Annotated in this window: 102 protein-coding genes and 1 pseudogene; 39 read left to right on the top strand and 64 right to left on the bottom strand. The window is 65.5% G+C overall.

What is annotated here, in order from left to right; all coding sequences use genetic code 11:
- The coding region (locus BMZ97_RS19465) for a methyl-accepting chemotaxis protein (RefSeq protein WP_092173270.1) at positions 1–1,375 on the bottom strand (1,375 nt) is incomplete at its 3' end.
- A gap of 403 nt (positions 1,376–1,778) precedes the next feature.
- Here BMZ97_RS19465 and BMZ97_RS19460 point away from each other — a divergent pair.
- From BMZ97_RS19460 to BMZ97_RS19450, 3 genes are read left to right on the top strand one after another with little or no spacing between them, the layout of a single operon-like run.
- Positions 1,779–2,909: an ABC transporter ATP-binding protein gene (locus BMZ97_RS19460; protein ID WP_092173391.1), complete on the top strand. Its 1,131-nt coding sequence runs from the start codon at positions 1,779–1,781 to the stop codon at positions 2,907–2,909.
- Positions 2,906–3,895 (top strand): ABC transporter ATP-binding protein, encoded by a 990-nt coding sequence (locus BMZ97_RS19455; RefSeq protein ID WP_092173267.1) that lies wholly within the window; start codon positions 2,906–2,908, stop codon positions 3,893–3,895. The genes BMZ97_RS19460 and BMZ97_RS19455 overlap by 4 nt, the downstream gene beginning before the upstream one ends.
- Positions 3,896–3,935: 40 nt before the next feature.
- A complete protein-coding gene (locus BMZ97_RS19450; protein WP_092173264.1) occupies positions 3,936–5,408 on the top strand; it encodes an alkaline phosphatase family protein in 1,473 nt (490 codons plus the stop codon).
- Between the two features lie 86 nt (positions 5,409–5,494).
- On the opposite strand, the gene BMZ97_RS19445 is transcribed toward BMZ97_RS19450, so the two are convergent.
- The 8 genes and pseudogenes from BMZ97_RS19445 to dctP all read right to left on the bottom strand — a co-directional run bounded on the left by BMZ97_RS19445 (position 5,495) and on the right by dctP (position 13,951).
- The gene (locus BMZ97_RS19445; RefSeq protein WP_244546494.1) at positions 5,495–7,072 is read right to left on the bottom strand and encodes an ABC transporter substrate-binding protein; all 1,578 of its coding nucleotides are present in this window, start codon (positions 7,070–7,072) and stop codon (positions 5,495–5,497) included.
- An 88-nt stretch (positions 7,073–7,160) separates the two neighbouring features.
- The gene (locus BMZ97_RS19440) at positions 7,161–7,943 is read right to left on the bottom strand and encodes a glycerophosphodiester phosphodiesterase (RefSeq protein ID WP_092173385.1); all 783 of its coding nucleotides are present in this window, start codon (positions 7,941–7,943) and stop codon (positions 7,161–7,163) included.
- A 16-nt stretch (positions 7,944–7,959) separates the two neighbouring features.
- Positions 7,960–8,850, bottom strand: coding sequence for an ABC transporter permease (locus tag BMZ97_RS19435; protein WP_092173261.1), 891 nt, complete (start codon positions 8,848–8,850; stop codon positions 7,960–7,962).
- Positions 8,847–9,788, bottom strand: coding sequence for an ABC transporter permease (locus BMZ97_RS19430; RefSeq protein WP_092173258.1), 942 nt, complete (start codon positions 9,786–9,788; stop codon positions 8,847–8,849). The genes BMZ97_RS19435 and BMZ97_RS19430 overlap by 4 nt, the downstream gene beginning before the upstream one ends.
- 114 nt (positions 9,789–9,902) lie before the next feature.
- Entirely contained in the window at positions 9,903–10,883 is a 981-nt protein-coding gene (locus BMZ97_RS19425) for a ketopantoate reductase family protein (RefSeq protein WP_092173255.1), read from the bottom strand.
- Between the two features lie 82 nt (positions 10,884–10,965).
- Positions 10,966–12,345 (bottom strand): TRAP transporter large permease, encoded by a 1,380-nt coding sequence (locus BMZ97_RS19420; protein WP_244546504.1) that lies wholly within the window; start codon positions 12,343–12,345, stop codon positions 10,966–10,968.
- A 69-nt stretch (positions 12,346–12,414) separates the two neighbouring features.
- Positions 12,415–12,924, bottom strand: a pseudogene (locus BMZ97_RS31600) (TRAP transporter small permease); the annotation flags it as partial.
- Between the two features lies 1 nt (position 12,925).
- Positions 12,926–13,951 (bottom strand): TRAP transporter substrate-binding protein DctP, encoded by a 1,026-nt coding sequence (gene dctP / locus BMZ97_RS19415; RefSeq protein WP_092173249.1) that lies wholly within the window; start codon positions 13,949–13,951, stop codon positions 12,926–12,928.
- 264 nt (positions 13,952–14,215) lie between these two features.
- Between dctP and BMZ97_RS19410 the strand changes: the two genes are divergently transcribed.
- The 7 genes from BMZ97_RS19410 (at position 14,216) to BMZ97_RS19380 (ending at position 21,451) form a co-directional block, all read left to right on the top strand.
- Positions 14,216–15,745, top strand: coding sequence for a serine hydrolase domain-containing protein (locus BMZ97_RS19410; protein WP_092173246.1), 1,530 nt, complete (start codon positions 14,216–14,218; stop codon positions 15,743–15,745).
- Complete coding sequence (locus tag BMZ97_RS19405) at positions 15,742–17,319, top strand: ABC transporter substrate-binding protein (protein WP_092173243.1); 1,578 nt, start codon at positions 15,742–15,744, stop codon at positions 17,317–17,319. The genes BMZ97_RS19410 and BMZ97_RS19405 overlap by 4 nt, the downstream gene beginning before the upstream one ends.
- Before the next feature lie 110 nt (positions 17,320–17,429).
- Positions 17,430–17,891: a MarR family winged helix-turn-helix transcriptional regulator gene (locus BMZ97_RS19400; RefSeq protein WP_092173240.1), complete on the top strand. Its 462-nt coding sequence runs from the start codon at positions 17,430–17,432 to the stop codon at positions 17,889–17,891.
- Positions 17,888–19,534: an MFS transporter gene (locus BMZ97_RS19395; RefSeq protein ID WP_092173237.1), complete on the top strand. Its 1,647-nt coding sequence runs from the start codon at positions 17,888–17,890 to the stop codon at positions 19,532–19,534. The genes BMZ97_RS19400 and BMZ97_RS19395 overlap by 4 nt, the downstream gene beginning before the upstream one ends.
- A gap of 125 nt (positions 19,535–19,659) precedes the next feature.
- Positions 19,660–20,724, top strand: a complete 1,065-nt coding sequence (locus BMZ97_RS19390; RefSeq protein ID WP_092173234.1) for an HlyD family secretion protein — start codon at positions 19,660–19,662, stop codon at positions 20,722–20,724.
- Positions 20,725–20,861: 137 nt separating this feature from the next.
- Complete coding sequence (locus BMZ97_RS19385; RefSeq protein WP_092173231.1) at positions 20,862–21,068, top strand: hypothetical protein; 207 nt, start codon at positions 20,862–20,864, stop codon at positions 21,066–21,068.
- Between the two features lie 80 nt (positions 21,069–21,148).
- Positions 21,149–21,451 (top strand): plasmid stabilization protein, encoded by a 303-nt coding sequence (locus BMZ97_RS19380; RefSeq protein ID WP_092173227.1) that lies wholly within the window; start codon positions 21,149–21,151, stop codon positions 21,449–21,451.
- An 87-nt stretch (positions 21,452–21,538) separates the two neighbouring features.
- On the opposite strand, the gene BMZ97_RS19375 is transcribed toward BMZ97_RS19380, so the two are convergent.
- Together BMZ97_RS19375 and BMZ97_RS19370 are read right to left on the bottom strand one after the other, a co-directional pair.
- Positions 21,539–23,824, bottom strand: coding sequence for an NADP-dependent malic enzyme (locus tag BMZ97_RS19375; RefSeq protein ID WP_092173382.1), 2,286 nt, complete (start codon positions 23,822–23,824; stop codon positions 21,539–21,541).
- Between the two features lie 137 nt (positions 23,825–23,961).
- The gene (locus tag BMZ97_RS19370; protein WP_092173224.1) at positions 23,962–25,797 is read right to left on the bottom strand and encodes a methyl-accepting chemotaxis protein; all 1,836 of its coding nucleotides are present in this window, start codon (positions 25,795–25,797) and stop codon (positions 23,962–23,964) included.
- Between the two features lie 197 nt (positions 25,798–25,994).
- Here BMZ97_RS19370 and mutS point away from each other — a divergent pair, with 197 nt between their 5' ends.
- The gene (gene mutS, locus BMZ97_RS19365) at positions 25,995–28,739 is read left to right on the top strand and encodes a DNA mismatch repair protein MutS (protein ID WP_092173221.1); all 2,745 of its coding nucleotides are present in this window, start codon (positions 25,995–25,997) and stop codon (positions 28,737–28,739) included.
- 3 nt (positions 28,740–28,742) lie between these two features.
- On the opposite strand, the gene BMZ97_RS19360 is transcribed toward mutS, so the two are convergent.
- From BMZ97_RS19360 to BMZ97_RS19350, 3 genes are all read right to left on the bottom strand, one after another.
- Complete coding sequence (locus BMZ97_RS19360) at positions 28,743–29,600, bottom strand: C40 family peptidase (protein ID WP_092173218.1); 858 nt, start codon at positions 29,598–29,600, stop codon at positions 28,743–28,745.
- 148 nt (positions 29,601–29,748) lie between these two features.
- Positions 29,749–30,102 carry a MarR family transcriptional regulator gene (locus BMZ97_RS19355; RefSeq protein WP_092173215.1) on the bottom strand — a complete coding sequence of 118 codons (354 nt, stop codon included), beginning with the start codon at positions 30,100–30,102 and terminating at the stop codon, positions 29,749–29,751.
- A 98-nt stretch (positions 30,103–30,200) separates the two neighbouring features.
- Positions 30,201–31,586: a leucyl aminopeptidase family protein gene (locus tag BMZ97_RS19350; RefSeq protein ID WP_348272115.1), complete on the bottom strand. Its 1,386-nt coding sequence runs from the start codon at positions 31,584–31,586 to the stop codon at positions 30,201–30,203.
- Between the two features lie 126 nt (positions 31,587–31,712).
- On the opposite strand from BMZ97_RS19350, the gene BMZ97_RS19345 reads away from it, so the two are divergent.
- On the top strand, positions 31,713–32,585 hold the full coding sequence (locus BMZ97_RS19345; protein ID WP_092173209.1) for a tetratricopeptide repeat protein: 873 nt from the start codon (positions 31,713–31,715) through the stop codon (positions 32,583–32,585).
- Between the two features lie 89 nt (positions 32,586–32,674).
- On the opposite strand, the gene BMZ97_RS19340 is transcribed toward BMZ97_RS19345, so the two are convergent.
- The 9 genes from BMZ97_RS19340 to BMZ97_RS19300 form a co-directional block, all read right to left on the bottom strand.
- Entirely contained in the window at positions 32,675–33,652 is a 978-nt protein-coding gene (locus BMZ97_RS19340) for a type II secretion system F family protein (protein ID WP_092173206.1), read from the bottom strand.
- A 10-nt stretch (positions 33,653–33,662) separates the two neighbouring features.
- The gene (locus BMZ97_RS19335; RefSeq protein ID WP_092173201.1) at positions 33,663–34,640 is read right to left on the bottom strand and encodes a type II secretion system F family protein; all 978 of its coding nucleotides are present in this window, start codon (positions 34,638–34,640) and stop codon (positions 33,663–33,665) included.
- 28 nt (positions 34,641–34,668) lie between these two features.
- Entirely contained in the window at positions 34,669–36,123 is a 1,455-nt protein-coding gene (locus tag BMZ97_RS19330) for a CpaF family protein (protein WP_092173198.1), read from the bottom strand.
- Between the two features lie 81 nt (positions 36,124–36,204).
- Positions 36,205–37,470 carry a CpaE/TadZ family protein gene (locus BMZ97_RS19325; protein ID WP_092173195.1) on the bottom strand — a complete coding sequence of 422 codons (1,266 nt, stop codon included), beginning with the start codon at positions 37,468–37,470 and terminating at the stop codon, positions 36,205–36,207.
- Positions 37,470–38,213, bottom strand: coding sequence for a CpaD family pilus assembly protein (locus BMZ97_RS19320; protein ID WP_092173192.1), 744 nt, complete (start codon positions 38,211–38,213; stop codon positions 37,470–37,472). The genes BMZ97_RS19325 and BMZ97_RS19320 overlap by 1 nt, the downstream gene beginning before the upstream one ends.
- Positions 38,214–38,246: 33 nt before the next feature.
- Positions 38,247–39,677: a type II and III secretion system protein family protein gene (locus BMZ97_RS19315; protein WP_092173189.1), complete on the bottom strand. Its 1,431-nt coding sequence runs from the start codon at positions 39,675–39,677 to the stop codon at positions 38,247–38,249.
- Positions 39,674–40,450: a Flp pilus assembly protein CpaB gene (gene cpaB, locus BMZ97_RS19310; protein ID WP_092173186.1), complete on the bottom strand. Its 777-nt coding sequence runs from the start codon at positions 40,448–40,450 to the stop codon at positions 39,674–39,676. The genes BMZ97_RS19315 and cpaB overlap by 4 nt, the downstream gene beginning before the upstream one ends.
- Positions 40,451–40,579: 129 nt before the next feature.
- Positions 40,580–41,092 carry an A24 family peptidase gene (locus tag BMZ97_RS19305; RefSeq protein ID WP_092173379.1) on the bottom strand — a complete coding sequence of 171 codons (513 nt, stop codon included), beginning with the start codon at positions 41,090–41,092 and terminating at the stop codon, positions 40,580–40,582.
- A gap of 155 nt (positions 41,093–41,247) precedes the next feature.
- Positions 41,248–41,415 (bottom strand): Flp family type IVb pilin, encoded by a 168-nt coding sequence (locus BMZ97_RS19300; RefSeq protein ID WP_092173183.1) that lies wholly within the window; start codon positions 41,413–41,415, stop codon positions 41,248–41,250.
- A gap of 413 nt (positions 41,416–41,828) precedes the next feature.
- Between BMZ97_RS19300 and BMZ97_RS19295 the strand changes: the two genes are divergently transcribed.
- From BMZ97_RS19295 to BMZ97_RS19285, 3 genes are all read left to right on the top strand, one after another.
- A complete protein-coding gene (locus BMZ97_RS19295) occupies positions 41,829–42,332 on the top strand; it encodes a pilus assembly protein N-terminal domain-containing protein (RefSeq protein WP_092173180.1) in 504 nt (167 codons plus the stop codon).
- A gap of 253 nt (positions 42,333–42,585) precedes the next feature.
- On the top strand, positions 42,586–43,194 hold the full coding sequence (locus BMZ97_RS19290; RefSeq protein WP_092173176.1) for a TadE/TadG family type IV pilus assembly protein: 609 nt from the start codon (positions 42,586–42,588) through the stop codon (positions 43,192–43,194).
- Positions 43,195–43,203: 9 nt separating this feature from the next.
- Positions 43,204–43,824, top strand: coding sequence for a TadE/TadG family type IV pilus assembly protein (locus BMZ97_RS19285; protein ID WP_092173173.1), 621 nt, complete (start codon positions 43,204–43,206; stop codon positions 43,822–43,824).
- 36 nt (positions 43,825–43,860) lie between these two features.
- Here the strand turns inward: BMZ97_RS19285 and BMZ97_RS19280 are convergent, their stop codons facing one another.
- From BMZ97_RS19280 to BMZ97_RS19250, 7 genes are all read right to left on the bottom strand, one after another.
- Positions 43,861–45,360, bottom strand: a complete 1,500-nt coding sequence (locus BMZ97_RS19280) for a phosphomannomutase/phosphoglucomutase (RefSeq protein ID WP_092173376.1) — start codon at positions 45,358–45,360, stop codon at positions 43,861–43,863.
- A gap of 96 nt (positions 45,361–45,456) precedes the next feature.
- Positions 45,457–45,999, bottom strand: a complete 543-nt coding sequence (locus BMZ97_RS19275) for a retropepsin-like aspartic protease family protein (protein ID WP_092173169.1) — start codon at positions 45,997–45,999, stop codon at positions 45,457–45,459.
- 179 nt (positions 46,000–46,178) lie between these two features.
- Positions 46,179–47,087 (bottom strand): ribokinase, encoded by a 909-nt coding sequence (locus BMZ97_RS19270; RefSeq protein WP_175525630.1) that lies wholly within the window; start codon positions 47,085–47,087, stop codon positions 46,179–46,181.
- Positions 47,088–47,121: 34 nt separating this feature from the next.
- On the bottom strand, positions 47,122–47,715 hold the full coding sequence (pcaG, locus tag BMZ97_RS19265; RefSeq protein ID WP_092173166.1) for a protocatechuate 3,4-dioxygenase subunit alpha: 594 nt from the start codon (positions 47,713–47,715) through the stop codon (positions 47,122–47,124).
- Positions 47,705–48,415: a protocatechuate 3,4-dioxygenase subunit beta gene (gene pcaH / locus BMZ97_RS19260; RefSeq protein ID WP_092173163.1), complete on the bottom strand. Its 711-nt coding sequence runs from the start codon at positions 48,413–48,415 to the stop codon at positions 47,705–47,707. The genes pcaG and pcaH overlap by 11 nt, the downstream gene beginning before the upstream one ends.
- Complete coding sequence (locus tag BMZ97_RS19255; protein ID WP_092173160.1) at positions 48,412–49,185, bottom strand: CoA-transferase subunit beta; 774 nt, start codon at positions 49,183–49,185, stop codon at positions 48,412–48,414. The genes pcaH and BMZ97_RS19255 overlap by 4 nt, the downstream gene beginning before the upstream one ends.
- A 6-nt stretch (positions 49,186–49,191) precedes the next feature.
- The gene (locus BMZ97_RS19250; protein WP_092173157.1) at positions 49,192–50,049 is read right to left on the bottom strand and encodes a CoA transferase subunit A; all 858 of its coding nucleotides are present in this window, start codon (positions 50,047–50,049) and stop codon (positions 49,192–49,194) included.
- 96 nt (positions 50,050–50,145) lie between these two features.
- On the opposite strand from BMZ97_RS19250, the gene BMZ97_RS19245 reads away from it, so the two are divergent.
- Complete coding sequence (locus BMZ97_RS19245; RefSeq protein ID WP_092173153.1) at positions 50,146–50,913, top strand: IclR family transcriptional regulator; 768 nt, start codon at positions 50,146–50,148, stop codon at positions 50,911–50,913.
- A 14-nt stretch (positions 50,914–50,927) separates the two neighbouring features.
- Positions 50,928–51,833 (top strand): aldose epimerase family protein, encoded by a 906-nt coding sequence (locus BMZ97_RS19240; protein WP_175525629.1) that lies wholly within the window; start codon positions 50,928–50,930, stop codon positions 51,831–51,833.
- Between the two features lie 137 nt (positions 51,834–51,970).
- Here BMZ97_RS19240 and BMZ97_RS19235 read toward each other — a convergent pair whose 3' ends face one another.
- Entirely contained in the window at positions 51,971–52,603 is a 633-nt protein-coding gene (locus BMZ97_RS19235; protein ID WP_092173147.1) for a L,D-transpeptidase, read from the bottom strand.
- Positions 52,604–52,900: 297 nt separating this feature from the next.
- Between BMZ97_RS19235 and BMZ97_RS19230 the strand changes: the two genes are divergently transcribed.
- The gene (locus BMZ97_RS19230; protein WP_175525628.1) at positions 52,901–53,689 is read left to right on the top strand and encodes an alpha/beta hydrolase family protein; all 789 of its coding nucleotides are present in this window, start codon (positions 52,901–52,903) and stop codon (positions 53,687–53,689) included.
- A 23-nt stretch (positions 53,690–53,712) separates the two neighbouring features.
- Here the strand turns inward: BMZ97_RS19230 and BMZ97_RS19225 are convergent, their stop codons facing one another.
- The 9 genes from BMZ97_RS19225 to BMZ97_RS19185 form a co-directional block, all read right to left on the bottom strand.
- Positions 53,713–54,555 carry an aldo/keto reductase gene (locus BMZ97_RS19225; protein ID WP_092173141.1) on the bottom strand — a complete coding sequence of 281 codons (843 nt, stop codon included), beginning with the start codon at positions 54,553–54,555 and terminating at the stop codon, positions 53,713–53,715.
- An 18-nt stretch (positions 54,556–54,573) separates the two neighbouring features.
- On the bottom strand, positions 54,574–54,996 hold the full coding sequence (locus BMZ97_RS19220) for a hypothetical protein (RefSeq protein ID WP_139221259.1): 423 nt from the start codon (positions 54,994–54,996) through the stop codon (positions 54,574–54,576).
- A gap of 163 nt (positions 54,997–55,159) precedes the next feature.
- Positions 55,160–56,482: a bifunctional folylpolyglutamate synthase/dihydrofolate synthase gene (locus tag BMZ97_RS19215; protein ID WP_092173135.1), complete on the bottom strand. Its 1,323-nt coding sequence runs from the start codon at positions 56,480–56,482 to the stop codon at positions 55,160–55,162.
- A gap of 32 nt (positions 56,483–56,514) precedes the next feature.
- Positions 56,515–57,411, bottom strand: a complete 897-nt coding sequence (gene accD, locus BMZ97_RS19210; RefSeq protein ID WP_092173132.1) for an acetyl-CoA carboxylase, carboxyltransferase subunit beta — start codon at positions 57,409–57,411, stop codon at positions 56,515–56,517.
- A gap of 28 nt (positions 57,412–57,439) precedes the next feature.
- The gene (trpA, locus tag BMZ97_RS19205; protein ID WP_092173129.1) at positions 57,440–58,282 is read right to left on the bottom strand and encodes a tryptophan synthase subunit alpha; all 843 of its coding nucleotides are present in this window, start codon (positions 58,280–58,282) and stop codon (positions 57,440–57,442) included.
- Between the two features lie 72 nt (positions 58,283–58,354).
- Positions 58,355–58,741, bottom strand: coding sequence for a DUF488 domain-containing protein (locus BMZ97_RS19200; protein WP_092173126.1), 387 nt, complete (start codon positions 58,739–58,741; stop codon positions 58,355–58,357).
- 126 nt (positions 58,742–58,867) lie between these two features.
- A complete protein-coding gene (locus BMZ97_RS19195; RefSeq protein ID WP_175525627.1) occupies positions 58,868–59,593 on the bottom strand; it encodes an SIMPL domain-containing protein in 726 nt (241 codons plus the stop codon).
- Positions 59,594–59,624: 31 nt separating this feature from the next.
- Positions 59,625–60,872 (bottom strand): tryptophan synthase subunit beta, encoded by a 1,248-nt coding sequence (gene trpB, locus BMZ97_RS19190; protein ID WP_092173120.1) that lies wholly within the window; start codon positions 60,870–60,872, stop codon positions 59,625–59,627.
- A gap of 13 nt (positions 60,873–60,885) precedes the next feature.
- Positions 60,886–61,560 (bottom strand): phosphoribosylanthranilate isomerase, encoded by a 675-nt coding sequence (locus tag BMZ97_RS19185; RefSeq protein WP_092173117.1) that lies wholly within the window; start codon positions 61,558–61,560, stop codon positions 60,886–60,888.
- A gap of 102 nt (positions 61,561–61,662) precedes the next feature.
- Between BMZ97_RS19185 and BMZ97_RS19180 the strand changes: the two genes are divergently transcribed.
- The 8 genes from BMZ97_RS19180 (at position 61,663) to BMZ97_RS19145 (ending at position 73,375) form a co-directional block, all read left to right on the top strand.
- Positions 61,663–62,949: a TAXI family TRAP transporter solute-binding subunit gene (locus tag BMZ97_RS19180; protein WP_092173114.1), complete on the top strand. Its 1,287-nt coding sequence runs from the start codon at positions 61,663–61,665 to the stop codon at positions 62,947–62,949.
- A 197-nt stretch (positions 62,950–63,146) separates the two neighbouring features.
- Positions 63,147–64,970: a translational GTPase TypA gene (typA, locus tag BMZ97_RS19175; RefSeq protein ID WP_092173111.1), complete on the top strand. Its 1,824-nt coding sequence runs from the start codon at positions 63,147–63,149 to the stop codon at positions 64,968–64,970.
- Positions 64,971–65,177: 207 nt separating this feature from the next.
- Complete coding sequence (locus BMZ97_RS19170; RefSeq protein WP_092173108.1) at positions 65,178–66,116, top strand: aldo/keto reductase; 939 nt, start codon at positions 65,178–65,180, stop codon at positions 66,114–66,116.
- A gap of 336 nt (positions 66,117–66,452) precedes the next feature.
- Positions 66,453–69,497 carry a DNA polymerase I gene (gene polA / locus BMZ97_RS19165; protein ID WP_092173370.1) on the top strand — a complete coding sequence of 1,015 codons (3,045 nt, stop codon included), beginning with the start codon at positions 66,453–66,455 and terminating at the stop codon, positions 69,495–69,497.
- 155 nt (positions 69,498–69,652) lie between these two features.
- Entirely contained in the window at positions 69,653–70,816 is a 1,164-nt protein-coding gene (locus BMZ97_RS19160; protein ID WP_092173104.1) for an AI-2E family transporter, read from the top strand.
- 207 nt (positions 70,817–71,023) lie between these two features.
- The gene (locus tag BMZ97_RS19155) at positions 71,024–71,395 is read left to right on the top strand and encodes a DUF883 C-terminal domain-containing protein (protein ID WP_092173101.1); all 372 of its coding nucleotides are present in this window, start codon (positions 71,024–71,026) and stop codon (positions 71,393–71,395) included.
- A 3-nt stretch (positions 71,396–71,398) separates the two neighbouring features.
- The gene (locus tag BMZ97_RS19150; protein WP_092173098.1) at positions 71,399–71,827 is read left to right on the top strand and encodes a hypothetical protein; all 429 of its coding nucleotides are present in this window, start codon (positions 71,399–71,401) and stop codon (positions 71,825–71,827) included.
- Positions 71,828–72,001: 174 nt separating this feature from the next.
- Complete coding sequence (locus BMZ97_RS19145) at positions 72,002–73,375, top strand: sensor histidine kinase (protein WP_092173095.1); 1,374 nt, start codon at positions 72,002–72,004, stop codon at positions 73,373–73,375.
- Between the two features lie 122 nt (positions 73,376–73,497).
- Here the strand turns inward: BMZ97_RS19145 and BMZ97_RS19140 are convergent, their stop codons facing one another.
- Entirely contained in the window at positions 73,498–73,857 is a 360-nt protein-coding gene (locus tag BMZ97_RS19140; protein ID WP_092173092.1) for a response regulator, read from the bottom strand.
- A 188-nt stretch (positions 73,858–74,045) separates the two neighbouring features.
- On the bottom strand, positions 74,046–74,552 hold the full coding sequence (locus tag BMZ97_RS31315) for a DUF992 domain-containing protein (RefSeq protein WP_175525625.1): 507 nt from the start codon (positions 74,550–74,552) through the stop codon (positions 74,046–74,048).
- Between the two features lie 118 nt (positions 74,553–74,670).
- On the opposite strand from BMZ97_RS31315, the gene BMZ97_RS31310 reads away from it, so the two are divergent.
- On the top strand, positions 74,671–74,889 hold the full coding sequence (locus BMZ97_RS31310; RefSeq protein WP_175525624.1) for a hypothetical protein: 219 nt from the start codon (positions 74,671–74,673) through the stop codon (positions 74,887–74,889).
- Between the two features lie 46 nt (positions 74,890–74,935).
- Here the strand turns inward: BMZ97_RS31310 and BMZ97_RS31305 are convergent, their stop codons facing one another.
- The 3 genes from BMZ97_RS31305 to BMZ97_RS19125 all read right to left on the bottom strand — a co-directional run bounded on the left by BMZ97_RS31305 (position 74,936) and on the right by BMZ97_RS19125 (position 77,116).
- A complete protein-coding gene (locus BMZ97_RS31305; RefSeq protein ID WP_280141762.1) occupies positions 74,936–75,682 on the bottom strand; it encodes an extensin-like domain-containing protein in 747 nt (248 codons plus the stop codon).
- 263 nt (positions 75,683–75,945) lie between these two features.
- Positions 75,946–76,110: a hypothetical protein gene (locus tag BMZ97_RS31300; protein WP_175525622.1), complete on the bottom strand. Its 165-nt coding sequence runs from the start codon at positions 76,108–76,110 to the stop codon at positions 75,946–75,948.
- 208 nt (positions 76,111–76,318) lie between these two features.
- A complete protein-coding gene (locus BMZ97_RS19125; protein WP_092173083.1) occupies positions 76,319–77,116 on the bottom strand; it encodes a response regulator in 798 nt (265 codons plus the stop codon).
- Positions 77,117–77,312: 196 nt separating this feature from the next.
- On the opposite strand from BMZ97_RS19125, the gene BMZ97_RS19120 reads away from it, so the two are divergent.
- Genes BMZ97_RS19120 through BMZ97_RS19110 form a run of 3 tightly spaced genes read left to right on the top strand, consistent with a single transcriptional unit; the run spans position 77,313 to position 79,742 of the window.
- A complete protein-coding gene (locus BMZ97_RS19120; RefSeq protein ID WP_244546493.1) occupies positions 77,313–77,540 on the top strand; it encodes a NepR family anti-sigma factor in 228 nt (75 codons plus the stop codon).
- Positions 77,527–78,087: a sigma-70 family RNA polymerase sigma factor gene (locus tag BMZ97_RS19115; RefSeq protein ID WP_092173080.1), complete on the top strand. Its 561-nt coding sequence runs from the start codon at positions 77,527–77,529 to the stop codon at positions 78,085–78,087. Before BMZ97_RS19120 ends, BMZ97_RS19115 begins: the two co-directional genes overlap by 14 nt.
- Complete coding sequence (locus tag BMZ97_RS19110; protein WP_092173077.1) at positions 78,087–79,742, top strand: sensor histidine kinase; 1,656 nt, start codon at positions 78,087–78,089, stop codon at positions 79,740–79,742. The genes BMZ97_RS19115 and BMZ97_RS19110 overlap by 1 nt, the downstream gene beginning before the upstream one ends.
- A gap of 266 nt (positions 79,743–80,008) precedes the next feature.
- On the opposite strand, the gene BMZ97_RS19105 is transcribed toward BMZ97_RS19110, so the two are convergent.
- The 3 genes from BMZ97_RS19105 to BMZ97_RS19095 all read right to left on the bottom strand — a co-directional run bounded on the left by BMZ97_RS19105 (position 80,009) and on the right by BMZ97_RS19095 (position 83,257).
- Positions 80,009–80,887: a transglutaminase family protein gene (locus BMZ97_RS19105; RefSeq protein ID WP_092173074.1), complete on the bottom strand. Its 879-nt coding sequence runs from the start codon at positions 80,885–80,887 to the stop codon at positions 80,009–80,011.
- A 148-nt stretch (positions 80,888–81,035) separates the two neighbouring features.
- The gene (locus tag BMZ97_RS19100) at positions 81,036–81,314 is read right to left on the bottom strand and encodes a hypothetical protein (RefSeq protein ID WP_092173069.1); all 279 of its coding nucleotides are present in this window, start codon (positions 81,312–81,314) and stop codon (positions 81,036–81,038) included.
- A 134-nt stretch (positions 81,315–81,448) separates the two neighbouring features.
- Positions 81,449–83,257, bottom strand: coding sequence for an ABC transporter ATP-binding protein/permease (locus BMZ97_RS19095; protein ID WP_092173066.1), 1,809 nt, complete (start codon positions 83,255–83,257; stop codon positions 81,449–81,451).
- 223 nt (positions 83,258–83,480) lie between these two features.
- Between BMZ97_RS19095 and BMZ97_RS19090 the strand changes: the two genes are divergently transcribed.
- The 4 genes from BMZ97_RS19090 (at position 83,481) to BMZ97_RS19075 (ending at position 86,935) form a co-directional block, all read left to right on the top strand.
- The gene (locus BMZ97_RS19090) at positions 83,481–84,236 is read left to right on the top strand and encodes a Crp/Fnr family transcriptional regulator (protein ID WP_092173063.1); all 756 of its coding nucleotides are present in this window, start codon (positions 83,481–83,483) and stop codon (positions 84,234–84,236) included.
- 195 nt (positions 84,237–84,431) lie between these two features.
- Positions 84,432–85,169 carry a class I SAM-dependent methyltransferase gene (locus BMZ97_RS19085; RefSeq protein ID WP_244546492.1) on the top strand — a complete coding sequence of 246 codons (738 nt, stop codon included), beginning with the start codon at positions 84,432–84,434 and terminating at the stop codon, positions 85,167–85,169.
- Between the two features lie 167 nt (positions 85,170–85,336).
- Positions 85,337–85,906: an NADPH-dependent FMN reductase gene (locus tag BMZ97_RS19080; protein ID WP_092173060.1), complete on the top strand. Its 570-nt coding sequence runs from the start codon at positions 85,337–85,339 to the stop codon at positions 85,904–85,906.
- Positions 85,907–85,999: 93 nt separating this feature from the next.
- Entirely contained in the window at positions 86,000–86,935 is a 936-nt protein-coding gene (locus BMZ97_RS19075) for a glutaminase (protein ID WP_092173057.1), read from the top strand.
- A 39-nt stretch (positions 86,936–86,974) separates the two neighbouring features.
- Here BMZ97_RS19075 and BMZ97_RS19070 read toward each other — a convergent pair whose 3' ends face one another.
- The 7 genes from BMZ97_RS19070 to BMZ97_RS19040 all read right to left on the bottom strand — a co-directional run bounded on the left by BMZ97_RS19070 (position 86,975) and on the right by BMZ97_RS19040 (position 92,632).
- Positions 86,975–87,808 carry a shikimate dehydrogenase family protein gene (locus tag BMZ97_RS19070; protein ID WP_092173054.1) on the bottom strand — a complete coding sequence of 278 codons (834 nt, stop codon included), beginning with the start codon at positions 87,806–87,808 and terminating at the stop codon, positions 86,975–86,977.
- A 43-nt stretch (positions 87,809–87,851) separates the two neighbouring features.
- The gene (locus BMZ97_RS19065; protein WP_092173051.1) at positions 87,852–88,874 is read right to left on the bottom strand and encodes a Gfo/Idh/MocA family protein; all 1,023 of its coding nucleotides are present in this window, start codon (positions 88,872–88,874) and stop codon (positions 87,852–87,854) included.
- A gap of 231 nt (positions 88,875–89,105) precedes the next feature.
- Positions 89,106–89,555, bottom strand: a complete 450-nt coding sequence (gene aroQ / locus BMZ97_RS19060) for a type II 3-dehydroquinate dehydratase (protein ID WP_092173361.1) — start codon at positions 89,553–89,555, stop codon at positions 89,106–89,108.
- Between the two features lie 27 nt (positions 89,556–89,582).
- Positions 89,583–90,314, bottom strand: a complete 732-nt coding sequence (locus BMZ97_RS19055) for an amino acid ABC transporter ATP-binding protein (RefSeq protein WP_139221261.1) — start codon at positions 90,312–90,314, stop codon at positions 89,583–89,585.
- 76 nt (positions 90,315–90,390) lie between these two features.
- A complete protein-coding gene (locus BMZ97_RS19050) occupies positions 90,391–91,224 on the bottom strand; it encodes a transporter substrate-binding domain-containing protein (RefSeq protein WP_092173355.1) in 834 nt (277 codons plus the stop codon).
- A gap of 86 nt (positions 91,225–91,310) precedes the next feature.
- Positions 91,311–91,952, bottom strand: coding sequence for an amino acid ABC transporter permease (locus BMZ97_RS19045; RefSeq protein WP_092173048.1), 642 nt, complete (start codon positions 91,950–91,952; stop codon positions 91,311–91,313).
- Between the two features lie 11 nt (positions 91,953–91,963).
- Positions 91,964–92,632 (bottom strand): amino acid ABC transporter permease, encoded by a 669-nt coding sequence (locus tag BMZ97_RS19040; RefSeq protein ID WP_092173045.1) that lies wholly within the window; start codon positions 92,630–92,632, stop codon positions 91,964–91,966.
- A 252-nt stretch (positions 92,633–92,884) separates the two neighbouring features.
- On the opposite strand from BMZ97_RS19040, the gene BMZ97_RS19035 reads away from it, so the two are divergent.
- Positions 92,885–93,556, top strand: a complete 672-nt coding sequence (locus BMZ97_RS19035) for a TetR/AcrR family transcriptional regulator (protein WP_175525620.1) — start codon at positions 92,885–92,887, stop codon at positions 93,554–93,556.
- Positions 93,557–93,582: 26 nt separating this feature from the next.
- Here BMZ97_RS19035 and BMZ97_RS19030 read toward each other — a convergent pair whose 3' ends face one another.
- Together BMZ97_RS19030 and BMZ97_RS19025 are read right to left on the bottom strand one after the other, a co-directional pair.
- On the bottom strand, positions 93,583–94,419 hold the full coding sequence (locus tag BMZ97_RS19030) for a sugar phosphate isomerase/epimerase family protein (RefSeq protein WP_092173039.1): 837 nt from the start codon (positions 94,417–94,419) through the stop codon (positions 93,583–93,585).
- A gap of 20 nt (positions 94,420–94,439) precedes the next feature.
- Positions 94,440–95,135: a GntR family transcriptional regulator gene (locus tag BMZ97_RS19025; protein ID WP_092173036.1), complete on the bottom strand. Its 696-nt coding sequence runs from the start codon at positions 95,133–95,135 to the stop codon at positions 94,440–94,442.
- A gap of 368 nt (positions 95,136–95,503) precedes the next feature.
- On the opposite strand from BMZ97_RS19025, the gene BMZ97_RS19020 reads away from it, so the two are divergent.
- The 4 genes from BMZ97_RS19020 (at position 95,504) to BMZ97_RS19005 (ending at position 99,222) form a co-directional block, all read left to right on the top strand.
- Positions 95,504–96,397, top strand: a complete 894-nt coding sequence (locus tag BMZ97_RS19020; RefSeq protein ID WP_092173352.1) for a dioxygenase family protein — start codon at positions 95,504–95,506, stop codon at positions 96,395–96,397.
- 157 nt (positions 96,398–96,554) lie between these two features.
- Positions 96,555–97,337 (top strand): 2-oxo-hept-4-ene-1,7-dioate hydratase, encoded by a 783-nt coding sequence (hpaH, locus tag BMZ97_RS19015; protein ID WP_092173349.1) that lies wholly within the window; start codon positions 96,555–96,557, stop codon positions 97,335–97,337.
- Positions 97,338–97,345: 8 nt separating this feature from the next.
- Positions 97,346–98,128 carry a 4-hydroxy-2-oxoheptanedioate aldolase gene (hpaI, locus tag BMZ97_RS19010; RefSeq protein WP_092173033.1) on the top strand — a complete coding sequence of 261 codons (783 nt, stop codon included), beginning with the start codon at positions 97,346–97,348 and terminating at the stop codon, positions 98,126–98,128.
- Between the two features lie 521 nt (positions 98,129–98,649).
- The gene (locus tag BMZ97_RS19005; protein WP_092173031.1) at positions 98,650–99,222 is read left to right on the top strand and encodes a GNAT family N-acetyltransferase; all 573 of its coding nucleotides are present in this window, start codon (positions 98,650–98,652) and stop codon (positions 99,220–99,222) included.
- Positions 99,223–99,418: 196 nt separating this feature from the next.
- Here BMZ97_RS19005 and gyrB read toward each other — a convergent pair whose 3' ends face one another.
- The 7 genes from gyrB to rpsT all read right to left on the bottom strand — a co-directional run bounded on the left by gyrB (position 99,419) and on the right by rpsT (position 110,699).
- Entirely contained in the window at positions 99,419–101,839 is a 2,421-nt protein-coding gene (gyrB, locus tag BMZ97_RS19000) for a DNA topoisomerase (ATP-hydrolyzing) subunit B (protein WP_092173346.1), read from the bottom strand.
- A gap of 121 nt (positions 101,840–101,960) precedes the next feature.
- Entirely contained in the window at positions 101,961–103,796 is a 1,836-nt protein-coding gene (gene recQ, locus BMZ97_RS18995; protein ID WP_092173028.1) for a DNA helicase RecQ, read from the bottom strand.
- Positions 103,797–103,909: 113 nt separating this feature from the next.
- Positions 103,910–105,217 (bottom strand): methyl-accepting chemotaxis protein, encoded by a 1,308-nt coding sequence (locus BMZ97_RS18990; RefSeq protein ID WP_175525619.1) that lies wholly within the window; start codon positions 105,215–105,217, stop codon positions 103,910–103,912.
- Positions 105,218–105,590: 373 nt separating this feature from the next.
- Positions 105,591–106,718, bottom strand: a complete 1,128-nt coding sequence (recF, locus tag BMZ97_RS18985; RefSeq protein ID WP_092173023.1) for a DNA replication/repair protein RecF — start codon at positions 106,716–106,718, stop codon at positions 105,591–105,593.
- Positions 106,719–106,847: 129 nt separating this feature from the next.
- Complete coding sequence (gene dnaN, locus BMZ97_RS18980) at positions 106,848–107,963, bottom strand: DNA polymerase III subunit beta (RefSeq protein WP_092173020.1); 1,116 nt, start codon at positions 107,961–107,963, stop codon at positions 106,848–106,850.
- A 152-nt stretch (positions 107,964–108,115) separates the two neighbouring features.
- A complete protein-coding gene (gene dnaA, locus BMZ97_RS18975; RefSeq protein ID WP_092173017.1) occupies positions 108,116–109,639 on the bottom strand; it encodes a chromosomal replication initiator protein DnaA in 1,524 nt (507 codons plus the stop codon).
- A gap of 793 nt (positions 109,640–110,432) precedes the next feature.
- Positions 110,433–110,699 (bottom strand): 30S ribosomal protein S20, encoded by a 267-nt coding sequence (gene rpsT / locus BMZ97_RS18970; RefSeq protein WP_092173014.1) that lies wholly within the window; start codon positions 110,697–110,699, stop codon positions 110,433–110,435.
- Between the last annotated feature and the right edge of the window lie 104 nt (positions 110,700–110,803).

Genomic DNA, 110,803 nt, shown 5'->3' with positions numbered 1-110,803 from the left:
TGGTCTGGAAGGCGATGTCGTCGATCACCCGGATGATGTCGGAGATCTTCTGCGAGGCGCTCTCGATGCGCGCCATTGCAGCGACCGCCTCAGTCGCGATCGTGCCGCCCGACTGCGCCGCCTGCATCGCTTCGGTTGCGATCGCGGCGGCCTGCCTGGAGGCCTGGGCCGAGGCCTTCACCGAGGCTGCGAGCTCCTCGGTCGTCGCCGCGGTCTCCTCCAGCGAGCTCGCCTGCTCTTCCGTGCGCTTCGACAGATCATCGGCGCCCATCGTGATCTCGCGCGCCGCCAAGCCGACATCCGCAGAGGTCGTCTGGATCGTGCGCACCGTCGAGGACAGGCGGTCGACGGTGGTGTTGAAGTCGTCGCGAAGCTGCTCATAGGCCGCCGGAACGGAAGCCTCGATGCGATGCGTCAGGTTGCCATAGGACAGTTCGGCGAGGCCGCGAGCCAGCTCCGTGACGACATTTTCCAGCTCCTTCGCCTGCTTGAGCTGCTGCTGCGCTCCCGCCAGGCGCTCGGCTTCGGTTGCGTGGCGGGTGTCTTCGATCAGGCGCGCTTGCGCGGCGGCAGCGGTTTCGAGCTCCGCCTTCTCGATCGCGGCGCTGCGCAGGACACCGACCGCATCGGCCATCGCCGCGATCTCGTCGCGGCTGCGGATGACGGGGATCGTCGTCTCGATATCGCCCGAGGCGAGCCGGTGCATCGCGGCCTTCAGGCTGCCGAGCGGCTTCATCATGCGGCGCAGGACCAGCAGCAGCACGGCGCCGCCCACCAGCGCGATCAGCAATCCGGCGATCACGTTCCCCCAGATCATCTCGTCGATCACGACCAGGAAATCGGCCTGCCTGATGCCGACGAACAGGATGCCGATGACCTGGTTGTTCGATTTCTGGATGATCGGCTCATAGATCGTGAAATAGGGCAGGCCCAGAATGTCGGCCGCGCCGGAATAGGTCTTTCGATCCTTGAACACGGCGTCATAGGCGGAACCTGCGGCCAGCTTGGTGCCGACGGCGCGCGAGCCATCGGGCTTCTGCACGTTGGTGGCAACGCGCACATCGCCCATGAAGACCGTCGCCACGCTGCCGGCCAGCGCCTTGACCTTGTCGACGGCAGCGAAATTGCCGTTCACCAGCTCATTGCCGAAATAGAGCTTGTCGCCCTCCAGCTTCGGCTCGCCCTTGGCGACGAGAATATCGCGCAGCAGGTTGATGTTGACGGAGAGGCTGGATTGCGCCCGCTCGCGCATCGCCTTGTCGGCCGCGTGGATCGACACCAGGACGGATGCGGCGACGGCCGCGCCCACGATGAGGACCCCGACGATAGCCAGGCGGGTCGCGATCGGCAGCCGAAATAGAAAGAGCTTCTTCATGAGGCGGCTCATTGTTGAATGGGCGGCGTGACACACCCAGGAACGCTTCAGCTTTGTCTATAATAATGAAAGGCTGCTTAATTTTAGGGTTCTTACCTCTCTCAACGCATAGGTTCGAAATTTTCGGCGTAGAGATGCGCAGGAGAAATCCCCTGTAAATGAATACATCAGAATATAACTTGGCGTAGCAATCAGTATTTCTTCGATCTGTGCATTTTACTGCAAACTACCAAAGGCCCATACCGGAACGCGGATTTCATCCTTCGAAACGCCGCGGTGCTGCTTCTCAGGATCGGGGCTCAGCGAGGTTTCCAGCCGAACCGTCGGAGCGGCGTGGCCTGATCAGTCTTCTGTGACGATAGTGTCATCGGACGGTCATCGGCCGATGCGTAGTTCGGCCGCCATGAGCGACGCTCCGACACATCATTTGACCCCGCAGGACGTCTCGCCCTCCGCGATCCCTCGCTCGGGCGGCACGACACCCCCTTCTACCCCGCTGCTGGCGCTGGAAGCCTTCACGGTCTCGTTCCGCAACGGCCATGGCGCGACCCGGGTCGTGCATGGCGTCGATCTCACGCTTGCACCGGGGGAAGCGCTCGGCATCGTCGGCGAATCCGGCTGCGGCAAGAGCGTCACCTGGCTTGCGGCCTTGCGGCTCCTCGGCAAGGGCGTCGCCACCTCGGGCAAGGTTCTGCTCTCGGGCCAGGACATCACGCATCTCGGCGAGCGCGAGATCGCGCGCATTCGCGGCGGCCGGATCGGCCTGATCTTCCAGGACCCGACGAGTTCGCTCAATCCGGTGCATCGCATCGGCACGCAGATCGGCGAGGCGCTGCGCCTGCATCGCGGCCTCTCCGGTGCGGCGGGACAGGCGGAAGCTTTGCGCCTGCTCGACCGTGTCGGCATCGCCGACGCGCCGCGCCGGCTGCGGCAGTACCCGCACGAATTGTCGGGCGGCATGAACCAGCGCGTGATGATCGCGATCGCGCTGGCCGGCGAGCCCGACGTGCTGGTCGCCGACGAGCCGACGACCGCACTCGACGCCACCATCCAGGCCCAGATCCTCGATCTCATCCGCGACATTCGCCGCGATACCGGCATGGGCCTCGTGCTGATCTCGCATGATCTCGGCGTCGTGGCCGATCTCTGCGACCGTGTCGCCGTCATGTATGCCGGCCGCGTCGTGGAAACCGCAGCGACCTCGGCGCTGCTGCATCAACCTCATCATCCCTATACGCGAGGGCTGCTGGCCGCCCTGCCGGAGCTGGAGGGGCCACGCCTGCGCCTGACGCCGGTGCCCGGCACGGTGCCCGCGCCCGATGCGATGCCGCCAGGCTGCGCCTTCGCGCCGCGCTGCATCTCGGCTGCCGCCATCTGCCAGGTCGCGCCGCCGCCGCTCGCCCCGGCGGGCGGCGTCCGCCAATCCGCCTGCCTGCGGCTCGATGCCTTGCCGCCCTGGCAAGGCAGCCCGGAGCAGCGGGCCTCGAGCCAGCGTGAGCAGCGCCTGGAAGAGCTTGTCGGGATGTCGTCATGAGCGCGCTTCTGACGGTGACGGATCTGGCGCGGCACTATCCCGCCGCTGGCGCGCGCGGCGAGCGGCGCCTGCTGCACGCCGTCGATAGGGTGAGCTTCTCGCTCGATGCCCGCCGCACGCTCGGCATCGTCGGCGAATCCGGCTGCGGCAAGTCGACGACGGCCAAGCTGGTGCTGGGCCTGCTCGCGGCCTCCTCCGGTCGGATCGATTTTGCCGGTGAGCCGGTCACAGCGGAGCGCGACGCGAGATGGCGCGCCATGCGCCGGTCCATGCAGATGGTCCCCCAGGACCCGCTGGCAGCGCTCGACCGGCGCCTGACGGTCGGCGAGCAGGTCGTCGAGCCGCTGCAGATCCACGATCTCGAAGCCGGCCCTGGGGCGCGGCAGGAGCGGGCGCTTTCGCTGTTCGAGGCTGTGGGGCTGCGTCCCGACCTGTTCGACCGCTATCCGCATGAATTATCGGGCGGCCAGCGCCAGCGCGTGGTGCTGGCGCGCGCGCTGGTGCTCGACCCCAGACTCGTGGTCTGCGACGAGCCGATCTCGGCTCTCGACGTCTCCGTCGCGGCGCAGGTCATCAACCTGTTGCAGGATCTGCAGGGGCGCTTCGGCATGGCCTATCTCTTCATCAGCCACGACCTCAAGGTGGTGCGCCAGATCGCCGACGAAGTCGCCGTGATGTATCTCGGCCGTATCGTCGAGCAGGGTCCGCCCGATGCCCTGTTCCATGCACCCGCCCATCCCTATACCGAGGCGCTGGTCTCGGCGGTGCCGACGCCCTGGCGGCGCATGCGCGAGCGCATCGTGCTGTCGGGCGATCCGCCCAACCCGGTCGACCGGCCCAGCGGCTGCGCCTTTCATCCGCGCTGCCCGCGCGCCATGGCGCTGTGCGCGACGGAGGCTCCGGCCCTGCGCCGCGTGGCGGATGGGCGGCTCGCCGCCTGCCATCTCGCGCCGGCCATCGACAGCCCGGTTGCCGTAGCCGCCTGAGTGCGTCAGGAACCGCTTCCATATCCTTCGGAGACAGACGATGGCGCAGAATGAGCAGGCCACTGCCGAGCGGGTGATCGTGGCGGTGTTCGACGGTCTCCGGCCCGATATGGTGACGCCCGAGCTGACGCCCAACATCCTGCGCCTGGCGGCGCGCGGCACCTGGTTTCGGCAGGCGCGCAGCGTCTTTCCCTCGCTGACGCGCGTCTGCACGAGCGCGATCGCCACCGGCGCGCCGCCGACCACGCATGGCATCGTCGGCAACGCCTTCTACCATTCCGCCGCCATGCCCGAGCATGTCTTCGACACCGGCCGGAGCGGCCATCTCCGCCGCGTCGAAGCTCATCATGGCGGGCGCCTCATCGATGTGGACAGCTTTGGTGACGTTCTCGCCCGCGCCGGGCGACAGCTCTGCGTGGTGCATACAGGTTCGCCCGGCTCGGCGCATTTCATCAACCCGCGCGCCCGCGACAACGGCCACTGGACCTTCTCGATGCATGGCGTCGACGGCACCCAGACGCCCCATGCCGTGGTGGAGGCGCTGGAGACGGTCGGCCCGCTGCCGGAGCGCGAAATGCCGCGCCTGGGCGAGTTGCGCTACGCGGCGCGATTGATGGTGGAGCATGTCTTGCCAGTGCTTGCGCCGGATGTGGCGCTGGTCTGGTTCAACGAGCCCGACACGACCTTTCACTACAAGGGCCTCGGCTCGCCTGAAGCCAGGGCCGGGCTGCAGGAAGCCGACAAGGCCTTCGGCGCCATACTGGACTGGGTCGACGCCCAGCCGGATGCAGAGCGCATCGCCGTGATCGTCGCATCCGATCACGGCCAGATCTCGACCTGCGCCATCCACCCGCTCTTCGACGACGCGCGTCAGGCGGGCTTTGCGGTCGCCCAACCCGACGCGTTCGACGGTGCGGCCTTCGTCGCCACCGGCGGCATCAGCGGCGAGATCCGCCGCCTCAATGGCGACCGCGACGGCGTTGAGCGGATCGCCCATTGGCTGATGCAGCAGCCGGCCGTCGGGCATGTCTTCTCGCCCGCGCGCAACGAGGTCGAGGGCGTGGTGGACAGCACCCTGTCCCTCGCGCTGATGGGCAACGGGCATGAGCGCCAGCCGGACCTCATGTTCATCCTGAAATCGGATCTCGCGACCGACCAATACGGCCTGCCCGGCCTGGGGACGATGACACCGGGCGACGTGCCGCTCGGCGGCGGCATGCATGGCGGCATCAATCCGCACGAACTCAACACCGTGCTCATCGTCGCAGCCGAGACGGCGGAGGGGCGCGGCTCCCTGTCCTCAGCGCCGGCCGGCATCATCGATATCGGCCCGACCGTGCTCGGCCTGCTCGGGATAGCGCCGGCGCAGACCATGCAGGGCCGCAACCTCGCCCGCCCCGCCCGCGAAGAAGCGCGCGTCACGCGCTATTCGGCCGGTCGCGGCGCTTTCAGCCAGCATGTCGACATCGTCGAGCAGGACGGCCGCCGCTTCATCCTGGGCGGCGGGCATTGAGGGCGCACGATCGACTTCCAATCGCCAGCCAGATCAAAAAGAAAAGGGCGGCCAAGCCGCCCTTTTCTTATATTTGTACCCTGCCTTCAGCTGCGGCCGAAGGACAGGTTGTCGGGTCGCAGATCCATGAAATAGAAGGTGTTCGGCCGCCAGGCGATCGCCTTCTTGATCGCGTAGGCCTCGCTCGGCTGGTAAAGGATCGTGGCCGGGGCCTCGTCCTCCCAGATGTCGAGCATCTCGGTGAAGAGGGCCTTGCGCTTCGCCGGATCGACCTCCGCCTCAAGCGCATTGCCCGCTTTGTTGAAGGCCCCCGCCGAGGTCCAGAACTTCGAGACCTGGACCTCGCCGGCCGGCCCCCAGGCCACCCAGATCGAGCCGAGCGGATCGGGCAGGCGGGTCGAATTCGACCAGTTGAAGATCTGCGAGCCGGCGCCGCGCAACTGGGCCGAGTTCTCGACGACCTGCAGCGAGGCGTTGAGGCCGACCGCCTTCCATTGCTCGACCAGAACCTGCGCAGATTCGAGCGCGTTGGTGTAGTAATTGGCCATCGTCCGATAGACGACCGGCTCGCCCTTGTAGCCCGCCTCCTTCAACAGCGCCTTCGCCCTCGCCGGGTCATAGGGCAGCTTGCGGCCCTCGACGAACATCTCGCCGTATTCGGGGAAATTGTGGCTGGCCGGCACTAGGGCCGTGCCCTGCCACAGCGTATCGACGAGCTTCTGGCGGTCGATGGAGCAGACCAGCGCCTGGCGGATGCGCTTGTCGGAGAGCAGCTTGTCCTGGTCGTTGAAGGCGAGCACATGCACGTTCGCCAGCACGACCGAGCGCACATCGATGTCCTTGTAGCCGCCGACGATGCTCATCTGGTCCGGCGGAATATTGGTGATGAGGTCGTAGTCACCCGCCACGAGGCCGGCGACGCGGGCGGCCAGTTCCGGCACGCGCTTGAAGATGACGCGTTTGGCCGAGGGCTTGGCCATGAAATAATCGTCGAAGGCCTCGAGCACGGTCGCGTCAGCGGCGCTGTGCGATACGACCCGGTAGGGGCCGGTCGCAACGGGCTTCCTCGAATAGGCCTCGAAGCCCATCGCCTCATAGGCGCGCTTGTTGACGATCCAGGCGCACCAGGAGGCGAGCCGCTGTTCCAGCAAAACGTCGGGCGTCCTGGTGCGGAAGCGCACGCTGTAGCGGTCGATCGGCTCGACGCTGGCCAGCACGCCGAAATAAGCCTTGCCGCCCGGGATCTGGGCCTTGTCGCCCCAAAGCCGCCCGTCGCGGAAGGTGTAGGCAACATCCTCGGAAGTGAGCTCATCGCCATTGTGGAACTTCACGCCCTGGCGCAGCGTGACGATCAATTCCTGCGGCGAGACACGCTCCCATTTTGTGGCGAGATGCGGCTTGAGCTCCGAGCCGCCGCCATCGGCCGTGCCGAGGAAATTGCGCCGGATCAAGGTGTCGAAGATCGAATAGGTGACGCGCGTGCCGACATTGGAGAGTTCGCGGGCCGGCTCCAGCGTCGCCGGCAGATCGGCGACAGCCACGGTGAAATTCGGCCGGGTCTCGCCGGCGGCAAAGCCCGGCTGGACGTTCAGCGCGATGGGGGTGGCGATCGCGCCTTCCAGGAAGCGGCGGCGGGATATCGTGATCCGGGGCATCGTGACCATTATGGATCCTTGGAACAGCCGGCGCGGCCAAGCCGACGAGGTCGGCGCGGCGACCGGCACCAGTGGAACGGCGAATGCGTGGCTTGCCTCAGCCAGGCGACAATCCGGTGACATCGGGGCGCCCAGTGAGGGCTTCGACCAGAAGGCGCGGATCGTCGAGCAGGACCGCGTCCGGCGACAGCGCAAGCAGCCGATCGAGCCCGTCACGATCGATGCGCCCGACCGGGAAAGGCGGATAGTTCGGCAAGGCCACCGAACGCGGCTGGCCGACCATGACCGCAAGCTTCAGGCCTTCGGCCCGAACCGCGGCGGCACGTTTTGCCGTAGCAGTGCCTTGCCATAGCCGGAACCAGTCTGCGCCGGCGGCGCGAGCCAGTGCAGCCGAGTCAGGATCGGCGGCGAAAGCGAGCAACGCGACCTCGCTCGTCCGGGCTCGCGCCGAGGCGATGAGATCGAGATCGCGCAGACCGAGCAGCGTGCGCCCGGCCGCGCCGGCCTGGCTCAGCTCCGCCAGGATGCGCGGCACGACGGCGCGCTCAGTCAGCTTCACGTCGAGCAGCAGCCCGAGTGGGTCCGAGGCCGCGATGGCGTCCTGCAGCGTCATCACCGCCGGCAAGAGGTTGCGGATGGTGGCGAGATCGACCTCCGCCACCGCACGGGGATCGCCGCAGAGGCGTTTCAGATCGGCATCGTGCAGGCAGACGAGCACGCCATCGACTGTCAGCCGCAGATCCGTCTCGACCATGTCGGCTCCTGCCGCCACTGCTGCCCGAAAGGCCTCGGCCGTATTCTCGGGCGCCAGCAGCGCCCCGCCGCGATGAGCGATGACGAGCGGGCGTCCCGAAGCCGGCGATTGTGCGGACAACATCATCCTGATCATCCCGCCCTTACGTCCGATCGACCGTGGGATCGAACCTGTCGCGCAGCCAGTCGCCGAACAGGCTCATCGACAGGGTCGTCAGGAAGATCGTCAGCCCGGGGAAGACGGCGATCCACCAGGCGTTGAGCAGATAGCGCCGCCCCTCGCCCAGCATCAGGCCGAGCGAGGTGCCCGGCGGCTGCACGCCGAGCCCCAGGAAGGAGAGCGAGGTTTCGAGCAGGATCGTGCCCGGAAAGTTCAGGGTCGCCTGCACCACCAGCGCCGCGACGATGTTGGGCAGGAGATGGCGCATGATCACCCGCACTGGCCGCGCGCCGAGCGCCTCCACCGCATTGATGTACTCGCTCTCCTGCTCGGAGACGACGAGGCCCCGAGCCAGCCTGGTATAGCGATCCCAGCCGTCGATGCTGACCAGGATGATGAAGAGCAGGATGTTGTTGCCGAAGAAGGCCAGCATCGTCAGGGCCAGGAACAGCGCCGGGATCGCCGCCTGCGCGTCGACCAGCATCATGATGCCCTGGTCGACGAGCCCCTTGAACCGCGCCGCCACAAAACCGAGCAGCGTGCCGAAGACCGCCCCGATCAAGGTGCCGAGCACCGCGATCAGGATCGAGGTGCGGATGGCGAAGATCAACCGGCTCAGGATATCACGCCCGAGCTGGTCGGTGCCGAGCCAATAGGTCATGCCGCCGCCCTCGGACAAAGGCGGGCGCAGACGCGCGGCGAGGTTCTGGGTGGTGAAGTGGATCGGCGCCAGCCAGTCGGCGAGCAGCGCGACGAGCACGGTGAGCAGGAGAAACGCCGCCGACGCTTTGACGATGGGTGACATCGCAACCCGCGCCGGGCGGGCGCGAAGCGCAGGCGGCGCGAGAGCCGCGCTGTCGAGACCCGTCGTCATGCCCGTGCTCCCCCAGCCTGCCGGAAGCCGCCCAAGCGGGGGTCGATCAGGATATGCAGGATATCGACGAGCAGGTTGGCGCAGATCATGATCACCGTGATGGTGAGGATCACGGCCTGCACCACGGCAAGATCACGCGTCGCCACCGAATCGACCAGCAAGCGGCCGACGCCGGGCCAGGCGAAGATCGTCTCGACCACGGCGCTGCCGGCGAGAATCCCGCCGATCTCGATACCGAGGAACATCAGGAGCGGCACCGACGCATTCGGCAAGGCGTGGCGGATGACGACGCCGAAGGGCATCACGCCACGCCCGCGCGCCGCGCGAATGAAGGGCTTGCCGAGCACCTCCAGCGTCGAGGTCCGTGCGAAACGGGCAAGCCGGCCCGCCAGCGGCAGCCCGAGCGTCACCATCGGTAGGATGAGATGGGCCGGAGTGTCCGACCCTGCCGAGGGCAGGACGCGCAGTTTCAGCGCAAACAGCAGGATCAGCAGGATGCCGAGAAAGAAGATCGGGATGGCATAGCCGAACACGGCCGAAGCCATAGCCAGCCTGTCGATAACGCTGTTGTGCCTCAGCGCCGCTAGCACGCCAAGCGGCAGGCCGACCAGCAGGGCCAGCAGGAGCGCGGATGTGCCGAGCAGCGCCGTCTTCGGCAGGGCCTCGAGTACCGCAGCGAAAGCCGGCCGGTCATCGGCGAAGGAGGCGCCGAAATCACCCCTGGCAGCGCTGAGCAGATAACGCAGATATTGCTGGTGGAGCGGCTGATCGAGACCCCAGAGGTCGCGGTAATAGGCGCGCACATCCGGCGGCGTGTCGATCGAGAGCATGATGTCGGCGGGGTCGCCCGCCAGACGCAGCGCGATGAAGACCGCCGAGACGCAGATGAGGAGCGTGAGGATGGCGCGCCCCGCGCGCAGGGCCAGGAACCGAAACATGCGTAAAACCGATCGACACGACCTCGTGACAAGCGGCGCATCTGCAAAGCCGGCGACGACAGATTGATGACGGTCGCGCGCTTTCCACCTCGATCAGGCGCAGGCGTACTCCGATCAGCCCGCGGCTCCCCATCGCTGCCGCCAGGCATTCCCTGCCAGCGCCGCGACGCAGTCGATCAGCGGAGTGGGAACTCCGGCCCTTCGGCCGAGCTCGGTGACCGCGCCTGCGATCGCACCCAATTCCAGCGGCCGGCCAGCCTCCATGTCCTGCAGCATCGAGGTCTTGACGCCGACCAGGGTGGGAGGAAGCTCCAGGCGCACCTCGAGATCGGGCCTGTCCTCGATGCCGAGCGCTGCGGCCACCGCAACGCATTCCGCCATGATCGACTTGGCGACGCTGCGGAGCGCGGGGTCGCCGATGATGGCGTCGATCGTCGCTCCCGTCAGCGCCGAGACCGGATTATAGGCGGCATTGCCGAGGAGTTTGTGCCAGACCGCGCCTCGGATGTCCGTGCTCGGCTCGGCGTCGATGCCGCCCGCCTTCAGGAACGCCACGACATCGGCAAGCCTCGCGCTCGTCGGCGCCAGCGGTTCGCCGATGACCAGGCGCTTGCGGCCGTTCCAGGCGATCCGGTTCGGCGCCGGGCGATTGGCGCCGACATAGACGACACAGCCGAGAATCTGGGTGGTCGGAAGCGCTGCCGCGATCGCGCCTTCGGGGTCGACAGAGGTCAATTTCCGATCGCCGAACCTCTCGTCCAGCCCATCCAGATACCACCATGGAATGCCGTTCAGCATCGGCAGCACGATCGTCTCGGGCCCGAGCAGAGGCGTCACCAGATCCAGGCCCGTCGGCCAGTCATGCGCCTTATAGCCGACCAGAACGAGATCCTGCACGCCGGCCGAGGACGGATCGGCCGTCGCGTTGACGGATAGCGTTTCGGCGGATGACGCGGTTTCGAGGGTCAGGCCGTCGGAGGCGAGCAGGGCCGCCGTCGCCGGGCGCGCCACGATGAGAGGGCGCTGCCCCGCCTTGGCCATATGCCAGGCGATGACGCCCCCGATCGCACCCGCACCGACAACCGCCACCCGCATGGTTCTGCTCCCGCTCCACAAATTGAGAGCGGACTATAAAGCGCCGAGACGGATGCAACAGTCTCGATCCCGTGCAGGTTGCCTACTTGATCATCACCGAGGGCAGCCAGGTCACGAGGCCCGGGAACAGGCAGCAGATGATCACCGCCAGGAACATCAGCACGACGAAAGGCATCGTGCCCCAGATGATGTCCGAGAGCGGGATGTCGGGGGCGATGTTCTTGATGACGAAGATGTTGAGGCCCACCGGCGGGTGGATCAATCCCATCTCCATCACGATGGTCATGACGACGCCGAACCAGATCAGGTCAAAGCCTGCGGCCTTGAGCGGCGGCAGCACGATCGGCGCCGTCATCAGGATGATCGAGACCGGCGGCAGGAAGAAGCCGAGCACGATGACGAAGAGCAGGATCGCCGCCAGCAGCACCCATTTCGACAAGGATAGCCCGATCACCCAGGCGGCCATCGCCTGGCTGATATGGAGATAGCTCATCACATAGGCATAGAGCAGCGACATGCCGATGATCATCAAGAGCATGGTCGATTCGCGCAGCGTGCCGGTGACGATCGGCATCAGCTTGGAGGGCCGCCAGATGCCGTACATCGCGCCGATGACGATCAGCGCCAGCACTGCGCCGACGCCGGCCGTCTCCGAGGGCGTCGCCCAGCCGGCATAGAGCACGACCATGACGCCGGCCAGGATCGAGACGAAGGGCGCGACCCAGGCAATCATCCTGAGCTTCTGACCGAGCGTGTAATGCTCCTCGGTCAGCAACGCCGAGCGGACGCCGGTCTCGGCTGCGATCGTCTGAGCCACCGCGAATTCCTTGCGGTAGCGCAGCACCGAATAGAGTGCGAACAGCGTGATCAGCAGCAGGCCCGGCCCGATGCCGGCGAGGAAGAGCTTGCCGAGCGAGACCTCGGCCGCGACTGCATAGAGCAGCATGGTGACCGAAGGCGGCAGCAGGATGCCGAGCGTGCCGCCGGCCGCGATAATGCCGGCGGCGAAACCGCCGGAATAGCCGCGCTGGCGCATCTCCGGGATGCCGGCCGAGCCGATCGCCGAACAGGTCGCCGGCGACGAGCCCGCCATGGCGGCGAAGAGACCGCAGGCGATGGTGTTGGCGACGCCGAGCCCGCCCGGAATCCGGTGCAGCCAGGCATGCAGGGCTGAATACAGGTCCTTGCCGGCGTTGGAGCGCCCGATCGCCGCGCCTTTCAGGATGAAGAGCGGGATCGCCAGGATGATGACGTTGGCGAGCTCCTCGTAGAAATTCTGCGCGATGGTATCGACCGAGGCCGACGGCATGAACAGCAGCATGAAGACGAGCGCGACGACGCCGAGCGCAAAGGCGATCGGCATGCCGGAGAACATCACGACGAGCGTCGCCACGAAATAGGCGATGCCGACCTGGGCCTGCGAAAGGCTCGTGACCAGCGGCCTGACCGGCCTCTCCCACATCAGCAGCGCCACCACAGCCAGGACGACGACGGCGAGAACCAGCAGCGAGCGCTGGCCGACCTGCAGCGCGACCTGCACGGCCAGCAGCGCCATGCCGAGGGTCAGCAGCGAATAGGGAATCCAGAGCGGCGGCCCCCAGGCCGAATGCGAGGTCTGGCCCTCATGCAACGCTTCCTGCAGCAGGCCTCCGGCCTTCCAGGCGAAGAACAGGCAGAAGGCCAGCACCACGGCATCGACCGTGGCGCGCCGGGCCGCGTTCAATCGCGGCGACAGCATATGGTCGAGGAAGTCGATGCCGATATGGCCACGCCGCTGCTGCACGGCGCCGGCCGAGAGGAACATCGCGCCGGCGACCAGGAAGATCGTGACCTCGTCCTGCCATTCGACGCCACGACCATAGAGATGGCCGGCGATGACGCCGAAGGTCAGGACCAGCGCGGCTGCAAGGAGCGCAACAGCCGAGAGCTTGAACAGCGTCTCGTTGACCGCGCCGATGACGGCGGCGATGCCGCCCGTCACCGGTGTCGAGGTCCGGATGTCGCTGGCGAGGATGGCGTCGTGCTGCAGGCCGCCCGCCATTTCAGGAAACCGCGCGAGCGAGCTTCAGAAGTTCGGCGGCTTCGGTCGATTTGGCCGCATAGTCCTTCCAGGCACTCTCCTCGGAGATCTTGCGCCAGGCAGCGAGGTTGGCGTCGGTCTGGTCGATGACCTGCACGCCCTTGGCGGCATAGACCTTGGCGACCTCCTCATCGTCCTTCTTGGCCTCGGCCGTGCCCCAGGCCTCCATCTCGGCGCCGACATCGAGCAGGGTCTTCTGCTGCTCGGGCTTCAGGCTGTCGAAGATCGCCTTGGACATCAGCATCGGTTCGAGCATGAACCAGAACGAGCCTTTGCGGGCCGCCGTCAGCGATTTCGACAATTCTTCCAGGCGGAACGAGATCAAGCTGGTCGAGGAGGTCACGGCGGCGTCGAGCGCGCCGGTCTGCATGCCGATATAGACCTCGTTCGACGGCATGGTCGACACCTGCGCGCCTGCGGCGGTGAACATCAGATCCATCTCGCGGCTGCCACCGCGGATCTTGATGCCCTTGACGTCGTCGGGGCCGCCGATCGTGCCCTTGCGCGAGGCGACACCGCCAGCCTGCCAGATCCAGGAGATGATCTTGATGCCCTTGTCCTCGACGATCTTGGTCAGCGCCTTGCCGACCTCCGAGGTCTTCCATTTCGCGCCCTGCTCATAGCTCGTGACCAGGCAGGGCATCAGCCCGAGATTGCAGGCGTGCAGCTCGCCGCCGGCATAGGCGATCGGGTAGAGCGACATGTCGAGCGCACCCTTGCGCATCGCCGAGAACTGCGCGTTCGTCTTCATCAGTGACGAGTTGGCGTAGACTTCGAATTTGAGCGAACCGGCCGTCCGCTTCTCGACCTCGCGCGCCATGATCCGGCACAGCCGATCGCGGAAATCGCCCTGGTCGATGCTGCCGCCGGGAAACTGGTGCGAGATCTTCAGCGTCGTCGCGCTCTGGGCGGAGCCCGGCCGGCTGAAGGTCAGGACGGCGGGAGCCGCGATGAGGCCGGACAGGACGTGGCGTCGGTCGAACTGCATGTCTTCCTCCCATGGAAGAGCCAAAGCGGTGAACCCCGCCTGCTGTTTTCGCTCGCCTTATACGGGCGTGCGTTCCCGCACATAGAGCATGCTTCAACGGCCGATGCCATCATGAGCGGCTAGACAGTTTGTCGGTTTTCCGGTTCGGCGGCAGCGATCGCCGCACGGGCCTGCTCCCACTGCATAGCGCGGAGATTGCGCCGGCCACCGAACTTCCCCGACACTCGCTGCCAGCGATCGCCCGACGGATGAGGAGAGGCCGGAATGCTGGATTGGACGCGCGCCAGGGCCGAGGCCTCGAGCATCACCGAGGCTTGGCGACGGGAAGGCGGACCCGGCGGGGCGGTCGTGATCTTCGACAGCAACGGCGTGCGCGAGGCGCTGAGCGGCGGCTTCGCGGTGATCGAGCACGGGCTCGCCTTCACCCCGGACACAACGAACCGCTTCGCCTCGATCAGCAAGCATATTCTGGCGACCCTGCTGCTGCAGGCGGACGTGCCCTTCGACGCCCCGCTCGGGACATGGCTTGCGGATCTGCCCGAGGCCTTCGCCCAGCTGCCGCTCGGCCGCGCGCTCGACATGACCGGCGCCTTGCCGGACATGATGGAGGTGTTCTGGCAGCGCGGCGTGCCCTACACCGCCAGCCTGAGCGCCAGCGAAATCCTCGCCGTGGCGCAACGCCTGCCGTCCCTGAATGGCGAGCCTGGGCTGGAGATGGCCTATTCCAACACCGGCTGGCGCCTCGGCCAGCTCGTGCTGCAGAAGCAGCTCGGGATCGATTATGCCGAGGCCGTCGACCGGCTGATGGCAGAATTCGACCTGCCGATCCGGTTTCCGCAGGATGAGACCGAGATCGTGCCCGGTCTCGCGACGGGATATTGGCGTGACGGCGAGAGCTGGCGGCGCGGCCGCTACGGCTTTCATTTCTCCGCTTCGGGCGGGATTGCCGGCAGTGCCGCGGGGCTGGCGCGCTGGGCCTCGGCCCTGCTCGCCGGGCGCGGCTCGCTGGCCGGCATGCTGGAGCGCCTGACTGCGCCGCGCGCCTTCACCGATGGCAGCAGCAGCGTCTATCGGCTCGGGCTGGTCTGCAACGCATTGGAGGATATCGCGCTTGTCGGCCATGGCGGCTCGCTGCCCGGCTATCGCAACCACTTCCTGATGGCGCCCGACCATGGCGTCGGCGTTGTCATACTGACCAATCGCGAAGAGGATGCGCTCTGGCTGAGCCTGAGCGTGCTTGCCGCGCTGCTGGGCCGGGACTTGCCCAGCCCCGCAACCGATGTGCCCACCGGCCTGTTCGCTGCCGAGAGCGGCCCGTTCTGGGCAGAGCTCGCGCCGGATTCGATCAGCTTCATGGGCGGCTATGAGCGCCTCGTCAGCGACGGCGACAACGGCCTGCGCAGCCTGCCCGCCTATCTCGACATCAGGCTCAGGCGAGCCGACACTGACACATTCGAAGGCAGGATCGGCGGCGTCCAGCGCCGCCTCGCACGCGTTCCCGCGGCGACGGCTCTCGACCAGCGGCTGGCAGGACGCTGGCGCGAGCGCATCTTCGGTGCGGAGATCCTGATCCGCCCGGACGCTACCGCCGTGATGCCCTGGGCGGGAGACGCCGGAACCGAAACCGTGCTCACCGCCCTGCCAGGCGGCCGGGCGCTCGCCGATCTGAGCCATGGCCCGTGGCGGCATCGGCCTTGTCTTTGCTTGCAACCGGACGGGTCGCTTCATCTCGCCAGCCACCGCGCCCGCGGCCTGCAGTTCGACCGCATTGCCGAACAAGGAGCCCGGTCATGAAACTCTCGCGTCTCGCCGCCCTGGCCATCTCGGCCGCCTGTCTTACCCTCCCCGCTCAGGCACAGCCGGCGCCCGGAAAAATCCTGCGCGTCGTACCGCATTCCGATCTCAAGAACCTCGACCCGGTCGCATCCTCGATCGTGATCACGCGCATGCATGGGCTGATGATCTACGAGACGCTGTTTGCCTGGGACGCCGGCCTTAATCCCAAGCCGCAGATGGTCGAGAGCTTTTCGACCTCCGACGATAAACTGACCTGGAGCTTTACGCTGCGCCCGGGCCTGAAATTCCATGACGGCCAGCCGGTGACGACGCGCGACGTCATTCCTTCGCTGAAGCGCTGGATGGCGCGCGACACGATCGGCGGCAAGCTCGGCGAATACACCGAGGGCATGCAGGCCATCGACGACAGGAGCTTCACGCTCAAGCTGAAGCGTCCGATGGCGCTGGTGCCGTTCGCGCTCGGCTCCGCCGTCGGCCAAATTCCGGCGATCATGCGCGAGAGCGACGCCACCAGCGACCCGATGAAGCCGATCTCCGAAACCATCGGCAGCGGGCCGTTCCGCTTCAACAAGGCGGAGTGGCGTAGCGGCGCCAAGGTCGTCTATGACCGCAACCCCGATTACGTGCCGCGCTCCGAGCCGGCGGACGGACTTTCGGGCGGACGCGTCGTCAAGGTCGACAGGGTCGAGTGGATGATCATGCCCGACCCGGCAACCGCGGCCGCGGCGCTGCAGACTGGCGAGATCGACATCTGGGAGCAGCCCAGTCAGGACCTCGTTCCGGTCATTTCGCGCGACAAGAATGTCAAGATAGAGCGCTACAACAACTTGGCGACCCAGGCGCTGCTGCGACCCAACCAGTTGCATCCGCCCTTCGACAATCCCAAGGCCCGCCTCGCGCTCGCCTACGCCACCGACCAGGCCGAATTCATGGCTGGCGGCTATGGCGACGAGGCATGGTGGAAACGCTGCAACTCCTATTTCATCTGCGGCAGCCCCGACGGCACCGAGGCCGGCGCTGAAATCTTCGGCAAGCCCGACCTCGCCAAGGCCAGGCAGCTTCTGGCGGAAAGCGGCTACAAGGGCGAAAAGCTCGTGCTCACTTCGAGCATGGATATTCCAGCGATCGGCCGCATGGCCGAAGTCGCCGCCGACAGCCTCAAGAAGGCTGGCTTCAATATCGACCTCCAGTTCTCCGACTGGGGCACGGTCACGACGCGCCAGCAGAATCGCGGCACCACCGATCAGGGCGGCTGGAACCTGTTCGTGACCACGGCCTCGGGCGCGACCATGCAATCGCCGCTGACCAATATCGGCACCAACATGGCCTGCGAGAAGGCCTGGGCCGGCTGGCCCTGCGATGCGGAAGCCGAGCGATTGCGCGGCGCCGTCGTCGATGCGCCCGACGACGCCAGCCGCAAGCTCGCGATCGAAATCCTGCATCGCCGGCTGGCCGAGGTGCAGCCTTATCGGGTGCTCGGCCAATTCGACCAGCCCTATGCCCGGCGCAGCAATGTCATGGGCGTGCTGAGCGCGCCCGTGATGCTGTTCTGGAACATCGAGAAGAACTGAAACGGCTCCTGAGTCCTGCCCCGCAAGAGCCGTCGCGTCTTCGGGCTCTTGCAGGGCACGCCCCATGGTTTTATATGCATGCAAGTAATTAGCATGCTATGTAATTGTCCATGACAACGAGCCGCCCCGCCTCCGAACTCGCCTTCGTGACCCGTCTCTCGACCGCCAGCCGGAAGATGCAGACCACGTTCGACAGCCTGCTCCGGCAAAAGGGGCTGACGCTGGCCCGTGCGCGGGCGCTGCTTCACATCGCCCGCAATCCCGGCGTGAACCAGAGCGAACTGGCGAAATTCCTCGCCATCGAAAGCCCAACTCTGGTCCGGCTGCTGGACGCCATGGAAAATCAGGGCTTCATTCAGCGTAGCGCCGTCGAAGGGGACCGGCGGGCCAAGCAATTGTCGTTGACCGAGTCCGCGCAAGGCGAACTCCGGCAGGTCGAGGAGCTCTCGCAGATCATCGGCGCCTTCATGCTGCGCGGCGTCGATGAGAAGGATCTGGCGGTGGCCACTCGCGTGCTCGGACGCGTCTTCGAGAACATCGAGGCGGCGATGGACGGGCATGTCGCGTCATGACGAACACAGCCGAAGGCACATCGCCCAGCCCTGCGCCGGCACCTGCCGCCGCAGTTGCAGCCTCGCCGCCCGACCCAACCCTGCAACGGAGCATCGCCTGCATCGGCGCCTCCGTCCTGCTCTGGACGACGCAGGGGCTGGGGATGAATTTCGTCGCCGGCAACACCGCCCAGATCCAGGGATCGCTCGGCGCGACACTGACCGAGACGAACTGGCTGATCGCCGCCTATATGGCGCCCAATGTCAGCCTGACCCTGATCCTGACCAAGATCCGCATCCAGTTCGGCTTGCGCCGCTTCGCGCTGCTGAGCCTGGGCGTCTTCGTCTTCGCCTCGATCCTGCACCTGTTCGTGCATGATCTGCGCGCGGCCGTGGCCATCCGCTTCCTCGCCGGCATCGCGAGCTCGCCGGTATCGACGCTGGGCTTCCTCTACATGCTCGAGGCCTTTCCGGCCTCGAAGAAGATGAGTTGGGGCCTGAGCCTGGCGCTGACCTGCACGGCGGCGACGCCGACGCTGGCGCGGCTGCTCGCGCCGGCGCTGCTCGATCTCGGCCAATGGCACGAACTCTACATGATGGAGATGGGGCTGGCGCTGCTTGCGGCGGCGGTGGTCTATCTCCTGCCATTGACGCCGATCGTGCACACCAAGGTGCTGCGCAAGCTCGATTTCGTCAGCTATCCGCTGATCGCATTGAGCTTCGGCCTGCTTGCCGTCGTGCTCGCGCTCGGGCGCTATTATTGGTGGCTCGAGGCGCCATGGCTCGGCTGGTGCCTGGCGGCCTCGCTGCTGTCGCTGGGCCTCGCGATCGCGATCGAGATGCAGCGCGAGACGCCGCTCTTGAACGTGCGCTGGCTGATGAGCCGCGAGATCCTGCATCTGGCCGCGATCATGCTGCTCTTCCGCCTCGTCCTGTCCGAGCAGACCGCGGGCGCGATCGGCCTGTTCCAGACGGTCGGCCTGCTCAACGAACAAAGCGCCGGGCTTTACGGCGCGATCCTGCTCGCCTCCGTGGCGGGTGGGCTGACTTGCGGCGCCTTGCTGAAGCCGGAGCGCATTCCGGCGCTGCATGGCCTTGCGCTGCTCTGCGTCTGTGTCGGCGCCTATCTCGACAGCCAGGCCACCAACCTGACGCGCCCGGCGAACATGTATTTCAGCCAGGGGTTGATCGCCTTCGGCGGAGCGTTGTTCCTGCCGCCTTCCTTGGCCACCGGGCTGTCGGTGGCGATGAAACGCGGGCCGGAATACATCACCAGCTTCATCGTCACCTTCCTGTTCACGCAAAGCATCGGCGGGCTGATGGGCTCGGCCTTCTTCACCAGCTTCGTCGTGCTGCGCGAACAGTTCCATTCCAGCTATCTGGTCGAGCGATTGACGCTGAGCGACCCGCTGGTCGTCGAGCGCGTCCGCCAGCTCGCAAGCTCCTATGGCAGGGTGCTGACCGACAGCCAATTGCTGAACGCGGAGGGGCTCGCTCTGCTCGCGCAACAGGCGACGCGAGAGGCCAATATCCTTGCCTATAACGACATCTTCCTGCTGATCTGCTGGATTTCCGGCTTCGCGCTCTGCACCCTGACCGTACATCTGCTTTATCTGAACCTCCGGCAGGCGATCGCAGACCGGCGATCCCTTGCCGCCGCCTAGAGCATTGCGCGAAAAAGTGGGTACCGGTTTTTCGCAATGAGCAATGCTCTCAACTCCTGGAATCGATCACGTCGCATTCGGACGGCTTCGCCCGAATGCGACGTGATCTAGAACCGAACCGCGCGATGTTGAAATCACTCCGCTCGCCCGCGACCCTGCTCGCCCTTCTCGTTGCCCTCTGCGGGGCGCTGCTTGTGCTCTATGCCTGGAAGCTGCCGCCCTTCCGCAACGCGGTGGAAACCACCGAGAACGCCTATGTGAAGGGTCAGGTCACGATCCTCAGCCCGCAGCTCGCCGGCTATGTGAAGACGGTGGCCGTGCAGGACTACCAGCTCGTCAAGGCCGGCGACCTGATCGTTCAGATCGACGACCGGATCTATGACCAGAAGGTCAAGCAGGCGCAGGCGCTGCTCGCCGGCCAGAAGGCCAATCTGGCCAATGCCGACCAGAGCGTCCGCTCGGCCCAGGCCAAGATCGGCTCGAGCGAGGCGCAGATCGCCAGCGCACAGGCGGCACTACGGACGGCAGAGGCCACGAGCGAGCGCATCAACCCGCTGCTGGAGAAAGGCATCGCGACCCAGGCCACCGCCGACCAGGCGACCCAGGCGCTCGACCAGGCTCGCGCCGGCCTGCGGCAGGCAGAGGCCGCGCTCGAAGTCTCGCGGCAGGATCTGCAGTCGATCGTCGTCAACCGGCAGTCATTGGAAGCGGGCGTGCAGAACGCCGAGGCCACAGTCCAGCTCGCCGAGATCGACCTGCAGAACACCCGCATCCTGGCGCCCCAGGATGGTCGGCTCGGCGAGATCGGCGTGCGTCTCGGGCAGTATGTCTCGGCTGGAACTCAGCTCACCTCGCTCGTGCCAGTGCGCAAATGGGTGATCGCGAACTTCAAGGAGACCCAGCTCTACGGCATGAAGCTCGGCCAGCCGGTGAGCTTCACCGTCGACGCCCTGCGCCACCAGACGCTGACAGGGCATATCCAGGAATTCTCGCCCGCGACCGGCTCCGAGTTCAGCGTGCTGAAGGCCGACAATGCGACCGGCAACTTCACCAAGATCGCCCAGCGCCTGCCGGTCCGCATCGCGATCGACGACAATCAACCCCTGGTCGCGCAGCTCGCGCCGGGCATGTCCGTCGTCGTCAGCATCGATACGGCGGCAGCCGCGGAGGGCGTGCCGGCCCTGCGCTGACGAGAGTTCGGTCCTGCGGTTCGAGCCCTTTTGTCGCGCTCGCGACCGGGCCGGCACAATTGCGATTATCGTTAACGGGTTTTTTGACGTTCCCGGGCGATTCTAATGACCCGATTCGCTCCAGCCGTCAGTTGCTCATGGGTCAAGTCCTGCAGTTCCGCCTTCCGCTTGCCGATGCCAGCGAGGCCCTCCCCGACATCGACTTGATCACGGCGGTCGATGTCGCCTTGCGCGACCTCGCCGATATCGCGCCCCATGTCGCGCTCGCTTCGGCGCGCGCCCAGCTCGCGGCCTGCCGCGAGATGCTCCAGGCCTGCTTCGACGCCGCCGTCGAGCCCCGCTGAGGACGCGTACTCGACCTCACGGGGAACCGCACTGCCCGCCTGACGTTTCCTCGCGAAGCGAAGAGCGAGGAGGGCATGCCATGCCACGCGGCGACAAATCCGCCTATACCGACAAGCAGAAGCGTAAAGCCGAGCATATCGAGGAGAGCTACGAGGAGCGCGGCGTCCCGCATGACGAGGCGCAGGCGCGCGCCTGGGCAACCGTCAACAAGGAGAGTGGCGGCGGCAACAAATCCGGCTCCGGCCGGGGCGTACCCGACATCAAGGTCTCGGCAAAACGAGGCGGGAAGATCGGCGGACAAGCCTCCGCCTCCCGGCCCGCAGCGGAACGCTCCGCTGCCGCGAAGAAAGCCGCCGAGACGCACAGGAAGCACGCTTCCTGAGCCCTAAGCCCGCGCTGCATGGAGCAGCGGCAGTGAAGCAATCCAGGCCAGGACTGCTGCACTTGCTATGACGGTCGCGGCGCCGGCTCAGCCGCCGATATTGAAGGCGGCGAGCGCCGCCATGTTGACGATGTCGCTATCCTTGGCGCCCAGCGGCACGATCTGCACGGGCTTGTCGAGGCCGACGATCAGCGGGCCGATCACGGTCGAGCCGCCGAGTTCCTGCAGCATCTTGGTCGAGATCGAGGCCGAGTGGAACGCCGGCATGACCAGCACATTGGCTGGACCGCTCAGGCGGCAGAACGGATACTGGCTCATCAGCTCGCGATTCAGCGCGACATCGGCGGCCATCTCGCCATCATACTCGAAATCGACGCGCTGGCCGTCGAGCAGCTTGACCGCCTCGCGAACCTTCTCCGAGCGCTCGCCGGCCGGATGGCCGAAGGTCGAGAAGGCGAGCATGGCGACCTTGGGCTCGTAGCCAAGGCGACGAGCGACGCCGGCGGCCTCGATCGCGATCTCGGCAAGCTGCTGCGCCGTCGGCATCTCGGTGATCGCGGTGTCGGCGACAAGCACGGTGCGCTCGCGCGAGAGCACGATCGAGACGCCGATCAGCCTGTGGCCGGGCCGATCGTCAATGACGCGGCGAACCTCCTCCAGCGCGATCGAGTAGTTGCGGGTCACGCCTGTGACCAGCGCATCGGCATCACCAAGCGCCACCATCGCGGCGGCGAAGTGGTTGCGATCCTGATTGATCAGGCGCAGGCAGTCGCGGAAGAGATAGCCCTGCCGCTGCAGCCGCTCATAGAGATATTGCGCATAGGCGCTGTTGCGGCGCGAGAGGCGGGCGTTCTGGACCGAGATGCCCTTGGCCTCGAGGTCGATGCCGAGGAGGGTCGCGGTCTCGTAGACGCGCTCCTCGCGCCCGACCAGGATGGCGTGGCCGAGCCCCTGGTTGACGAAGGACACTGCCGCGCGGATGACCTGTTCCTCCTCGCCCTCGGCGAAGACGACGCGCTTGGGATAGCGCCGGACGCGCTCGAAAATGCGGTTCAGCGTGCCGGCCACGGGATCGCGCCGCGCCGAAAGCTGCGCCTTATAGGCGGGGATATCGACGATCGGCTTGCCGGCGACGCCTGTCTCCATCGCAGCCTTGGCGACGGCGACGGGCACGACATGGATCAACCGCGGGTCGAACGGCACCGGGATGATGTATTCCTTGCCGTAGCGCGGCCGCGAACCCTGATAGGCGGCAGCGACCTCGTCGGGCACATCCTCGCGGGCGAGCGAGGCCAGCGCCTCAGCCGCAGCGATCTTCATCTCCATATTGATCGTCGTGGCGCGGACATCGAGCGCCCCGCGGAAGATGAAGGGGAAGCCGAGGACGTTGTTGACCTGGTTGGGATAGTCCGAGCGGCCCGTCGCCATGATCACGTCGTCGCGGATGGCGTGGACCTCCTCGGGCGTGATCTCCGGATCAGGGTTTGCCATGGCGAAGATGATCGGGTTGGGCGCCATCGAAGCCACCATCTCCGGCGTCACGGCGCCCTTCTGGCTGAGGCCGAGGAAGGCATCGGCGCCCTCCATCGCCTGGGCCAGGGTGCGCCGGTCGGTAATCGCCGCATGGGCCGATTTCCACTGGTTCATGCCCTCGGTGCGGCCCTGGTAGATCACGCCCTTGGTGTCGCAGAGGATGACGTTGTCGGGCTTGAAGCCCATCGCCTTGAGCAGTTCCGTGCAGGCGATCGAGGCTGCGCCGGCGCCGTTGATGACGAGGCGCGTCGATTTGACGTCGCGGCCCGTCAGGTCGAGCGCATTGATCAGGCCCGCGGCAGCGATGATCGCCGTGCCGTGCTGATCGTCATGGAAGACCGGGATATCCATCAATTCGCGCAGGCGCTGCTCGATGATGAAGCATTCCGGGGCCTTGATATCCTCCAGATTGATGCCGCCGAAGGACGGGCCGAGATAGCGCACCGCGTTGATGAAGGCGTCGGCGTCCTCGGTGTCGACCTCCAGATCGATCGAATCGACGTCGGCGAAGCGTTTGAACAGGACCGCCTTGCCTTCCATCACCGGCTTCGAGGCGAGCGCGCCGAGATTGCCGAGGCCGAGGATCGCGGTGCCGTTGGAGATCACGGCGACGAGATTGGCCCGCGCGGTATAGTCATAGGCCTTGGAGGGGTCTTCCGCGATTGCCAGCACCGGCACAGCGACGCCGGGCGAATAGGCCAGTGAGAGATCGCGCTGCGTCGCCATCGGCACGGTCGGGACGATCTCGAGCTTGCCCGGCCGCCCTTCCGAATGGAACAGCAGCGCCTCCTGATCAGTGAAGGTCGGACGGGCGCGTTTGATCGGCGGCTGGTCGTTCATGAACGTGTTCTTTTTTGTGAGCGTTTCCTGAAGGACGCGGACCATAGGCAAGCCTCCGCCCGCCCACAAGATACGCGCAACGATCGACGCTCATGCCGGCAAGGCGAAAATCTCGCGCGGCGGGGCGCTCAGTGCCGTCAGAGCCGGCCGCGCACGCTCTGCACGAAATCGCCGACATAGCGGTCGAGCGCCACGGTCTGCTCGTCGACCTTGCGGGCCGCCGCGACCACGCGCACCGCTGCGTCACCGGTAATACGCGCCTCATCGCCGACCGTGCCGACGCTGGCGGTGACGACGCTGGTGCTGCCGGCGACGGCCTGCGCATCGGCGGCGATGTTCGAGGCGATGTCGGCCTGCCGGCTGACGACGTTGGCAAGGATGCTGGAGGTCTGCTCGATCGAGGTCATCGTACCCTCGATATGTGCGACGGCATCCGACGCTGTGGCGGCTGCGCCGCGAATCTCCTGCAGCGTCTCGGCGATATCGCGTGTCGCCTTCTGGGTCTGCTCGGCCAGGTTCTTGACCTCGCCGGCAACGACCGCAAAGCCGCGCCCGGCCGCGCCTGCGCGTGCCGCCTCAATGGTCGCGTTCAGAGCGAGCAGATTTGTGCGGGCGGCGATGTCCTCGATGAAATCGAGCACCGCGCTGACCTTGTCGGCCGCCTCGGCGAGGCCGGCGACATCGCGGCGCGTCGAGCGCACATAGCTCGCCGCATCGCGCGCGGTCTGGTCGGCATGGGCGGTCTGGCGCGTCAGCTCGCGGATCGAGGCCTCGATCTCCTCGGCAGCGACGGCAACGCTGCCGACGCGCTGCGACGCGCCCTCGGCCTGCTGCGTGACGTCGGCCGCGCGCTGCGCCGTCTTGTTGGCGCTGCTCGCCATTTCGCTGGCGGCTTCGTGCATGCTGCGCACCGACTGCCCCATGCCCTGAAGAGCCTTGCCGACGGTGACCTCCAGCTGGACGGCGAGATCCTCGAGCGCCGCCTTGCGGCTGCTTTCGATGTCCTGACGGCGGCGCTCCAGCGTGCGCTCTGCGGTAACGTCGGTCAGGATGCCGTCCCAGCAGATCGAACCGTCTGCCAGGCGGCGGGCGGCCGCATCGGTACGCAGCCAGACGATCGAGCCGTCATCCTTCTGATGGCGAGCCTCGAAGCGCCACGGTGCGAGAGCATGTTCAGCGACGCTCCTGGCATTCTCCCTGGTCAGCACCTCGCGGTCCTCGGGCGCCATCCAGCGCAGCCAACTCGTCGGCTCGCGCTCAACCTGCTCGCGCGTGACGTCGAGCAGCTTTTCGATGCCGGTGCTGGCGAATTTGTAGCTGACCACGCCGTCGGGCTTGATGATCTTCTGGTAGAGCACGCCCGGCGTGTTCGCGGTGAAAGCCTCGAGCTGGCGCAGGGTCTCGACGCGCTGCTGGTCACTGGTCATGACATAGCCGACGAGGCAGGCGGCGAGCATGTTGATCGCCGTCGGCCCCAGGCCGGAGAAGAACGGGATCAGTCCCCAGGCTTCCGGAAACGGCACGAAGATCGAAATGATCAGCACCGGCATCCAGGCTGCGACGAGACCGATGAAGATCAGATCCGGCATCGTCGCGCCCCGACCCGCACGCCGCAGCCGCCATGCCAAAAAACCGCCGATGGCGCCGCAAAGCAGGATGCCGGCAACGCCGGGCACCGCCCCCTCGCCCCCCAGATAGAGGCGCACGCCGCTGATCACGACAGTCGAGATCACGGCCGAGATCGGTCCACCCAGCGGACCGGACAGGCCGGCTACGACGTTTCGGAAATCGAGCAGAACGCCGGGCTTGATCACGGTCGGGTCGAGCATGCTGGCGCAGCCGGCGGCGGCAAAGACGATCCCGACGATGATTTGGCGAAGCAGATGACGTTCACCGAGCCGCTGCGTCACCAGCGGCACGAAGACCGCCGCGATCAGGAGGTAGCTGAGGCCTCTGAACAGTTCGAACAGCATGGCGGTACGCACAACCAGGACGGGCGGGGGGAAGCTTCCGTCCCGTTACTTACGTCGGGCGCCATTGATAAATCATAAACCGTAGAGCGCCTTGGTCGCGATCGCCGAAAGCTCCACATCAAATTCCCCTTTACCGGGGATGGCGCGCATCCGTGAGGTTCCCAAGCCGAGACCGAATCGCTAGCGTTCGCCGCGCCATGCGTCATGCCCCCGCCCCCCTTTCCGAGCGAAACGACCCCAACCCCGTCACTCCGGCGGCGCCGAAGGACGAGGCCGCACGCGTCACGCCGATGATGGCGCAATATGTCGAGATCAAAGCGGCCAATCCCGACTGCCTGCTGTTCTACCGGATGGGCGATTTCTACGAATTGTTCTTCAGCGACGCCGAGATTGCCTCGCGCACGCTCGGGATCGTGCTGACCAAGCGCGGCAAGCATCAAGGCCACGACATCGCAATGTGCGGCGTCCCGGTAGAGCGTGCCGACGACTACCTCCAGAGACTGATCGCGGCCGGCCATCGCGTCGCCGTCTGCGAGCAGGTCGAGGATCCCGCCGAGGCCAAGAAGCGCGGCCCCAAATCCGTGGTGCGGCGCGACGTGGTGCGGCTCGTTACACCCGGCACCATCACCGAGGAGCGCCTGCTCGAACCCGGCCGCGCGAGCCTGCTGGTCGCGGTCGCACGCCGCAAGCTCAGCGACGACGGCGCGCTCTATGGGCTGGCGGCCATCGACATCTCGACCGGGGGCTTCAGCGTGATGGAGACGCCGCAGGAGCGGCTCGCAATCGAGTTCGCACGCCTCGAACCACGCGAGATCGTCTGCCCCGACGCGATCTATGACGACCCCGCGATGAAGGCGTTCTGGCGCGAGGTCAATGTGCCGGTGACGCCGCTGGCGCGCGAGGGGCTGGACGCGGCCTCGGCCGAGCGCAGGCTCAAGGAGTTCTTCGGCGTCGCCACGCTGGACGCCTTCGGCGCCTTCACGCGCGCCGAGATCGCGGCGGCGGGCGCCGCGCTCGCCTATGTCGAGCGCACGCAGTTCGGCGCGCGGCCGCCCTTGTCGCCGCCGGTGCGCGATGCCGGCGCCGGCACCATGCTGATCGACGCCGCGACGCGGACCAATCTCGAATTGACGCGCACCCTGTCGGGCGAGCGGACGGGAAGCCTGCTCGCCACCATCGACCGGACGGCGACACCGGGCGGCGCGCGCCTGCTCGCCGAGCGGCTAGCTGGACCGCTGACGGATACGGCCGCCATCGCCAATCGGCACGACGCCATCGCAGCACTCGTCGCCGACAGCGCCCTGCGCGAGGATCTTCAGCGCGCCCTCGCCCGCGTTCCCGACGTGGCGCGCGCGCTCGCCCGCCTCTCGCTCGACCGCGGCGGTCCGCGCGACCTCGCAGCGCTCGGGGCAGGCCTCACCGCCGCGCGCGAGATCGCAGCCCTGCTCGCCCGCCAGGCGACGCTGCCGCAGGATCTCGCCAATGCCGCCAGCGCGCTTGCGGCGACCGATCCGGCTCTCCCGACCCGGTTGACCGACACGCTGGCGGAGGAGCTCCCGCTCAACCGCCGCGACGGCCGCTTCGTCCGCGAGAGCTTCGACGCCGCCCTCGACGAATTGCGGCTGCTGCAGGTCGATTCCCGCAAGGTCATCGCGCAACTCCAAGCGCGCTACAGCGCCGAGACTGGCTGCCGGACGCTGCGGATCAAGCATAATTCCATGCTCGGCTACTTCGTCGAGGTGCCCCAGGCCGTCGGCGAAGATTTTCTGAGGGAGCCCTGGCGGGCGACCTTCGTGCACCGGCAGACGATGTCGGATGCGATGCGCTTCTCCTCGATCGAGCTTGGCGAACTCGAGGCCAAGATCGCTTCGGCCGCCGATCGCGCCTTGAAGCTTGAGCTCGGCATCTTCGCGGCCTTGTGCGAGGCGGTGCTGGCTCAGGCCGAGCCGATCAAGGCCGCAGCCGCCGCGCTCGCCGAGATCGACGTCTTCGCCGGGCTTGCGGAACTCGCCAGCCGTGAAGGCTGGAGCCGTCCGATCATCGACGACAGCGCCGCCTTCACCATCACAGGCGGACGCCATCCGGTCGTGGAAGCCGCGCTCAAGCGCGACGGCAAGCCCTTCGTCGCCAATGACAGCGAACTCTCGCCGCCTGGCGAGAGCAGCGGCGGTGGGCGCATCTGCCTGATCACGGGCCCGAACATGGCGGGTAAATCGACCTTCCTGCGCCAGAATGCGCTGATCGCGGTGCTGGCGCAGATGGGTTCATTCGTGCCTGCGGCCAGCGCCCATCTCGGCATCGTCGATCGGCTGTTCTCGCGCGTGGGTGCGGCCGACGATCTTGCGCGCGGACGCTCGACCTTCATGGTCGAGATGGTCGAAACCGCTGCGATCCTGAACCAGGCCGGGCCGCGCGCGCTCGTCATCCTCGACGAGATCGGGCGCGGTACCGCGACCTTCGACGGGCTCTCGATCGCCTGGGCAGCGATCGAGCATCTGCACGAGGTCAATCGCTGCCGCTCGCTGTTTGCGACCCATTATCACGAGCTCACCGCGCTCGGAGACCGGCTGGAGCGCGTCTCCAACGCGACCGTTCGCGTCACCGAATGGAATGGGGAGGTGATCTTCCTGCATGAGGTGGTGGCAGGCGCGGCCGACCGCTCCTACGGCATCCAGGTCGCCAAGCTCGCAGGCCTGCCGCTCGCCGTGGTCGAACGGGCACGCGCGATCCTCGGTGAACTGGAGAAGACCGAGCGCGAGAAGCCGGTCGCCTCGCTGGTCGACGACCTGCCTCTCTTCGCCGCGCCGGTCAGGCGGACTGCGCCTGTCGCAGCCGTTGCTGCGGTCGATGCGTTGCGCGAAGCGCTGAACGAGCTCGACCTCGACGAAATGACCCCACGCCAAGCGATGGAGGCACTGTACCGGCTGAAGGGGCTGAGGTGAGCCTCAGCCGAGGCGCCTGATGCTCGTGATCGCGCCGAAGCTCTTGGCCTGGATGCGGTCGCGGGCGGTGCGCAGCGGCTCGCGATAGACCGTCATCGTATAGGCGGTGGCGTGCAGCAGCGTCTCCGGGTCGGTCAGGATGCCGACATGGCCCTTCCAGAAGATGAGATCGCCGCGTTGCAGGCCCTGAAGGCTGTCATCGAAGGCAACGGGTTGGCCGAGCGACGCCTCCAGCATGTCGGAATCGCGCGGCGACCCGACGCCTGCCGCCTCGAGCGAGAGCTGCGTCAGCCCCGAGCAATCGAGCCCAAGGCTGGTCTTGCCGCCCCAGAGATAGGGCACATGCAGGAAGCGCTCGGCGACTGCGACAAAATCGGGTTCAAAGGCGTCGGTGGCGGACAGATGGGCGGCGAAGACATGCCCGCCATCGGCAAGCACGAGGAAGTCGCCGGCCTCTCCCGTGACCGTGACGCTTGCACCGAGCGACAAGGCCTCCAGCGGTGGCAATTTCATCGATGCGCCGGGATAAATGAAGGTCCGAAGCGCCGAGACGCGGTGCGTCGGCACGGGAGCGTCCAATCGCAACGCGTCGTCGGGCACGTAGCCGACATAGCCGTCGGAGGCGAGCTGGACCCAGGCCCAGCCTTCATGGCTCTCATAGACATCGACCAGCTCGCCCGACAACGCCTCGGTATCGAGGGGCGCATCGGGGCGCGGCTCGCGGCGCAGGGGCACAGAGGCCGCAACGACGCGCATCGACACGGGATCGACGAAAGCGCGCGCCTCGACCTGGCCCCGCAAGCGGCTGGCGGCGAGATCGAGGCGGGCAGGCGTGAGGCGGCGGTCGAGAATCAAGCTCATGGCAGCAATCTAGAGCATTTCCGCGTTTCTCCGAATCGCGGGAATGCTCTACCTCCTTGTTTTGTCGCATTTTCTTCACGCGAACCGGTGTCCACTTCGCTCGAAAATGCTCTAGCCGCGACCGGTTAACGCGCGAAGACCGCGGGCTTCAGCCACCGCCGAGCTCCCTCGCCCGCTCCGTCACCAGATCGGCCAGTTTCTCGACCGCGAGAGCGCCTGCCACAGTGCGCTGGATGATGACATTGCGGCGGTCGAACTCATCCCGCCGCCGGCTGACGAGGCCGAGCTTGCCCATGGTGTCGAGTGCACGCGTGATCACCGGCTTGGTGACGCCGAGCTGCGCGGCAAGCCCGCGCACGGTATGGGGCGGTAGTTCGAGATAGATCGTCAGCAGGATCGCGGTCTGGCGGGCCGAAAGATCGGCCTGCCCGTCGCGCACCAGATCGAGATGCACCTGCCGCCACAGTCTGAGCGCCTGCGAGGGCCTGATCTCCAAGGGCATGAATACGCGGATCCCGATCGTTACGGACCCGTATCATTATGCGCCTTCAGCCCGGGCGCAATCGCTGTCGCGCAAGAAGCTTAATCGACGCAAATGGCTTAACCGACAGGGTGAAGCTGCTTCAGCAGCGCATAGGTCAGGCGGGCGGCCTGGCACTCGCCCCCCTCCGGTCGACCGGGCTTGGCCGAGGGCGTCCAGCCATAGATGTCGAAATGGGCGTAGGACGCACTCTTCTCGACGAAGCGGTTCAAGAACAGGGCCGCCGTGACCGAGCCGGCGAAGCTGCCACCCGAGACATGATTGACGTCGGCGATCTTGGAATCGAGCAACCCGTCATAGGGCGGCCAGAGCGGCAGCCGCCAGACCGGATCATTCACCGCATTGCCGAGGCGGGCGATCTCGGCGGCCAACCCCTCGTCATGCGTATAGAAGGGCGGCAATTCCGGCCCGAGCGCGACGCGGGCCGCGCCCGTCAGCGTGGCGTAGTCGACCAGCAGCTCCGGCGCCTCCTCGTCTGCGAGCGCCAGCGCATCGGCCAGGATGAGCCGACCTTCCGCGTCGGTGTTGCCGATCTCGACCGTGATGCCCTTGCGGCTTTGCAGCACGTCGCCCGGCCGGAAGGCTGAGCCTGAGACGGCATTCTCGACCGCCGGCACGAGCAGGCGCAGGCGAACCGGAAGCTTCGCCAGCATGATCATGCGCGCAGCAGCAATCGCCGCGGCAGCCCCGCCCATATCCTTCTTCATCAGCAGCATGCCCGCCGACGGCTTGAGATCGAGGCCGCCAGTGTCGAAGGCGACACCCTTGCCCACAAGCGTGACCTTGGGATGGCTGGGATCGCCCCAGACCAGATCGACCAGACGCGGCGCACGCGCCGAAGCGCGGCCGACCGCATGGATCATCGGGAAATTCCTGGCCAGCAGATCGTCGCCGATGATGCTGGTGACCGTGGCGCCGCATTCCTCGCCGAGCGCGCGAATCGCCGCCTCGATCTCGGCAGGGCCCATGTCATTGGCCGGCGTATTGACGAGATCCCGCGCGAGCATGGCGGACGTCGCCACGACGCTCAGCTCCTCGCCATCGACTCCGTCGGGCAGAACGAGACGGGCCGTGGCGGAAGCGGGATTGCGGTAGCGGTCGAAGCGGTATCCCTGCAGCAGCCAAGCCAACACAGCCAAGCCGGCATCGCCGATCTCGCCCGACAGCACATAGTCGCCCGCTGGCAAGATCGCCGCGAGCCGGCCGGGCGCGAAAGGATCGCGGCGACGCGACTCGGGCGGCTCGACGCCGAGCAGGACAGCCGCAACCGCTCCCGAAGCATCCGGTACGGCAAGATGCTGGCCCGGCCGGGCGGCGAAGCCCTGAGCCTGCGCAAAGCGCCGGCTTTCCGGCGCCAAGGCTTCGAGCAGCATGGGCAACCCTGCTTTCGAGACAACATGAACCGGAATGGCCGAAGGCGAGGCGGAAACGAGAAGGCTGTGCACGGAGATGGACACCTGATCGGAAGCGAGCTCGGGAACCGGTCGCGAGGCTGTGGTTAAGAATGCATTAGGGTTAACGCTTTATCACCGGCGGGACCAGATTTTCCATTGTTGCGAGGCGATCCCGCCATGTCCGCCAGCTTTCCAGCGCCCCTGCTGGCCTCTCGCAGGCTTGTCCGCACCAGCCTTCTGGCTGCCGTCTGCCTCGCCGCACTTGCCGCGGCCGGCTGCCAAAGCCGCGGTGGCCTGGGCGATATCACAGGCTCGATCGGCCGCAGCGACACCCAGCCGCGCAGCCCGGCCGATTGGCAGGCGGAGAGCCAGCGTTGGGGCAAGCGCTACGACGCCAACCCCAAGGAGCGCGACGCCGCCTTCTACTATGCCCGTGCCTTGCGTGCGCTCGACCAGAATGCCCAGGCGCTGGCCGTGCTGCAGAGCGCGGTCCTGACCCATACCAATGATCTCGAAATGCTGGGGGCCTATGGCCGTTCTCTCGCCGATAATGGCCGGTTGAAAGAGGCCGACGAAGTGCTCTCCCGCGCGCATTCGCCGGAACGGCCGGATTGGCGCATTCTCTCGGCGCAGGGCACGGTCGCTGACCAGCTCGGCGAGCCCGAACGCGCGCAGCAACTTTACCAGGCGGCGCTCAAGCTCGCGCCAGGCGAACCGACCGTGATGTCCAATCTCGGCCTCTCCTTGGCGCTCTCGAAGCATTTGCCCGAAGCCGAACGGGTCTTGCGCGAGGCGGCCACCTCCAATCGCAGCGATGCGCGCGTGCGGCAAAACCTCGTCCTCGTGCTCGGCCTGCAGGGCCGCTTCGGCGAAGCCGAGACGCTGGCCCGGCAGGACCAGAGCCCCACGGAAGCCGCGGCCACGATCGCTTATCTCAAGCGCAGCGTCAGTCAGACGAATAGCTGGGACGTTCTGAGGGCCGGCGGCAGCAAGGGCAAGACAACCGCCCGCAAGCCGGAAGCACCGATGGGCGAAGCGCCCAAGGTCTGATTGCCGAGCTCCGGGAAATACGACCTAGGCTGGAGCAATCATGCTTCCGGTCGCGTTCGTAAGGCCTTCGGCTCGCGCCGAAGGCTCTCTCACTGCATTTTGAAGACCTGGATCATTGCCGGGGTCATGATGACGACGAACAGCACGGGCAGGAAGAACAGGATCATCGGCACGGTCAATTTGGGCGGCAGCGAAGCCGCCTTCTTCTCCGCCGCCATCATGCGCTGGTCACGACTCTCTTGGGAAAGCGTGCGCAGAGCCGTTCCAAGCGGCGTGCCGTAGCGCTCGGCCTGGATCAGAGCGGTTGAGACCGATTTGACGCTTTCAAGCCCGGTGCGTTGGGCCAGATTCTCATAGGCCTGCCGCCGCTCCGCCAGATAGGCCAGCTCGGCCGTGCACAGCGCGAACTCTTCAGCGAGCGGTACAGACTGCGCGCCGATCTCGCTGGCGACCTTGCGACAGGCGTGCTCCATCGACATGCCGGACTCGACACAGATCAACAGCAGGTCGAGAGCATCGGGAAAAGCGATCCTCATGGAAGCCTGGCGCTTGCCGATCTGGTTGGACAGGAAGATTTCCGGTGCCTTGATGCCGAGATAGGCGCCAGCGATCGCAATTCCGACCTTGACCATGAAGGGCTGGTCGAAATCGCCCAGGACGAAGACGTAGAACAAGGCGAACAGGAAGAGCCCGATCGGCGCCACCAGGCGAAAGAACAGGAAGCCGATTTCAGCCTGGGGGCCGCGATAGCCGGCCATCTGGAGCTGCAGCTTCGCCGTCTCTGTGCCCAACCAATCGCCGAGCTTAAATTGGTCGACGACCCGGCGCATATACTGTTTCGGCTCCTGGCGGAGCGTGACCTTGTCCTTCTGCCGGTTGAGCCTGTCGCGTTCGCGAGCGCGGATCTTCTCGCGTTCGCTGGCGACGCCCTTCATGCGCTTTTGCAGGCTGTTGCCTTCTGTCAGCGGGATCGCCAGCGTCAACACCGTCGCGGCGGCAGCGACTGCGACGAGCATGGACAACAGAAATTGTCCGTCGGCGAGCTTGTCTGCGATGAGAGCAATCATCCGCGCCGCCTCAAATGTTGAAGTTGATCATCTTGCGCATCACCAGACAGCCGATCAGCATCCAGACGCAGCCAGCGACCATTGCGACCTTGCCGGTCTGTGTGAGCCAGAGCAGTTCGATGTAGCGTGGGCTGGTCACGTAGACCAGGATCGCGACGACGGGCGGCAACGAGCCGATGATGCCGGCCGAGGCCTTGGCCTCCATCGAGACGGCTTGGATCTTGTCGCGCATCTTGCGACGTTCACGGATGACGCGCGAGAGGTTTCCGAGTGTCTCGGCGAGGTTGCCGCCGGTCTTCTGCTGAATCGCCAGCACGATGCCGAAGAAGTTCGTTTCAGCGCAAGGCATACGATCATAGAGCTTCGAGATGGCTTCCGTCAGCGGCAGGCCGAGCGCCTGGCTCTCGATGATCTGCCTGAACTCGCCCGCGACAGGCTCGGCAGCTTCTTGCGCGATGATCCGCAGACAATCGTTCAGAGGCAGCCCGGCCTTGATGCCGCGGACGATGACATCGAGCGCATTGGGGAATTCAGTCCCGAACTTCTTCAGCCGCTTCGTCTTGCAGCGCTTGATGTACCAGGCGGGCAGACCGAACCCACCCACGAACAGGCCGACGACGGCAAAGAGCGGCTTCCCGCTCGCCAGCAGCAAGGCCAGCGCGGTCACCACGGCCATGACCGCGCTGACGATGTAGTATTTCTTGCGTGTCCAGTTCAGCCCACCTTGCTGCAGGCGCGTTTCGAGGGAGAGCTTGTTGCGTGAGCTCTCGCGCTTCTCGATCTCCTTGAGGCTTTGAGCCACCTGGCCGCGCTTGGCCCGCATCTGCGTCTCGCGGTCGATACCGCGCGCCGCGACCGGGCTTGCGAACTCCTTGCGGCGCTTGTCCGCCCGGGCCTGCCCGCTGAGCAGCGGATAAAACAGCGCATAGACGACGCCCCCCGCGGCGAGGGTCGCAAGCACGATGACAGCGATGACGCTCTTGTCCATGGCGTGTTGCTCCGCTCAGATCGCGCTGTCAGGCCGCATCGGCCTCGCTGTGCCTTTCCAGCATGTCAATCGCTGCCGCGAGGCGCTGCTCCTCGCCATAATATCGAGCCCGCTCCCAGAAACGCGGTCGGCCGATGCCGGTGGCGCGATGGCGGCCGGTGAGCCGGCCGGCCGCGTCCTCACCCAGAATCTCGTAGGTCATCAGATCCTGGGTGATGATGACCTCGCCTTCCATGCCCATCACCTCGGTGATGTGGGTGATCCGGCGCGAGCCGTCGCGCAGGCGCTGGGCCTGAATGATGATGTCAACCGATGAGCAGATCATCTCGCGCAGCGTCTTCGACGGCAAGCTGAAGCCGCCCATGGTGATCATCGATTCGATACGGCTCAGGCATTCACGCGGCGTGTTGGCGTGCAGCGTGCCCATCGAGCCGTCATGGCCCGTATTCATCGCCTGGAGCAGGTCGAAAGCTTCGGGTCCGCGCACCTCGCCGACGATGATCCGCTCGGGCCGCATGCGCAGGCAGTTCTTGACGAGATCGCGCATGGTGACGGCGCCGGTGCCCTCGATATTGGGCGGGCGCGTTTCGAGGCGCACGACATGGGGCTGTTGCAGTTGCAGTTCGGCGGCGTCCTCGCAGGTGATCACCCGCTCATCGAGATCGATGTAATTGGTCAGACAGTTGAGCAGCGTCGTCTTGCCCGAACCGGTGCCGCCCGAGATGACGATGTTGCAGCGGACTTTGCCGATGATCTTCAGGATCTCGGCTCCCGGCGGCGAGATCGCGCCGAACCGCACGAGCTGGTCGAGCGTGAGCTTGTCTTTCTTGAACTTGCGGATCGTGAGCGCCGGCCCGTCGATCGCCAAGGGCGGCGCGATGACGTTGACGCGCGAGCCGTCGGCCAAGCGCGCGTCGCAGATCGGCGAGGATTCATCGACGCGTCGGCCCACCTGGCTGACGATGCGCTGGCAGATGTTCATCAGCTGCGCGTTGTCGCGGAAACGGATGTTGGTCAGCGTGATCTTGCCGGCGACTTCGATGAAGGTGCGCGTCGCACCATTGACCATGATGTCGGCGATGTCGTCGCGCGCCAGCAAGGGCTCGAGCGGGCCATAGCCGAGAACGTCATTGCAGATATCGTCGAGCAGTTCCTCCTGCTCGGCGATCGAGAGCACCACATTCTTCAGCGAGATGATCTCGTTGATGATGTCGCGGATTTCCTCCCGCGCCGATTCGCCATCGAGCTTGGCAAGCTGCGAGAGGTCGATCGCTTCGATCAACGCCCCGAAGATCATGCTCTTCATCTGATAATATTCGTCGGAGCGCGGCGTCTCGACCGGCACAGGCGGGGGCGGCGGGCTGCGCCGCGGATCACGTCCGGCGGTCTGGTCGAGCGTGCGCGCAAGCCCCGGCGCGGAAGCGCCCGCCTTCACGGTCAAGGCCTGCGGCGGATTTGCGCCGGCTGATCGCTTTCCGAACATCTCAACCCTCTTTCGCGGGCAAGGCGAGACCCCACCCAACCGAGCAGCCCATACTGGCGCTGATCGCGACGCACATCATCGTCAGGCCTTGCGGCGCGTCAGCTTGGCGACCAGCGGCTCGAACAGGCCGCGCTTGCCGCGCTTGGCCTCGCCGCGCCCGGTCAGCGCACTGGCGATCTGGATGAAGGCTTCGTTGACCTTGCCGTTGGCCTGGACCTCGGCGATCATCTGGCCGTTATTGGCGGCGGTGCCGAAGAGCTGCGCGTCGAAGGGAATCGAACTCAGCACCTCGACATTGAGCGCCTTGGCGAATTCGGACGCATCGATCTCGGGCCGCTTGGGCAGGCCGACCTGGTTCAGCACCAGCCTTGCACTGGAATCATTGGCGCGACCGGCGCGCATCAAATCGATCAGGTTCTTGGCATTGCGCAGCGAGGCGAGTTCGGGCGCAGCCACGATAACGATCTCATCTGCACTGATCAGGGCGCGCTTGACCCAGGCGCTCCAGACGTGGGGAACGTCAAGGACGACGCAGGGCACGCTGGCGCGCAGCAGATCGAAGAGCTGATCGAACGCATCCTCGGAGAGATCGCAGGTGCGATCCAGCACGGCCGGCGCCGCGAGCAGGGCCAGGTTCTCGCTACAGCGCGAAAGCAGACGGTCGAGGAAATTGGCGTCGAGACGTTCCGGCGCGAAGACGGCCTCCGCCACGCCCTGCGGCGGATCCTGGTTGAAATCCAGGCCCGCCGTGCCGAAGGCGATGTCGAGATCGACGATGACGGTCGAGGCGTCGAGATTGCGGGCGATCGCCCAGGCGACATTATGCGACACCGTCGAGGCGCCGACACCACCTTTGGCGCCCATCACCGCAATGATGCGGCCGAGATTGCGGGCGCCGGGCGCGACATAAAGCTCCGACAGCGTACGCAGGATATCGAGCGTGCCGAGCGGAGCGATCAGATACTCGCTGACGCCGCGACGAATGAGGTCGCGATAGAGTTGGACATCGTTGACATGCCCGACGACCACGACCTTGGTGCCGGCGTCGCAGGCTTCCGACAATGTCTCGAGATGGCGGACGAGCGTCGCGGGATCGGACACCGTCTCGACCACGATGACATTGGGGGTCGGGGCCGCGCGGAAAGCCTCGACAGCGGCCGCGGGACCGCCCATCTGGATGCGCGCATGCGCCTTGTCCATACGCCGGTCGGCGATGACGGCCTGCATCGTCGCAGCCACACCCGGCGTCTCGCAGAAAGCCTGCAAGGTGATGCGCGGAAGCGGGGCGATGATGATTTCGTTGCTCGGGGCTTCGACCTGCGTCTCGAAGGCCTGATCCTTGTCCATCAGGTTCCTCCGCCGACGGTGGTATTGATCTGCGGCGTCTGCTGCCGGTACTCGGTCGAGGGATCCTTGCCTTCACGCAGCTTCGTGATGGCGCCCATGCGCTTGGCGATGTCGGGACGGCCCTCGCTGCGGGCGCGGACGAGATCGATCGGATCGGCGACTTGCGCGGCAAACGTCGCCTGGGTGGCGCAGCCCAAATTCCAGTAAGGAGCGTTCGATGCGCTCGTCTTGAAGCTGGACAGGCCCGTATCCTCAGGCCATTGCCCGCAGGAATGCGGCAAGGCAGCCTGGAGAGAGGCGAAGGTGAGGCGGATCGGCGAAGCGAGACCGGGATCGTTGACCGAATAGGTTCGGACCGAGAGTGCGGCAGCCGAGACGCCACCGCGAGCCAGGGTCGCGCGGATGGCGTTGAGCGTGTCATGCGCCGCCATCTCGCGACGCATGCCCGTGGGAACCTCGGCAACGAGCCCGCCGTGCCCGGAGCGGCGATACTCCCGAGCAAAGTCGGCGACATCCTCCGCCTGCCTGGCATCGAGCCCACCACCGGCCCGGCCCACGAAAACGTCGAGCGAGCGCGGTGCGTCGCGCAGCACGATCGGGTGGCGCTCGCGCGTGTCGATCGGCGCAAGTGAGCCCGTGACATCGGCGTTCTTCGCGCACGCGCCAAGCGCGAGACCCGCCGCCAGGACGGCAGCGAGCCCACGCAACTGGCGAAGCCTGATATGCTGTGATCGAACCATCATGGTCCCGTCATTCCTCTCGCGCGATCGACGCCGTCAGTCGGCGATGAAGCCGACGCGGCCCTTGTAGGCTTGCGGCAATGGCCCGCTATTGGTGCCGTAGATCTTGTTCAGGCGGCCCAGCAGGATCGCTTGCGCGTCATGAGCCTCGACGAAGCCGTCATCGGGACGCTGAACCTGATTGGGCTCCATCGGCTTGGCGATATAGGGCGTCGCCGTGATCATCAGCTCGGTTTCCTCGCGCTGGTAGTCACGCGAGCGGAACATGGTGCCGATGATCGGAATGTTCATCAGCCCGGGAAAACCGTTGATCGACTGCTTCGTGACCCGCTGGATCAGGCCCGCCGTCGCCAAGGTGCCGCCCGATGGCAGCTCGACCGTCGTATCCGATTTGCGGACCCGGAAGGCGGGAGCGTTGACGGATTCCGAATTGGGGCCGCTGAAGCGGAGCTGGTTCTCGAAGTCGAGCTCAGTGACTTCGGTCGCGATGCGCATGCTGATCTTATTGTCGGACAGCACGATCGGCGTGAAGTTGAGCGCAACACCAATCGGCTTGTAGGTGACGCTGAGCGTACATTTGCCGCTGTCGCAGGTGTAGCCGCCCGGGACCGGCACCTCGCCGCCAGCCGTGAACTTGGCGCTCTCGCCGGAGATCGCAGTCACCGTGGGCTCCGCCAGAACCCGCGAGAGGCCGGCGCGCTCCAATGCGCGCAGGGTGAAGTTGGTCGAATTGCCGATACCGGCCGTCACTGCGGTCGCTGACAGCGACTGCGGCGAGAGCGGCAGCGGATTGTCGAGGCTCGGCGAGATCGAAAAATTGCCGAGCTTCCATTCGCCGGTCGAGTTGATGCCGAGCTGCTTGATCGCCTTGCGTGAGACTTCCGAGACCACGACCTTGACCATGACCTGATCGCGGCCACGGATCGTCAGCGAGTTGATGACGGCGCCCTTGGACGAGGAGAAGAGGCCACTCGACTGACCAACGAAAGCCGTGGCGATATCGACGGCTTGAGTGGCCTCCGAGGCATTGGCGACGTTGCCGACGAGCAGGATCGAATTGCCGGCGGGCTTGATATCGATCTGAGCCTTGGGAAGAGCGCTGCGCAGCGTCTGGCGGAGCACGTTGAGGTCGCGCCCGACCTCGATCTCGAGGGCGGAGATCTGCTTGCCCTCGGCATCGATGACGAACATCGAGGTCGAACCGTCGGCGATGCCGATGATGAAGAGTTTGCGCGCCGAGCGCACGACGGCGTTGGCGACCTTCGGATTGGCGACGAAGACCTCCTTGGCATCGCGGGGCAGTTCAACGACCAAAGAGCGCCCGATCGACAGATCGAGCTTGCGCGCGATGGCGTGGTCACTCGACCCGATGTTCAAGACCGGCGCAGGGCCGGTTGACTGAGCGCCTGCCGGCCCTGCCAGGAGGAGGGTGAGCGCCACCGAGGTGAAGATGCGTTCGACGGTCATGGTTTCACGCCTCTGGAGGTGACGCCGTAGCGCACAAGGGTCATGGCGCCGTCCTCGGAAGGCCTCGCGGCCTCGCCGACATCCTTCAAACTGCGTAGCGCGAGCGAGAGTGAACCGGTCTTTTGAGCCTGAGCGACGGTTTCAACCTGGCCTGGATCAACTTCCAGCGTCGCCGTCTCGCCGATGACAACCTTTTCGCCATTGCGCTCCTGGACATTCTGGCCGATCGCCAGGACGCGGACATTGCGCAGGATCGTCTCGCTGGAATAATTCTCACTGCGACTGCCCGTGCCCTCTTCCCGGTAGGTGCGGATGACATCGACATGGTCGTTGGGCAGGATGAAGCCGCCAGCTGTATTGGCGCCGCGGCTATCCGTACTGATCGCGATGGCGCGCTTGCCGGCCGGGAGCACCGCCGAGAGGAAGCCGGTGCCGTCGGTCTTGATCAGCTTCTCGCGCCGGATCGGCTCCGCGCCGAGTATTGCGTAGCGAGCGACCTGACCGATCAGCTCCTTCTCGGCCTCCGGCGCCTCGTCCTGGCGCACCACGCCAGCCGGCACGCTCGCTTGCGGCCAGTCGATCCAGCGCATGTCATTGGCCGATACCGTATTGCCGATCGGGATATCAGCGGCTGCCACGAGCACCGGTACAGTCGGCGCGGCCTGGATCTGAGCCACCGGCGCAGGAACATTCGCCGGGCGCTGCATGAGCAGGGCTGCGCCCAGTCCGGCGACCAGCGCCACGACGAGAATAATGATGCGGGCGGGACTCATTGCGACTGACCCTCAGCCAAACCGAGATGGCTTTCGGCAGGGATCGTGCGGTGAAAATCGTCAACTTATGGTTAATCGAGCGTGTATTTTTTTCCGGACACGGCGTCCGAACGACAGTGCGAACGCCGCTCAAACACCGATGGCAGCGCGCCAGAGATCGGTCTCGGGGAGGACGAAGAGCGCCGAGAAGGCAAGTGCGATGCCGTAGGGCACGCCTTCATTGGCGGCATGGAGCCGGCGCATCCATGGCCAGCCAGTCGCAATGGCCGGCAGCGGCCCGGAGCGGAGACTGAGAATGCCGAGTGTCAGGACGCCGCCCGCCATGCCCGCCAGCATCAGATAGGGCATCAACTGATCGAAGCCGAACCAGAGTGCTACGACGGCCGCAAACTTGGCATCACCACCACCGATCCAGCCGGCGGCGAACATGCCAAAGCACATGCTGAGAACAAGGCTGCCCGCCCCAAGATGCCAGCCGATCTGATTCCAGCTCAGACCGAGCAGGACGACGCAAAGTCCGAAACCAGCGAGCAGAATCAAGCAAAGTTGATTTGAAATCGTCATCGTCAAGAGATCGCTTACCGCGGCATAAGCCACGATAGCCGGGAAAATGACGAGCAATGTGATGAGCGAAAGCGACATCATATACGCCTCCCGAAAGCTAACATTGCTCGGTATAACCAGACAATTTCACTGATCTCTTAACCGACAGCGCGATATCTTGAAATAATAGTACCCCGGCTAAGCCGGGGCACTAGAGATAACCTTAGGCGAGATTTCGCCTTTGGCTGGTTTGCTCAGCCGTTGAGGCGCCCGGCGATGGCATTGAACTGCGACGACAGCTTGGTGCCGAGGGTGGTCATGCCAAGGATGGCGGCGACAGAAACCAGAGCCGCGATCAGGCCGTATTCGATGGCGGTCGCGCCGGACTCATCCTTGACGAAGCGAGCGAAGAGATTGGTCATGTTGGAACTCCTTTTGCACCACGGTTTGACTGCTGCCGTTGCTCTGAGCGGCTTCGGTCAGCGACACATGGACACTACCCCGCGCCCCTTGCTGATCAGTTAAGCCGAAAGAAGAATTCGCCCGTTTTCGGAGACATCATTTCGATGGTTAACGCTGAATTTATGAGATCATCTAGCGCTTATTTATAATCAATCTCAGTATTCGATTTTATTTTCACTCCCATGCATTCGCGAACAGGCTCCCTTTCTCCCATATCGCATCACCTCGCGCCAGATCGACTGAATTTCCATGAGGAAAACCCTCAATCGCAGCAGCTCCGAGTAATGATCTAAGCCTTCGGTGAACCCCCATTAGGGATTGATTCATCAATTTGCGCTTTGCTCCCGCTGTTGGAATCCTTGAGGCGTCAGCCATGTCCACTCTCGAACCGTCAGCGCCGCGTCGCCGGGCCCGCCTGTCGCGGACGCTGGCCGCGCTCATCGCGCTCGCCACACAGGCCGAAGTGGTAAACGCCGCGCCGCAGGCCGCCGCGCCTGAAACCGTGAACGTCCTGGTCGATCACGCGAAGGTAGTCCGGTTGCCGGAGAGAGCCCAGACCGTGATCGTCGGCAATCCCGGCATCGCCGATGTCTCGGTGCAGAAGAACGGCGTGATGGTCGTCACCGGCAAGAGCTTCGGCGTCACCAACCTGATCGCCCTCGACGCCGGCGGGGCGCTTCTGGCAGAATCCCTCGTGCGCGTGAGCGCGGCTTCCGATTCCATTCTGACCGTGCAACGCGGCCTGGAACGCGAATCCTATTCCTGCACGCCGATATGCCAGCCCTCTGTTCAGCTCGGCGACGCGCAAAAATATTTCGGTGAGGTCGGCGGCCAAACCACCATACGCAACAACCTGGCGGTCGGCACGAACCACTAGACGTGGAGTTGTGGACCAATCCACGCCTGCTCCGGCGACATAGCGAACAGCCATCAAGGTGAACGCCGGGCTAACGCCGCCAGCAAGGGCCTGCGTCCGGCCATAACGGATCCGAAATTCTTTTGACTTAAGACTGTGCTCGCCGAGATCGGCGGGTTTGTCCCGACGGTTGCCGGCACGACAAGTCGAGATTGTGCCTCGGTTTCACCTGCCCTGCGGTTTCCCGTGACACGCCAGTTGGACGCATGACGCTATGACGGGTCATCCGATCGAAACACCGGTCGAGCCTCAGCACCGGCCGCGCGGGATCCACCGCCTGCTGCAACGCTTCAGGCGCTCGCAGGATGGCGCCACGATCATCGAATTCGCCATGGTTGCGACGCCTTTCCTGATGCTGCTGGCGGCGATCTTCGAGACCGCACTGATGTTCTGGACCAGCCAGGCGCTCGAGGAGGGGGTCGGCCAAGCCTCGCGCGCATTGCTCACCGGCCAGTCCCAGACGCTCTACAAGGGCACTGCCAGCGCCAATGCGACAGCCTTCAAGAATGCGATCTGCGCCAATGCGCCAGTCCTGATCGATTGCACCAAGGTGACCATCGACGTCCGCAGCTACACCTCCTTCGCCAGCGCGAACACGGGCACGGCCGCCAGCAGCCCCGTGAGCAGCGGTGCCTTGAGCACGACCGGTTACGGTTACACGCAGCCGCTGCCCGGGCAGATCGTGGTCGTGCGGGCGGTGCTCGAATACAACCTGATCTTCACGCAATGGAGTTCGGCCCTTGCCAATATCGGCGCGGGCAAGCGCGCGATCGTGGCCTCCGCCACCTTCCGTGCCGAGCCTTTCGCTGTTCCTTCGAGCTGAGGCCGGATCATGTGGCGCACCTTATCCTTTCGCCGCAACCGGGCCGCCCTGCGCGGCCTGGCGCGGCGCTTCGCCCACAACCGCCGCGGCGTCGCCGCGGTCGAGTTCGCCTTCGTTCTCCCGGTCATGCTGACGGTCTATTTCGGCATCGTCGAGGTCGCGCAGGGCGTGATGATCGACCGCAAGATCACGGATTTGAACCGCGCCCTGGCAGACCTGACCGCCCAGGGCACGTCGATCTCAGACACCGAAATGAGCAATATCTTCGATGCCGCGCAGACGATCATGGCGCCGTTCACGAGCGTGGCGCCGAAAATGGCGATCGTCAGCGTCGTCATCGACAGCGGCGGCATTGCCAAGGTCTGCTGGAGCGCGCAGCGCAACTCGACCGTGCCGAAACGCGGAGACACGGTCACCCTGCCGGACAATCTCAAGATCGCCAGCACCTCGCTGATCATGGCGACGGCGAGCTATGACTTCACACCGCTGGTCGGCTATCTCGTGACCGGACCAATCACGATCGGCAACACCTCGATCTATATGCGCCCGCGCGTCGGCAAGACCGGCGGCACCGGCAACATAGAGCAGGTCGAGCGAGCCAGCGTCGCCATGTGCCCGCTCTACAACTGACGGCGAAGACTGCCCCCGGCTTGTCTGCCTCGCCCGTCAGATACTCTGGTTGTAGGCGCCGACCTCGGGGTTCTCGCGCAGCAGAGCGTCGATCGCGGCGAACATCTCGCGCATGCGCGCCTCGGAGACCGGACTCTCGCAGACGACGACGAGTTCGGGCTTGTTCGATGAGGCCCGGACCAGCCCCCAGGTGCCGTCCGTATTGACGACGCGGACGCCGTTCACGGTGATGACGTCGCGGATCGATTGGCCGGCGATGGACGCGCCCTGCGCCTGCAGGGCCTCGATGCGCTTCACGACGCGCTCGCCGACCTGATACTTGATCTCGTCGGCGCATTTGGCCGCCATGGTCGGCGTGCCCCAGGTCTTGGGCACGGCGGCATAGAGCTGCGACATCGACTTGCCCGGATTGCGGTCGAGCATGTCGATGACGGCAATCGCGGTGACGACGCCGTCGTCATAGCCGCGGCCGACAGGCGCGTTGAAGAAAAAATGGCCCGATTTCTCGAAGCCGGCCAACGCGTTCAGATCACGCACGCGCCGCTTGATGTAGGAGTGGCCGGTCTTCCAATAATCGGTCTTGACGCCGAGCCGCTGCAATTCGGGATCCGTGCTGAACAGGCCGGTCGACTTCACATCGACGACGAACTGCGCGCCGGGATGGAGCGCACCGAGATCGCGGGCCAGCATGACGCCGATCTTGTCGGCAAAGATCTCCTCGCCATGATTGTCCACGACACCGCAGCGATCGCCATCACCGTCGAAGCCAAGCGCAACATCGGCGCCATGCTGCTTCACGGCATCGGCCATGGCGTGCAGCATCTTCATGTCTTCGGGATTGGGGTTGTAGCGCGGGAAGGAATGGTCGGGCTCGACATCCATCGGCACGACCTCGCAGCCCAGCGCTTCCAGGATCTGCGGGGCGAAGGCGCCGGCCGTGCCGTTGCCGCAGGCAGCGATGACCTTGAGCTTGCGCGTGATCTTCGGGCGGCTCGTCAGGTCCTTGATGTAGAGCGCCGGGAAATCCGATACGAACTGATAGGAGCCACCGCCCGACAAGTCGAAATCGGCGGCGAGCACGATCTCCTTGAGCCTACCCATCTCCTCGGGACCAAAGGTGACGGGGCGGTCGCAGCCCATCTTCACCCCGGTCCAGCCATTGTCGTTATGCGAGGCGGTGACCATGGCGACGCAAGGCACATCGAGCGCGAACTGGGCGAAATAGGCCATCGGCGACATGGCGAGCCCGATATCATGGACCTTGCAGCCCGCCGCCATCAGGCCGGTGACGAGCGCCATCTTGATCGATGAGGAATAGCTGCGGAAATCATGACCGGTGACGATCTCCGGCTTCACGCCCAGGCGCTTGATCAGCGTGCCCAGCCCCATGCCGACGGCCTGGACGCCCATCAGGTTGAGCTCCGGCCCGAAGAACCAGCGCGCATCGTATTCGCGGAAGCCCGTCGGCTTCACCAGCGGCAGGGCTTCATATTCGAAGGTGTTCGGGACGAGCTCGGGCAGCGGCTTGGGGAACATCGGGGGCATCCGGGATGGAGAGGCGGGCCAGAGGCGCCACACATAGCCGATGGCGCCCATGATGGGAAACGCTTCAGCCTGAACCCCGCTGAAGGTTCAGCCGCGCAGAACCATTCTGCCGGTCTGGACCTCGTAGCCCTGCAGCTTGCCGAGAAAGGAGGTGCCGAGCAGGCTCATCGAGAGCGCGCCGTCCGGCAGCACGACCGCCTCGACATTGCGCACCAGGATATCGCCGAGCCGTACCTCGCGCAGATTGACGCGCGCACCCTTGACCACGCCATTGGCGGTGCTGAGGATCATCTTGTAGTCGCTGGGCCCGAGCTGGATGCCGAGCGCCCGGGCATCGCTCGCCGTCAGCGCGACCATACTCGCGCCGGTATCGACCATCATCTTGACGTGGTAATTGTCGATCGTCGGATGAACGACATAATGGCCGCGATAATCCGCGGCGACGGTCAGGGTCGGACGCTGCGGCGCGGTCTTTGGCGTCGCAGTCGGCCGGTTCCCGGCGGTGGCGACTGCCGCGACGGGCGGCGTACTAGCCTCAGTGAAGTCGGCGAGCCGCTCGCTATAGGACAGCGCGCTGTAGATCACGGACCCGGCAATGCCGAGAGCCCATATGATCGGCCTTTGCGCCATCGATGTCTGGCTCCGCCCCCAATTTACCTATGGAGAATGTGGCGCAATCCCTGCGGAAAGATGAAAAGCGTCGCTCGCATTGCGCGCGTTGCGGGGTCGATCCCGGCTTTGCGGGGAACAGACTTAACGCCGGGTTCCCGCCAGCTTTCATCAAGACTCAACAGAGCATCCTGCGGGGCTCAAAAGAAAGCCTGGCCGACCAGAACCTCGATCGCCTTCCGACGTGGCACGCTCGGCTGCGCGCCGGCCACCGTACAGGCAAGCGAGCCAGCGGCCAGCCCGCGCTGAAGCGCGCCCGAAAAGCCGCAAGCTGCGGCAAGCGCCGCAGCAAAGGCCCCTGTGAAACTGTCGCCAGCAGCAACCGTATCGACGACGTCGACCTGCGGCGCCGCGAGCCTGCGCCGGACGCCGCCCTGCCAGCCGACCACGCCGGCCGCGCCCAGCGTCACGACGCAGGCCAGCCCGCGCTCGGCGTCGATGCGCCGGGCAACCTCCTCGGGCTCGCCATCGGGCCAGCCCAGGGACTGCGCCAGAACCAGCGCCTCATGCTCGTTGACGATCAGGACGTCGAGACAGTCGAGCAGCGCCGCAGCGGGCGCACCGGCCGGGGCGAGGTTCAAGATGACACGCCCGCCGGCCCGCTTCATCGACCGCGCGGCGGCGATGCACTCCACCTCGGGCACTTCGCGCTGAAGCAGCAGCACGTCGCGCTCGCTCAGCGGCATGATGTCCAGCACGGCGCTGCGCGCGAACGCATTCGCGCCGGCCGCCACGACGATCTGGTTGGAGCCGGCCGCATCGACCGCGATGAAGGCAGCCCCCGTTGGCGCATCGACATGCGCGACATGGGCGAGATCGACCCCATCCGCCGCGAGCAGCGACAAGGCGATCTCGGCGAAACCATCGCGCCCAACCGCGCCCACAAGCGCGACCTCCGCCCCGGCGCGGCACGCGGCCAGCGCCTGATTGGCGCCCTTGCCACCGGGATGAAGCGCATAGCCCGGGCCGATCACGGTTTCACCTGCACCGGGCAGACGCTCGACCGGCGTGACGAGGTCGACATTCAAGGAACCAAAAACGACGATCATGACTTGTCCCAGGGCCGCCTTCGCGCGGAAGGCCTCAGGCCTCGAAGAACACCGTCTCACCCTCGCCTTGCAAGCGGATATCGAAGCGGAAAACACCATCCGCGCCGCGCTGGGCAATCAGCGTATCGCGCCGCCCGGCCGGCACCAGGGCCAGAACCGGATCGGAGGCGTTGCCCGGCTCGTCAGAGAAGTAGATCCGGGTCGCGAGCCTGACCAGCACGCCGCGCGCGAAGACCGAGATGCTGAGATGGGGCGCCTGCTGGGTCCCATCTGCTCCCTGCAGCGCGCCAGGCTTGACCGTCTCGAAGAAGAAACCGCCTTCCGCATTCGTCTCGGCGCGGCCGAAGCCGGTGAAGCCGACATTGCCGGCGGCATGGAAGCGCCCCTGCGGATCGGCCTGCCAAGTCTCGATCATGGCGTCGCTCACGGGCACGCCGTCGCCGTCGAAGACCGTGCCTTCGATGCGGATACGCTCGCCGGCCACGCCCTCGGCCGCGACCTGTTCGGTTGCAAGTTCCGGCCCGCCATAGGCGCGCGGCGTCAGCGCATAGGCGAAGAACGGGCCGATCGTCTGCGATGGGGTCAGCCCGGGCTTGGTCTCAGTGGTCACCTTGGTCTCAGTGGTCATGGGGCTCTTCCAGCGGCGTCGCATTGCGGCCGCGCAGGACGATGTCGAACTGATAGGCAAGCGCCCATTCCGGCTCGGTGGTCTCGATGTCGAAACGCGAGACCAGCCGGTCGCGAGCCCGCTCATCGGTGATCGACTGGAAGATCGGATCGTATTTGAACAGCGGATCCCCGGGAAAATACATCTGCGTGATCACACGCGAGAGGAAGCTCGGCCCGAATAGCGAGAAATGGATATGGGCCGGCCGCCAGGCATTGTGATGGTTGCGCCAGGGATAGGCGCCGGGCTTGACCGTGACGAAGCGATAGCGCCCCTGCGCATCGGTCAGAGCCCGGCCCGCGCCAGTGAAATTCGGATCGAGCGGGGCCGGATGCTGATCGCGGATATGGACATAGCGCCCGGCGGCATTGGCCTGCCAGATCTCGACCAGCGTATGCGGCACCGGCCGACCGTCCTCATCGAGTACGCGGCCGGTCACGATGATGCGCTCGCCCAGCGGCTCGCCCGCGTGCTGGCGCGTGAGGTCGGTGTCGCTCTCGTTGACGGCAACATGGCCGAAGACCGGCCCGGTCGTTTCCGACAGCGTGTGCGGCAGCAGGATCAGGGGCTGCGCCGGGGCGCGCTTCAAAGTGGATTTGTACTCGGGCGAAGCGTTGAGAGGGTGCGCCTTCAGGCTCTCGCGCGGATAGATCAGGCTCATGCCGCCACTCCGTGAGCTTGCTTGGTGCGGATGTGCAGATCGCGCAGCACCGCCAGTTCCTGCACTGACGCGGCGGGAGTCTCCGCCAACTCGGCCGTGAAGCGCAAGGGCCAGCCGCAGCCGGCCTGAACCTGCTCGCGCGTGACGCCCGGATGCAGCGAGACCACGGTCAGCTCCGAGGTCTCGGGATCCGGCTCCATCACGCAGAGATCGGTGATGATCTTGGTCGGCCCCTGCGTCTTCAGACCGAGCTTGGCGCGGTCGCCCTTGCCCGTGCCATGGCCGAAGGAGGTGATGAAGGGCAGCGTCTCGACGAAAGCGCGCGAGCCCATCGCCATGGTGATGAAAATCTGGCCGCAATGGATCGCGATCTCAGGCGCGCCACCGCCGCCGGGCAGACGCACTTTCGGCGCGTCATAGGGACCAACGACCGTGGTGTTGAGATTGGCGAAACGGTCGATCTGCGCGCCGCCAAGGAAACCGATGGTGATGCGTCCGCCCTGCAGCCAGTAGCGGAACATCTCCGGCACCGAGACGGTGGTCAGCGCGGTATCACAGAGCTCGCCATCGCCGATCGAGAGCGGCAGCACGGTCGGCCGCGTCGAGAGCGTGCCGGATTCGTAGATCAGCGTGATTTTCGGCGCATGGGTCAAACGCGCGAGGTTGCAGGCGGCCGAGGGCGCACCAATGCCGACGAAGCAGACATCCTCATTCGTCAGCAGCCGGGCGGCGGCGATCGTCATCATCTCGGTGGGGGTCGCGGTCATCATGATCCCTCACGCTGCCTGCCGGGACGGGCGGGCATGCTGTGCGAAGGCATCAGGCCCCTTTTCCAGCACATTCGCCTTGATCCAGGCCAAAAACGTCTCACGCTCACGGGCGATCTTGTCCCAGGCGATGTAGAAATCGTTGGCGCGCTTGTAGTAGCCCTGCGCGTAGGAGGGGTAAGCACCACCCGGGACATGGGCGATCGCGGTCACCGTCCAGGCCGGCAGGATCACGGCATTGGCATTGCGCGGGCCAAAATCATCGACGATCTCCTCGACCGTGACGAGCGAGCGCTTTGCTGCCAGCACCGCTTCCTTCTGCACGCCGACGATGCCCTCCAGCAGGACATTGCCCTCGCGATCGGCCTTGAGCGCATGGATGATCGCGGCATCGGGGCGGATCGCCGGCACCGTCGCCAGCACCTCCCCTGTATAGGGGCAGGTCACGGATTTGATCTTCGGATTGACCTTGGGCAGGTCGACGCCCTTGTAGCCGCGGAAGACAGCGAAGGGCAGGTTCGCGGCGCCCGCCTCATAGGCGTTGGCCATGGCTGCGTGGCTGTGCTCCTCGATATCGAGCTTGTGTGGCCAGCCATTCTCGACCGCGTCGCGGAAGCGGTGCAGCGAGCCGACGCCGGGATTGCCACCCCAGGAGAAGACGAGCTTCTCGGCGCAGCCCATCCCGATCATCTGATCATAGACCAGATCCGGCGTCATGCGGATCAGGGTCAGGCGCTTGCGGGTCTGGCGGATCGCCTCATGGCCCGCCGCATGCGGGATCAGATGGGTGAAACCTTCCATCGCGACGGAGCAGCCATCGCTCAGGACCGCCTCGACCCCTTGGGCAAGGGAGACGAATTCAGCCACCTTGACATCTCCTCATTATGTGCGTTAATCGCACAACGTTTTGATAATCGCACTTTACGGCGCGCAACAAAGACGGTCAAGCATGGCGAGCCAAGCATGACGAGTACAGCACCGGACCGCGACCATATGGCTGCCCTGGAAAAGGGGCTGGCGGTGATCGAATGTTTCGACGCGATCCATGACAAGCTCACCATCGCCGATGTCGCCCGAGCGACCGATCTGTCCCGCGCTGCCGCGCGGCGCTGCCTGCTGACGCTGACGAAGATCGGCTACGCGGAGTTCGACGGCAAGTTCTTCCGCTTGACGCCACGTGTGCTGCGTCTCGGCTATGCCTGGCTCGCCTCGACGGCGCTACCGCAGCTGGTTCAACCGTTCCTGGAGCGGCTCTCCGAAGAAACCCACGAATCCTCATCCGCCTCGCTGCTCGACGGGCATGAGATCGTCTACATCGCCCGCTCCGCACAAAGGCGGATCATGTCGGTGGGCCTCTCCGTCGGCAGCCGGCTGCCGGCCTTCTGCTCCTCGATGGGCCGCGTGCTGTTGGCGGCCCTGCCGCCAGAGGAGGCGCAGGCGCGCATTCTCGCAGGCAAGCCGCGCGCGCTTACGCCACGCACGGTCACCGAGATCGCGCAACTGATGCCGATCCTGGCGCGGGCGCAGGCGCAGGGCTATTGCCTCGTCGACCAGGAGCTCGAACTCGGCCTGGTCTCGCTGGCGATGCCGCTCGTCAATGCGCGCGGCGAGGTCGTTGCGGCCTTCAACCTGTCGGGTCAGGCGCAGCGCAACTCCGCCGAAGCGATGGCCGAGGCCTTTCTGCCGAAAATGCGCGCGATGCAGGCGATGCTGCAGCCGTTGATCAAATGAACCCAAGTGGTCAAATGAACCCAAGCGAGACCGCGATGCTGGAACTGTCGACCGGCCCCTTTACCGCCCGGATCGCCCCCGAGATCGGCGGGATTGTCACGGCGCTTGAATGGCGCGCTCCGGACGGACAACGACACAAGCTGTTGCATGCACCCGACGGGGCGGTGCCCACGACCGCACATTCCAACATGTTCGGCACATGGGCGATGGTGCCCTTCGCCAACCGCGCCTTCGATTGCCTGGTCGATGATGGCGAGCGCGCCTTCACTGTCCCGGCCAATGACCGCAGCGGCAACATCCACGGTTTCGGCCGGCAATCGGCCTGGAATGTCGTAGGAAAGACCCAAGGCCATACCGTGCTGGAGCACCGCCGGACGGAAGGCCCAGATCCCTATCGCTACCGTGCGACGCAGGACATCGCGCTCGACGACGCCGGTATGACCATAACGATGGCCGTCACCAACGAGGCCGATACGGCACTACCTTACGGAATCGGCCATCATCCCTGGTTTCCCTGCGCACCCGATACGCGGCTGGGTATGACCGCAACGGGCGCGCTCGTCTTCGGTGAGGCTTTTCGCGCAACGGGCTCGGCTCTGTTCAGCGATGGCGGCCCCTATGCGGACAAGCCGGTTTTCGCGAGGGAGCACGAGACCGCCTGGAGCTTGCTCGGTTGGAATGGCGTGGCGCGCATCGAGACGCCCTCGACGGGTCTCGCGATCACGCTGACCGCCAGCGAGAATTTCAGCTTCCCGGTGGTCTGGGCCCCGCTCGGTGCGGATTTCCTCTGCGTCGAGCCGCAAAGCCACGCGATCGGCTCACCGAGCGAAGCGGCAGCACGCGCCGTCTCGCCGCTGACGCGGCTTCAGCCGGGCGAGACGCTGGAAGGCTGGCTGCGGATCGTGCCGGAGACGCTGTGAGCCGGCAGCCGGGCGCAAGATCACGTCGCATTCGGACGGGTATGTCCGAATGCGAAAAACGTGATCGCTTCTAAAAATATAGAGCATTGCTCTTGCGAAAAACCGGTACCCACTTTTTCGCGCAATGCTCTAGCCGCTCAGCGCCAGCGCTGGTTGGGATAGTAGGGCTGATAGCCAAAAGCATCCACCGGCAGCGCCGGGCGCAGGAAGATCTGCTCGCGGGCGGCGTTCCAGCTCGGGGCCTTGCGGCTCTGTGCGACGGCGGCGCGCTCCCTGGCCTTCGCCTTGGCGAGCTTGGACTTGGCGCCGCCCGACGCCTTGGCGAATTGCGAGAGCCCGTCATCGGCCGCGCCGTTCAGCGCAATACGCGTCTGGCCGGCGCCATGCTTCTTGACCAGCGCGAAGAACTTCGCGGCATTGGCCGTATGAAGGCGGATGCAGCCATGCGAGGCCGGGCGACCGAGCGCGCCGACGGCATTGGTGCCATGGATCGCGTAACCGCCACGGAAGAACACCGCATAGGGCATGGCCCCGCCATATTTCCGCGAATACCAGTTCTTCTCCAGCCGGGTCGGCCGGTAGACGCCGTTGGGCGAGCGGAAGCCCTTGCGGCCCGAGGAGATCGCCCAGTTGTAAACCTCGCCATCGGTCGTCGTGACCTGCATGCGCTGGGCGGCGATATCGACCTTCACCGAGACGCCGGCTTGAGCCGTGGCGATGCCGGCAAACGATAGGAACAAGACGGCCAGGATGCCGAGGACGCGACGCATTACACCACTCCGAAAAACGCGACTGTTGGATCTTTCGGCATTGTCGGGCGCAAGGCTCCGCCGCCATTGCCTTCAGGAAACGCCGCAGCTGGCCCAGCTGTAAAGCGCAAAGACGAATTGTGGTTTCCACGATCCAGCAATGAGCCCTCCAGACCCGATGGACCTGCCTCGTGCGCAAGGTGAGCTTTTGACGGTGGCGCAAGGAGCCGGCAGCATGAGCGACCCGCCAACCGCCCGGACCTTGCCATGCCGTCACGATCGCCTTGCCACCTTGCTCGTCATCTCCTTGTCCTCAGCTTGCTCCTGCTACCCTTCGCGGCGCAGGAGGTCCGCGCCGTCGAGACCCTGAAAACCTCGGTCGGCGGAAGCGAGATCGCCGTCCATCTCTATGTCCCGGACGGGCAAGGCCCGTTTCCGGTGCTGATCCTGTCGCATGGCAGCCCACGCAACCCCTCGGCACGCGCGAAGGTCGGCGAGGCGACGCTGGCCGCCGTCGCCAAGACCTTCGTGGCGCGCGGCGTGCTCGTCGCCGTGCCGATCCGGCGCGGCTATGGCGGCGAGGGAAGCGGTTGGGCCGAGGGCTATGGCCGCTGCGAGAACGCGGACTATTATGGCGGCGGCCTGGCGACCGCCCAGGATATCCGCGCCGCCGCCAGCGCCGTGAGGGCCCGGCCCGACGCAGATCCGCGCCGGTTGGTCTATATGGGCGTCTCGGCCGGCGGCTGGGGCTCGATCGCAGCCGCAACTCACGGCGATTCAGGGCTGCTCGGCGTGGTCAACTTCGCTGGCGGACGCGGCTCGCGCGGCCCCAACGATGTCTGCTCGGAAGAGGCGCTGATCTCCGCAGCCGGTCGCTATGGCGGTTATGCCCGCACGCCGGAACTCTGGCTCTACAGCAGCAACGATCTCTTCTTCGGTCCCGACCTGGCCAAGCGCCTGTACTCGGCCTTCACCGCCGCAGGTGGAAAGGCGCGCTTTGTGTCCGCGCCGGCCTATGGCAGGGACGGCCATGGCTACATCAATGCCGTCGGCTCCTGGCGCGGCGAAGTCGAGGGATTTTTGCGCGGTATCAGCTTCATGCGCTGAAGTCCGCGCCCCGACGCCGGCAACTACAACATCGGCAGCGAACGCGGCTTCGGCCCGCATGGCAGGGCGGCATCGATACGGGCGATCTCGGCCTCACTCAGGCGCAGGGACAGCGCGCCCGCATTATCCTCGACATGGTTGACCCTGGCCGCTTTCGGGATAGCGAAGACCGAGGGCCGCCGCGTCAGGAAAGCCAGCGCGACCTGCCGGGCGCTCGCCCCATGCGTCGCCGCGATCTCCGCCAGGAGCTTGCCGCCGGCGCTGGTGGATGGCGGAAAATCGTTTTGCCCGAACGGGCTATAGGCGGTGACGGCGACACCGTTGCGCTCGCACCACGGGATCACGGCATGCTCGATCGCCCGCTCACGCAGATGGTACAGCACCTGATTGCAGGCAATGCGGCCTGGTCCTGCCACGTCGAGTGCCTCGTCGAGATCGTCGACATCGAAATTGCTGACGCCCCAGGATAGAATCTTGCCCTCCGCTCGCAGCGCCTCGAACGCGGCGAAGGTCTCCTCCAGCGGGTAGGAGCCGCGCCAATGCAGCAGGTAGCAGTCGAGCCGATCGGTCTTGAGGCGCCTGAGCGAGCGCTCGCAAGCACTGCGCGTCCCGGCTTTCGAGGCGTTGTGCGGCAGCACCTTCGAGACGAGGAAGACCTCATCGCGCCGCCCGGCGAGCGCCTCCGCGATGATCTCCTCGGAGCGGCCCGAGCCGTACATCTCGGCGGTGTCGACATGGCTCAGGCCGAGATCGAGCCCGCGCCGCAGAGCGGAGATCGCTCCCGCCTTGTCCGCGAGCTCGATATTCCAGGTGCCTTGGCCGATCCGCGCGATCTGCGGGCCATCCTGACCGAAACGATGTGCCATCAGCGCTCTCCTGCCTTCTCAGCGAATCTCGACCTCGAAATGGCCGTGACGCAGCTCTCCATCCGCATAGCGCACCCGTACCGCGAAGGCATCGTGGCCGCGATAATCGGGTGCCGAGGTGTATTCGAAGGCGAGAGAAGGGCCGACCTTGCCGTCGCAATGCCGGTAGGGGCCGGGCCCATAGGTCGCCGCGCCCCTGCGGGGCAGCATCCTCACCGTGCCGTGTCGAGGCGGCTGCGTCAGCGTGGCGGTCGGCCGCTTCACCGGCCGGCAACGCAGATCCATCGTCATATAAGTCTGCCGCATGACCGCCGGCTCGCCCGCCACGACCCGATCGATGCCGCCCGCCTCGGACAGCCTGCCATCGCCGGAGGTGACGCAGCCACCGAGCAAGCCACAAAGCAGGAGGAGACCGAGAGCGCTTTCGAACGAAGTGGACACCGGTTCGCGTGAGGACAACGCGTTAAAACAAAGAGCAGGAGCTGCTGAACGATCCAATGGAAACCGAAACGGCTCTAGCCTCGCCATTCCGGGGCCCCGCATGCTGTCTCCTTTCGGCCCGCACCAGCGCCGCAGCGCGCTCCACGAGCGCCTTTTACCTTGATCAGACCGGCGGCGTGCCATTGGCCGAGAGCACCTCGCCCGCCAGATAGAGCGAGCCGCAGATCAGAATGCGGGGCGGCGCCGACCAGCTCCGGCTGCCGATTTCGTGTAAAGCCTGCTCGACGGAGCCTGCGACCTCGGCCTTGAGCCCAGCCTCGCGCGCCAGGCTCGCCACCTCCTCGGCCGGGCGCGCCGCCAGCGTATTCTGGATCGGTACGGCGAAAAGCGTCTGCGCCAATCCCTTGAAATGACTGAGCGTCGCCTTGGCATCCTTGGTCGAGAGCAGGCCCGTGATCATCACCAGCGGGGCCGGATTGCGATCGGCGAGATCGGCCATCGCCTGGGCCAGGACACGCCCGCCATCGGGGTTGTGGCCGCCATCGAGCCAGAGTTCGGCGCGGGCGGGGATGAGCTCGGCAAGCTTGCCGCGCGCCAGCCGCTGCAGCCGCGCCGGCCAGTCGGCCTCCAGCATGCCCTGCTCGAAGGCCCGCGCCGGCAGGCCGCCATAGCCGGCAGCGCGCAGGGCGGCGATCGCCGTGCCGGCATTCACATGCTGGTGGCGCCCCGCGAGACGCGGCAAAGGCAGATCGAGCAGGCCGTCGCCATCCTCATAGACAAGGCGTCCACCATCCTCATGGACGTTGAAATCCTGCGCGCCTATCAGGATGCGCGAGGCGCCGACGCGCTCGGCCGTGGCCTCTAGCACAGCCGTCGGCTCAGGCTCCTGCGGCGCGATCACCGCCGGCGCGCCGCGCTTGAAGATGCCGGCCTTCTCGGCCGCGATCTTGGTCACGGTGTCGCCGAGATATTCGGCATGGTCGAGCGAGACCGGCGTTACCACCGTGCAGGCGGGGTGGGCGATGACATTGGTCGCATCGAAGCGGCCGCCCAGCCCGACTTCGAGCAGCACGACATCCGCCTTGTGCTCGGAAAACAGCAGCAAGGCCGCCGCAGCGGTGATCTCGAAGAAGGTGATGGCATCGCCGGCATTGATGCGCTCGCAGCGCTCCAGTGCCTCGACCAGCACAGCCTCGTCGACGAAACGCCCGCCGCCGGGCGCGCCGATGCGGATGCGCTCGTGGAAGCGGACCAGATGCGGCGAGGTGTAGACATGGACGCTGAGGCCCGCAGCCTCCAGGATCGCCCGCATGAAGGCGATGGTCGAGCCCTTGCCATTGGTACCGGCGACATGGATCACCGGCGGCAGCCGCTTCTGCGGATCGCCGAGGCGCTCCAGCAAGGTCAGGATGCGCCCGAGCGAGAGATCGATCAGCTTGGGATGCAGCGCGAGGAAGCGCGCCAGCAGCGTGTCGGACGACCCCATCTCGGTTCAGGGCCTCCCGCCCATGCGCGTCTTCAGACGGCCTCGGCGACCGGTAGCGGCGGCTTCATGACGCCATCCGGCGCGGGCTGCTTCGTCAGCAGCCGCCCGAGCCTTGCCAGCGTCGCCGGAATCTCATGGCGGTGCACCACCATATCGACCATGCCATGGTCCTTGAGGTATTCGGCGCGCTGAAAGCCATCCGGCAGTTTCTCGCGAATGGTCTGCTCGATCACGCGCGGACCGGCGAAGCCGATCAGCGCGCCGGGCTCGGCGATATGGATGTCGCCCAGCATCGCGTAGGAAGCCGTCACACCGCCCGTGGTCGGGTTGGTCAGAACCACGAAATAGGGCAGGCCGGCATTGCGCAGCATGCGCACCGCCACGGTGGTGCGGGGCAATTGCATGAGCGAGAGGATGCCCTCCTGCATACGGGCGCCGCCCGAGGCGGCGAAGACGACATAAGGCGTCTTCTTCTCGAGCGCGGTCTCGGCGCCCTTGATGAAGGCCTCGCCCGCCGCCATGCCGAGCGAGCCGCCCATGAAGTGGAAATCCTGCACGGCGAGCGTCATCGCCAGGCCCTGGACGCGGCCGTAACCGACCTTGAAGGCGTCGATCGCGCCGGTCTTGGCGCGGGCGTCCTTCAGCCGGTCGATATAGCGCTTCTCGTCGCGGAACTTCAGCGGGTCGATCGCGACCTCGGGCAGGGCGACGTCGAGCCATTTGCCCTCGTCGAAGGTCAGGCGCAGCCGGTCGGTCGCGGTGACCCGCATATGATGGTCGGAGCCGGGGATGACGAAGCCATTGGCCTCGACATCCTTGTGGAAGACCATCTGTCCGGAATCCGGGCATTTGATCCAGAGATTCTCCGGGCTCTCGCGCTTGAACAGCGTCTTGATCCGCGGCCGAACGACTTCGGAAATCCAGTTCATGGATTGGTCCTCAACTGTACTGGCAGGGTCAGGCGGCGGCCCTGGCGGCCGAGCGGACGCCGGCTGCGAGCTCGGCGACGAGCGAGGTGACAGCTGAAACCGTCTTTTCCGTGGCTTTGCCCTGAGCATCCAACGAAAGCCTGACGCGTTCGACCAACGACGAGCCGACGACGACGCCATCCGCGCCCTTGGCGATCGCGGCCGCATCAGCCGCCGTCTTGACGCCGAAACCGACGGCCACCGGCAGGTCGGTATGGCGCTTGATCCGCGCGACGGCTTCTCCGACCGCGTCGTAATTGGCGATGGAGCCGCCAGTGACGCCCGTCATCGAAACATAATAGACGAAGCCGGAGGTATTCTGCAGCACTTTCGGCAGGCGCTTGTCGTCCGTCGTCGGGGTGGCGAGGCGGATGAAGTTGACCCCCGCAGCCAGCGCCGGCAGGCAGAGCTCGGCATCCTCCTCGGGCGGCAGATCGACCACGATCAGACCATCGACGCCGGCCGCCTTCGCATCGCTCAGGAAGCGCTCGACGCCATAGACGTAGATCGGGTTGTAGTAGCCCATCAGCACGATCGGCGTGTCATGTTCAGCCGCGCGGAACGCCTCGACCATGGCGAGCGTCTTCTTCAAGGTCTGGCCGGCCTTGAGCGCGCGCTGCCCCGCAAGCTGGACCGGGATGCCATCGGCCATCGGATCGGTGAAGGGCACGCCGAGCTCAATGATGTCAGCGCCTGCCTCGGGCAGCGCATGGAGGATCGCGCTCGCGGTCTCGAAATCCGGGTCGCCAGCGGTGACAAAGGTCACCAGCGCGGCGCGCCCTTCGGCGGCGCAAGCGGCGAAACGGGTCTGGATGCGGGTCATGCCGGTCATTGTCATGGGCCTGCGGTTAGCATGACAGGCGCGGGCTGGCGAGAGGGGATGCGCCGGCCGAGCCTGAAGACCTCAAGCAATCGAAGCGCCACGATCGGCGAGGAGTTGGCGCAGGACGGAGCGATGGCAGCGCGCTTCCTGCTCGCAATAGCAGCCGACCGAGAAGCGTCCGCTATGGGAGAGCGAGGCGAGCAGATCGAGCGTGCGGCGCGGCGCCGGCTCCTCCATTTCGGCGCGGAAGGCGCGGACGAAGCCCTGCCATTCCGCCTCGCTCTCTGCGTTCAGTGCCGATTTCACCAGTTCGGGACTGGGTGAAAGCTCCGGAAACCAGACGTCGAACCAGTCATCGGCCGCATAGCGCTCCTTGCGGACGCCGCGCGGCGGTCGGCGCACGGTGCCGATCCGCGTGCCCTCATCGGGAAGGCGGGGCGTGCCGAGACGGACGATACGGATGCTCATGCGGCCTGAAATAGCATGCATTTCCCTGGCTGGAAAAGCGGGCCGGCATACGCAACCGCTGTCATTCCGGAACTGCGCGGCCTCGCCGTCCGTCCGGAATGGCGGCGTTCTCGCCCTGGAAAGACCTTACTTCTCGATGCGCCAGACGGTGCGCAGCGCGGCACTGACCGTGATCTCACCCGGCTCGACCTGGATCGGCGCGGCGCCCGCCGCCATGCGATAAGCCCGCACATCGCCCATCGGCCTGGAGGGAGGCTCGGCTTCCGCCTCGACGATCGAGACGAGCTCGCCCAGCTTCACGCCGAGCTTGCCGGCATAGAGCTCCGCACGAGCCCGCGCGCTCTCGGCCGCCTTGGCGCGCGCAGCATCCTTGGCCTTGCCCTCGTCGGCGAGGCCGAAGCTTATGCCGGACATGTCGTTGGCGCCGGCCGTGACCAGCGCATCGATCAAAGGCCCGGCCTTGGCGATGTCGCGCAGGATCACGGTGATGCCGGTGCGCGCCTCATAGCCGTCGATCCTGGGCGCCCGCGGCTGCGGCGAGGAGGATGCCGCAGCTTGCGTCAGGCGCGGCGTCAGCGCGACCTGGGAGGTCGAGAGATCGGCAGGCGCGACGCCCGCCGCCTTGACCGCCTCGACGAGCTTCGCCAGCGCCGGCGTGTTCTTGGCCATGGCCTCCGCCGCGGTCTTGCCTTCGCTGACCATGCCGGCCTGGATCGTCGCGAGATCCGGCTTCACCCGGACTTCGCCCTCGGTGCGGATGACGACGCCTTCGGCGGGGGCCGCGTCGCGGTTCTGAGCCTGCGCCTGGCCCGAAAGGGCCAGCATGGCCGCGAACAGGATCGCCTTCTTCATCATCTGTTCCTTCCTAGCAGTCCGGTGCAGCTCAGCGCGCCGCCAGAATCTCCGCCACTTGCGGGATATCCTTGTCGCCGCGCCCGGAGAGGTTGACCACCATCAGATGGTCCTGCGGCTTCTTCGGGGCGAGCTCGGCGACGCGCGCGAGCGCATGGGCCGACTCCAGCGCGGGAATGATGCCCTCCAGCTTCGAGATCAGCTGGAAAGCCTCCAGCGCTTCCTCGTCGGTGGCCGAAAGATAGCTCACCCGGCCGACATCATGCAGCCAGGAATGCTCGGGGCCGATGCCGGGATAGTCGAGCCCGGCCGAGATCGAATGCGCGTCCTTGATCTGGCCATCCGCGTCCATCAGCAGATAGGTACGGTTGCCATGCAGCACGCCCGGCGCGCCCCCGGTCAAGGAGGCGGCGTGAAGGCCGGTCGGGATGCCGTGGCCGGCCGCCTCGACGCCATAGATCTCGACGCTGGGATCGTCGAGGAAGGGATGGAACAGGCCCATCGCATTCGAGCCGCCGCCGATGCAGGCGATCAGCGAATCCGGCAGGCGGCCTTCCAGCTCCTGCATCTGCTCGCGCGTCTCCTTGCCGATGATCGACTGGAAATCGCGCACCATGGCGGGATAGGGATGCGGGCCAGCGACTGTGCCGATGCAGTAAAAGGTGTCGGCGACATTGGTGACCCAGTCGCGCAGCGCCTCGTTCATCGCGTCCTTGAGCGTCTTGGTGCCCGACTCGACCGGGACGACGGTCGCGCCCAGCATCTGCATGCGAAAGACGTTGGGCGCTTGGCGCGCGACATCGACCGCGCCCATATAGACGATGCATTCCAGGCCATAGCGGGCGCAGAGCGTGGCGGTCGCGACGCCGTGCTGACCGGCGCCGGTCTCGGCAATGATGCGCTTCTTGCCCATGCGCCGCGCCAGCAGGATCTGGCCGAGCACATTGTTGACCTTGTGCGAGCCGGTATGGTTCAGCTCCTCGCGCTTCAGATAGATTTTTGCGCCACCCGAGAGGCCAGAAGCCGCTGCCTTGTCGCGAAAATACTCGGTCAGGCGCTCAGCGTAATAGAGCGGCGAGGGCCGGCCGACATAATGCTTCAAACCATAGGCCGTCTCGGCATGATAGGCGGGGTCGGCCTTGGCCGCCTCATAGGCCTGTTCGAGCTCCAGGATCAGCGGCATCAGCGTCTCGGCGACGAAGCGGCCGCCGTACATCCCGAAGCGGCCGTTCTCGTCGGGGCCGGAGCGGTAGGTGTTCGGGGTATGGGGCGCGTTCATGTCCGGCTAGCCTCTATGGTCTCAAATTCTGTGCACCGGCCCGTGCCGCCGCGATGAAATCCCTGATCCGGCCGGCATCCTTGACGCCTGGCGCGGTTTCGACGCCCGAGGAGACATCGACCCCGGCGGGTCGCGTGATGCGGATCGCCTCGGCGACATTGGCCGGATCGAGCCCGCCCGATAACATGAAGCGCAAGCCGGGGTCGAGTTCGGCAAGCAGGCTCCAGTCGAAGGGCCGGCCATGACCGCCGGGATAGGCGGCATCCTTGGGCGGCTTGGCGTCGAGCAGGATGCGGTCGGCGACGCGGCGATGAGCTTCGACCGCCGCAAGATCCTCCGTGCCCTCGATACCCAGCGCCTTCATCACGGGCAGACCGGTCGCGGCCTTGAGGGCGCGCAGCTGCTCCGGCGTCTCCCGGCCATGCAGCTGCAGCCAGTCCGGTTTCACCGCTTCGACCAGGCTCATGGCCTGCGTCTCATCCCAATCGACGATCAGGGCCACGATCTCCGCCCGCCCCCGGGCCATGGCGGCCAGCGCTGTCGCCTGCTCGATCGTGACGAAGCGTGGGCTTTTGGGGTGGAAGTTGAGGCCGATCATGTCGGCGCCGGCGTCGAGCGCGACAGCCAGCGTCTCCGGCGTCGAGAGCCCGCAGATCTTCACGGCAAATCTATCGTTATGGTCGTTCATGGGCTCGCTCTAGCACGATCCGGGGCGCCGCCGCACTTGCGACATGATCGCCCGTGAGAGCATCCTGCATGGACGCAACGGAATGGGGCGGATCGATTGAGGATGGGGCGGCGCGGCTTTACGGCTCTGGCGGGGTTACTGGCGGTCTTTGGCGTCACGGCGTCCGTTTTCTACTTCGTCAGCCAGCCCAAGACACTGCGCCTGGCTGTTGGACCGCTGGGCTCGGAGGATGCGCGCATGGCGGCTGGCTTCGTCCAGGGGCTCAACCGCGAGAAATCGTCCCTTCGCATCCGGCTCGTGCTGACCGAAGGCTCGGAGGAAAGCGCCAAGAAGCTCGATGACGGCCTGGCCGATCTCGCGATCGTGCGCCCCGACATCGCGCTGCCCGCCCAAGGCGATACAGCCCTGATCACGCGTCGCTCCTTCCCCTTCATCATCACCACCAAGGCAAGCGGAATCGGGCGGATCGCCGATCTGCGCGGCCGCAGGATCGGCGTCCCGCGCAATCCGGCCGGGAATATAGTGCTCCTCCAGCGCGTCCTGGCACAATACGAAGTCAGACCCAGCGAGGTCGAGATCGTCGGGCTGGCCCCCGACGATCTCGTTCCCTTCGCCAGGGAAGGACGCATCGACGCCTTCTTCTCGATCAATGCCGTCGGCTCGCTGGCGAATAATGACGGCATCAACCGCCTCCGCTCCGCCTGGGGCGAGGATCCCGTGCTGATCCCGATCCGCGAGGCCGAGGCGATCAAGGCGCGCTACCGCTCGATCGAGACCGGAGAGATCGTGCGCGGCGCGCTCGGCGGCGATCCGCCCCGCCCTTCCGAGAACCTGCCGACGATCTCCGTCACCTCGCGCCTGATGGCCTCGCAGAATCTCGACGACACTCTCGTCGGCCAGGTGGTCAAGGAACTGCTGGCGCTGCGATTGACACTTGCAGCCGAGTTGCCCTCGATCCAGGGACTGGAGGCGCCCTCCACCGACAAGGATGCACCGCTCTCGGTCCATTCCGGCGCGGCCGCCTATATCGACGGCGAGCAGGAGACCTTCTTCGAGCGCTATGGCGATTGGTTCTATCTCGGCGTGATGGGCCTCTCCATGCTGGGCACCGGCGGCGCCGCGATTCTGGGCCAGGAAAGCGCGGCGCGCCGCCGCAGGGCGATGTCGGGGCTCGACGAATTGCTGGCGCTGCTGCCGGTGATCCGCACCTGTTCCGACGAGATCGAACTGGCGCGGCTCGACCACGAGGCCGACTCGATCCTGACGCGCGTGCTCAGCGATTTCGCCAAGGGCGACCTCGACGGTTCGGGGCTGGCCGCCTACCGGCTGGTGATGGATCAGGTCGGGCGCGCGGTCGCGGAGCGGCGCCTGGCGCTGGTCGATGCGTAGCGCACCGCCCTACGGCGTCAGGCCGAAAACCGGTTCCCACTTTTTCGCATCCTGCTCTTGCGCGTGAGCAAAGGTTGCCCAAACGGCCTTCAGCGTTTATGTGCAGCGCAGCGAATTCCAGTTTCCTCATGAACGGGCTGCGCCGGCAGGGCTTTGACCTGGCCGGCTTGCGGTCTTGAAACAAGGCCCTTACCCGCATGTCCATGCGCAATATCGCCATTATCGCCCACGTCGACCACGGCAAAACCACGCTTGTCGACAAGTTGCTGCAGCAGTCGGGCACCTACCGTGACAACCAGCGCGTGATCGAGCGCGTGATGGACTCCAACGAGCTCGAGAAGGAGCGCGGCATCACCATCCTGGCCAAGGCGACCTCGGTCGTCTGGAAGGATACGCGCATCAACATCGTCGACACCCCAGGCCACGCCGATTTCGGCGGCGAGGTCGAGCGCATCCTGAACATGGTCGACTCGGCCATCGTGCTGGTCGATGCGGCCGAGGGTCCGATGCCGCAGACCAAGTTCGTGGTCTCCAAGGCTTTGAAGCTCGGCCTGCGCCCGATCGTGGCGATCAACAAGGTCGACAAGCCCGACGCCCGCGTCACCGAAGTCATCAATGAGGTCTTCGACCTGTTTGCGGCGCTCGACGCCAGCGACGAGCAGCTCGACTTCCCGATCCTCTACGGTTCGGGCAAGCAGGGCTGGATGGCGCATGATCCCGCCGGCCCGCAGGATCAGGGCCTCGCCCCGATGTACGACCTCATCCTCAGCCATGTGCCGGAGCCGCGCATCGAGGAAGGCCCGTTCCGCATGCTCGGCACGCTGCTCGAAGCCAACCCCTATCTCGGCCGCATCATCACCGGCCGCGTCGTCTCGGGCTCGGCCAAGCCGAACCAGATGATCAAGGTGCTGTCGGGCGACGGCTCGCTGGTCGAAAGCGGCCGCATCACCAAGATCCTCGCCTTCCGTGGTCTCGAGCGCACGCCGATCGAGGAAGCCATCCCGGGCGATATCGTCTCCATCGCCGGCCTCGTGAAGGGCTCGGTCGCCGACACCTTCTGCGATCCCTCAGTCGAGACCGCGATCAAGGCGCAGCCGATCGATCCGCCGACCGTGTCGATGACCTTCATGGTCAATGATTCCCCGCTCGCCGGCACCGAGGGTGACAAAGTCACCACCCGCGTCATCCGCGACCGCCTGTTCAAGGAGGCCGAGGGCAATGTCGCGCTGAAGATCGAGGAAGCTGCCGACAAGGACAGCTACATCGTCTCCGGCCGCGGCGAATTGCAGCTCGCCATCCTGATCGAGCAGATGCGTCGCGAGGGTTTCGAGCTCGGCGTCTCGCGCCCGCGCGTCGTGCTGAAGCGCGACGAGGCCGGCCAGCTGCTGGAGCCGATCGAGGAGGTCATCATCGACGTCGACGAGGAGCATTCCGGCGTCGTCGTGCAGAAGATGTCGGAGCGCAAGGCCGATATGCTGGAGATGCGTCCCTCGGGCGGCAATCGCCTGCGGCTCGTGTTCCACGCCCCGACGCGCGGCCTGATCGGCTATCAGGGCGAATTGCTGACCGACACGCGCGGCACCGCGATCATGAACCGGCTGTTCCACGACTATCTGCCCTATAAGGGCGAGATCGGCGGGCGCCGCAACGGCGTTCTGATCGCGATGGAGACCGGCGAGGCCGTGGCCTACGCGCTGTGGAACCTTGAGGATCGCGGCCCGATGATGATCGAGCCCGGCTGGAAGGTCTATCAGGGCATGATCGTCGGCGAGCACACCCGCGAGAACGATCTCGAGGTGAATGTGCTCAAGGGCAAGAAGCTCACCAACATCCGCACCACCTCGAAGGACGAGGCGGTGCGCCTGACGCCGCCGATCCGGATGACGCTGGAGCGTTCGCTGGCCTGGATCGACGATGACGAGCTCGTCGAGGTGACGCCGAAGTCGATCCGCCTGCGCAAGGGCGTGCTCGACCCCAACGAGCGCAAGCGCTCGCAGAAGCAGAAGCAGGAAGTGGCCTGAAGCCCTGAGCTCCGCGTCACGCTCGGGCTCGACCCGACCGTACCCATCAAGCCCGGCTTCGTGCCGGGCATTTTTCTGAAGACGGCTTCCGGCATGCGAGTCTCGGGACAAGCCCGAGACTGACGATGAGCCGGGTTGCGCCCAGCGCGCTTGCCGGCTCGCTCCGGCTCTGGTCCCTTGCGTCCCTCATCACGAAGGACGTTTGCCATGCTCACCCGCAATCTCGGCCGCTCCGGCCTGCGTGTTTCGCTCGTCGGCCTCGGCTGCAACAATTTCGGCGGCCGCATCGATGACGAGGCGGCGCGCAAGGTCGTCGACGCCGCGATCGAGCACGGCATCACCTTGTTCGACACGGCCGATGTCTATGGCGCGCGCGGGGGCTCCGAGACGGCGCTTGGCCAGCTTCTTGGCCCACGGCGCAAGGACATCGTGCTCGCCAGCAAATTCGGCATGGACATGAACGATGCCGGCACGATGAAGGGCGGCTCGCGACGCTACATCATGTCGGCGGTCGAGGCTTCGCTGAAGCGCCTCAAGACCGACTGGCTCGACCTCTACCAGTTCCACCGCGCCGACCCGCTGACGCCGATCGACGAGACGCTGCGGGCGCTCGAAGACCTGATCCGCCAGGGCAAGGTGCGCTATATCGGCTGCTCCAACATGCCGGCCTGGCAGATGGCCAATGCGGAGTGGACGGCGCGCGATCTCGGCATCAACGGCTTTGCCTCCTGCCAGGACGAATACAGCCTGCTGGTGCGCGGCGCGGAAAAGGATCTGATTCCCGCCGCCCGCCATTTCGGCATGGGGCTTTTGCCCTATTTTCCGCTCGCGAACGGCTTGCTGACCGGCAAGTACAAGCGCAACGCGCCGATGCCGGAAGGCGCGCGCATGACCAGGGAATCGAAGCGTGCCGACGAGGTTCTGACCGACGTCAACTGGGAGAAGACCGAGAAGCTGACAGCCTTTTGCGAGGCGCGCGGCAAAACGCTGGTCGAGCTCGCCTTTTCCTGGCTCGCCGCGCAGCCCGTCGTTTCCAGCGTCATCGCGGGTGCGACCAAGCCCGAGCAGATCGCCGCCAACGTCAAGGCGGCCGAATGGGCGCTGACGGCCGAGGAGCTGGCCGAGATCGACACGATCACGAAGTAGCCCCGGAACCACAACGGAGAACCCCTCTCCTGCATCGAAGCCGGGTCTACCCGACTTCGACATTTTGAGTGCTGAACTCGGGCAGGCCCGAGTTCAGTGAGAGAGGCAGGGGTGAGGTGCTGGCCGTTCGACCAGTGAAGCACCTGCCGAACGGCGAAGTCGCGGTGAGGTCACGGCCAAAACGTCAAACGGCCGACCCCTCACCCTGCCCTCTCCCTCCGGGAGAGGGTTCCCCGCGCCTTTCTTTGCAAAGATGCTGCCACTCCTGACAGCTTCTTGCGAATCGGCGCGCGCACCCGATGGACCGCCCGGCGCGCGCCGCTTATGGTCCGCGCCATGAGCGAGACAGCCCCGAAGACCACCGCCCCCGACCTGAAGCCCGGCGACCACCTCTTCCTGGTCGACGGCTCGAACTTCATCTTCCGCGCCTATTTCCAGTCGATCAATCAGGACCGGAAATACAATGCGCGCTCCGACGGCCTGCCCTCCGGCGCGGTTCGGCTTTTCGCGACCAAAATGTTCCAGTTCGTCAAGGACGGCGTGCTCGGGGTGAAGCCGACCCATCTCGCCATCGTCTTCGACAAGACCGAGAACTCGTTCCGCAAGGCGCTCTACCCCGCCTATAAGGGCAACCGCTCAGAACCGCCGGCCGATCTGATCCCGCAATTCCCGCTGATGCGCGAGGCGGTACGCGCCTTCGGGCTGATCCCGGTCGAGCAGGATGTCTACGAGGCAGACGACCTGATCGCGACCTATGCCAGACAGGCGCGCGAGGCGGGTGCAGACGTGCTGATCGTCTCGGCCGACAAGGATCTGATGCAGCTCGTGGGGCCGGGCGTTGCGATGTACGACCCGGCCTCAGGCGACGCCAAGAAGGGCGCCGGCTTCCGGGCCGAACGTCGGATCGGCGAGCCCGAAGTGGTCGAGTATTTCGGCGTGATGCCGAACAGAGTGGTGGATGTGCAGGCGCTGGCCGGCGATGCGACCGACAATGTGCCCGGCGCTCCCGGCATCGGCATCAAGACGGCGGCCCAGCTCATCGGCGAATATGGCGACCTGGAGACACTGCTGGCACGGGCCGGCGAGATCAAGCAGCCCAAGCGCCGGGAGACCCTGACCAATCCCGAGGTGATCGAGAAGGTGCGCATCTCGCACAAGCTCGTGACGCTGGTCGACGACGTGAAGGTCGAGACGCCGCTCTCGCATCTGACGCTGGCCGACCCCGATCCCGCCAGGCTCGTCGCCTTCCTCAAGGCGATGGAGTTCACCACCATCACCAAGCGCGTCGCCGAGGCCTATGGGGCCGATGTCGCGGCGATCGACGCCGACGAGGCGCTGGCGCCAGGCGGCGCGCGCGCGGCAGAATTGAAGGCGCTCTATGTCGGCGCGGATGCGGGCGAGGGCGGCTTTGCGGCGCCCGCTGCGGCCTCTGACGCCGGCGCCGAACCCGCCAGCGCACAGCCATCGACCGGCGACGGCTGGATGAAGCCGTCCGACCTCGCAGTGGCCCGCAAGAACGAGGCGATCGCCGGAAAGATCGACCGCACGGCTTATGAATGCGTGCGCACGCTCGCCGATCTCGAACGCTGGATCGGATGGGCCTATGAGGCCGGCCATGTCGCGCTCGACACCGAGACCAATTCGCTCGACGCGATGCAGGCCGACCTTGTCGGCATCTCGCTTGCCGTCGCACCTGGGCGCGCCTGCTACATCCCGCTGCAGCATCGCGGCGGCACCGATCTGTTCGGCAGCGGCATGGTCGAGGGCCAGATTCCGCTCGACCAGGCGGTGGCGGCGCTCAAACCGCTGCTGGTCGATCCAGGCGTCCTGAAGATCGGCCAGAACCTGAAATACGACCTGCTGATTCTCGAACGGCACGGGCTTACCGTCGCCCCGATCGAGGACACCATGCTGATTTCCTATGCGCTCGACGCCGGCAACAACAATCACGGCATGGACCGGCTCTCCGAGCTGCATCTCGGCCATGAGACGATCCCGTTCTCGCAAGTCGCGGGCACTGGCAAGGCGCAAGTGACCTTCGACAAGATCGCGCTCGACAAGGCGACGGATTACGCCGCCGAGGATGCCGATGTGACGCTGCGGCTCTGGCGCGCGCTCAAGCCCAGGCTCGCGGCCGAAGGCAAGACCACCGTCTATGAGACGCTGGAGCGGCCGCTGATCGCCGTGCTCGCCCGGATGGAGCAGCGCGGCATCGCCATCGACCGGCAGATCCTGTCGCGGCTCTCGGGCGAATTCGCGCAATCGCTGGCCCGGCTGGAAGACGAGATCTACGAGGTGGCCGGCGAGAAATTCCTGATCGGCAGCCCAAAACAACTCGGCGACATCCTGTTCGGCAAGATGGGACTTTCCGGCGCCAAGAAGACCGCGACCGGGCAATGGGCGACCGGAGCCGGCGTGCTCGAGGAGCTCGCCGAGCAGGGCCATCCGCTGCCTTCGAAGATCCTGGAATGGCGCCAGCTCGCCAAGCTGAAATCGACCTATACCGACTCGCTGCCGACCTATCTGCACCCCCAGACCAACCGGGTGCACACCTCCTATGCGCTGGCGGCGACGACGACGGGCCGCCTCTCCTCCTCCGAGCCCAATCTGCAGAACATCCCGATCCGCACCGAGGCCGGCCGCAAGATCAGGACCGCCTTCGTCGCCGAAAAGGGCCACAAGCTGATCTCGGCCGATTACAGCCAGATCGAACTGCGCCTGCTCGCCCATATCGCCGACATCCCGCAGCTCCGGCAGGCCTTTGCCGACGGCATCGACATCCATGCGATGACGGCCTCGGAAATGTTCGGCGTGCCGGTCCAGGGCATGCCGAGCGAGGTGCGTCGCCGCGCCAAGGCGATCAATTTCGGCATCATCTACGGCATTTCGGCCTTCGGCCTCGCCAACCAGCTCGCCATCAGCCGCGAGGAGGCCGGCGCCTATATCCGGAAATATTTCGAACGGTTCCCGGGCATCCGCGACTATATGGACCAGACCAAGACCTTCGTGCGGGCCAACGGCCATGTCACGACGATCTTCGGCCGGGTCTGCCATTTCCCGGCTGTCGCCTCGAAGAACCCCTCCGAGCGCGCCTTCGTCGAGCGCCAGGCAATCAACGCGCCGATCCAGGGCTCGGCCGCCGACATCATCCGCCGGGCCATGATCCGGATGGAGGGCGCGCTCGCTGCCGCCAGGCTCGACGCCCGCATGCTGCTGCAGGTGCATGACGAACTCGTCTTCGAGGTGCCCGAAGCCCAGGTCGAGGCGACATTGCCGGTGGTCCGCCAGGTGATGGTGGATGCACCGCACCCGGCCGTGCAATTGCGCGTGCCCTTGCAGGTCGATGCGCGGGCCGCCAGCAACTGGGACGAGGCGCATTGAGGCGCCGACGCTCGACCCCGGAAAGCTGGACTCCAGAAACTTGGACTCCAGAAACTTGGACCGCAGGAACTTGAACCGCAGGAACCTTGCCTGCCAGTGCCGCGTTATAGATCTGACGCGCCGGGGGGCGCGCTTTGCGCGTTGGATATCGTCACATGCTCAGCTCGTCCGCCTGGAGACCGTTTCCGCGCTATATGGCGGAACCCGAGATCGAGGAGACCCAGGACGACGTCACGCCCTATGAGCATGACCTCATCGTCCGCTATGCCATTATCGGCATCTTCGTTATCTTGGCGACCACGACGCTCTATCTGATCAAGGTCATCGCCCTGCCGGTGACGGCGGGCGTCATCTTCGGCCTGGTCCTGGGACCGCTGGTCGACTGGCTGGTGCGCCGCGGCGTGCCGCAGCATCTGGCCGCAGCCATAGTGGTCCTGCTCGGGCTCAGCCTGATTCTCTTCGCGATCACCCTGCTCGCCGTGCCGATCGCCGGCTGGAGCGACCGGGCGCCCGCAATGATGGCGGCGCTGCAGGCCAAGCTCGCCGGCGTCTTCGTCTTCATGGACGAATTTAAGCGGGCCGCCGCCACGCTGACCGGCAAGAGCGGGGCGGAACTCAACGTCTCTCAAGGCAATCCGCTGCTCGATATCGCGGTGTCGTCTTCGACAGCGGCGGGCGGCCTGCTGATCTTCGTCGCGACAGTGTATTTCTGGCTGGCGACGCGGCGCCATCTCAAGGCGCGCGCGCTGCGGCTTTGCCTCGGGCGCGGCGCGCGGAAATCCGCCGGCGCCTTCTTCCAGGAAATCGAGACGCGGGTCGCGCGCTATTTCGGACTGGTGACGCTGATCAATCTCGGCATGGGCGTGATGACCCTGGCGATCGCTACGCTCGCAGGGTTGCCATTCCCCGTATTCTGGGGCGCGCTCGCCTTCCTGCTGAACTATCTCGCCTTCATCGGGCCGATCATCGTCACCGTGCTGCTGCTTGCTGGGGCTCTGCTGGACGCGCCGTCTCTCCTCGCCGCGATCTGGCCGGCAGCGGCGTATTTCGTGCTGCATCTGATCGAAGGCAATGTCGTGACTCCGGTTTTCGTTGGGCGCCGGCTCACCGTCTCGCCATTCCTGGTCTTCATCGGCTTCATCTTCTGGCTTTGGCTGTGGGGGCCGGTCGGTGCCGTGCTCTCGACTCCGATCCTGCTGGTGGCCATGGTGGCGCAGGAGGAATTTGCCGCATATCGCAAGGCGCAGCAGGCCGAGGCCACACCTCAGGACACGCCCCAGGAAGAGCCCACCCAGCAGCGAGTGGCGGGTATCGGCTAGAGCGTTTTCGAGCGAAGTGGCCACCGGTTCGCATGAGGAAAACACGTTAAGGCAAGGGGCGAGAGCGGTTGAACGATCCAACCGGATCGGAAACGGCTCTAGTCGGCTACAAGGAACCCGCGCGCCATGCGTGCGTTAGGTCACCAAGCTCCGGAGTCATTCGGAGCGCACCCATCCATTTACAGTATCGAGAGGGGGACATCAGACATGGCCAGCACCACTTCCGCGAAGCGCCAGGCGGCCTCGGCGGTCAAACGCGCCAAGGACGAAGCCGTCGCAGGCGCTGAGGATATCGCTGCTGATGCCCAGGCCTCCGCGCAGAAAGCCAGCCGCCGCGTCAAGCGCGAGACGAGCGAGCTCGAAGCCAGTCTGACGCGCAGCGCCGAGGATCTGGCGGCAACGGTCACCGAAAAGCTCCGCGCCGTGGGCGTCGACACCGACAGGATGGCCGACGTCGCCAAGGAACAGGTGACCGATCTGCAGCGCATCATCGCGCAGGAGATCCAGGAGCGGCCGCTACGCGCGCTCGGGGTGGCCGCGGCGGTCGGCCTGTTCGTCGGCTTCCTGTCGGCGCGATAAGCCATGCTCGGGGGGTTGGGAAGCTTCATCGCGTCGGAAGTCTCCGGCGCGGTCAAACGCAATGTCATCATCTACGGCCTGTACGGGTTTTCGGCCCTGCTTGTGCTGTGCGCGGCGGGCTATGCCCTGAACGCGCTGCACACCGTGCTGGCGCTGCGCTACGACCCGATTACGGCAAGCCTCTGGATCGCGGGAGGCCTGTTCTTCGCCGCCTTGCTGAGCCTGGGCGTCGCGACCTATGTCAAGAAGCGTCGGCGACCATCGCGGCCGCTGGCGACCACGGTATTGGCCGCAGCGCCAATCGCGGCCAAGCTGCTCGGATCGTCGCGCTTGGGCTGGCGCACGGCCGTCGTCGGAAGCGTCATCATCCTCGGCGCCCTGATCGGCAGGCAGTTCTTCAACCGTGGCGAGGACGACGAGGACGAGGCGTAACGGTCGGGGCCAGGCGCTGGAGCAATTGCCCTAGTCCCTTGTTTTGGTGCGTTTTCTTCACACGAACCGGTGTCCGCTTCGCTCGAAAGCGCTCCAAGGCGAATGCGGCGCGCGCTCGACCGCCCCTGTCTTTTTACATAGGGATTGCGGATTCCGTCCTGTATCACGGTATCCATGTCCACTGAGGTAAGGCCCCGCAGCCGCTTGGCGCTGCCCAGCATTCCAGCCCTAGGCGCCCGCCTGCGATCGGCCACGACGACGATCGTCGCGATCGGCGTCGTTGGCGTGGCGGTCATCCTGGCCGCCTGGATCAACGCGCAAGCGCGCGCCACGGCCGAGCGTGTTTCCCATTCGATCGAGATTCGTGAGCGCTCCGAGCGGTTCCTGGGCCATATGCGCGACGCCGAGACCGGACAGCGCGGCTATCTCCTGACCCATGATCCAGCCTATCTCAGCCCCTACACGAACGGCCGAGCCGCCGCCCTGCCGGAACTCGACGCTCTGACGCAACTCGTCGAAGGCGATGCCGCGCAGACCGAACGCGTCGCCAAGGCGCGCAGCGAGGCTATCGCCAAGCTGGACGAGCTCGACTCCACGATCGCACTCGTGCGGGCAGGCCAGTTTGATACGGCAGTCGCACGCGTGAAGGGAGGCAATGGCTTCTCGGTCATGGATGCGTTGCGCGGCACCGTGCAGCAGCTTCAGCTCGCCGAGAACATCCGCCTCGTCGCGCTCAATCGCGGCGAGGAGCGCAGGCGGCTTCTGGCCAGTATCGGCATCGTCGTCGCGCTGGCCGGACTTGCCTTCGCCGCCTGGCAGCAATTGCGCACGCGGCAGCGCCGCAGCACCCTGCTCGCCTCCAGCAACGCACAGCTCGAGCGGGTTGTGAGCGAGAGAACCCAGCAGCTCGAGAACGAGCGGCTGCGCATCGAGGCGCTGCTGCGTGACGTCAACCACCGCGTCGGCAACAACCTCGCAATGGTCTCAGCTCTGCTCAATGTCCAGAGCCGGCAGACGCGCGAGCCGGCCGTGCGCGACGCCCTTTCCCAAGCGCAGTCCCGCATCCAGGCGATCGCCGCCGGGCAACGTCGCCTGCGCCTCGACATCGAGACCGACGAGATCGACGCCCAGCCCTATATGGAGGATCTCCTCGCCGAGATCGGCAAGGCAGCCGAGGGCCGGCCGATCGAGATCGTATTGGAAATGGATTCGATCCGCCTGCCTGGGCGCGACGCGGTGTCCTTCGTCGTGATCGTCAACGAGCTCGTGACGAACGCGATCAAGCACGCCTTCCCCGACAATGCGCCGGGACGAATCGTCATCCGTTTCAGCGAGCATGACGAGGATGGAGCGACCACGCTTCTCCTGACGGTCGAAGATAACGGCGTCGGGTTGCCGGTGGTCGAGGCGGATACCAAGGGCCTGGGTCAGACGGTAATCACCAGCCTGTTGCGCAGCATGCGGGCAACGATGACGAGCGAGCCGCTTTCGCCCGGCTCCGAGCGCCCCGGCTCCAAGATCACGCTGACCTTCCCGAAACGGGATTGAGTGCGACCTGAGGGCCGGCCGTCAGAGCATTTTCCGATCCAGTTGGATTGGAAAATTATCTAAGTTATTGTTTTAACGTGATTTCTTCACGTGAACCGGCGCCCGCCTCGCTCGAAAACGCTCTAAGCCACCTTGATCGCGCTCGACACGAAGCTCGCGATCTCGCGCGTGGAAAAGGGTTTGCGCAGGAAGCGCACGTCACGCAGCGATTTGGGCACATCGTTGGGCGGCGAGCCCGAGACGAACGCGAAGGGCGTGCCGCTCTGGAGTAGGTTGGTGGCGACATCGAAGGTCTTGCCGCCGACGACATCGATATCGAGCAAGGCGCAGGACAGGTGCGACGCGGCCGCCAAATGCGCGCCGGCAACCGATTCGACGACGATCAACTCGGCGCTGTCACCAAACTGTTCCGCCACGGCTGCTTCGATGTCCATTGCGATGAACGGGTCGTCTTCGACGATCAGGATGCGGATATCGGACATCAATCCAGCCTCCCTTCCTCTGCTCTCTTGTCGTAACATGCCGAGAGAACGTCAGAATGCTTGCGATGTTCCGACAGCTTCCTCCGAACATGTTGGGAAATCGTCAAATGCGACTCAATTTGCAGCGATAAGGTTAGCGAATCGTAGCGAACCTTCAGAGGCGCCGGGTATTTGCGACCTCAGCGACCTCAGCGACGTCTGGACTTCGCCAGCGTCAGCTCGAATCCGGTCACGCCGATCGCCACGTTGATCCCGCGCGCGCCCTGAAGCGAAAGCGGCTGCAGGGTGACATCGCCGCTATTGCCGCCGACGAGCAGATTGCCGGAGCCGCCCGTCCCTGCGGAGCCGCCCACCGTCGCCCCGCCATAGCGGCCGGCAAGCGCGCCCAGCGGGGCCCGGGCATAAGGCCCGTAGACCCGCCAGGACATCGTGCTGCTGCGGATCGTGCCGAGATCGAGGCCGAAGTTCCTGACGACGCCGATATAGCGCTGCCCCGGGCCGCGGCGCGGCGTGAAGCGGCACTCCATCGGGCGTTGCGATGTCACCACCAGACCCAGCCCCGCGCCGACGCTGCAGTTGAGGCGCCCCGCCGGCGGGCCTGACTGGGCGAAGGCCGGAGCCTGGAATGCGAGCAGGCCCGCAGCCGCGGCAGCAAGGATCGCAACAGTTTGAAACCGAGGAAGCGGGGCAGCCATATTGAAACTCCTGACGATCGAATGACGCTGAAACGCCGCAAACGCTCCACAGTTCCTTATTAAACGGAACCTGACCGGAGGTGTTGCGTTAGACTTGGAATCGAGACGGAAAACCCACATGCTCGTCAACTTCCTCCAGGACGATGCGTCTGCCAAGGGACTAGCTTGGCGAGCCGAGGTGCGCATGCCGCCATTCTGGGAACTGGAAGAGCTGATCACGCAGGGCCATGACACCAGGACGGCTCTGGAGATCATCGCGATGCGGCGCTGCGAAGCGGAGAGGCAGCACCGCCAACTCGCTTGCGACATTGCCCCCCTCTCGCGCATTCCCGCTTGAAGCCAGCGGGTTCCAGATCTCTCCTGCTCTTCGATGAGAGACGGATTCATTGGCAAAACCGTGTCGACGGCGAACGGCGCGCCTGGATGTCCAGATGCAGGTGATTGGCATGGGCAGCATCCGCACCCGGCCCTATGCTGGTGGTGAAAGCGCCGCAGGCGGCCTGCCTCACAGCTAGGAGGAAGCGCTGCTGGACGGTATCCTCGGGCCGTTCGACGCTGACCTTCATGCCACCAGGCTCTCCCGCCAGGGCAAAGGCGAAGATATCGAGCGCCCGACCTGTCGCATGCTCGCTCAGCGGCCCGGTCGCCGCCCTGTTGCGACGCCGGCATTCCAGGCCGCCTCCGGCCCGCAGGCCAACCAGATCCCGGCCGAAATAGCCTTTCGCCAGCGGCTGAACGCTGATGGAGAGAAATTCAGCCGCCTTTGCCGCCATCTCGCAACTCAAGGTGACAGGCGGCTCGAAGACGACCGGCACGGATTCCATCTCGAGCGCCTCGACCAGGACGGGACTCTCGACGTGGCAGGCGGCATCCTGGGATTTGGCGGCGTCAGCATCGGCCGCACGAACGCGCATGCCATAAAGCGCCCGCAGCCCCGCCAGGCAAGCGGCGCCACTTTCGGGATTCGGCAGCTCCGCCGGGCGCGCGCCAGCGGGGAGCGCGGAGGGGTCGGCGGGCTTCGACGAAGGCAGCGACTGCTGCTGTGGGTGCAGATCAACCGGGCGCGGTGGCGGTAGGGCTCTGATCCCTGCCCCGCTTTGGCTGTCGTTTTCCGCGCCATGAACCTCCACGCCATGAACGCCGCCTGCCCAGATCGCCACGGCCACGACGCCCAAGGCGAGCCGGCCAACGCTTCGAAGCCACAGAGCATTGCGCGAAAAAGTGGGTACGGGTTTCTCGCTGGAGCAATGCTCTAAACTCCAGAAATCGATCACGTTTTTCGCATTCGGACGGTTCCGTCCGAATGCGACGTGATCGAGCGACGGATATGTCCGCGCCGCCCCGGATGACGCGCCTAACCCGGACAGGTTGCGGAGGGCTGTGATGCGCGGATTCAGCTGTCGAGGGCGGCAGCGCTGAGCACGGCCAGGACCGTGGTAGCGGCCAAAGCGAGCGACAGGGCTTCCGCCGTCAGCGCGCCTGCGGACACCACGCCACCAAACAGAACCATCGCCATCGAACCGCCCGTGATCAGGGCTGCAACAAACGTCGTCGCCATGGACCAAGACCTCCCGAAAGGCGGCCGGTTTGCTCCGGCCTGCCGTTGCGCGTAACGCCGGAGCGACCCACTGGTTCCCGCCTGGCTCATGCGTTCTGATCGGGCCGTCCATGCTTCCGGATAGGCTTGGCCGGCAGACCCGAGCAACGAAACAGGCCGGCGACATGGGAATGCCGCCGGCCTGGGATCGTGGCCACTGAGAGCCCGTTCAGGCTGCCTTGCGGCCGGCCCGGCGATCGAAGAACAGAGCCTGGCTGATCGCAGCCTTCACCGCCTCGGGCTGGAACGGCTTGGTGATCAGAAAGGCCGGCTCCGGCCGGTCACCGGTCAGCAGACGCTCGGGATAAGCGGTGATGAAGATCACCGGCACATCGATCGAGGACAGGATTTCGTTGACGGCGTCGAGGCCGGAGCTGCCATCGGCGAGCTGGATGTCGGCGAGGACGAGGCCGGGACGCTTCTTGGCGACGAGCGCGATCGCCTCGCGATGCGTGCGGGCGACGCCGGTCACGGTATGGCCGAGTTCCTCCACCATGGTCTCGATGTCGAGCGCGATGATCGGCTCGTCCTCGATGATCAGCACATCGGTCGCGACCTGCTCGGCGATCTCCTGACCTGCCGCTTGGATGAGGCCGGCGGCCTCGGACGCTGAAATATCCATGATCGTAGCGACCTCCTCGATCGAAAACCCCTCGACGGTGCGAAGCAGGAAGGCCTGGCGCGGCCGCGGCGTCAGCGCTTCGAGATTGCGCTCGGCCGAGGGCCGGTCGGGCTCGGCGGAGCCGGTGCTGGTGGCGTTGAGGCTGACCGAAGACCACAGCTTCAGAAACGTATGGTAGAGGCCCAGCCTGGGCTCGAACCCGCGCGGGAACGAAGAGGGATCGGCGACGAGCGCTTCAAGCATCGCGACGACATAGGCGTCTCCGCTCGCCTGCGTCCCGCTCAGCGCCCGGGCGAACCGGCGCAGATAAGGCAGATGCGGCGCAATTTCTTTCGCAATCGACATGCAAAGGTCCCTTGTAACAAGCCGAAAATGAGCACCTGCAGCGGCTTTCTGACAAGCAATTTATTTTTTGTTCTTCTTGGAACCTTTTCCGGCGAAGCCTGTTATCTGGCCGTATGAGTGCCGGCTTGGGCGGGCCGGCATGGTCAAGTGCGAGACCAGCTGGAAAAGCGGGCTCGCTTTCGTTGCGAGGGCTGACATGAACAATACGAGCGTCTCGATGACGGAATCCGGCGGGGGTAACAATGACGAGGTCGAACTGATCCTCGACCCCAGGGTGCAGGAATCGATCGGGCGGTCGCTGAAGGCGCATTACGACGATATCGTCAACGCGCCGGTGCCCGACAAATTCCTGGTGCTGCTCGCCCAGCTCGAAGCTCAGGAAACCCGCGCCGCTTCCGGGGACATGTCCGATGAGCGCCTCTGATTTCAAGGACGGGCTGATCAAGGAGATCCCGAATCTGCGCGCCTTCGCGGCCTCGCTGTCGGGCTCGATGCAGCTCGCCGACGATCTCGTGCAGGATACGCTGCTCAAGGCCTGGGGCAATTCGGAGAAATTCGAGCCCGGCACGAGCCTGCGCGCCTGGCTCTTCACGATCCTGCGCAACACCTATTACTCGCTCTACCGCAAGCGCGGGCGGGAGGTGCAGGACAGCGAGGGCACCTATGCCGAGCGCATGGCGACACATGGCAACCAGGAAAGCCATCTCGACCTCGCCGATTTCCGCAAGGCGCTCGCCAAGCTGCCCGAGGAACAGCGCGAAGTGCTGATCATGGTCGGCGCGACCGGGCTGTCCTATGAGGAAACCGCCGAAATCTGCGGCGTCGCCATCGGTACGATCAAGAGCCGGGTCAACCGCGCCCGGACGAAGCTGGCCGAACTGCTTTCGATCGGCGGACTCGACGATCTCGGGCCAGATCGCAAGAGCGCCGCCGCCATCCAAAGGGTCGGTTCCGAAATCGTCGGCCTCTGATGCGGCTGGCGCACTTCAAGACCGTCAGAGGGCGTCTGCTCGCGCTGCTGATCGGCATAGCGCTGCCAATCGCCGGCCTGACCGCGATCACCGCCGTCACCACCTACCAAACCGTCACCGCCGCGATCCGCACCTCCCAGATGCGCACGGCCGAGGACTACGCCGTGCGCACCCGCGTCTGGTATCGCGGCGCCTTGCGGTCGCTGCTCGCCGGCGGGTCCGCCTTGGCCCTGAACGGTCGCGAGAGCGGCGATTGTGGCAAGGTCGGCGGCCAGACGCTCGCGCGGGTCGCCGGCTATCGCGCCATCTATGTCCTGCCGCGGGGCGGCGACGCCTGCGCCTTCTCGCTCGATCCCGAGGTCAGCGCCGCCGATCTCGCTGCGGCAGCGGCACTATTGCAGGCAAAGCCCCCGGTCCAGAGCTGGGCCGGGACGGAGCTCGCCCGGGCGAGCTACGACCATGTGACGCTGGGCGGCAAGCGCTATCTTGCCGTCTACGCGCAAAGCGACGACACCGGCAGCCCGATGCGGGAAGGCCTGCTGCTGGTCGATCCGGAGTTACTGGACCAGGTCTTCGACCTCGGTGACGGCGAACCCGGGCTCGTCGTCGCCCTGGCCGGCCGCGGCGGCGACATCATCGTCTCGCGCGGCACCGCGCAGCCAGATGACGCGTCCTGGCTGCCGGCGCGGGACCTGGCATCGGCGGCCAAGGAGCCCTCGCAGGCGCAAAGTCGGGCCGGCGTCTCGCGCGTCTACGCCACCCGCATCGTCGCCGACCCCGATTTCTACATCGTCGCCAGCTTCGACGATGCGCTGGGGCAGGCGGCCCGAACACAGTTTCTGGTGCTGCTGCTGGCGCCGCTGCTGACGCTGGCTCTGCTCTGCGTGGTCTATCTGCGCGCGATCGACAAGCATTGCGTGCGCTGGCTGCGCGGTATCGAGGCAGCGGCCAGGACACGCTCGACCCTGACGACGGCACGCGCGGTGATCGCCGACGACATGCCAAGCGACATCCGCAGCGTCGCGGAAGCGTTCAACATCATGGTCGAGGAGCAGGAGGTCAGGCAGCGCAAGCTGCAGACGGCGCTCGACGACAACCGTTTCCTCGTTCGCGAACTGCATCACCGCGTAAAGAACAGCCTGCAGGTGGTGCAGAGCTATATCGGCCTGACCAAGCGCGACTACCGCGGCGAGGCGCGGATGGCCTTGGCCGACGCCGAATGCCGCGTTCACGTGCTCTCGGCCGCCTATCGCTTCACGCTTGCCGATGGTGAGATGCAGCCCGTGCGCATCGATCTCTTCGTCGACGACGTCGTGACGATGATCTCGAACCTGCTGCGCAGCCGCGACCAATGGGTCGCCAGCACCGTCGACACGCGCGCCTCGCTCTCGGTCGACCGGATCATCCCGCTCGGGTTCCTGATCGTCGATGTGATGTCGCGCGCGCTGCGCAGCACGCCGGGCGTCAGCATTCAGATCTCCGTCTCCGATATCGACGACGGGACGGTCGAGATCGCCATCGAGGCCGATCGCGAGATCGCCCATAGCGCGCCGCCCAAGCTCTTCGCCGGCCTCGTCACCCAGATCGAGGCAATTCAGGCGGGCGCGCCGGAAGGAGCGCGACTCGGCGCCTGGAGGGTCGCCCATTTCACCTAAAGTAACTGTTTTGACGCGTCTTCTTCACGCGAACCGGTGCCCACTTCGCTCGAAAATGCTCTAGAGCCTTGTTTTATCGCATTTTCTTCACGCGAACCGGCGTCCACTTCGCTTGAAAATGCTCTAGAGCCGGATGATTTCGGACGGGGTCACTTCGTGATCCCGCCTGAAATCTGAATCCGTCTCTCATCAAGGAGTTAGAGCAGGATCAATGCGAAAAACCGGTGCCCACTTTTTCGCATCCTGCTCTAGGGAGCGCCGCGCCATCAGGCCGGCTTGTCGATCGGTTCGATATTGACGCCGACGCTCAGCCCGAGGAACGAACCCGTCCCCCCGGTGAAACTGCCGGAGACCGGCGAGGCGTCCTCGGGCACGCGCGCGACAGCGACGCGCAGAAGCTGTCTGTCGGCGACGAGATCATTGGTCGGGTCGAACTCCACCCAGCCATCGCCGGGGATGAAGACATCGGCCCACGCATGGGTCAGGCCGATGCTGGAGACCAGCCCGGCCGCGTCGGGCGAGCGGTCGTGGATATAGCCCGTCACGAAACGCGAGGCGAAGCCCATGCGCCTGGCGAGCTCGATGAAGAGCCAGGCATAATCGCGGCAGGAGCCGGCCAGTGAGCGCAGCGTATCGGCAGGATGCTGCGTGCCTTCATCGAAGCGCACCGCATAACTCAGCCCGGTATAGATCGCATGAGCAAGGTCGCGCAGCAGATGCCCGGATCCATGGCCGATGCGGGCGCGAAAATCCGCCAGCCATTGGTCGAGCAAGCCGTCAGGGTCGGCGGCAGCGAGATCGAGATAGGGCTGGAGCACGGCGCGCTCCGCTTCGCTGTAGACGACGCCGGTCACGGCAGCGGAATTCTCGATCTCGGTGCGCAGCAGGGCCGAACCGAAGCGCTGGATCACCAGTTCGCTGACGATGTCGAGCGTATTGGCCGGCGCGTCGAAATTCGCGACCGCGACCGAATTGCCATAGGCGTCGTGCATCCAGCGCAGCCGCGCCCGCGGAGCGATCGACAGGGCCGTGTCGACCACCCGCAGATCGAAGGAATCGCGCGGGCGCAGCATCAGCCGATGCGGCCCGAATTGCACCGGGGCGGCATAGCGATAGGTCGTGGCGTGGCGGATGCGCAGATACATCGTGTTCCCCGTCGGCAAGCCCGCACCACAACCCGCGACGACCAAAAAACAAGCCGCCCGGAGGCGGCTCGAAGTGCGTCGCGCGAGGGAGCGCTAGGTTGTCAACGTGCAACCTTGAAAACAGTTCCCACCGCGAGAATAAATCGACTCAGCGGATGATCACCTTCGGGCCGCTCTCCAGCATGGCCTGCTGCGAGGTTGCGATGGCGCGCTTGGTGCGATCGACCACCTTCTGGCCGGAATCCACGGAAGCGACACGGATATCGGTGGGCTCATGGCGCTGGATCTTGGCCTGCGCGACCGTGCTCGAGCTTTGGTCGTCGGGGCGCTGCCAATCCGCGCCCATTGTCAGGCTGGCGACCGCCATGCCCATGAAACCAAAGAAGAGACCAGCGCGCTTGATGGGGGCAAGGCTGTCATTCAACATCTGTCTCTCCCAACGCCACAACCAGCCACCATCAGCCGGTTTATGCAGGAGTTAACGCAAGGATCGCCTCACAGTTCCATTTCGGCACGATCAGGGAGCGGACCGGCGGTCACGTCGACGTGAACCGCCTTCGCTCAAGCCGCGTCGTCATTGGCGGAGTTACGGCTGCGGAACAGCCGCCAGAGCGACTTGCCCAGTCGCCGGGAGCTCAGATGAGCGCCGGCGAGGCGCTTCTCCAGCGTGATCTTGCGGTCATGGAACTCCTCGAGACCGATCCGATGGCCGACGCTGATCACCGTGGCATGGGCGAGTTCGCCCTCGAACAAGCCCAACAATGTGTTCTGGCTATCCTCGTCCAGCGCCGAAGTCGCCTCGTCCATGATGACGATGTCGGGCTTCTGGATAAGGAGACGAGTGAAGGCGACGCGCTGACGCTCGCCGCCGGAGAGGATCTGATCCCAGCTGTCCTCGTCATCGAGGCGCTTGGCGAGATAAGCCAGCCCACAGCGCTTCAAGGCGGCGATGACGACGTCGTCGGGAACTGGCGCATCCGCTTGCGGGTAGAGCAGCACAGTGCGAAAGCTGCCCATCGGCAGATAGGGCTTCTGCGGCACGAAAGCGATCGACTTGCCACGCGGCACCTCGATCCTTCCAGAACCCCAGGGCCATAACCCCGCCAAGGCTCGGATCAGCGTGCTCTTGCCGGAGCCGCTTTCGCCGACGATCAGCACCTTCTCGCCCAACTCGATCACCACCGAGGCATCGGCGATCACCACGCGGCCATTGCTGTGGGCGATCGAGAGATTCTCGATATGGATCGCGCCATCCTCGCTCTCGCCGAGGCTGATCTGGGTTTCGCCTTCCATGATCGTGCCGACATCGAGCGCCTCCAGCGCCTCCTGGAGCTCATCGACGCGGGCCACGGAGGCGAACCACTCGGCCAGACGCACGATATTGTCGACGAACCAGATCAGGGCCGCTTGCACGGCGCCGAAGGCTGCGACGACCTGCATTACGGCGCCCAGCGTGACCTCGCCCGAAAGATATTTCGGCGCGATCAGCAGCAGCGGCACGATCGGAAACAGCGCGCCATTGGTGTTGAGCACCAGCGCGATGACGCCTTGCTGGCGGATGACACCCAACCAGGCCGCGACGACGCGGCCGTAATTCTCGCCCACGGAGGTCCGTTCGTCGGCGTCGCCGCGGATCAGCGCGATGCTCTCGGCGTTCTCACGCAGCCTTGTCATCTCGGCGCGAAACTGCGCCTCCGCCTCATTCTTCGCCGAGATCCGGCCGACCAGCGGCCGGCCGACAACATAGGCGGCGAACGAGGCGACGATCGCATAAAGGATCGCCGCAATCGCCATATAGCTCGGGATCACGATGTCCGCGCCACCGAACACGAAGCGGGCCGAGCCTGCGACGTGCCAGAGGATGGTGGCGAAGGTCGCGGCGGTGACGGCCGCGCTGATCAGGCCGATCGCGAATTCGACGAGCGGCTCGATGGCGAGGCGGACATCCTCCGCGATACGATATTCCGGCGCGCTCTGCTCCTTGGCGGTGAACTGCATCCGGTAATAGCGCTGGTCGGCGATCCACCAGCCGGCGATGCGGCGCGTCAGATTTTCACGCCAGCGCATCTGCAGCAGCATGCGGCTGATCACCAGCGCCGACAGCGTCAACGCCGAGACCGCGATGAGCAGCGGCAGCCAGGCGACCGTGCCCCAGACCGCCGCGACATCGCGCTTTTCAAGAGCGTCGAAGAACAACCGGTTCCAGGCATTGATTCCGACGGCGGTCGCGATCTGTGCCGCGACGAAGACGAGCACGAGGATTGTGAGCCCCCAGGCGCGCAGCCGCCTTTTGCCAATCCAGAATTTCAACGCCGTCGCGAAGAAGCGGCGCATACGCGAGCGTTGCGGGACACTCAGCGTGTCGGACATCCCCCGGCCACTCCAGAATCGTCACGGCACCATGACGGACGCTGATCCAAAACGTCCGGCCGCAGCGCAAGTTCCCCTGCCGCTCCATGCCTGCTGCGCCGCACGAGACGAGAACGCGTGCGAGAACACGTGCAAGACGGGAACAAGTGATTGGATGCCGGGTTGTCCTGTCCGGCCAGACGCGCATGCCGGCGGCCGTTGCGAGAGCGGATCAATCGAGACGATGGCGACAAGCGCGAATCAGAGCCGCATCGGCGTGCCCTGCCTGGCCTGCCCGCTCCGGCTCAAGCCGGCTTTCAAGGACAAGACCGACGACGAGGTCCGCTTCATTCAGTCGATGAAGATGGAGCATCGCCTGCTGCCGGCCGGCGCCGACATCATCCAACCCGGACAGGAGGACGCGGCGCTCTATACGCTCTTCTCGGGCTGGGCGTTCCGCTACAAATCCCTGCCCGACGGCCGGCGCCAGATCCTGAACTTCCTGCTGCCGGGAGACCTCGTCGGCTTGCAGGCCTCGCTGCTGAGCGCCGCTCAGCACGGTATCGAGGCTCTGACCGAGGTCGAGCTCTGCGCTTTTCCACGCAAGCGGGTCTGGGATCTGTTCGTGCGGATGCCGAGCCTGTCCTACGAGATCGCCTGGCTCGGCTCGCGCGAGGAGAGCCTGATCGACGAGAACCTGACCTCTGTCGGCCAGCGCAATGCCGCCGAGCGCATCGCGGCGCTGCTGATCTCGCTCCATCGCCGCGCCAACGCGCTTGGCCTGGTCAGCGAGAACAGCTTCCGGTTTCCGCTCTCGCAGCAGCAGCTCGCCGACGCGCTCGGCTTATCGCTCGTCCACACCAGCAAGACATGGGCGAAGCTGCGCCGGGCCGGCCTTTTTTCGATCTCGGGCGGGCGATTGACCTTGCTCAATCCGCGCCTGACCGCCCGCATGGCCTCGCTTTACGAACGGGAGCTCGAGCCGAGACCGCTGATCTGAGGGCACCTCCTGCCTCAACACGCAGCAGGTCCTCGTGCCCTCAAGGCTCTTGAACCCTATATGTCGGGCAGGTAACGTCATTATTTCGTCATGGTTGCCGCATGTTGCGTCAGCACTCGGGGTCAAATGTCTCAAACTCTCCACCATCGTCGCCCGCGCACCGGCTCTCTAGCTGCAAGGCTAGGCCAGTCGAGCATGGCCGTGCGCATCGAGGATGAGGTGCGCGTGACCGCTGCCGACCTCGTCGACAGCATGGCCGAGGCGCGCTTGAGGGTCGCCGCCGTCCGCTACAAGGTCGAAGGCGAGGTCCGCCAGAAGGCCGAGAAATTCAAGACCCATGTTTCCAGGGTTGCCGGCGAGGCCAAGTCGAAGCTGAGCGACGAAGCCCGTTTCATCAAGTCGTGGATCGACGATCCCGGCCGCACCGGCTCCGTGACGCCGTCCAGCCCGTTCCTGGCGCGGCGCATGGCGTCCTTCGTCGACCCCGCCATTCCCGGGCCGGTGATCGAGATCGGCCCCGGCACCGGGCCGGTGACCGAGGCGCTGATCGAACGCGGCATCAGCGAGGAACGGCTCATCCTGGTCGAATACAGCCCGGAATTCTGCGCGCTGCTGCGCCGGCGCTTTCCCCGTGCGACCGTGGTGGAGGGCGACGCCTATGCGCTTTCGACGACGCTGGCAGGCCATCTCCAGGAAAAGGCGATCGCCGTCGTCTCCAGCCTGCCCCTGTTCAATCGTCCGCCGGCGATGCGCAGCGCGCTCGCCAAGGACGCCTTCACCTTGCTGGTCGAGGGCGCGCCGCTGATCCAGTTCACCTATTCGGTGATCTCACCCGTGCCCCGCAAGGGCTCCGGGCTGAAGGCCTTCGCCTCGGATTGGGTCTTGCGCAATATCCCGCCCGCACGCGTCTGGGTCTATCGCCAGGCGACATAGGGCTCGGGAGGCGGCCCTCCGCGACGATCTGATCGCTCGGACACAAGCGTGCGTTCATTGCATCTGCGCAATCGTGACATCGCGTTTGGTGGACTTGGCGTTGCGGGTGCAACGGCATAGCCTCCGTGCCAGTCGCTCCCGACCGTCCTGATCCGACCGAGGCCGTCATGTCCGCACCCAAGATTCTCGTTTTTTCCGGCTCGTCGCGCCCCGGCTCGCTCAATGCGAAGCTCGCGGCCCTGGCGGCAAAGAAGCTCACGGCGGCGGGGGCGCAGGTCACGCTGATCTCGCTCGCCGATTATCCCTTGCCGCTGGTCGATGCGACGGGTTTCGGCCACGCGCCGCAGCCGGCCCATGATCTGCGTGCGCAGATCGATGCTCATGCCGGCCTGTTCATCGCCAGCCCCGAGTACAATGCGGGCTATGCGCCGGCGCTGAAGAACGCGCTGGACTGGGCGAGCGTCGCCAAGCCCGGAGCGCCCGCGACCGGGCTGGCCGGCAAGGTCGTAGCGCTCGGCGGCGCCTCGCCCGGCGCTCTGGGCGCCTATCGCGGTCTGACGCAGTTGCGCACCGTGCTCGAGCTCGGCTTCGGCGCGCTGCTGATCCCCGAGATGGTTGCCGTCGGCGGCGCCGACAAAGCCTTTGGCGAGGATGGCGAGATCATCGACGCCCGCACCAGCGGCTTCCTCGACGCGGCTCTGGAACGATTGATCAAGCTGTCCAGCCAGGCGGTCTGAGTCCGACCGTCGTCACTGCTCACGCTTGACCCACCCGGACGGCTCGGGCTTGTTGCGCCGGGACGGGCCGCAGGGTCGGCGGGGGTGGAAAGTGTGACGGACATAACCCGACTGGTCCGCGATATCGCCCGGGACATGGCGGCAGCCGAGGATCGCGGTGCGGTCGCGACCTATATCCCCCCTCTGGCGACGATCGACCCCAGCCGCTTCGGGCTCTGCATCGTCACAGCGGATGGCGCGGTCCATGCCGCGGGCGACGCCGAGGAGGCCTTCTCGATCCAGAGCGTCTCGAAGGTGTTCGCGCTGACGCAGGCGCTCGGCAAGGTCGGCGATACGCTCTGGCGTCGCGTCGGCCGCGAGCCGTCCGGCACGCCTTTCAACTCGATCGTCCAGCTCGAGCGCGAACAAGGCATTCCGCGCAACCCCTTCATCAATGCAGGTGCGCTGGTCGTCGCCGACATCAACCTCGCCGGCCATGAGCCGCGCGTGGCGATCGGCGAGTTGCTGCGCTTCGTGCGCTATCTCGCTGATGACGACATGATCACCATCGATGAGGCGGTGGCGCGCGCCGAACAGGCGACCGGATTCCGCAATGTCGCGCTCGCCAACTATATGAAGGCCTTCGGCAACATCGAGCACGCGCCGGAGCTGACGCTCGGCGTCTATTTCCATCAATGCGCCATCGCGATGACGTGCCGGCAGCTCGCCATGGCCGGGCGCTATCTGATGCATGGCGGGCTGTACCAGCCCGGCGGCGCGCGGGTCGTCTCGGCCCAGCGGGCGCGCCGCATCAACGCGCTGATGCTGACCTGCGGCCATTACGACGCCTCGGGCGACTTCGCCTTCCGCGTCGGATTGCCAGGGAAATCGGGTGTCGGCGGCGGAATTCTGGCAATCGCGCCCGGCAAGGCCTCGATCGCGGTCTGGTCGCCCGGGCTGAACGCCAATGGCAACTCCAAACTGGGCACGCTGGCGCTGGAGCGCGTGGCCGAAGCGACGGGCTGGTCGGTTTTCAGCGCGATGAGTTGAGGCCTCCAGCGCTCTATCCACCGCCGCCGCATAGCCTGCTCAATAGTTGATCCGTGAAACCGCCCGGAGTTCATCTGCGGTGGCCGTCGGAAATCCGAAGAACTCCAGATAGGCCGGGATTTGCTCGAACAGCATGTCGGTGCCGATCTGGAAGGCGCAGCCACGGGCGCGGGCCGCCGCCAGGAAGGGCGTGATCTCCTGCTTCATCACGACCTCGCCGACAAAGGTCGAGGGCGCGATGCGCTCGACGTCGACCGGCAACGGATCGCCCTCCTTCATGCCGAGCGGCGTTGCATTGACGACGATGTCGTAGCCGGCGGGGTCGTTGGAGCCGAGCGAGACCTTGAGCTTGGGATAATGGGCTCGCAGGCGCTCACTGAGCCCCTCCGCCATGGGGGTGTAGGCGTCGAACAGGGCAAGCTCGGCGACGCCGGCCTTGGCCAGCGAGGCCGCGATGGCGGAGCCGACGCCGCCCGCGCCGACCACGAGCGCGCGCGCGCCCAAGAGCGCGCGGCCCTTGCGCAGGACGCCGCGCACGAAGCCTTCGCCATCGAACATGTCGCCGATAAGCGATCCATCGGGACCAAGGCGGATCGCGTTGCAGGCGCCCGCGACCTTCGCCGTGGTCATGACCTCGTCCAGAAGCGCGATCGTCGTAACCTTGTGCGGCATGGTGACGAGCGCGCCATGAATGTTGGAGAGCCTGAACAGCGATTTGAGAAAGACGGCATAATCCTGCGCCTTGCAGCCCATCGGCACGACGACGGCATCAATGCCGTGCTGCTCGAAATAGGGATTGTAGATCATCGGCGCCTTGAAGGACTCGGTCGGGTAGCCGAGATGGGCGATGAGCTTCGTCGTGCCGCGTATCATGGTGAACTGGCTTTCATGGTCTTGCCTGGCCGAGGCCGCCTCCTCATCCCGTGATCGTCACGGCCGCGCCCGAGCGCGCGCTCTGCCCGATCGCGTCGAGGGTCAGGGCGATGTCGATGGATTCGGCGGGTGTCGCGCCGGTCCAATAGGCGGACCCTTGGGTCACGAGGCGCTGGAAGGATTCCGCTTCGGCCAGGAAGCCGTTGCCGGGCGCGACCTCGACGATCTCGGGGAGAGCGGCGATGGTGGCTCCACGCCGCAGCGTCAGGATCGGCGGGCCACCAGCCGGGGGATGGTTGAGATAGCTGGTCTCGATCGTCCCGGCGTCGCCGGCGATCAGGGCATGGCGGTGATAGGCCGTGGCGAAGCTGCAGGAGATCTGCGCCAGCGCGCCGCTCGGGAATTCCAATGAGGCCACAACGCTGAGATCGACGCCGGTCTCGCTCCAGCGAGCCATGGCGCTGACGCGTTCGGGTCGCTCGCCCGCGGCCAGCAGCGCGAGGCTGACGGCATAGCTGCCGGCATCGAGCAGCGCGCCACCGCCGACCTCCGGCTTCAGGCGGATATTGCTCGGGTCGGAAAAGGCGACGCCGAAGCTGGAACGGATCAACTGGACCTTGCCGATCGCGCCTTCCGCCAGCAATTCGCGCAACTTCAGGGTCTGCGGCTGGGCGCGATAGGGATAGGCCTCGACGAGATGGCGCCCGAGCCGCCTCGCAGCTTCGAACATGGCGCGCGCCTCGACTGCCGTCATCGCCAGCGGCTTTTCGCAGAGCACATGCTTGCCCGCCTCCATGGCCCGGATCGACCATTCCGCATGGAGCGAGTTCGGCAGCGGATTGTAGATCGCATCGATCTCCGGATCCGCGAGCAGGGCCTCATAGGAGCCGTGCGACCGCGGGATCCCGCATTCCTGTGCGAAGCGCTGCGCCTTGCCGGCATCGCGGCTCGCGACAGCCGCGACCGTTACGGTTCTGGAAGGCGCAACCCCGCTGGTGAAGGCGCGCGCGATGTTCGCCGCGCCCAGGACACCGATGCGCAGCGGCCGCGATCCCGTGTCATCCATGATGCATCTCCTCGAAGAGGTTGAGTTGTCCGGCCGCGAAAGCCGGATGCTTCAGTCGATCACGACCCTAGAGCAGGATGCGAAAAAGTGGACTCCGGTTTTCGCATCAATCCTGCTCTAACTCTTTGATAAGAGACGGATTCAGATTTCAGATAGGGTCACTTTGTGACCCTATCTGAAATCATCCGGCTCCAGCGCCCGTCGCGACATGTTCGGCATAGCGCTTGCCGATCAGGCCGCCTTCTCGTCGATCAATCGCGCGACCCGCTGCAAGGCGAGCGAATAGCCCTGCGTACCGAAGCCGGCGATGACGCCGTCGGCCCGCAACGAAACATAGGAATGATGCCGGAAGGCCTCGCGCTTATGCACGTTGGAGATGTGCACCTCGACGACAGGCGGCTCGAAGGTGTTGAGCGCATCGAGGATCGCAACCGAGGTGTGGGTGAAGGCCGCCGGGTTGATGACGATGCCGCCGGCCTCATCCCGCGCCGCGTGGATCCAGTCGATGATCTCGTATTCGCGGTTGCTCTGGTGGAAACGGAGGTCGAGCTTCAATTCGCCCGCAAGCTCGCGGCATTCGGCTTCGACATCAGCCAATGTGACATGGCCATAGATGTGCGGCTGGCGTTTACCGAGCAGGTTGAGATTGGGTCCGTTCAGGACATAGACGAGGCGGCTCATCATCGACTCCGGTTGCACCGCGCGGCTCTAATGCCCGCGTAGGATCTCGCCGAGAAACTGCTTGGTGCGGGCGTGGCTGGGGTTGCTGAAGAAGATCTCGGGCGGGGCCTCTTCAACGATCTCGCCTGAAGCCATGAAGATGACGCGGTCAGCGACCTGGCGGGCGAAACCCATCTCATGAGTGACGCAGATCATGGTCATGCCCTCCTCGGCGAGCGCGACCATGGTGTCGAGCACCTCCTTGACCATTTCGGGATCGAGCGCCGAGGTCGGCTCGTCGAAGAGCATCACCTTGGGACCCATGCAGAGCGCGCGCGCAATCGCAACGCGCTGCTGCTGACCGCCGGAGAGCTGGGCCGGGTATTTGTCGGCCTGTTCGAGGATCTTGACCCGGTCGAGCAGGCGGCGCGCATTGGCATCGGCGTCCTTCCGGCTCTGGCGCAGCGTGCGCATCGGGGCGAGCGTGCAGTTCTGCAGCACGGTCAGATGCGGAAATAGGTTGAAGTTCTGGAAGACCATGCCGACCTCGCGCCGGACGGCGTCGATCGTGCTGGAATCGTCACGGAGCGCGATGCCATCGACACGGATGGCGCCCTTCTCATAGGCTTCAAGATGGTTGATGCAGCGGATCAGGGTCGATTTACCCGACCCCGACGGCCCGCACAGGACGATCTTCTCGCCAGCGCGGACCGAGAGATTGATCCCGGTCAGGGCCTTGAACCCGCCATACCACTTCTCGACGCTCTCCATCACGATCATGGGCGTGTCCGTGGCGGCGGGCGTGGTCGTGGCATGGCTGGTCATGGCTGAGGGCTCCGGGTCGTTGGCGGGGGCGTCAGCTGACGACGAAGGAGACGCCTTCGAGGCTGGCGGGGAAGTTCGGCAGCGGCACCTTCATCCATTTCGCGTAGATCTTCGCGAGCTCGCCATTGCCCACGATCTTGTCGATGAAGGCGTTCGTCGCCGCATTGATCTCCTTCTCGCCGAGCCGCGTGCAAGCGCCGTTGTAGAGCCGGGTGAATTCGAGCTTGTCCTCGAAGCCGTCGGGCTTCTGCGCATTGAGGCGCTGGACATAGAACATGTTACCGCCGACGGCCTGGACCTGGCCCGAAAGCAGCGACTGGATGGTCGCGGCATCGTCGTCGAAGCGGCGGATCGTCGTGCCTTCCGGAGCATTCTTGGTGATCTGCGCGTCCTGGACACTGGCGCGCGGCACGCCGATGACGAGCTTGCCCATATCGGCATTGGCCTTCACCACGGTCGCCTTCGGCGCGACCAAAGTGATGTAGTTCGCGACATAGGGTTTGGAGAACTGCACCGCCTTGGCGCGCTCCGGCAGCATCGCCATGGTCGCAAACAGGATGTCGACGCGACCGGAGGTCAGCGCGGGAATGCGGTTGGCCACGGCAAGCGGCACGAATTCGACGGCGACGCCGAGCTCCCTAGCGAAGAGCTCGCCGACATCGGCGTCAAACCCTTCCTGCTTGCCGCTGGTGTTGACGAAGCCGAAGGGCGGGTTGTCGCCCTGGATGCCGATGACGAGCTTGCCCTTGCTCTTGATCTCGGCCGGCGTGATCGCCAGCGCGGGCCGGGTCAGCAGGGCAGGCGCGGCGATGGCGACCGAAGCGCCGAGCAGCAGGTGACGGCGGTTCAGCGTCGTGCGGGTCACATCAATCATGGTCTCTCTCCCTGGATTGGCTTCTTGTGGGGCAATCATCTTGAGTCGGGCGTTCATAGAGCGTCCTGCCGCCCCCCTCAGCGCGTGGCCGTGGCGAGGCGGCGTTCGAGCCAGGCGCCGTAGAGCGACAGCGGCCAGCACATGGCGAAGTAGAGAGCCCCAACGACGCCGAAGACGAGCAGGGGCTGGAAGATCTGGTTCGAGACGATGCTGCCGGCACGCGCCAATTCGGTGAAGCCGACGATGGCCGCCAGCGAGGTGCCTTTGATCAATTGCACCAGGAAGCCGATCGTCGCCGGCAGCGAGATGCGGATCGCCTGCGGCAGGATGACGTCCTTCATCCGCGAGACGTAGTTCAGGCTCAAAGCCTTGGCGGCCTCGGTCTGGCCGCGCGGCACCGCCTCGATCGAACCGCGCCAGATCTCGCCGAGATAGGCGCTGGCATGCAGCGTGAAGCCGATCGCGACCGCGACCCAGGCGTCGAGCTTCAATCCGACAAGCGCCAACCCGTAATAGACCACGAAAAGCTGCATCAGGAGCGGCGTGCCCTGGAACAGGCCGATATAGCTCGCTGCGGCGCGCTCCAGCGGGGCGATGCCCGAGGTCCGTGCCAGCGCGACGACGAGGCCGACAACGCCTCCGCCGACGAAGCCGATGGCCGACAGGGCCAGCGTCCATTTCAGGCCGGCGAGGAGGAAGAGGAATTCGTTGAGACCCATGACGCCCTCCCTCACTTGACCGGATAGCTGAGATAGCGCGACTGGATCAGCCCGAAGACCCGCATCAAGAGCCAGGACATGACGAGGTAGAACAGCGTCACCGCGCCATAGACCTCGAAGCTGCGGAAGCTGTCGGATTCGATCCTCTGGGCGACCGAGGTCAGTTCATAGGCCGCGATCGCCGAGGCCACGCTCGTGGTCAGGGTCAGCAGGATGAACTGGCTGGTGAGCGAGGGGTAGATCGCGCGCAGCGCCGGCTTCAGCACGATCAGGCGGAAGACCTGGGCCTTGTGCAGGCCGAGCGCGAGACCGGCCTCGATCTGGCCCTTGCCGATCGATTGCACGCCGCCGCGGATGATCTCGATCGCATAGGCACCGCCATTGATGCCGAGCGCGATGATCGCCGTTGGCGTCGGATCGAGCCGGATGCCGGCGAGCGGCAGGGCGAAATAGATGAAATAGATCTGGACCAGGAAAGGCGTGTTGCGGATCAGCTCGACGAAGGCGATGACGAACCAGCGCACCTGTCTGATGCCGGAATCGCGCAGCATCACGCCGCCGACCCCGATGATGATCGCCAGGATCATGCCGCCCAGGGCCAATCCGAGCGTGCCGAGACAGGCTGCCAGCAAGCTGGGCAGCCCGTCGATGACGGGCAAGAAGTCGAGCGTGTAGTTCACGGCGTTTTCCCTGGAGCGGCCGACCTTCTGAACGGGTCGGTCCGAGCATTATATCGTCTATTCCGGCACCTCTGATCGGGCGCCTTGGCGGGGTTCTCACGCTCGGAGCGCATTGCGCGCGTCCTGCCTGCGATAGCTCCGTGGATTCCAATTGTACTGGATAGTTCAATTGGTCAAGCGAAATTAACTGCCTGGTCCATTTACAGCCGCGCGCAGCACGCTAGGGTCGCGACCGATTTGGAACGCAGTGAGATGAATCGAATGGTGACCGCCCCGCCTTTGCTGGCGAAGCGCCGCAAATCGGCGAGCTGGACGCAGGATCCCGAAGGCGTGCGCCGCGACATTCTCGCGGTGGCGCGCGCCGAATTCGTGGAGAACGGCCTCAGCGGCGCCCGCGTCGACGAGATCGCGGCCAAGACCTCCAACAGCAAGCGGATGATCTACTATTATTTCGGCGACAAGGAGGGGCTCTACCGGGCCGTGCTGGAGGAGGCCTATGCCCGCATCCGCGCCTTCGAGCGCAGCCTGGATCTTGCAGCGCTGCCGCCGCGCGAGGCGATCGCCACGCTGACGGGTTTCACCTTCGATTACCACGCCGACAATCCGGATTTCGTCCGCCTCGTCATGGTCGAGAACATCCACCATGCCCGCCATCTCGCCACCTCCACCAAGATCAGCGTGCTGAATCTCTCGGCGATCGACATGATCCGCGAGGTCTATGAGCGCGGGCTGGCAGACGGCGCGTTCCGGGAGGGACTCGACCCGATCGACATCCACCTGACGATCAGCGCCCTGAGCTTCTACAACGTCTCGAACCAGGCCAGCATCCGCCAGGTCTTCGGCCATGACATGGCGGCCCCCGAGGCGCGCGAGCGCCGCCGCCGAAGCGCCATCGAAACCGTGCTGCGGATGGTCTGCCGCTGACGGAAAGTGATCTGGCGCCTGCGCCATCACCAAGCCGATCCAGCCAGGTCGCAGGCCGCGATCACCTTCATCGCGGCGTCGAAGACCGCCTGTGCATGCTCCAGCGCCTGGGCGCCGTGATTGGGCACCTCGACCGAGAGCGTCACATCGGCCGGGAGCTCGGCCAGCAGATTCTGCAATGGCAGGACGCCTTGCCCCGGCAATAATCGCCCGCCGCGCGCCTCCTGGATGATCGCCTCGACCGATAGGGGCCGCCCGGCGCCCGCATCGCAAAGCTGGGCGCTCCTGATGAGATGTGGCGGCATCTCCCGCAGTTCGGCCGGGCTTCCGCCGCCGCGCGCGAGATGCAGCGCATCGACGAGAACGCCGCCATTGGCGCGTTCGGCCTCCAGCACGACCCGCGCAGCATCCTGTATGGTCGCCACCTGCCGCCAGGGCATGTTTTCGAGATCGACGCCCAGGCCGAAGCCGGCCGCCAGATCGCAGAGCTCGGCGAAGTTGGCGACAAGCCGGCCATGCTCGGGATCGTCACCGCAGACGCTCAGCCGCTTCGCTCCGAGTTCGGCCGCGCTTTCGAGGACCCGCGCCAGGCCGGACGGCGAGAAGCTGCCGTCGATGACGACGAATTCGATATCATGGACGCGCAGGTCCGTATCCGCGAGCAAAGCCCGCATCGAGGCCATCAGCGCGCTGCCCGGCCGGATCTCGTAGAACGGGGCGCCCGGGAAAGCCGGGTGGAGCCGCAAACCCACGGTGGCGTAGCCGATCTCAGCGGCAAGCGCGACGAAATCGAGTGGCGCGACGTCGATCGTGGTGAAATGCGCGATCCCGAGCGGTGGCGGCGAGGCGGATGACAGCTGCATCGGATCGCGCCCCTCTCGGCTCAGGGCTGAAGCTGGTCGGACAGGCGGGCGCGCAGGTTGGTGCCGGTGCGCAGGATATGCTCGCGCAGCTTCTCGCAGGCGAAAGCCCCGTCGCGCGCCACCGCGCCCTGCGCGATCTCGCTGTGCTCGGCGGCGACATTGCGATCGCCACCCTGCGCCACCAGGAAAACCCGGCGATAACGATCATTCAGATTGTGCAGCATGGCGCAGAAATTCAGCAGCAGCGGCATGCCGCAACCCGCGATCAGCGTCATATGGAAGTCGCGATGGGCGTGCTCCCAGGCTTCCAACGTCGCCGGGTCGCCGGCGACCCGCTCGGTGCGGTTGAGACGGTGGAGCGCGCGCATGACGTCGCTCTCCCAGCTCAGATCGCCATGGGCGATGGCCGAGGAGAGCGCGAGACTCTCGAATTCGACCCGCAACCGAGTGATTTCCGCCAGATTGCTCAGCGAAACCGGCGCGACCGAATAGCCCTTGTTGTCGTGCAGTTCGACGAGGCCGACTGCGATCAGGCGGGCCAGCGCCTCGCGCAGCGGGCTCAGCGAGACATCAAGCTCGCGCCTGACCGCGTCGAGATTGATCTTGGTTCCAGGGCTCAGCTCACCCGACAGAATCGCCTCGCGCAGCCGGTCGACCAGACGCGATGCCTTGGTATTCTTGCTGTCGCGCGAGCCATGGGTCGGTGAGCCGGACATGGATGCGGGTTCCTCGGAAGCAGAGCTCCCAGCTCTGGCAAATCCAGCGCTCGACGCCAATGCATCGGCCGGCTCATCGGCGACAAAACTCATGCTGCCACCCCCTCTCAGCCACGCCGGTTCAACCATCGTTGATAGTTATTATAATCGATTATCCATGTCAACTACAGGGACCTGAATAGGCACGAAGGCTAACTCGCTTCGTCGACGCTCAGTAGGAACGCAGAAATTATCCTTTGGAATGAAGGTATTATCCGGAACGTCGGTGAGGCGCGCCTAGCAAACGCCAGTTTCCCGACTCCCACTCAGGCTCGTCCGAGTTGACAGATAATCGATTTTAATTGATGGAGAGCGGCAAGGAGGACGCCATGATCATCGAGAATCACCACGATGTGACGCGCGACGCACTGGCGGTGATGGCGCGCACGCAAAACCCGCGGCAGCGCGAAATCCTGACCTCGCTCGTGACCCATCTCCATGCCTTCATCCGCGACGTGCGCCTGACCGAAGTCGAGTTTCGCGAAGCCACCGCGCTCCTGAACGAGATCGGCAAGCTCACCAGCGACAGCCATAACGAGATGGTGCTGATGGCCGGCTCGCTCGGTGTCTCCTCCCTGGTCTGCCTGCTCAACAATGGCGATGGCGGCAACACCGAAACCTCGCAATCGCTGCTCGGTCCGTTCTGGCGATTGAACGCGCCGCATGTCAGGAATGGCGGCACGATCATTCGCTCGGATACGCCAGGCGATCCGCTGCTGGTGACGGCCCGCGTCGTCGATCAGGCCGGTGCGCCCATCGCTGGCGCCGAGGTCGATGTCTGGCACGCCTCGCCGGTCGGGCTTTACGAGAATCAGGATCCCGAACAGGCCGAGATGAACCTACGCGGCAAGTTCACCACCGATGCGGATGGCCGCTTCTGGTTCAGCACCGTGAAGATGGTCGGTTATCCGATCCCGACCAACGGCGTCGTCGGCCGGCTGCTGGCGGCGCAGGACCGACATCCCTATCGCCCGGCGCATCTGCATGCGCTGATCGTCAAGTCGGGCTTCAAGGTGCTGATCTCGCAGGTCTACGACCCCAAGGATCCGCATATCGACACCGACGTCCAGTTCGGCGTCACCAAGGCCCTGCTCGGCGATTATGTCCGCCATGACGAGCCGCACCCATCCGATGCCGGCATCGCCACGCCCTGGTACGCGCTGGATTACACCTATGTGATGGAGCCCGGCGAAACCGTGCTGCCGCGCCCGCCGATCAAGTAGCGAACCCACCCCCACATTCCGCAAGCCGGCCCGGCCAGAGCGTTTTCGAGCGAAGTGGCCACCGATTCGCGTGACGACGACCCGTAAAAGCAAAGAGCTGGAGCGATTGAACGATCCAATCGGACCGGACAATGCCCTGGCCGCACAGGAGACCATCATGCTGACCGAAGGCGAGCGCCAACAGGGCGCCGACGCATTGCTCCAGGCTGAGCGCACGCGCCAGGCGATTCCCCAACTCAGCAAGACCTATCCCGGCATCGAGATCGAGGACGCCTACCGCATCCAGGGTCTCTGGGCGCAGGCGCGAATCGCCAATGGCGCCCGCATGGTCGGGCACAAGATCGGCCTGACCTCGCGCGCCATGCAGATGGCGTCGAAGATGACGGAGCCCGATTATGGCTGCATCCTCGACGACGCGCTCTACAATGACGGCGCCCGGATCAAGGCCGGCGACTTCATCAAGCCGCGCCTGGAAGTCGAACTCGCTTTCGTCATGGGGCAGGACCTGGAAGGCCCGGGTGCGCGCATCTACGACGTCATGCGCGCCACGGAGATGGTGCTGCCGGCGCTCGAAATCATCGATTACCGCACCGAGGTTCCACGCGCGATCACCGACACCATCGCCGACAATGCGGCCTTCGGGGCGATCGTGGTCGGTGGACGGCCGATCCGCCCGATGGATGTCGATATCCGCTGGATCGGCGCGACGCTGTCGAAGAACGGCATCATCGAGGAATCCGGCGTCTCGGCCGCGATCATGGGCCACCCCGCCGCCGGCATTGCCTGGCTCGTCAACAAATTGCACGCTGTCGGAACGGGGTTGAGGAAAGGCGAGATCGTGCTCGCCGGCTCCTTCACCCGGCCGGTCGACATCGCAGCCGGCGACGTCATCCAAGCCGATTACGGTCCGCTCGGCGCCATCGGCGTCTCGTTCAGTTGAGGTTCGCCATGGAACTCCCGCCCAATCTCTTCAAGCGCGCTCTGAATGAGGGCCGCTCGCAGATCGGCCTGTGGTGCAGCCTGCCCGGCAGCTATGCGGCCGAAGCGGTCGCGGGCTCCGGCTTCGACTGGCTCCTGCTCGATACCGAGCATTCACCCGGCGATCCGCTGACCGTGCTGGCGCAGCTCCAGGCGGTCGCGCCCTATCCGGTCTCGGCGGTGGTGCGGCCAGCCAGCAACGACGTCGTGCTGATCAAGCGCTTGCTCGATTTCGGCGCGCAGACCCTGCTGATCCCCTATGTCCAGAATGCCGAGGAGGCGCGGGCCGCGGTCTCGGCGATGCGCTATCCGCCCGACGGCATCAGGGGCGTCTCGGGCGTGACGCGGGCGACCCGCTTCGGCCGCGTCGCGGATTACGGCCGACGCGCCCATGAGGAGCTCTGCCTGCTCGTGCAGATCGAGACCGACGAGGCGCTCGACCAATTGGAGGCGATCGCCTCGGTCGATGGCGTCGACGGCGTCTTCATCGGCCCGGCCGATCTGGCGGCGAGCCTCGGCCATGTCGGCCAGCCCGGCCACCCGGAGGTAAAGGCGCTGATCGAGAAGGCGATCGGCCGCATCAAGGCCTGCGGCAAGCCTGCCGGCATCCTGACGCCCGACAACGCCTTCGCCGCACGCTGCATCGAGCTCGGCACTACCTTCACCGCAGTGGGCGTCGATGCGGCGATGCTGGTCCGGGCGAGCGAAGCGCTCTGCGAGCAGTTCAAGCGCCCGCCTGGCGCGCGAGGCTGAAACGGAATCGCTTCTGCCTCGACATGAGAAGCAGCAGGTAAACGCGACTCTCCGTGTGAAAATTCACCCGGCTTACCCATGGGCTTGGCGGCCCATCGACCTGTGCATCACTGGCTTGCCAAAGCGCATCAGTGCCTCGATCGAATGACGCAGGCGAAGCCTGACTCGGCCCTTCATCGCCCGATATGGGACGAGCGGATAGCTGGCCGTCTCCGCTTGCATGCGCGCGGCGAGCGCGGGCAGTGGGCTTCTGCCTCAGGGAGATTACGAGGACATGCAGCCTCCGGCAGCCCCTTTTGAGCGGCAGCTCACGTCTTGGAAACAGGCCAGAACACAGCCATTTTGAATACATGGCCGCCACCGGATTGATCTCGCTCAATCCCAACCCAGGCCGATTACAGTATTACTGAAAAAGGTTCGAGACCGTGCGCTCGGCAGGACCGGCCGGACATGGCTGATTACTTGTCGCCAGGGTCGGCCGATTTCTTGGAAGCGCTCGGGCGCCCGTGAAGGAGAAAGATATGAAGCCGGCTGACTGGAGCTGCGACATCACCACGCGAACGGGTTTAACATTTCACCTGCGTCCGGCTCGTCTCGAAGACGAAGCAGGCCTGGCGGAGTTCTTCAGCCATGTCACGCCGGACGACCTGCGCTTTCGATTTCTCGCCAGTGTGCGCGAAGTGAGCCATGATCGCCTCGTCGCCATGACGCATATCGACCATCGGCAGACCGAGAACTTTCTCGCCTTTGCCGAAGACCGAAAGACGATCATCGCCACAGCCATGCTGGCTTGCGATCCCGCCTTGGAGAAAGGCGAGGTGGCGATCTCGATCCGCGCCGAATACAAGCACCGAGGCGTAGGCTGGGAGCTGCTTCGCCATGTTTCCAAATTTGCCGAGGCAAAAGGCGTCAAGACGATCGAGTCAGTGGAAAACCGCCAGAATCACGAGGCTATCGACCTCGAGCGGGAGCAAGGCTTCGTTGCGGTGAGCTATCCCGACGATGTGGCCCTGGTGCTGATCCGAAAGCAACTTAACCCTTCGGCAGGACTTGCAGACAGCACCATCGAACTCCCTCTGGCAGAGGCTAATTGAGTCGCCTGCGCTACCAGGCGCGATCTCCTTGCCGCATGGCCGGAGATCGCAGCCTTTGAGGGTGACTAGAGCATTTTCGAGCGAAGTGGACACCGGTTCGCGTGAAGAAAATGCGATAAAACAAATAGTTAGAGTATTTTCGCGATTCGGAGAAACGCGGAAATGCTCTAGGTCGACCGCGTAGGATCAACGCGGCTCAGGTATCGACCGTCGCGGTCAGGGCGTTGCTCTGGATGAACTCGCGACGCGGCTCCACGACATCGCCCATCAGCTTGACGAAGAGATCGTCAGCCTCGTCGTTCTGGTCGTTCTTGACGCGCAGCAGCGAGCGCGCTTCGCGGTCGAGCGTGGTTTCCCAGAGCTGTTCCGGGTTCATCTCGCCGAGGCCTTTGTAGCGCTGCAGCGAGACGCCCTTCTTGCCAATGGCAGTCACGGCGTCGAACAGGTCTGTCGGGCCATTGACGGCATGGTCATCGCCCTTGCGGCTGAGCAGGCCGGGCTTGGCATAGGCCTCCTGCAGCGAGGCGCTCGACGCATCGAGCTTGCGTGCCTCTGCGCTGGCGAGCAGGCCGGCATCGATCGCTGCGACCTGCTTCACGCCGCGCACCATACGCGAGAACAGGAAGCCGCCATCGGCGACCTTGCCCTCCCAGCCGCGCTCAAGATCGTCGGAGATCGCATCGAGACGCGCCGCAACGACGGCCGCCTTCTCGTTGGCCTGCGCTTCGCTGTCCTCGGAGAAGGGATGGAGCGCACCGGCGATCGCCATCTGCTCGACGACGCGGCGGTCATAACGCGAATGCAATTGCCCAAGGGTGAAGCGGATGCCGCGCGCCTCCTCGATCAGGCCGCGCAGATCGGAGCCGGCCCGCTCGGCGCTATCGCTCGTCTTGAAGACCGCGCCGTCGAGCGCGGTTTCGACGAGATAATCCTCAAGCGCGCGCTCATCCTTGAGATAGGTCTGCGATTTGCCGCGCGCCGCCTTGTAGAGCGGCGGCTGGGCGATGAAGAGATGCCCGCGCTCGATCACCTCCGGCATCTGCCGGTAGAAGAAGGTCAAGAGCAGGGTGCGAATGTGGGAGCCGTCCACGTCCGCGTCGGTCATGATGATGATCTTGTGGTAGCGCAGCTTCTCGATATTGAACTCTTCGCGAATGCCGGCACCGAGCGCAATGATCAGCGTGCCGACCTGCTCGGAGGAGAGCATCTTGTCGACGCGCGCCCGCTCGACATTGAGGATCTTGCCGCGCAAGGGCAGCACGGCCTGGTATTCGCGGGCCCGGCCCTGCTTGGCTGAGCCACCGGCCGAGTCACCCTCGACGATGAAGAGTTCGGATTTGGCTGGATCGCGTTCCTGGCAGTCGGCGAGTTTGCCCGGGAGTGAGGCGATGTCGAGCGCGCCCTTGCGGCGGGTGAGGTCGCGCGCCTTGCGGGCCGCCTCGCGCGCGGCTGCGGCTTCGGCGACCTTGCCGACGATCAGCCTGGCCTCGGGCGGGTGCTCTTCGAGCCAGGTCGAGAGCGCCTGGTTGACGACGTTCTCGACGACGGGGCGCACCTCCGAGGAGACCAGCTTGTCCTTGGTCTGCGACGAGAATTTCGGGTCGGGTACCTTGACCGAGACGATTGCGGTCAGACCCTCGCGGCAATCATCGCCGGTGAGCGCGACCTTCTCCTTCTTCAGGATGCCCGAGGTCTCGGCATAGCCGGTGATCTGGCGCGTCAGCGCGGCACGGAAGCCGGCGAGATGGGTGCCGCCGTCACGCTGCGGGATGTTGTTGGTGAAGCAGAGCACGTTCTCGTGGTAGCTGTCGTTCCACCACAGCGCGACATCGACGGTGATGCCATCCTTTTCGGCCGAGAGCATCACCGGCTTGGTGATGATCGCGGTCTTGGCCCGGTCGAGATAGCGCACGAAGGCCTCGACGCCGCCCTCATACATCAACTCCTCGCGCACCACCTCGGCATGGCGGGCGTCGGTCAGGACGATGCGGACGCCCGAATTCAGGAAGGCGAGCTCGCGCAAGCGATGTTCGAGCGTCTTGTAGTCGAACTCGATCATGGTGAAGGTTTCTTGGGACGGGGTGAAGGTCACCTCCGTGCCGCGCTTGTTGCCGGCCGGCCCCGCGACCGCGAGCGGTGCCACCGCATCGCCATGGCGGAACTCCATGAAATGCTCCTGGCCGCCGCGCCAGATGCGCAGCTTCAGCGAGACCGAGAGCGCGTTCACCACGGAGACGCCGACGCCGTGCAGGCCGCCCGAGACCTTGTAGGAGTTCTGGTCGAACTTACCGCCGGCATGGAGCTGGGTCATGATGACCTCGGCCGCCGAGATGCCTTCCTCGCTGTGGATATTGGTCGGGATGCCGCGGCCATTATCGGTGACGGTGACCGAGCCCTCGGCGTTCAGCGTGACGGTGACGAGGTCGGCATGGCCGGCCAGCGCCTCGTCGATCGCATTGTCGACCACCTCATAGACCATGTGATGCAGGCCCGAGCCGTCATCGGTGTCGCCGATATACATGCCAGGGCGCTTGCGCACCGCATCCAAGCCTTTGAGAACCTTGATAGAATCGGCGCCATAGGCGGCATCTTCAAGGTCGCGGGCAGCATCGCTCATGTCGTGGTCCTTCGGCGGAGGCGCGGGCATCCGCGATCGTCTTGATTCGTATGGCCGAATATAGGGGGTAATGACGGCTTTTTCACGCGTGTACGCGTGCGTGCGCGAGTCTTTGAGGCTATCAGCCCGCGAACCCCGCGATCGCCTCCAGGAAGGCCTCGCCATATTGCGCGAGCTTCCGCTCGCCGACGCCTTCGATCGCGCGCATCGCCTCGAGGCCGAGCGGCCGCTCGCGCGCCATCGCGATCAGGGTGCGGTCGGTGAAGATGATGTAGGCCGCGACGCCCTCCTCGCGGGCGATCGACAGGCGCAGCTGCCTGAGATGCTCGAACAACCCGGCCGTGCCCTCGTCGAGCCCGTCGGCGCGGGCCGCCTCGCGCCCGGCGCGGCGCGTACGGCGATCGGCATGGAGATCGGCCCGAAGCGCGATCGCCTCGCGACCGAACAGGATATCTTCGCCCCTCGGAGTCAGGCAGAAGCCGCCATGCTCGATGCTGGCCTCAGCCAGGGCACCGGCGGCGAAGAGTTTTCGCGTCAATGCGGTCCAGGCGCTCTTGGGCTTGTCCTGGCCGACACCGAAGGTCTTCAGCCCGTCATGGTTCTGGCGGCGGATGGTCTCGGACATGGTGCCGGTCAGGATGTCGGCGAGATGACCCGCGCCGAAGCGCTGGCCCGAGCGCGCCACCGCCGAGAGCAGCTTTCGCGCATCGAGCGTAGCATCGGTCAATTCGGCCTCGCCGCCGCAGAGATCACAGCGGATCGGCGCGTTACCATGGCGGCAGGTTTGCGTCTCCTCGCCGAAATAGGCGAGCAGCGCGCTCCTGCGGCAAAGCGCGGATTCGCACAGGTCGATCATGGCGTTCAGGCGCTTGTGCTCGATCCGGCGGCGCTCGTCCTCGACCGCCTTCTCGTCGATCTGGCGGCGGCGCAGCGCCATGTCCTCGATGCCGTAGAGGGTCAGCGTGTCGGCCGGCAGGCCATCGCGCCCGGCGCGGCCGATCTCCTGGTAATAGCTCTCGATCGAGCCCGGCATGTCGGCATGGACGACGAAGCGGACATCGGGCTTGTTGATGCCCATGCCGAAGGCGATGGTGGCGCAGACGACGACGCCGTCCTCCTGCAGGAAGATGTCCTGATTGCGGTTGCGCAGGCCCTGCTCCATGCCCGCATGATAGGGCAGCGCGTTGTAGCCCTTCTCGCGCAGGCCCTCGCTCAAACGCTCGGTGCGGCCACGCGAGGAGCAGTAGACGATGCCGCTGCCGCCACGATGGCGCGTCAGGAACTCGGCGATCTGGCGCTTGGGCTGGTCCTTGGGCGCGAAGGCGAGCTTCAGATTCGGGCGGTCGAAGGAGTGGATGACGCTGTGCGGCGGCTTGGGGAAGAGCTGCTGGGCGATGTCCTCACGCGTCTGCCGGTCGGCAGTCGCGGTCAGGGCCGTCACCGGCACGCCGCCCAAGGCCTCGCGCGCCTTGGCGAGCAGGCGGTATTCAGGGCGAAAATCATGGCCCCATTGCGAGACGCAATGCGCCTCGTCGATGGCGAGCCGGGTCACGCCGAGCCGGCGCAGGCGCGAGACCAGCCCCTCACCCGCCAAGCGCTCGGGCGAAACAAAGAGCAGACGCAGTTCGCCGGCATTGAGCTTGTTCCAGGCCTCGGCGGCCTCCGTTTCGCTGTTCATCGAATTGAGCGAGGCAGCGGCGACGCCGGCCCGCGTCAATTGCCCGACCTGGTCGCGCATCAGCGCGATCAATGGCGAGACCACCAGCGTCAAACCACCCGCGACCAGCGCCGGTAGCTGATAGCACATCGATTTGCCCGAACCCGTCGGCATCACGGCGAAGACGTCTTCGCCGGCAAGGGCGGCCGCGATCACCTCCCATTGGCCGGGACGGAATTCGTCATAGCCGAAGACGGATTTGAGGATCGCGCGGGCGTCTGATTCGCGGGATTGCGGCATGACCAGTGGTGTGCCCGACCGCCGCGCGGATTGCCAGCGTCAGGACTGCCCGGCCAACAGATGAAGCGCGGCCTTGCCGCATCCCGTCCCATCGCATTGCGTGGTCTGATCGATCAGACCGCTTCGCGCACGACCGCGTGATGCCTGTCGGCACGAACCTGCGCGACCTCGCCAAGGAAGACGGCGATCGAGCTTTCGAGTTCCTGGGCCAGTCGGGAGGTTGCTTTTATGCGTTCGTCAGTGTGGTAAGCAAGCGCCGCAGCCTCTCCGGCGAGCCCCTCGACCAGCGCCGCATGGCGGGCGATTGCATCGACCCCGAGCGACGAGGCTTCGGCCTGGGCGGCGATGGCTTCGATGCGCCCGGCCTGACCGGCTGCGGATTCGGCCACAAGGCGGGCGCTGGCCTGCATCGCTTGCATGGTGCTGCCGAGCTGGGCAACGGCTTCATCGATGGCGAGACTCGCGTTGACCACTTCGTCGATGCCCTGACGAATGGTCGCCGTCGCGCTGTTGGTCGCAGTCGCGAGGGATTTCACCTCAGCGGCGACAACCGCAAAGCCGCGCCCGGCCTCGCCCGCGCGCGCGGCCTCGATGGTGGCATTGAGCGCCAGCAGATTGGTTTGCGCCGCGAGATTACGGATCAGTTCGACCACGCTGCCGATACGGCCATTGGCCTGCCGGAGCATGGCGACATTGCTGGCAATCCCCTCGCAGCCCGCCCCGGCCTCATCCGCGGCCCGGCTGGACGTTGCGGTCTCGACCGTGATCTCGGCGCAGGACGCGCCGAAGGCACGCGTGGCGGAGACGATCTCGGCCACGGAGGCCGCGACCTGCTCGGGCTTGCGCTGGGTCTCGGCCACCGCCGACAGGGTTTCACCGGCCTTGGCCGACAGCTCGCTGGAGAACCCGGAAATGTCGCCCATGCTGACCTCGATCGCCGAGATGCGCTCGGCGATGCCGCTCCGAAATGCCTGTTCGACCAGCTTGAGGCGCTCGCCCGTCTGCAAGTCGATCGCCTCGTCGAAACGGGCGATCGAGTAGGCAATGTCGGTCAGCATCAATTTGCAGAACACGCGCAGCGCTTCGTCGACCGGCCCCCAGCGCCGCTTCCAGCGCGAGAAAATGACTGACAGAAAGTTCGAGAAATCCTCAAGGAAGAACAGCGGATAGTCCGCCAACGTGATGTCGTGCTGGTTGGCCCGGCTGACGATGCGCCGCTTGGCGGCAATGTAATCAGCATCGAATTGCAGAGCAAAAAGCAGCCGGTATTTGGCCTGTTCGTCACGATGGAGCTGGCGATCCTGGTTAAGCTTGTCGCGGCCGAAGGTCGACGTGTAAAGCTTCTCGATCGAGGCATCGAAATACGGCCCGAGGAGCGCGAGCAGACGGCTCGCAATCTCCTTCTCCGACGCAGAGAACATGTTCGGGGATGGCTGCATGGGCCATGATACTGGCACCGAATGGTTAACCGCCCATCAACCATGAGGCGCGGTCCCAGCCAGCATGACGATGGCTTTGCCGTATCCGCAGACAGGTCATAAGAGCATTTCCTCCACGCAAACCGGTGTCCACTTCGCTCGCAAATGCTCGAGAACTGAGATGTGCGCACGTCCCTGTAGGCGAGGACGTTCCCCAAAGCGCAATCATCCCAGAACGAGCAGAGCGATCGAACAGCTCAGCCGAAGAATCAATTGCCCGGGCGGATTCGCAAACAAACGTCTGCCCCGCGAAATGATGGCGTTATCCCATAACCGGTTGGCCAGCGACTCGCACAATTTGTGCTGCTGGTCTCGATCACGCCATGGGCAACGCCCGGCCGGCCTCAACTCTGATCCGCTGGGAACCACCCGGCAGGCCGATGAACAGCGCCGGGTCGGCGCCGGTCATCCAGACCTGGCAGCCGAGCGCGAGCAGGGCGTCATAGAGCGCCGCCCGCCGGCGCGGATCGAGATGGGCGGCGATCTCGTCCAGCAGCACAAGCGGGGCAATGCCGCTCATCGCCGCGACCAGCCTGGCATGGGCGAGCACGAGGCCGATCAGGAGCGCCTTCTGCTCGCCGGTGGAACCCAGCTCGGCGGGGATGTCCTTGGGCGCATGGCGGACTTCGAGATCCGAGGCCTGCGGCCCGATCAGCGTTCGCCCGGCGGCGCGGTCGCGGGCCCGGCCCTGGCGCAGCAAGGCCCGGTAGGCGTCCTCCGCATCGAGCGCCGGCAGCTGCGCCACCAGAGCGTCGAGTTCGCCCGCCAGCGCCAGCGCCGCATGGGGGAAGGGTGAGGCGTCGTCGCGGGTCTCGGCGATGATCGCGCTCAATCGCGCCACCGTCTCGGCGCGGGCGGCGGCGACCGCCACGCCGAGTTCGGCGACCTCGCGCTCGACGGCGTCGAGCCACTGCGTCTGATGCGGCGTCTCCTCGAGGATGCGGTTGCGCGAGCGCAGGGCGCGCTCCAGCGCGTTCGAGCGGGTCGCATGCGTCGGGTCGACCGCCAGCACCAGCCGATCGAGGAAGCGGCGGCGGTCGCCGGCGGCGCCTCTGAACAGCCCGTCGACATCCGGCGTCAGCCAGACCAGGCGCAGATGCTCGCTGAAGGCCAGCGCCGAGCCGACCGGGACACCATCTATGCGCGAGAGGCGGCTGCGTTTGCCCTCACCGTCGCGCTCGCTCAGCCCCATGCCCAGGCGCGGCCCGTCATCGGCGAGCGCGATCGAGACGGCAAAGGAGCTCGGTCCGCCCTGGCGCGCCATGTCGGCGAGATCGACGCGGCGCAGGCCGCGCCCGGGAGCGAACAGCGAAAGCGCCTCCAGCAGATTGGTCTTGCCTGCTCCGTTCTCGCCGACAAGCGCAACGATTTGGCCCTCGATCGTCAGATCGAGGGCCTCATAGGAACGGAAATCCTGGAGGATCAGGCGCGCGACGGCGGTCACGGCACCGAACGCTGGCTCGATCGCGTCGCATTCGGACGGCAGCGTCCGAATGCGAAGAACGTGATCGATTCTAAAAGCTTAGAGCATTGCGCATGCGAAAAACCGGTACCCACTTTTTCGCGCAAGGCTCTAAACCCGCATCGGCATCAGCACATAGAGCGCAGACGCGCCTTCGCGATCCTGGATCACGGTCGGCGAGCCGGGGTCGGCCAGCTTGAGCAGGGCCGTGTCGCCATCGAGCTGGGCGGCGATATCCATGAGATAGCGGGCATTGAAGCCGATATCGAGCGGGCTCGCATCATAATCGACCTCGATCTCCTCGGTCGCCGAGCCGGAATCGGGATTGGTGACCGAGAGCGTCATGCGGCCATCGGCCATGGAGAGCTTCACGGCCCGGCCGCGCTCGGAGGAGATCGTCGAGACACGGTCGACCGAGGCTGCGAAATCGCCCTTGTCGACGGTCAATCGCTTGTCGTTGCCGCTGGGGATGACGCGCTGATAATCCGGGAAGGTGCCGTCGATCAGCTTCGAGGTCAGCACCACGGCCTGGGTCGCGACGCGGATCTTGGTCGCGGACAATTCGATCGCCACTTCGGTCTCGCCATCCTCCAGCAGCTTCTGGATTTCGGAGACGGCCTTGCGCGGGATGATGACGCCCGGCATGCCGGCAGCGCCTGCAGGCGCTGCGGTGTCGACGCGGGCGAGGCGGTGGCCGTCAGTGGCGACCGCGCGCAGCAGGCTGCGGCCCTCGACATCGAGCGTGTGGAGATAGATGCCGTTCAGATAATAGCGCGTCTCCTCGGTCGAGATCGCGAACTGCGTCTTGTCGATCAGGCGCTTGAACTCGCCGGCCGGAAGCACGAAGCGATGCGCCATCTCACCGGCCGTGATGTCCGGGAAGTCGCTTTCCGGCAAGGTCTGGAGCTGGAAGCGCGAGCGACCCGAGCGCAAGGTCAGCCCGGTCTCGCCAGTCGTCTCGAGCGAGACCTGCGCGCCGTCGGGCAGCTTGCGGACGATATCGTACAGCGTATGGGCCGGGACGGTCGTCGCGCCGGGCTCGGCGACATCGGCGGCGATCGTTTCCACGACCTCGATATCGAGGTCGGTCGCCTTGAGCCTCAGGCCGGCCTCCGCTCCGCTGAGCAGCAGGTTCGACAGGATCGGGATCGTGTTGCGCCGCTCCACCACGCGATGCACGTGGCCCAGCGACTTCAGCAGCGTGGAACGTTCGACCGTGACCTTCATATCTCTTAGTCTTCTGGCGTGATTGCGCCCGGGCCAAGGAAGCGCGGGCGGCGGAATGGCCCGCGACATTGCCGGAGGCGCGCCACCGGCGCAAGGGCAGGCGCGCCGGCAATCACAATCAAAGCGGGCGGAGGGGCTTCAATGCCCGCGGCTCACTCCTGCAGCATGCGCTTCAAGAGATCGACCTCGTCATGGAGCATGCGATCCTCGGTGATCGCCTTCTCGATCTTGCGCACCGCATGCAGCACCGTGGTGTGGTCGCGCCCGCCGAAACGGCGGCCGATCTCGGGCAAGGAACGCGGGGTCAGCGCCTTGGAGAGATACATCGCGATCTGGCGCGGCTTCACCACCGCCGCCGTCCGCCGCTCCGAAAGGATATCGGCCCGGCTGACATTGTAGCGCGTCGCGACCAGCTTCTGGATGTCCTCGATCTTGACGCGGCGCGGCTCGCGGGTCCGCACCAGATCGCGGATCGCGGCCTCGGCCGTCTCCAGGGTGACCGCCTGGCCAGACAGCGTGGCATGGGCGAGCAAGCGGTTGGCGGCACCGTCGAGATCGCGGCCATTGGTGGCGACGACGCAAGCGACATAGGCGACGACATCGGGGTTGACGTGGAAATTCGGATGGGCGGCGTGCAGCGCCGCCAACCGGCCGCCGAGGATCTTGCCGCGCAGCGTCTCGTCGAGATCGCCGACCTCGACCACGAGTCCGCCGCCCAGGCGCGAGCGGATGCGCTCGTCCAGGGCCTCGAGGTCATTGGCGAGCCTGTCACCAGCCACGACGATCTGCTTGCCAGCGTCGATCAGCGCGTTGATCGTATGGCCGAATTCCTGCTGGATCGACTTGCCCTGGATGAACTGCACATCATCGACCACGAGCAGGTCGATGCCGCGCAGCTTCTCCTTGAAGGCGAGCGCGGTCTGCGATTTCAGCGCGGCGACGAAGCCGTACATGAACCGGTCGGCGGTGAAATAGGCGACGCGCTTGCCCTGGCGGCGCGCTTCCTGGGCGATTGCCTGCAGCAGATGCGTCTTGCCCAAGCCGACGCCGGCATGGAGGTAGAGCGGGTTGTAGGGCGTCGATCCGGCAGGAGCCGCAGCGATGCGCTCGGCAGCCGCGAAAGCGAGCTGGTTGGACTTGCCGACGATGAAATTCTCAAAGGTCAGGCGCCGGTCGAGCACCGTCCCGCAAGCGTCGACGATGTCGCGCTCGCACGGCGTCGCGGCCTCACCATGACGGACCTCGGCGGAAGCTGCTGCGGGCGTAGCCACCGCAGAGCGCGGACGCGCGGCGACCATCTCCCGCACCGGGGCCGGCGCACTGTCACGCGATACCTGGCGGACGGACAGGATGACACCATTCACGGCGCCGAGTTCGGCCTGGCAATTGACCTGAAGGCGCTCGGCGTAATGCGCCTCGAGCCAGCTCTTCAGAAAACGGGTCGGCACGGTCAGATAGGCGACGCTGTCGACGAGCCCGCCGATCTCGACGCGGGCGAACCAGCTCGAGAACACGTCCTCGCCAAGCTCCGCACGCAAGCGGCGGCGAACGCGGTCCCAGGCCTCCCCGAGCGAACCCTGCAGGGGGGCTATCGTCTCCGTGATCGTGGCCGCAACCAAAGGAAGCGGCGCCGCCACTGCCTCGATCGCTTCCACCGTCTCCTGCCGTTCAAACATGTGTGTTGCCCCATTCTTGAAAAAATTGGCGCGCGTGAGCGAGACCCGCCGCAATGCGGCAGCCTCGCCGGCGCTACTGTCCGGTCGATAGATCAGGCTTCCCGCGAACGCTGCGCGCTCGCAGGGGGCCTGCCTTCGCTCCTGTCGATTACGCTTGGAAAGCCCGCCGCGAGACGAGGCCGCACTTCATCTCAACCTGACAAGACAAAGAGCCGCATCCTCCAACCCCCCTTAGGTCGCGAGCCAAAACACCCTCATTTCTTATGAAAATCCCCGGTGGCCATTGCTGTCCGCCCGGCGATGAAATGACCTTACAGGGCGCTCTCGAAAGGGATCAACATCCCCTTCAGCCGGCTTCCGAGAGTCGAGGCCCGAAAGGGGTACCCTGACCTACCGGCATTCATCACGCAATTGGTTGTGGAACTTAAGATTTTCTTTACGGATGCCCCATGCCGCCGGAGGCGAATCTTTTTTTTCCAAATGCGCGATCCGCCCGGGGAGAGTCCGAGGGAATCCCGAGGACTAAATCCTTTGCCCGCTAAACTCATGAAAAATAAGCGCTTTCGCTGCGCGGTCAAAAGCGCCGAAGAGGCCGATTTTGCGCCCTCAGAGCGCCCCCGGAGTCAACCCCGCAAAGCCGTGGAAAGATTGCAGAATCCTGCTGACAAGCGATCCGAATCAATCATTCGCGCGTTGTAGCAGCCGGGTCACAGCCCGGTTTGCAGCCAACGAAAAAACCCGGCCTCACGGCCGGGTTTTTCAGTCGAAAATCCGCTCTGCAGAGTAGCGAAAATCAGGAGGCGAGAGCACCAACCCGATGCGCCAGGCGCGAGACCTTCCGGGACGCCGTATTCTTGTGAACGATGCCCTTCTGAGCAGCCCGCATGATCTCCGGCTGGGCAGCCTTCAGAGCGTCGGCAGCGGCGCTCTTGTCGCCGGAGGCGATCGCCTCCTCGACCTTGCGCAGGAAGGTGCGCATGCGCGAGCGGCGCGCCTTATTGACCTCGGTGCGACGCGCGATCTTGCGCGTGGCCTTCTTGGCCGACGTCGTATTGGCCATCGAAACGTCCTCGTTCTCATCGCGTCCGTTCGCCTCAGGCTATATGCCTGGCGGGGTCGGACCGCGACCGTGATGGAAAATGCGTGGGCGGCGGCCATTGCTTG

It is taken from the genome of Allobosea sp. OK403, from assembly GCF_900113835.1.
In the GTDB taxonomy this organism is placed as follows: Bacteria; Pseudomonadota; Alphaproteobacteria; order Rhizobiales; family Beijerinckiaceae; genus Allobosea.
The sequence above is the reverse complement of the archived record's forward strand: the minus strand, read 5'-3'. Positions and strand labels throughout refer to the sequence as shown.

Bases quoted from the DNA above. Each gene is read 5' to 3' on its own strand.
- BMZ97_RS19320 (WP_092173192.1), bottom strand. From the start codon at position 38,213: ATGATGGTTCGATCACAGCATATCAGGCTTCGCCAGTTGCGTGGGCTC.
- BMZ97_RS19005 (WP_092173031.1), top strand. From the start codon at position 98,650: ATGAAGCCGGCTGACTGGAGCTGCGACATCACCACGCGAACGGGTTTA.
- BMZ97_RS19140 (WP_092173092.1), bottom strand. From the start codon at position 73,857: ATGTCCGATATCCGCATCCTGATCGTCGAAGACGACCCGTTCATCGCA.
- trpB (WP_092173120.1), bottom strand. From the start codon at position 60,872: ATGAACGCGCCCCATACCCCGAACACCTACCGCTCCGGCCCCGACGAG.
- BMZ97_RS19240 (WP_175525629.1), top strand. From the start codon at position 50,928: ATGAACCCAAGCGAGACCGCGATGCTGGAACTGTCGACCGGCCCCTTT.
- hpaI (WP_092173033.1), top strand. From the start codon at position 97,346: ATGGAACTCCCGCCCAATCTCTTCAAGCGCGCTCTGAATGAGGGCCGC.
- BMZ97_RS19170 (WP_092173108.1), top strand. From the start codon at position 65,178: ATGCTCACCCGCAATCTCGGCCGCTCCGGCCTGCGTGTTTCGCTCGTC.
- BMZ97_RS19280 (WP_092173376.1), bottom strand. From the start codon at position 45,360: ATGTTCCCCAAGCCGCTGCCCGAGCTCGTCCCGAACACCTTCGAATAT.
- BMZ97_RS19405 (WP_092173243.1), top strand. From the start codon at position 15,742: ATGAAACTCTCGCGTCTCGCCGCCCTGGCCATCTCGGCCGCCTGTCTT.
- BMZ97_RS19385 (WP_092173231.1), top strand. From the start codon at position 20,862: ATGGGTCAAGTCCTGCAGTTCCGCCTTCCGCTTGCCGATGCCAGCGAG.
- BMZ97_RS19115 (WP_092173080.1), top strand. From the start codon at position 77,527: ATGAGCGCCTCTGATTTCAAGGACGGGCTGATCAAGGAGATCCCGAAT.
- BMZ97_RS19160 (WP_092173104.1), top strand. From the start codon at position 69,653: ATGCTCAGCTCGTCCGCCTGGAGACCGTTTCCGCGCTATATGGCGGAA.
- BMZ97_RS19410 (WP_092173246.1), top strand. From the start codon at position 14,216: ATGCTGGATTGGACGCGCGCCAGGGCCGAGGCCTCGAGCATCACCGAG.
- BMZ97_RS19235 (WP_092173147.1), bottom strand. From the start codon at position 52,603: ATGCGTCGCGTCCTCGGCATCCTGGCCGTCTTGTTCCTATCGTTTGCC.
- BMZ97_RS19145 (WP_092173095.1), top strand. From the start codon at position 72,002: ATGTCCACTGAGGTAAGGCCCCGCAGCCGCTTGGCGCTGCCCAGCATT.
- BMZ97_RS19445 (WP_244546494.1), bottom strand. From the start codon at position 7,072: ATGGTCACGATGCCCCGGATCACGATATCCCGCCGCCGCTTCCTGGAA.
- recQ (WP_092173028.1), bottom strand. From the start codon at position 103,796: ATGCCGCAATCCCGCGAATCAGACGCCCGCGCGATCCTCAAATCCGTC.
- BMZ97_RS19095 (WP_092173066.1), bottom strand. From the start codon at position 83,257: ATGTCCGACACGCTGAGTGTCCCGCAACGCTCGCGTATGCGCCGCTTC.
- BMZ97_RS19045 (WP_092173048.1), bottom strand. From the start codon at position 91,952: ATGGGTCTCAACGAATTCCTCTTCCTCCTCGCCGGCCTGAAATGGACG.
- BMZ97_RS19225 (WP_092173141.1), bottom strand. From the start codon at position 54,555: ATGGCACATCGTTTCGGTCAGGATGGCCCGCAGATCGCGCGGATCGGC.
- hpaH (WP_092173349.1), top strand. From the start codon at position 96,555: ATGCTGACCGAAGGCGAGCGCCAACAGGGCGCCGACGCATTGCTCCAG.
- pcaH (WP_092173163.1), bottom strand. From the start codon at position 48,415: ATGAGCCTGATCTATCCGCGCGAGAGCCTGAAGGCGCACCCTCTCAAC.
- BMZ97_RS19390 (WP_092173234.1), top strand. From the start codon at position 19,660: ATGTTGAAATCACTCCGCTCGCCCGCGACCCTGCTCGCCCTTCTCGTT.
- BMZ97_RS19305 (WP_092173379.1), bottom strand. From the start codon at position 41,092: ATGTCGCTTTCGCTCATCACATTGCTCGTCATTTTCCCGGCTATCGTG.
- BMZ97_RS19325 (WP_092173195.1), bottom strand. From the start codon at position 37,470: ATGGACAAGGATCAGGCCTTCGAGACGCAGGTCGAAGCCCCGAGCAAC.
- BMZ97_RS19370 (WP_092173224.1), bottom strand. From the start codon at position 25,797: ATGCTGTTCGAACTGTTCAGAGGCCTCAGCTACCTCCTGATCGCGGCG.
- BMZ97_RS19025 (WP_092173036.1), bottom strand. From the start codon at position 95,135: ATGTCCGGCTCACCGACCCATGGCTCGCGCGACAGCAAGAATACCAAG.
- BMZ97_RS19340 (WP_092173206.1), bottom strand. From the start codon at position 33,652: ATGATTGCTCTCATCGCAGACAAGCTCGCCGACGGACAATTTCTGTTG.
- BMZ97_RS19460 (WP_092173391.1), top strand. From the start codon at position 1,779: ATGAGCGACGCTCCGACACATCATTTGACCCCGCAGGACGTCTCGCCC.
- BMZ97_RS19430 (WP_092173258.1), bottom strand. From the start codon at position 9,788: ATGTTTCGGTTCCTGGCCCTGCGCGCGGGGCGCGCCATCCTCACGCTC.
- BMZ97_RS19355 (WP_092173215.1), bottom strand. From the start codon at position 30,102: ATGCCCTTGGAGATCAGGCCCTCGCAGGCGCTCAGACTGTGGCGGCAG.
- BMZ97_RS19155 (WP_092173101.1), top strand. From the start codon at position 71,024: ATGGCCAGCACCACTTCCGCGAAGCGCCAGGCGGCCTCGGCGGTCAAA.
- BMZ97_RS19020 (WP_092173352.1), top strand. From the start codon at position 95,504: ATGATCATCGAGAATCACCACGATGTGACGCGCGACGCACTGGCGGTG.
- BMZ97_RS19400 (WP_092173240.1), top strand. From the start codon at position 17,430: ATGACAACGAGCCGCCCCGCCTCCGAACTCGCCTTCGTGACCCGTCTC.
- pcaG (WP_092173166.1), bottom strand. From the start codon at position 47,715: ATGACCACTGAGACCAAGGTGACCACTGAGACCAAGCCCGGGCTGACC.
- mutS (WP_092173221.1), top strand. From the start codon at position 25,995: ATGCGTCATGCCCCCGCCCCCCTTTCCGAGCGAAACGACCCCAACCCC.
- polA (WP_092173370.1), top strand. From the start codon at position 66,453: ATGAGCGAGACAGCCCCGAAGACCACCGCCCCCGACCTGAAGCCCGGC.
- BMZ97_RS19200 (WP_092173126.1), bottom strand. From the start codon at position 58,741: ATGAGCATCCGTATCGTCCGTCTCGGCACGCCCCGCCTTCCCGATGAG.
- BMZ97_RS31310 (WP_175525624.1), top strand. From the start codon at position 74,671: ATGCTCGTCAACTTCCTCCAGGACGATGCGTCTGCCAAGGGACTAGCT.
- accD (WP_092173132.1), bottom strand. From the start codon at position 57,411: ATGAACTGGATTTCCGAAGTCGTTCGGCCGCGGATCAAGACGCTGTTC.
- BMZ97_RS19380 (WP_092173227.1), top strand. From the start codon at position 21,149: ATGCCACGCGGCGACAAATCCGCCTATACCGACAAGCAGAAGCGTAAA.
- BMZ97_RS19315 (WP_092173189.1), bottom strand. From the start codon at position 39,677: ATGACCGTCGAACGCATCTTCACCTCGGTGGCGCTCACCCTCCTCCTG.
- BMZ97_RS19080 (WP_092173060.1), top strand. From the start codon at position 85,337: ATGTCCGCACCCAAGATTCTCGTTTTTTCCGGCTCGTCGCGCCCCGGC.
- BMZ97_RS19285 (WP_092173173.1), top strand. From the start codon at position 43,204: ATGTGGCGCACCTTATCCTTTCGCCGCAACCGGGCCGCCCTGCGCGGC.
- BMZ97_RS19270 (WP_175525630.1), bottom strand. From the start codon at position 47,087: ATGATCGTCGTTTTTGGTTCCTTGAATGTCGACCTCGTCACGCCGGTC.
- BMZ97_RS19035 (WP_175525620.1), top strand. From the start codon at position 92,885: ATGAATCGAATGGTGACCGCCCCGCCTTTGCTGGCGAAGCGCCGCAAA.
- typA (WP_092173111.1), top strand. From the start codon at position 63,147: ATGTCCATGCGCAATATCGCCATTATCGCCCACGTCGACCACGGCAAA.
- trpA (WP_092173129.1), bottom strand. From the start codon at position 58,282: ATGACCGGCATGACCCGCATCCAGACCCGTTTCGCCGCTTGCGCCGCC.
- BMZ97_RS19185 (WP_092173117.1), bottom strand. From the start codon at position 61,560: ATGAACGACCATAACGATAGATTTGCCGTGAAGATCTGCGGGCTCTCG.
- BMZ97_RS19455 (WP_092173267.1), top strand. From the start codon at position 2,906: ATGAGCGCGCTTCTGACGGTGACGGATCTGGCGCGGCACTATCCCGCC.
- gyrB (WP_092173346.1), bottom strand. From the start codon at position 101,839: ATGAGCGATGCTGCCCGCGACCTTGAAGATGCCGCCTATGGCGCCGAT.
- BMZ97_RS19030 (WP_092173039.1), bottom strand. From the start codon at position 94,419: ATGCAGCTGTCATCCGCCTCGCCGCCACCGCTCGGGATCGCGCATTTC.
- BMZ97_RS19255 (WP_092173160.1), bottom strand. From the start codon at position 49,185: ATGATGACCGCGACCCCCACCGAGATGATGACGATCGCCGCCGCCCGG.
- rpsT (WP_092173014.1), bottom strand. From the start codon at position 110,699: ATGGCCAATACGACGTCGGCCAAGAAGGCCACGCGCAAGATCGCGCGT.
- BMZ97_RS19275 (WP_092173169.1), bottom strand. From the start codon at position 45,999: ATGGCGCAAAGGCCGATCATATGGGCTCTCGGCATTGCCGGGTCCGTG.
- BMZ97_RS19105 (WP_092173074.1), bottom strand. From the start codon at position 80,887: ATGTATCTGCGCATCCGCCACGCCACGACCTATCGCTATGCCGCCCCG.
- aroQ (WP_092173361.1), bottom strand. From the start codon at position 89,555: ATGAGCCGCCTCGTCTATGTCCTGAACGGACCCAATCTCAACCTGCTC.
- BMZ97_RS19085 (WP_244546492.1), top strand. From the start codon at position 84,432: ATGGCCGTGCGCATCGAGGATGAGGTGCGCGTGACCGCTGCCGACCTC.
- BMZ97_RS19180 (WP_092173114.1), top strand. From the start codon at position 61,663: ATGGGGCGGCGCGGCTTTACGGCTCTGGCGGGGTTACTGGCGGTCTTT.
- BMZ97_RS19295 (WP_092173180.1), top strand. From the start codon at position 41,829: ATGTCCACTCTCGAACCGTCAGCGCCGCGTCGCCGGGCCCGCCTGTCG.
- BMZ97_RS19150 (WP_092173098.1), top strand. From the start codon at position 71,399: ATGCTCGGGGGGTTGGGAAGCTTCATCGCGTCGGAAGTCTCCGGCGCG.
- BMZ97_RS18990 (WP_175525619.1), bottom strand. From the start codon at position 105,217: ATGTTCTCTGCGTCGGAGAAGGAGATTGCGAGCCGTCTGCTCGCGCTC.
- BMZ97_RS19070 (WP_092173054.1), bottom strand. From the start codon at position 87,808: ATGATACGCGGCACGACGAAGCTCATCGCCCATCTCGGCTACCCGACC.
- cpaB (WP_092173186.1), bottom strand. From the start codon at position 40,450: ATGAGTCCCGCCCGCATCATTATTCTCGTCGTGGCGCTGGTCGCCGGA.
- BMZ97_RS19120 (WP_244546493.1), top strand. From the start codon at position 77,313: ATGAACAATACGAGCGTCTCGATGACGGAATCCGGCGGGGGTAACAAT.
- BMZ97_RS19395 (WP_092173237.1), top strand. From the start codon at position 17,888: ATGACGAACACAGCCGAAGGCACATCGCCCAGCCCTGCGCCGGCACCT.
- dnaA (WP_092173017.1), bottom strand. From the start codon at position 109,639: ATGTTTGAACGGCAGGAGACGGTGGAAGCGATCGAGGCAGTGGCGGCG.
- BMZ97_RS19450 (WP_092173264.1), top strand. From the start codon at position 3,936: ATGGCGCAGAATGAGCAGGCCACTGCCGAGCGGGTGATCGTGGCGGTG.
- BMZ97_RS19435 (WP_092173261.1), bottom strand. From the start codon at position 8,850: ATGACGACGGGTCTCGACAGCGCGGCTCTCGCGCCGCCTGCGCTTCGC.
- BMZ97_RS31315 (WP_175525625.1), bottom strand. From the start codon at position 74,552: ATGGCTGCCCCGCTTCCTCGGTTTCAAACTGTTGCGATCCTTGCTGCC.
- BMZ97_RS31300 (WP_175525622.1), bottom strand. From the start codon at position 76,110: ATGGCGACGACGTTTGTTGCAGCCCTGATCACGGGCGGTTCGATGGCG.
- BMZ97_RS19215 (WP_092173135.1), bottom strand. From the start codon at position 56,482: ATGGGGTCGTCCGACACGCTGCTGGCGCGCTTCCTCGCGCTGCATCCC.
- BMZ97_RS19360 (WP_092173218.1), bottom strand. From the start codon at position 29,600: ATGAGCTTGATTCTCGACCGCCGCCTCACGCCTGCCCGCCTCGATCTC.
- BMZ97_RS19440 (WP_092173385.1), bottom strand. From the start codon at position 7,943: ATGATGTTGTCCGCACAATCGCCGGCTTCGGGACGCCCGCTCGTCATC.
- BMZ97_RS19100 (WP_092173069.1), bottom strand. From the start codon at position 81,314: ATGTTGAATGACAGCCTTGCCCCCATCAAGCGCGCTGGTCTCTTCTTT.
- BMZ97_RS19425 (WP_092173255.1), bottom strand. From the start codon at position 10,883: ATGCGGGTGGCGGTTGTCGGTGCGGGTGCGATCGGGGGCGTCATCGCC.
- BMZ97_RS19420 (WP_244546504.1), bottom strand. From the start codon at position 12,345: ATGTGGGAGAGGCCGGTCAGGCCGCTGGTCACGAGCCTTTCGCAGGCC.
- BMZ97_RS19345 (WP_092173209.1), top strand. From the start codon at position 31,713: ATGTCCGCCAGCTTTCCAGCGCCCCTGCTGGCCTCTCGCAGGCTTGTC.
- BMZ97_RS19110 (WP_092173077.1), top strand. From the start codon at position 78,087: ATGCGGCTGGCGCACTTCAAGACCGTCAGAGGGCGTCTGCTCGCGCTG.
- BMZ97_RS19065 (WP_092173051.1), bottom strand. From the start codon at position 88,874: ATGGATGACACGGGATCGCGGCCGCTGCGCATCGGTGTCCTGGGCGCG.
- BMZ97_RS19330 (WP_092173198.1), bottom strand. From the start codon at position 36,123: ATGTTCGGAAAGCGATCAGCCGGCGCAAATCCGCCGCAGGCCTTGACC.
- dctP (WP_092173249.1), bottom strand. From the start codon at position 13,951: ATGCAGTTCGACCGACGCCACGTCCTGTCCGGCCTCATCGCGGCTCCC.
- BMZ97_RS19245 (WP_092173153.1), top strand. From the start codon at position 50,146: ATGACGAGTACAGCACCGGACCGCGACCATATGGCTGCCCTGGAAAAG.
- BMZ97_RS19055 (WP_139221261.1), bottom strand. From the start codon at position 90,314: ATGATCGTGATGGAGAGCGTCGAGAAGTGGTATGGCGGGTTCAAGGCC.
- BMZ97_RS19335 (WP_092173201.1), bottom strand. From the start codon at position 34,640: ATGGACAAGAGCGTCATCGCTGTCATCGTGCTTGCGACCCTCGCCGCG.
- dnaN (WP_092173020.1), bottom strand. From the start codon at position 107,963: ATGAAGGTCACGGTCGAACGTTCCACGCTGCTGAAGTCGCTGGGCCAC.
- BMZ97_RS19375 (WP_092173382.1), bottom strand. From the start codon at position 23,824: ATGAACGACCAGCCGCCGATCAAACGCGCCCGTCCGACCTTCACTGAT.
- BMZ97_RS19125 (WP_092173083.1), bottom strand. From the start codon at position 77,116: ATGTCGATTGCGAAAGAAATTGCGCCGCATCTGCCTTATCTGCGCCGG.
- BMZ97_RS19290 (WP_092173176.1), top strand. From the start codon at position 42,586: ATGACGGGTCATCCGATCGAAACACCGGTCGAGCCTCAGCACCGGCCG.
- BMZ97_RS19300 (WP_092173183.1), bottom strand. From the start codon at position 41,415: ATGACCAATCTCTTCGCTCGCTTCGTCAAGGATGAGTCCGGCGCGACC.
- BMZ97_RS19195 (WP_175525627.1), bottom strand. From the start codon at position 59,593: ATGAAGAAGGCGATCCTGTTCGCGGCCATGCTGGCCCTTTCGGGCCAG.
- BMZ97_RS19090 (WP_092173063.1), top strand. From the start codon at position 83,481: ATGGCGACAAGCGCGAATCAGAGCCGCATCGGCGTGCCCTGCCTGGCC.